The 115,343-nt window shown below is 71.0% G+C and carries 82 protein-coding genes, 1 tRNA gene, 1 pseudogene and 1 riboswitch (1 of these 85 running past the window's edge); of the genes and pseudogenes, 24 read left to right on the top strand and 60 right to left on the bottom strand.

Features of this window, described 5'->3' with window-relative positions; translation table 11 throughout:
* The 8 genes from AB0H21_RS34135 to AB0H21_RS34100 all read right to left on the bottom strand — a co-directional run.
* Positions 1-17 carry the start of an ABC transporter permease gene (locus AB0H21_RS34135; RefSeq protein ID WP_358525165.1) on the bottom strand. It extends 892 nt beyond the left edge of the window, so 17 of the gene's 909 nt are visible here — the first part of the coding sequence; the start codon lies at positions 15-17; the stop codon falls past the left edge of the window.
* Complete coding sequence (locus tag AB0H21_RS34130; protein WP_358525162.1) at positions 14-1,126, bottom strand: ABC transporter ATP-binding protein; 1,113 nt, start codon at positions 1,124-1,126, stop codon at positions 14-16. Before AB0H21_RS34130 ends, AB0H21_RS34135 begins: the two co-directional genes overlap by 4 nt.
* A gap of 89 nt (positions 1,127-1,215) precedes the next feature.
* Positions 1,216-1,527: a Dabb family protein gene (locus tag AB0H21_RS34125; RefSeq protein ID WP_358525159.1), complete on the bottom strand. Its 312-nt coding sequence runs from the start codon at positions 1,525-1,527 to the stop codon at positions 1,216-1,218.
* Between the two features lie 10 nt (positions 1,528-1,537).
* The gene (locus tag AB0H21_RS34120; protein ID WP_358525158.1) at positions 1,538-2,368 is read right to left on the bottom strand and encodes a mycofactocin-coupled SDR family oxidoreductase; all 831 of its coding nucleotides are present in this window, start codon (positions 2,366-2,368) and stop codon (positions 1,538-1,540) included.
* Positions 2,369-2,473: 105 nt separating this feature from the next.
* Positions 2,474-3,331, bottom strand: a complete 858-nt coding sequence (locus tag AB0H21_RS34115) for a creatininase family protein (protein WP_358525156.1) — start codon at positions 3,329-3,331, stop codon at positions 2,474-2,476.
* Between the two features lie 88 nt (positions 3,332-3,419).
* Entirely contained in the window at positions 3,420-4,583 is a 1,164-nt protein-coding gene (iolM, locus tag AB0H21_RS34110; protein ID WP_358525154.1) for a scyllo-inosose 3-dehydrogenase, read from the bottom strand.
* A 33-nt stretch (positions 4,584-4,616) separates the two neighbouring features.
* Complete coding sequence (locus tag AB0H21_RS34105) at positions 4,617-5,471, bottom strand: hypothetical protein (RefSeq protein ID WP_358525153.1); 855 nt, start codon at positions 5,469-5,471, stop codon at positions 4,617-4,619.
* Positions 5,472-5,503: 32 nt separating this feature from the next.
* On the bottom strand, positions 5,504-6,826 hold the full coding sequence (locus AB0H21_RS34100; protein ID WP_358525151.1) for a Tm-1-like ATP-binding domain-containing protein: 1,323 nt from the start codon (positions 6,824-6,826) through the stop codon (positions 5,504-5,506).
* Between the two features lie 514 nt (positions 6,827-7,340).
* A riboswitch (glycine riboswitch) is annotated at positions 7,341-7,449 on the top strand.
* A 38-nt stretch (positions 7,450-7,487) separates the two neighbouring features.
* Here AB0H21_RS34100 and gcvP point away from each other — a divergent pair.
* From gcvP to glyA, 3 genes are all read left to right on the top strand, one after another.
* Positions 7,488-10,340 carry an aminomethyl-transferring glycine dehydrogenase gene (gene gcvP, locus AB0H21_RS34095; RefSeq protein ID WP_358525149.1) on the top strand — a complete coding sequence of 951 codons (2,853 nt, stop codon included), beginning with the start codon at positions 7,488-7,490 and terminating at the stop codon, positions 10,338-10,340.
* Positions 10,341-10,444: 104 nt separating this feature from the next.
* Complete coding sequence (gene gcvH, locus AB0H21_RS34090) at positions 10,445-10,825, top strand: glycine cleavage system protein GcvH (RefSeq protein WP_358525146.1); 381 nt, start codon at positions 10,445-10,447, stop codon at positions 10,823-10,825.
* A 1-nt stretch (position 10,826) separates the two neighbouring features.
* Complete coding sequence (gene glyA / locus AB0H21_RS34085; protein WP_358525144.1) at positions 10,827-12,110, top strand: serine hydroxymethyltransferase; 1,284 nt, start codon at positions 10,827-10,829, stop codon at positions 12,108-12,110.
* 6 nt (positions 12,111-12,116) lie between these two features.
* Here the strand turns inward: glyA and AB0H21_RS34080 are convergent, their stop codons facing one another.
* Positions 12,117-13,043: a phosphoribulokinase gene (locus tag AB0H21_RS34080; RefSeq protein WP_358525142.1), complete on the bottom strand. Its 927-nt coding sequence runs from the start codon at positions 13,041-13,043 to the stop codon at positions 12,117-12,119.
* Positions 13,044-13,048: 5 nt separating this feature from the next.
* Positions 13,049-15,127: a transketolase gene (gene tkt / locus AB0H21_RS34075; protein ID WP_358525140.1), complete on the bottom strand. Its 2,079-nt coding sequence runs from the start codon at positions 15,125-15,127 to the stop codon at positions 13,049-13,051.
* A gap of 213 nt (positions 15,128-15,340) precedes the next feature.
* On the opposite strand from tkt, the gene AB0H21_RS34070 reads away from it, so the two are divergent.
* Positions 15,341-16,003 carry a response regulator transcription factor gene (locus AB0H21_RS34070; RefSeq protein WP_358525137.1) on the top strand — a complete coding sequence of 221 codons (663 nt, stop codon included), beginning with the start codon at positions 15,341-15,343 and terminating at the stop codon, positions 16,001-16,003.
* The gene (locus AB0H21_RS34065) at positions 16,000-17,205 is read left to right on the top strand and encodes a GAF domain-containing sensor histidine kinase (RefSeq protein WP_358525135.1); all 1,206 of its coding nucleotides are present in this window, start codon (positions 16,000-16,002) and stop codon (positions 17,203-17,205) included. The genes AB0H21_RS34070 and AB0H21_RS34065 overlap by 4 nt, the downstream gene beginning before the upstream one ends.
* A gap of 53 nt (positions 17,206-17,258) precedes the next feature.
* Here the strand turns inward: AB0H21_RS34065 and AB0H21_RS34060 are convergent, their stop codons facing one another.
* Positions 17,259-18,134 (bottom strand): transposase, encoded by an 876-nt coding sequence (locus AB0H21_RS34060; protein WP_358525133.1) that lies wholly within the window; start codon positions 18,132-18,134, stop codon positions 17,259-17,261.
* Between the two features lie 443 nt (positions 18,135-18,577).
* Between AB0H21_RS34060 and tnpA the strand changes: the two genes are divergently transcribed.
* Complete coding sequence (gene tnpA, locus AB0H21_RS34055) at positions 18,578-18,973, top strand: IS200/IS605 family transposase (RefSeq protein ID WP_358525130.1); 396 nt, start codon at positions 18,578-18,580, stop codon at positions 18,971-18,973.
* Positions 18,974-19,105: 132 nt separating this feature from the next.
* Here tnpA and AB0H21_RS34050 read toward each other — a convergent pair.
* From AB0H21_RS34050 to glpX, 4 genes and pseudogenes are all read right to left on the bottom strand, one after another.
* Positions 19,106-19,336: pseudogene (locus AB0H21_RS34050) on the bottom strand (transposase); the annotation flags it as partial.
* Between the two features lie 112 nt (positions 19,337-19,448).
* Positions 19,449-20,165, bottom strand: coding sequence for an HAD-IA family hydrolase (locus AB0H21_RS34045; RefSeq protein ID WP_358525127.1), 717 nt, complete (start codon positions 20,163-20,165; stop codon positions 19,449-19,451).
* The gene (locus AB0H21_RS34040; protein WP_358525124.1) at positions 20,137-21,162 is read right to left on the bottom strand and encodes a class I fructose-bisphosphate aldolase; all 1,026 of its coding nucleotides are present in this window, start codon (positions 21,160-21,162) and stop codon (positions 20,137-20,139) included. The genes AB0H21_RS34045 and AB0H21_RS34040 overlap by 29 nt, the downstream gene beginning before the upstream one ends.
* Positions 21,163-21,200: 38 nt before the next feature.
* The gene (glpX, locus tag AB0H21_RS34035; RefSeq protein WP_358525122.1) at positions 21,201-22,253 is read right to left on the bottom strand and encodes a class II fructose-bisphosphatase; all 1,053 of its coding nucleotides are present in this window, start codon (positions 22,251-22,253) and stop codon (positions 21,201-21,203) included.
* 391 nt (positions 22,254-22,644) lie between these two features.
* Between glpX and AB0H21_RS34030 the strand changes: the two genes are divergently transcribed.
* Positions 22,645-24,672: a phosphocholine-specific phospholipase C gene (locus AB0H21_RS34030; RefSeq protein WP_358525119.1), complete on the top strand. Its 2,028-nt coding sequence runs from the start codon at positions 22,645-22,647 to the stop codon at positions 24,670-24,672.
* Between the two features lie 176 nt (positions 24,673-24,848).
* Here the strand turns inward: AB0H21_RS34030 and AB0H21_RS34025 are convergent, their stop codons facing one another.
* The 16 genes from AB0H21_RS34025 to AB0H21_RS33950 all read right to left on the bottom strand — a co-directional run bounded on the left by AB0H21_RS34025 (position 24,849) and on the right by AB0H21_RS33950 (position 40,236).
* The gene (locus AB0H21_RS34025) at positions 24,849-25,625 is read right to left on the bottom strand and encodes a DUF6390 family protein (RefSeq protein WP_358525116.1); all 777 of its coding nucleotides are present in this window, start codon (positions 25,623-25,625) and stop codon (positions 24,849-24,851) included.
* Positions 25,622-26,755, bottom strand: a complete 1,134-nt coding sequence (hypD, locus tag AB0H21_RS34020) for a hydrogenase formation protein HypD (RefSeq protein ID WP_358525113.1) — start codon at positions 26,753-26,755, stop codon at positions 25,622-25,624. Before hypD ends, AB0H21_RS34025 begins: the two co-directional genes overlap by 4 nt.
* 34 nt (positions 26,756-26,789) lie before the next feature.
* Positions 26,790-27,062 carry a HypC/HybG/HupF family hydrogenase formation chaperone gene (locus AB0H21_RS34015; protein WP_358525110.1) on the bottom strand — a complete coding sequence of 91 codons (273 nt, stop codon included), beginning with the start codon at positions 27,060-27,062 and terminating at the stop codon, positions 26,790-26,792.
* A 53-nt stretch (positions 27,063-27,115) separates the two neighbouring features.
* On the bottom strand, positions 27,116-28,279 hold the full coding sequence (gene hypE, locus AB0H21_RS34010; RefSeq protein WP_358525109.1) for a hydrogenase expression/formation protein HypE: 1,164 nt from the start codon (positions 28,277-28,279) through the stop codon (positions 27,116-27,118).
* The gene (locus AB0H21_RS34005; protein ID WP_358525106.1) at positions 28,276-28,938 is read right to left on the bottom strand and encodes an SIS domain-containing protein; all 663 of its coding nucleotides are present in this window, start codon (positions 28,936-28,938) and stop codon (positions 28,276-28,278) included. Before AB0H21_RS34005 ends, hypE begins: the two co-directional genes overlap by 4 nt.
* Positions 28,938-29,681 carry a HypC/HybG/HupF family hydrogenase formation chaperone gene (locus AB0H21_RS34000; protein ID WP_358525104.1) on the bottom strand — a complete coding sequence of 248 codons (744 nt, stop codon included), beginning with the start codon at positions 29,679-29,681 and terminating at the stop codon, positions 28,938-28,940. The genes AB0H21_RS34005 and AB0H21_RS34000 overlap by 1 nt, the downstream gene beginning before the upstream one ends.
* The gene (locus AB0H21_RS33995; protein ID WP_358525308.1) at positions 29,678-29,944 is read right to left on the bottom strand and encodes a HypC/HybG/HupF family hydrogenase formation chaperone; all 267 of its coding nucleotides are present in this window, start codon (positions 29,942-29,944) and stop codon (positions 29,678-29,680) included. The genes AB0H21_RS34000 and AB0H21_RS33995 overlap by 4 nt, the downstream gene beginning before the upstream one ends.
* A 2-nt stretch (positions 29,945-29,946) precedes the next feature.
* Complete coding sequence (gene hypF / locus AB0H21_RS33990; protein ID WP_358525102.1) at positions 29,947-32,334, bottom strand: carbamoyltransferase HypF; 2,388 nt, start codon at positions 32,332-32,334, stop codon at positions 29,947-29,949.
* Positions 32,331-33,470, bottom strand: a complete 1,140-nt coding sequence (locus AB0H21_RS33985) for an NHL repeat-containing protein (protein ID WP_358525100.1) — start codon at positions 33,468-33,470, stop codon at positions 32,331-32,333. The genes hypF and AB0H21_RS33985 overlap by 4 nt, the downstream gene beginning before the upstream one ends.
* Complete coding sequence (locus AB0H21_RS33980) at positions 33,467-34,375, bottom strand: NifU family protein (RefSeq protein ID WP_358525098.1); 909 nt, start codon at positions 34,373-34,375, stop codon at positions 33,467-33,469. The genes AB0H21_RS33985 and AB0H21_RS33980 overlap by 4 nt, the downstream gene beginning before the upstream one ends.
* 10 nt (positions 34,376-34,385) lie before the next feature.
* A complete protein-coding gene (locus AB0H21_RS33975; RefSeq protein ID WP_358525096.1) occupies positions 34,386-34,745 on the bottom strand; it encodes a hypothetical protein in 360 nt (119 codons plus the stop codon).
* 5 nt (positions 34,746-34,750) lie between these two features.
* Complete coding sequence (locus AB0H21_RS33970; RefSeq protein WP_358525094.1) at positions 34,751-36,004, bottom strand: tetratricopeptide repeat protein; 1,254 nt, start codon at positions 36,002-36,004, stop codon at positions 34,751-34,753.
* 26 nt (positions 36,005-36,030) lie between these two features.
* Positions 36,031-36,861: a hydrogenase maturation protease gene (locus AB0H21_RS33965; protein ID WP_358525092.1), complete on the bottom strand. Its 831-nt coding sequence runs from the start codon at positions 36,859-36,861 to the stop codon at positions 36,031-36,033.
* A gap of 125 nt (positions 36,862-36,986) precedes the next feature.
* Positions 36,987-38,594 carry a nickel-dependent hydrogenase large subunit gene (locus AB0H21_RS33960; RefSeq protein WP_358525091.1) on the bottom strand — a complete coding sequence of 536 codons (1,608 nt, stop codon included), beginning with the start codon at positions 38,592-38,594 and terminating at the stop codon, positions 36,987-36,989.
* Between the two features lie 54 nt (positions 38,595-38,648).
* Positions 38,649-39,620: a hydrogenase gene (locus AB0H21_RS33955; RefSeq protein WP_358525089.1), complete on the bottom strand. Its 972-nt coding sequence runs from the start codon at positions 39,618-39,620 to the stop codon at positions 38,649-38,651.
* Positions 39,621-39,699: 79 nt separating this feature from the next.
* Complete coding sequence (locus AB0H21_RS33950) at positions 39,700-40,236, bottom strand: DUF1641 domain-containing protein (RefSeq protein ID WP_358525087.1); 537 nt, start codon at positions 40,234-40,236, stop codon at positions 39,700-39,702.
* A 125-nt stretch (positions 40,237-40,361) separates the two neighbouring features.
* On the opposite strand from AB0H21_RS33950, the gene AB0H21_RS33945 reads away from it, so the two are divergent.
* The 3 genes from AB0H21_RS33945 (at position 40,362) to hypB (ending at position 42,715) form a co-directional block, all read left to right on the top strand.
* Positions 40,362-41,501 carry an AraC family transcriptional regulator gene (locus tag AB0H21_RS33945; protein ID WP_358525085.1) on the top strand — a complete coding sequence of 380 codons (1,140 nt, stop codon included), beginning with the start codon at positions 40,362-40,364 and terminating at the stop codon, positions 41,499-41,501.
* A gap of 92 nt (positions 41,502-41,593) precedes the next feature.
* Positions 41,594-41,932, top strand: a complete 339-nt coding sequence (locus tag AB0H21_RS33940) for a hydrogenase maturation nickel metallochaperone HypA (RefSeq protein WP_358525083.1) — start codon at positions 41,594-41,596, stop codon at positions 41,930-41,932.
* 6 nt (positions 41,933-41,938) lie between these two features.
* A complete protein-coding gene (gene hypB / locus AB0H21_RS33935) occupies positions 41,939-42,715 on the top strand; it encodes a hydrogenase nickel incorporation protein HypB (protein ID WP_358525081.1) in 777 nt (258 codons plus the stop codon).
* A gap of 48 nt (positions 42,716-42,763) precedes the next feature.
* Here the strand turns inward: hypB and AB0H21_RS33930 are convergent, their stop codons facing one another.
* Complete coding sequence (locus AB0H21_RS33930; protein ID WP_358525079.1) at positions 42,764-44,026, bottom strand: transposase; 1,263 nt, start codon at positions 44,024-44,026, stop codon at positions 42,764-42,766.
* A 347-nt stretch (positions 44,027-44,373) separates the two neighbouring features.
* Between AB0H21_RS33930 and AB0H21_RS33925 the strand changes: the two genes are divergently transcribed.
* The gene (locus AB0H21_RS33925) at positions 44,374-45,078 is read left to right on the top strand and encodes a transposase (RefSeq protein WP_358525077.1); all 705 of its coding nucleotides are present in this window, start codon (positions 44,374-44,376) and stop codon (positions 45,076-45,078) included.
* 124 nt (positions 45,079-45,202) lie between these two features.
* Here the strand turns inward: AB0H21_RS33925 and AB0H21_RS33920 are convergent, their stop codons facing one another.
* Both AB0H21_RS33920 and AB0H21_RS33915 read right to left on the bottom strand, forming a co-directional pair.
* Positions 45,203-45,514: a ribulose bisphosphate carboxylase small subunit gene (locus AB0H21_RS33920; protein ID WP_358525075.1), complete on the bottom strand. Its 312-nt coding sequence runs from the start codon at positions 45,512-45,514 to the stop codon at positions 45,203-45,205.
* 10 nt (positions 45,515-45,524) lie between these two features.
* Positions 45,525-46,943 carry a ribulose-bisphosphate carboxylase large subunit gene (locus tag AB0H21_RS33915; RefSeq protein ID WP_358525073.1) on the bottom strand — a complete coding sequence of 473 codons (1,419 nt, stop codon included), beginning with the start codon at positions 46,941-46,943 and terminating at the stop codon, positions 45,525-45,527.
* A gap of 84 nt (positions 46,944-47,027) precedes the next feature.
* On the opposite strand from AB0H21_RS33915, the gene AB0H21_RS33910 reads away from it, so the two are divergent.
* Complete coding sequence (locus AB0H21_RS33910; protein ID WP_358525071.1) at positions 47,028-47,987, top strand: LysR substrate-binding domain-containing protein; 960 nt, start codon at positions 47,028-47,030, stop codon at positions 47,985-47,987.
* A gap of 222 nt (positions 47,988-48,209) precedes the next feature.
* Here the strand turns inward: AB0H21_RS33910 and AB0H21_RS33905 are convergent, their stop codons facing one another.
* Positions 48,210-48,710, bottom strand: a complete 501-nt coding sequence (locus AB0H21_RS33905) for a DUF417 family protein (protein ID WP_358525069.1) — start codon at positions 48,708-48,710, stop codon at positions 48,210-48,212.
* 37 nt (positions 48,711-48,747) lie between these two features.
* Positions 48,748-49,047, bottom strand: a complete 300-nt coding sequence (locus AB0H21_RS33900) for a DUF5999 family protein (RefSeq protein WP_358525067.1) — start codon at positions 49,045-49,047, stop codon at positions 48,748-48,750.
* On the opposite strand from AB0H21_RS33900, the gene AB0H21_RS33895 reads away from it, so the two are divergent.
* From AB0H21_RS33895 to AB0H21_RS33885, 3 genes are all read left to right on the top strand, one after another.
* Positions 48,946-49,170: a hypothetical protein gene (locus AB0H21_RS33895; protein ID WP_358525320.1), complete on the top strand. Its 225-nt coding sequence runs from the start codon at positions 48,946-48,948 to the stop codon at positions 49,168-49,170. The two genes, AB0H21_RS33900 and AB0H21_RS33895, sit on opposite strands and share 102 nt — an antisense overlap.
* A 123-nt stretch (positions 49,171-49,293) precedes the next feature.
* On the top strand, positions 49,294-49,944 hold the full coding sequence (locus AB0H21_RS33890) for a sigma-70 family RNA polymerase sigma factor (RefSeq protein ID WP_358525065.1): 651 nt from the start codon (positions 49,294-49,296) through the stop codon (positions 49,942-49,944).
* Positions 49,941-50,162: a hypothetical protein gene (locus tag AB0H21_RS33885; protein ID WP_358525063.1), complete on the top strand. Its 222-nt coding sequence runs from the start codon at positions 49,941-49,943 to the stop codon at positions 50,160-50,162. The genes AB0H21_RS33890 and AB0H21_RS33885 overlap by 4 nt, the downstream gene beginning before the upstream one ends.
* 92 nt (positions 50,163-50,254) lie before the next feature.
* Here AB0H21_RS33885 and AB0H21_RS33880 read toward each other — a convergent pair whose 3' ends face one another.
* Complete coding sequence (locus AB0H21_RS33880; RefSeq protein ID WP_358525061.1) at positions 50,255-51,226, bottom strand: patatin-like phospholipase family protein; 972 nt, start codon at positions 51,224-51,226, stop codon at positions 50,255-50,257.
* 250 nt (positions 51,227-51,476) lie between these two features.
* Between AB0H21_RS33880 and AB0H21_RS33875 the strand changes: the two genes are divergently transcribed.
* The gene (locus tag AB0H21_RS33875) at positions 51,477-51,845 is read left to right on the top strand and encodes a hypothetical protein (protein WP_358525317.1); all 369 of its coding nucleotides are present in this window, start codon (positions 51,477-51,479) and stop codon (positions 51,843-51,845) included.
* Positions 51,846-52,347: 502 nt separating this feature from the next.
* Here AB0H21_RS33875 and AB0H21_RS33870 read toward each other — a convergent pair.
* From AB0H21_RS33870 to AB0H21_RS33810, 13 genes are all read right to left on the bottom strand, one after another.
* Entirely contained in the window at positions 52,348-53,586 is a 1,239-nt protein-coding gene (locus AB0H21_RS33870) for a helix-turn-helix domain-containing protein (protein ID WP_358525058.1), read from the bottom strand.
* A 101-nt stretch (positions 53,587-53,687) separates the two neighbouring features.
* Positions 53,688-54,887 (bottom strand): FAD-binding oxidoreductase, encoded by a 1,200-nt coding sequence (locus AB0H21_RS33865; protein WP_358525055.1) that lies wholly within the window; start codon positions 54,885-54,887, stop codon positions 53,688-53,690.
* Entirely contained in the window at positions 54,887-56,008 is a 1,122-nt protein-coding gene (locus AB0H21_RS33860) for an aromatic ring-hydroxylating dioxygenase subunit alpha (protein ID WP_358525052.1), read from the bottom strand. Before AB0H21_RS33860 ends, AB0H21_RS33865 begins: the two co-directional genes overlap by 1 nt.
* On the bottom strand, positions 56,005-56,871 hold the full coding sequence (locus AB0H21_RS33855) for an alpha/beta fold hydrolase (protein ID WP_358525049.1): 867 nt from the start codon (positions 56,869-56,871) through the stop codon (positions 56,005-56,007). The genes AB0H21_RS33860 and AB0H21_RS33855 overlap by 4 nt, the downstream gene beginning before the upstream one ends.
* On the bottom strand, positions 56,868-58,085 hold the full coding sequence (locus AB0H21_RS33850) for a Xaa-Pro peptidase family protein (RefSeq protein WP_358525047.1): 1,218 nt from the start codon (positions 58,083-58,085) through the stop codon (positions 56,868-56,870). Before AB0H21_RS33850 ends, AB0H21_RS33855 begins: the two co-directional genes overlap by 4 nt.
* A 2-nt stretch (positions 58,086-58,087) precedes the next feature.
* Positions 58,088-59,815, bottom strand: a complete 1,728-nt coding sequence (locus tag AB0H21_RS33845) for an ABC transporter ATP-binding protein (RefSeq protein ID WP_358525044.1) — start codon at positions 59,813-59,815, stop codon at positions 58,088-58,090.
* A complete protein-coding gene (locus AB0H21_RS33840) occupies positions 59,812-60,600 on the bottom strand; it encodes an ABC transporter permease (RefSeq protein WP_358525041.1) in 789 nt (262 codons plus the stop codon). Before AB0H21_RS33840 ends, AB0H21_RS33845 begins: the two co-directional genes overlap by 4 nt.
* Complete coding sequence (locus tag AB0H21_RS33835; protein WP_358525039.1) at positions 60,597-61,571, bottom strand: ABC transporter permease; 975 nt, start codon at positions 61,569-61,571, stop codon at positions 60,597-60,599. The genes AB0H21_RS33840 and AB0H21_RS33835 overlap by 4 nt, the downstream gene beginning before the upstream one ends.
* Positions 61,568-63,121, bottom strand: coding sequence for an ABC transporter substrate-binding protein (locus AB0H21_RS33830; RefSeq protein WP_358525036.1), 1,554 nt, complete (start codon positions 63,119-63,121; stop codon positions 61,568-61,570). Before AB0H21_RS33830 ends, AB0H21_RS33835 begins: the two co-directional genes overlap by 4 nt.
* Positions 63,118-64,302 carry an N-methyl-L-tryptophan oxidase gene (solA, locus tag AB0H21_RS33825; RefSeq protein ID WP_358525033.1) on the bottom strand — a complete coding sequence of 395 codons (1,185 nt, stop codon included), beginning with the start codon at positions 64,300-64,302 and terminating at the stop codon, positions 63,118-63,120. The genes AB0H21_RS33830 and solA overlap by 4 nt, the downstream gene beginning before the upstream one ends.
* Positions 64,303-64,444: 142 nt before the next feature.
* Entirely contained in the window at positions 64,445-64,846 is a 402-nt protein-coding gene (locus AB0H21_RS33820; protein ID WP_358525031.1) for a DNA-binding protein, read from the bottom strand.
* Positions 64,843-65,091, bottom strand: a complete 249-nt coding sequence (locus tag AB0H21_RS33815; protein WP_358525028.1) for a type II toxin-antitoxin system CcdA family antitoxin — start codon at positions 65,089-65,091, stop codon at positions 64,843-64,845. The genes AB0H21_RS33820 and AB0H21_RS33815 overlap by 4 nt, the downstream gene beginning before the upstream one ends.
* Before the next feature lie 410 nt (positions 65,092-65,501).
* A tRNA-Ile gene (locus tag AB0H21_RS33810) sits at positions 65,502-65,578 on the bottom strand.
* Between the two features lie 233 nt (positions 65,579-65,811).
* On the opposite strand from AB0H21_RS33810, the gene AB0H21_RS33805 reads away from it, so the two are divergent.
* The 3 genes from AB0H21_RS33805 to AB0H21_RS33795 all read left to right on the top strand — a co-directional run bounded on the left by AB0H21_RS33805 (position 65,812) and on the right by AB0H21_RS33795 (position 69,126).
* Positions 65,812-66,687, top strand: coding sequence for an SMI1/KNR4 family protein (locus AB0H21_RS33805; RefSeq protein WP_358525026.1), 876 nt, complete (start codon positions 65,812-65,814; stop codon positions 66,685-66,687).
* Between the two features lie 211 nt (positions 66,688-66,898).
* The gene (locus AB0H21_RS33800; RefSeq protein ID WP_358525023.1) at positions 66,899-67,438 is read left to right on the top strand and encodes a flavoprotein; all 540 of its coding nucleotides are present in this window, start codon (positions 66,899-66,901) and stop codon (positions 67,436-67,438) included.
* A 320-nt stretch (positions 67,439-67,758) separates the two neighbouring features.
* On the top strand, positions 67,759-69,126 hold the full coding sequence (locus tag AB0H21_RS33795; RefSeq protein WP_358525020.1) for a cation:proton antiporter: 1,368 nt from the start codon (positions 67,759-67,761) through the stop codon (positions 69,124-69,126).
* Between the two features lie 38 nt (positions 69,127-69,164).
* Here AB0H21_RS33795 and AB0H21_RS33790 read toward each other — a convergent pair whose 3' ends face one another.
* Together AB0H21_RS33790 and AB0H21_RS33785 are read right to left on the bottom strand one after the other, a co-directional pair.
* Positions 69,165-72,701 (bottom strand): WD40 repeat domain-containing serine/threonine protein kinase, encoded by a 3,537-nt coding sequence (locus tag AB0H21_RS33790; RefSeq protein WP_358525018.1) that lies wholly within the window; start codon positions 72,699-72,701, stop codon positions 69,165-69,167.
* 115 nt (positions 72,702-72,816) lie between these two features.
* Positions 72,817-74,247: a carboxyl transferase domain-containing protein gene (locus AB0H21_RS33785; RefSeq protein ID WP_358525016.1), complete on the bottom strand. Its 1,431-nt coding sequence runs from the start codon at positions 74,245-74,247 to the stop codon at positions 72,817-72,819.
* An 868-nt stretch (positions 74,248-75,115) separates the two neighbouring features.
* On the opposite strand from AB0H21_RS33785, the gene AB0H21_RS33780 reads away from it, so the two are divergent.
* The 3 genes from AB0H21_RS33780 (at position 75,116) to AB0H21_RS33770 (ending at position 99,344) form a co-directional block, all read left to right on the top strand.
* Entirely contained in the window at positions 75,116-83,485 is an 8,370-nt protein-coding gene (locus AB0H21_RS33780; RefSeq protein ID WP_358525014.1) for a type I polyketide synthase, read from the top strand.
* A 159-nt stretch (positions 83,486-83,644) separates the two neighbouring features.
* Complete coding sequence (locus AB0H21_RS33775; RefSeq protein ID WP_358525011.1) at positions 83,645-92,815, top strand: type I polyketide synthase; 9,171 nt, start codon at positions 83,645-83,647, stop codon at positions 92,813-92,815.
* A gap of 1 nt (position 92,816) precedes the next feature.
* A complete protein-coding gene (locus tag AB0H21_RS33770; protein ID WP_358525009.1) occupies positions 92,817-99,344 on the top strand; it encodes a type I polyketide synthase in 6,528 nt (2,175 codons plus the stop codon).
* Between the two features lie 135 nt (positions 99,345-99,479).
* Here the strand turns inward: AB0H21_RS33770 and AB0H21_RS33765 are convergent, their stop codons facing one another.
* The 7 genes from AB0H21_RS33765 to AB0H21_RS33735 all read right to left on the bottom strand — a co-directional run bounded on the left by AB0H21_RS33765 (position 99,480) and on the right by AB0H21_RS33735 (position 107,409).
* Complete coding sequence (locus tag AB0H21_RS33765) at positions 99,480-99,914, bottom strand: ester cyclase (RefSeq protein ID WP_358525007.1); 435 nt, start codon at positions 99,912-99,914, stop codon at positions 99,480-99,482.
* Between the two features lie 49 nt (positions 99,915-99,963).
* Positions 99,964-100,758 carry an SDR family oxidoreductase gene (locus AB0H21_RS33760; RefSeq protein WP_358525005.1) on the bottom strand — a complete coding sequence of 265 codons (795 nt, stop codon included), beginning with the start codon at positions 100,756-100,758 and terminating at the stop codon, positions 99,964-99,966.
* Positions 100,755-102,524, bottom strand: coding sequence for an ABC transporter ATP-binding protein (locus AB0H21_RS33755; RefSeq protein ID WP_358525003.1), 1,770 nt, complete (start codon positions 102,522-102,524; stop codon positions 100,755-100,757). Before AB0H21_RS33755 ends, AB0H21_RS33760 begins: the two co-directional genes overlap by 4 nt.
* Complete coding sequence (locus AB0H21_RS33750; RefSeq protein WP_358525001.1) at positions 102,521-103,378, bottom strand: ABC transporter permease; 858 nt, start codon at positions 103,376-103,378, stop codon at positions 102,521-102,523. Before AB0H21_RS33750 ends, AB0H21_RS33755 begins: the two co-directional genes overlap by 4 nt.
* Before the next feature lie 49 nt (positions 103,379-103,427).
* Positions 103,428-104,366, bottom strand: a complete 939-nt coding sequence (locus tag AB0H21_RS33745) for an ABC transporter permease (RefSeq protein WP_358524998.1) — start codon at positions 104,364-104,366, stop codon at positions 103,428-103,430.
* Between the two features lie 6 nt (positions 104,367-104,372).
* On the bottom strand, positions 104,373-106,091 hold the full coding sequence (locus AB0H21_RS33740; protein ID WP_358524997.1) for an ABC transporter substrate-binding protein: 1,719 nt from the start codon (positions 106,089-106,091) through the stop codon (positions 104,373-104,375).
* A 445-nt stretch (positions 106,092-106,536) separates the two neighbouring features.
* Entirely contained in the window at positions 106,537-107,409 is an 873-nt protein-coding gene (locus AB0H21_RS33735) for a LysR substrate-binding domain-containing protein (RefSeq protein ID WP_358524994.1), read from the bottom strand.
* 505 nt (positions 107,410-107,914) lie between these two features.
* Here AB0H21_RS33735 and AB0H21_RS33730 point away from each other — a divergent pair.
* Complete coding sequence (locus AB0H21_RS33730) at positions 107,915-111,502, top strand: CARDB domain-containing protein (protein WP_358524991.1); 3,588 nt, start codon at positions 107,915-107,917, stop codon at positions 111,500-111,502.
* A 122-nt stretch (positions 111,503-111,624) separates the two neighbouring features.
* Here the strand turns inward: AB0H21_RS33730 and AB0H21_RS33725 are convergent, their stop codons facing one another.
* Positions 111,625-114,363, bottom strand: coding sequence for an exo 1,3/1,4-beta-D-glucan glucohydrolase (locus AB0H21_RS33725; RefSeq protein ID WP_358524988.1), 2,739 nt, complete (start codon positions 114,361-114,363; stop codon positions 111,625-111,627).
* Between the two features lie 531 nt (positions 114,364-114,894).
* Between AB0H21_RS33725 and AB0H21_RS33720 the strand changes: the two genes are divergently transcribed.
* Positions 114,895-115,086, top strand: coding sequence for a hypothetical protein (locus AB0H21_RS33720; protein ID WP_358524986.1), 192 nt, complete (start codon positions 114,895-114,897; stop codon positions 115,084-115,086).
* Positions 115,087-115,343: the final 257 nt, after the last annotated feature.

Here is a 115,343-nt window from a genome sequence, read left to right as displayed (position 1 = left end):
CCAACGGCCGCGGTCACGGCCCGGCCTCCTCGACCACCACAGTCGCCTCTGCGGACCAGCCGATGTCGATGACGTCTCCGCGCGCTCCGTTGAACTCGTCCACGCGCAGGGTCAGGCGCTGGTCTCCCACCACCGCCTGCAGCTCGTAGACGTGACCGAGGAAGGCGACGTCGTCCACGACCCCCGAGAAGTGGTTGGCGCAGCTACGGGCGTCGTCGCCGACGACGATGGCTTCGGGACGCACGCTCACCGAGAAGGTGCCCTGCGAGCAGGCCGAGGACGTCGCGAACCGCATCGACCCGGAACGCGCCGAGGTCGGTCCCGCTGCCTGGCACCGCAGCAGGTTGGTCTTCCCGATGAAGCCTGCGACGAAGGAGGTGGCCGGAACCCGGTAGATCTCCTGTGGAGTTCCGATCTGCTCCACCCGGCCTTTGCTCATGACGGCGACCTTGTCGCTCATCGCCAGGGCCTCGCCCTGGTCGTGGGTCACGTAGACGAACGTGATGCCGACCTCGCGCTGCAGTCGCTTGAGCAGTCCCAGCATGCTCTCGCGGAGTTTGAAGTCGAGCGCACCGAGAGGCTCGTCGAGCAGCAGCAGTCGTGGGCGCCCGACCAGTGCCCGGGCCAATGCGATTCGCTGCCGCTGCCCGCCGGAGAGCTGGTGTGGGAGCCGGTCGGCATAGGAGGCCATGTCGACGCGCTCGAGCGCCTCCTGGACGCGGGGCCCGATCTCGGCGCGCGACACGCGCTTCATCTTCAGCGGGTACGCGACATTCGCCCGGACTTTCATGTGGGGGAACAGCGCGTAGTTCTGGAAGACGGTGTTGACATCACGATGGTTCGCCGGTACCCCGCTCACGTCGACACCGCTGAGCAGGACCTGGCCGCCCGTGGGCTGTTCGAAGCCGGCGATCATCCGCAGAGTGGTGGTCTTACCGCTCCCGCTCGACCCGAGGATCGAGAAGAACTCGCCCTCGTTGATGATGATCGACACGTCATCCACCGCGGGATGAGCGGTCCCCGGGTAGACCTTGCGCACCTGGCGCAACTCCACCACCGGTGGGGACGCTCCGGCCGCCTCGGGTGTACTCTGAGCCTCGGCAGGCGAGATTGTCTCGGCAGGCATAGCAACTCTCTCATCGACGATGACGCAGGTGCCACTGTCGGCGCCGGGGCGTCACGACCCCCCTGCCGCGACGTCCCCGACGGAATGCCTCAGGTGGCGTCCGTACCCGTCGCCCACCACTGGGCGACGGACTTGCTCTTGAGATGGGGAGCGATCTCCTCGCGGAGAATCCGCTGGTGTTCGGGATGGTCGCGGTAGGCCTCGAACGCTTCCCGCGACGCGAAGTCCGCCACGATCGCGAAGTCGGCGTTCGTGTCCGTGACCCCGGCGTCGCCGCCGCAGCGATAGGACACGACGCCCTCCAGGCCGGGGGTGAATTCCCGCAACGCCTTGGCCACGGTCTGGTTGTGCCGTTCAGCCTCGGAGGACCAGGTGAACAGCACGATGTGGGTGAAGCTCACGTCACCGGCGTCACTTCGCGAGCATGCCGGCGTCGACCGGGATCGCGCCGCCGGTCATGTAGCGAGCCTCATCCGAGCACAGGAACAGGATCGCGTTGCTGACGTCCTGCGGCTCCACCCACGGCGTGTCAAGCAGGTGGATGCTGCCGTAGCCGGCCTTGGCGTCCTCGAGAGTCGGGTTCTCGAGGTCGGGCCGGAACATCTTGCGGACGCCGATATTGGTCATCATCGGGGTCCGGCAGTTGCTGGGGTGAATCGAGTTGACCCGGATGTCGTGCGGGGCCAGCTCGTTGGCCAGGGCCTTGGCCAGGCCGGTGACACCATGCTTGGCGGCCACGTAGTGGCCGATCTGGTTGAGGTTACGCAGACCCGCCGTCGAGCTGGTGAGCACGATCGACCCGCCGTTGCCGGCCTCGATCATCGCCTGGACGCCGGCTCGCACGGTCTTCCAGACGCCGGTCAGGTCGATGTCGATCATTTCTTCGAACTTTTCGACGCTCATCGTCGCCAGCTCGCCGTAGGTACACACGCCGGCGTTGCCGAGGATGATGTCCAGCCGGCCGAACTCGGCCACCCCGGCCTCAACGGCGGCGGTGAGCGCGTCGAGGTCCCGCACGTCGGCGACGCGGGTGATGATCTTTCCGCCGGCCTCCTCGACGAGTCGCCCGGTCTCGGCGAGCTCGTCGCGACTGCCCATCTCGTAAGGAGCGGACTCCACGGGTGCGCAGATGTCGACTGCGATGATGTTGGCACCCTCCTTGGCCAACGTCACGGCGTGCGAACGCCCCTGGCCCCGAGCCGCGCCGGTGATGAACGCGACCCTGCCGTCCAGCTTGCCCATGATGGTCTCCTCACCCCGGCGGCAGGCTCGATCAGAAGCCCGCCGCCGAATCAGTCTTGGTGTCGTTGGTGCCGTTCCGGCAGGTCCGGCGCTATCCGGAGTGGGTCAGGCCTTGAGCACGAATTCGCGCTGCTTGATGCTAACCTTCACCTGCTTCAGCTCCTCCAGCGCCTCGGCGAGGTACTGGGCGAACCGGTCGAAGATGGCGTGGCCCTTCTCCTCGGTGGCGCGGAAGGGGTTGCCGATGATCCCGTGTTCGGCCATCTCCTGGTGGTCCATCGGGAAGTAGAAGTACTCGTAGCCCTTGAAGGCGGCGTCCGGGCTGGCGTCGTCCTTCTTGAACGACTCGGGCAGCCAGTGCGGGGCGTGCCCGCGGGCGTCGACGGCGCGGTCGAGCTTCACGTTCTCCCGCTTGTAGGCCATCATGATCGAGGTCTCCTGCTCACTGGCGTGCCAGCCCGGAGTCTCCTCGGGGGTGTTCTCCATAAGGTCCTCGATGATGCCGAGGTAGCGCTCGCCGTAGGGCTTGAACATGCCGACCAAGGCGCCGGTCTCGTAGCGCAGGTGCCGGAAGACCGAGTCGGTCACCTTGGTGTTCGAGGTGTGGCCGTTGACGAAGATCAGCCGGTTGAAGCCATGGTGGATCAGCGATCGGGCCGTGTCGTAGATGACTCGGCGCACCGTCTCACCGCGGAAGGTGATGGTGCCCATCCCGTTCTCGGGCTCGCGCAGGTGCTGGGGGCTGTAGCCGGTCCAGATCGGCGGGGCGTAGAGCACGCCGGCGATGTCGGCAGCGCGCCGACACACCTCCTGGGCGTTGTAGATGTCGGTGCCGATCGGCAGGTGCGGGCCGTGCATCTCGACCGAGCCCAGCGGGATGATGATCGTGTCGTTGGTCTTGAGGTACTCCTGGATGTCCGGCGGCGCCAGGTCGCTGAGCAGTCGCGAATGTAGTTGGATCATGGCAATACACTCCTGATCGGATGGAGCGGGCGGCCGGATGCGGCTCCCGCGCGGCGGCCGAGCCGCGAAGTCGGCCCAGCCGGTGGTCTCAGAGCTGGGGCTTGACGAGGATCTTGCCGTTGGTGCGACGCTTGGTCTCGTCGACGGCGGCGACGAGCTTCTCCAGCGGGAACCGGTGGGTGACCGCGTTCTCCATGCTGATGGCGCCCGAGGCCATCAGCGCGATCACGTTCGGGAAGTCCCAGGACCCGGAGTGGCCGACGGTGCCGTGGATCTGTCCGCCCGTGAGCATCAGGCGGATCGAGTTGAAGGTCGTGGGGCGGGCGTCCATGCCGACGATCACGATCTTGCCGCCGACCGCCAGGGAGTCCTCGACGGCGTTGATCACCGCGTTGAAGTTGCCGGTGGCTTCGACGACCATGGCTGCGCCGACACCCTTGGTCGCCTCGGCGATCACGTCGGCGGCGTTCTCGGCCGCCGGGTCGATGACGCGGGTGGCGCCCAGCGCGGCAGCGAGGTCGCGGCGCTCGGCGATCATGTCGACCGCGAAGACCTGGGAGGCTCCTGCGGCCTTGGCCAGGGCGACCGAGGCGAGGCCGATCGGTCCGCCACCGAAGACGGCGACGACGCCACCGGGCTTGAAACCGCCGGCCCGGGTGAACATGCCCTCGTAGGCGACGCTGGTGGGCTCGGTGAGCGCGCCGACCTCGAGTGCCTTCTCCTCGCTGCCGTACCGCTGCAGCACGCCGTCGAGCGACCAGCAGTACCGGGAGTCGACCTTGACGTACTGGGCGAAGCCTCCGTCGAGGGTGAAACCGAGGTCTTCGATGTAGCCGCACTGGTTCCAGTAGCCGCCGCGACATTCGCGACAGCGCCCACACCACTGGATCTCCTCGACGGCGACGAGTTCGCCCTCACGCAGGCCGGTCACCTCGCGTCCGACGGCCACCACCTTGCCGGCGAACTCGTGACCGGTGATCACCGGCGCCTTGAGGTGGTACGGGAGCAGCAGGTAGCCCTCGTCGTCGGTCTCGAACATGTGGACGTCCGAGCCGCACAGGCCGCAGGCACCCACCTGGACCACTACCTCGGTCGGCCCGGGCGCGCCCGGGTCGGAGACCTCCCGGAAGTCCACGGCCGGGTTGCGGTACGCCTCGTTGGCGTTCGCCGCCCACTGCCGCTTCGCATCGGCCTCAGAGATCCGCGCACCTGGGCGCGGCGCCCACTCGGCCTCGAGTACCACTGCCTTCATCTCGACTCCTGACTGGTCGTCACGGTCTCTGGCTCAGACGGCGACAAGGATCTCGTCGGCGCTCAGCTCGGGGTTGCCCTCGACGGCCTCCTCCGGGGTCTGGGCCCCGGTGACCACTGCGCGCAGGGCCGCGGTGATCGCGGTCGGGTTCTTGTGCTGGAAGATGTTGCGTCCGACCGACGTGCCGACCGCGCCCACCGAACGGGCGGCCGCGACCTTGCGCAGCAGTTCGAGGTCGGACTCCCGGGAGCCGCCGGCCACGATCACCGGGGTGCCCGGGACGCAGTCGACGATCGGCGCGAACTGCTCGGGCGAGCCCAGCCAGTTGGTCTTGACCACGTCGGCGCCCAGCTCCACACACAGCCGGGCCGTATGCTTGAGGTAAGCGAGGCCCCACTCGCTCTGGTAGTCCTTGCCGTCCGTATAGTAGGCGTTCGGGAACTCCGCCTCGGCGACGAACGGAAGGTCGTACTCGCGACAGGCCTCGCCGATCCGCCCGGCGAGCTCGATCATGTCCGGCTTGTTCTCGGGAGCGAACGGCAGCAGCGCGACGACACCGTCGACGCCGAGCTTGGCACAGTGCTCGACGGAGGCGATCAGTCGCTCCTGGTGTGGCTTCTCGCCGCGGGTCGCCGTGGAGGTGATCTTCGCGACGATGCCGACCTCGGGCGACTCGGCGATCACCGGCGACATCGTCTGCAGCAGCCCCGCCGACAGGAAGGCGCACGTCGCGCCGCCGTCGCGAACCTTGCGGTACATGCCGATCGGGTCCTCGATGCCCGGCATGACCTCGGGGGTGCTCGTGCCGTGCGAGAAGGCGAACATGACGGTGGAGTTGGTGACGGGGTCGATGATCCGCCGGAGCCGCAGGTCCTTGCCGATGCCCATGAATTCCTCTTCCTGGTTCAGTACAGCCGTGGTCAGGTGGTGACGGCGTCGCACGGACGGGCCGCGCCGTCGGCCGCCCCGGAGCCGACGAGCAGGTCGTCGACGATCCGGTCGATGAAGCGGGGGTCGTTGATGTGCCATGGCAAGGTGATCAGCTCGACCTGGGGCTGGAGCCCCTCACGCAGATCGTCGAGGAACGCCGTGTCGGCCTCGGGATCCCAAAAGGGGCCGCCCGGTGCATCCGGGATCGACAGGCCCCCGGTCGGGACGTAGACCGTGACGGGACCCGTGGCGAGGTTGGCCTTGCGGGCGAACTCCTTGCCGAGGGTCGCTGCCTCGTCGCGGGTCAGCCGGACGAGCGTCAGCTCGGGGTTGTGGCCGAAGTACACCCGGCCGGGGAACTCCTGCTCGGCGTCCTCCAACCGCCCGCAGGTGATGAAGTCGAGGCAGCCGGGCACGAGGACCTGTCGAACCCCCCGGCGTCCGGCGGTCTCCATGCGCTCCGGCCCCGGATCCATCAGACCGCCGACGAGGTGGCCGGCCAGCTCCGTCGTGGTGAAGTCCAGGACGATGTCGACCTTGCCGGAGGCGACCGCGTCCTCTAGCGCCCGTCCGCCCACTCCGTTCGCGTGGAAGGCGACGAACGAGTAGCCGGCCGCCTCGAGACGCTCCCGGCCACGCATGAGCGCGGGAGTGGTGTTGCCGTTCATCGACGCCGCGATGGTCGGCGAGGTCCGTTCGGCCGATGGCGGTTCCGCGCCGACGTGACGGGCGGCGCCCACGATGTATCCCGCCGCCGACCGGTAGACCCCGCTGGTCACCGAGTTGACCCCGATGATGTCGGCGACCGAGTGGAGAACCGCGACGTCCTTGATGCCAACGTAGGCCTCGAAGGTCCTGCCGCCGGAGGCCAGCGGCGAGATGATCAGTTTCGGGAAGCCGAGCGGGAGCCGTTGGAAGGCAGGACCGGCGATGTGCGTGCCCGCCCCGCCCATGCAGACGGCCCCGTCGACCGAACGCTCGGCGACCATCCGCTCCAGCAAGGCCGTGACGCCGGCGCGGAGCGCGGACACCGCCTCACCACGGGGAAGAGCGCTGATCGCGGCGCTCGTGCTGCCTGCTGCGGCGGCGACCTGTTCCTGGTCGATGAAGGTGCGCCGGGCGATCACGTCCACCGAGGGGCGTTCGGTCAACCGAGCAGACGTGTCCATCAGAACAGCGGTCGCGCCCTGGGCCTCGATCTCGTCGGCGAGCACTCCGAGCTCTTCGGCCTTCGTGTCGAAGGTTCCGATGACGACCACCACTGTGGGGGAACCGGCGCGGCGAACGTCGGGGCGCCGGGAGGGGCTGTTCATGGTCGTGGACAGTAAGCCATCAACACCGAACAACGCAACGGTCTGAGGCGATATTTGTTTGGTTCTCCGAACGGTAGAGGCCATATGAGCGGTTCGCTGAATGCTTTCGGCGATGGCCGACCTCCTCGCCGAACCGGTCCCGGCGAAGCCACCACCGAGTGGGGCGTCGAGGCGGCGCGACGGACCCGCCCGCCAGCGCAGGTCACGAGCTTCCGCCCCGCCACACTGTGGATCACCCGTGGCCAATCCTGATAATCGATCGGCAAACCGAACGGGCTACTCGATACCTCGACGACTGGCATTCCGGGCCGAACACCCGTTCACACACGAGTTACGTTCGGAGAGCCGAACGTTCGGGTCTAGACGGGACGGCGCGGCGCCCGTAGAGTCGCCGTCACAAGTTCACATCGGGCCGCACGAGCCCGAGCGGAAGAGACTCGCCCACGACGACGTCGGGCGGGCGCCGGAGGAGCAAGAACCCCGCCAATCTCTCAGGCACCTACACCGCTCAAGGCCAGGCCACTCTGGAAAGCAGGCGCCCGACGCGCCTCGCCCACGGTGAAAGCCGGACCGTGCCCTCGGCACGTCGGTGAATCTCTCAGGCCAACGACAGAGGGGGCTCCCGCACCGGCACCCGCCGGGCGCGATTTTGGGAGCCCTCATGACGTCCTTCGCACGCCGTCACATCGGCCCGTCCGAGTCGGACCAGCGCAAGATGCTCGCCGAGTGCGGCTTCGGCGACGTCGACGAGCTCGTCGACGCCGCAGTCCCTCCGGCGATCCGCACCTCTCAGCCGTTGGCCCTGCCCGCCGCGGTGTCCGAGACCGAGGCCACCCGTGAGCTCCGCGAGATCGCCGCAGCCAACGCCGTGCTCCCCTCGATGATCGGGCTCGGCTACCACGACACCGTGACCCCCGCGGTGATCCGGCGCAACGTGCTGGAGAACCCCGCCTGGTACACCGCGTACACCCCGTATCAGCCAGAGATCTCCCAGGGCCGGCTCGAGGCGCTGCTGAACTTCCAGACCGCCGTGGCGGACCTGACCGACCTGGACACCGCGAACGCGTCGATGCTCGACGAGTCGACCGCGGTCGCCGAGGCCGTGCTGCTGATGCGGCGGACGTCGAAGTCCCGGTCGAACCGGCTGCTGCTCGACGCGGAGTGCCTGCCCCAGACGATCGCGCTCGTGCGGATGCGAGCCGAGGCCGTCGGCATCGACATGGACGTGCGCGACCTGGCCGGCGACCTGCCCGACGACGTGTTCGGGGTCGTCGTGCAGTACCCCGGCGCGTCCGGAGTGCTGCGCGAGGACTCGTTCTACCGCCGGCTCGGCGAGTACGCGCACGCCCAGGACGCCAAGTACACGATCGCCGCGGATCTCCTCGCCCTCGCACTCGTCCGCTCCCCCGGCGACCTGGGTGCCGACATCGCCTGCGGCACCACCCAGCGCTTCGGCGTCCCCCTCGGCTACGGCGGCCCGCACGCGGGCTACCTCGCCGTCCGCAACGGCCTCGAGCGTTCCCTCCCAGGCCGGCTGGTCGGCGTCTCCGTCGACGCCGCCGGGCATCCGGCCTACCGCCTCGCCCTGCAGACCCGCGAACAGCACATCCGCCGCGACCGGGCCACCTCCAATATCTGCACCGCTCAGGTGCTGCCGGCCGTGCTCGCCGCGTCGTACGCGGTCTACCACGGGCCCGAGGGACTGCGAGCGATCGCCGAGCAGGTGCACGGCCACGCCACCGCGTTGGCCACGGCGCTGCGCCGGGCGGGCACCGAGGTCGTGCACGACGGCTTCTTCGACACCGTCCTGGTCCGTGTCCCCGGCCGGGCCGACCAGGTCCTCGCAGCCGCTCGCCGGGCCGGGGTCAACCTCGGTCGCGTGGATGCCGACCACGTCCGCGTCGCCTGCGACGAGACGACCACGACGCCACTGGTCGCCACCGTGATCACCGTCGTCGGCGAGGGTGCACCCGAGCAGGCCGGCGGCACCACGACCGCGGCGACCGACACGATCGGACTCCCGCCTTCACTCCTGCGCGAGACGGACTACCTGACCCACGAGGTCTTCCACGCGCACCGGTCCGAAACGGCGATGCTGCGCTACCTGCGCCGGCTCTCCGACCAGGACTTCGCCCTCGACCGCGGCATGATCCCGCTGGGCTCGTGCACGATGAAGCTCAACGCCGCCGCCGAGATGGAGCCGATCAGCTGGACGGAGTTCGCCCGGCTGCACCCCTTCGCCCCCGCCTCGGACGCGGCCGGATACCGGCGACTGACCGGCGAGCTCCGCGCCTGGCTGGCCGAGATCACCGGCTACGACTCGGTGTCGCTGCAGCCCAACGCCGGCAGCCAGGGCGAGCTGGCCGGGCTGCTGGCCATCCGCGCCTACCACCGCTCGCGCGGGGAGACCGGGCGTGACGTGTGCCTGATCCCCTCGTCGGCGCACGGCACGAACGCGGCATCGGCGGTCCTGGCCGGGATGCGGGTCATCGTCGTCGACTGCCAGGACAACGGCGACGTCGACCTCGACGACCTCGCCGCCAAGGTCACCGAGCATGCCGACCGGCTCGCCGCGATCATGGTCACCTACCCCTCCACCCACGGCGTCTACGAAGAGGGCATCGGTCGAATCGCCGAACTCGTCCACGACGCCGGCGGCCAGGTCTACGTCGACGGGGCCAACCTCAACGCGCTGGTCGGGCTGGCCCATCCGGGACGCTTCGGCGGCGACGTCTCCCACTTGAACCTGCACAAGACCTTCTGTATCCCGCACGGCGGCGGTGGCCCGGGAGTCGGCCCGGTCGCCGCACGTGCCCACCTCGCTCCCTTCCTCCCGAACCACCCCCTGGCCGGCGACGCCGGCCCCGACTCCGGCATCGGACCGGTCTCGGCGGCGCCGTTCGGCTCGGCCTCGATCCTGCCGATCTCCTGGGCCTACGTCCGAATGATGGGCGCCGAGGGCCTGACCGCGGCCACCAAGGTCGCGGTGCTCTCGGCCAACTACCTCGCCCGGCGGTTGGGCGGCCACTTCCCGGTGCTCTACACCGGCCGCTCCGGTCTGGTGGCCCACGAGTGCATTCTCGACCTGCGTGAGCTGACCAGGGCGACCGGCGTGACCGTCGAGGACGTGGCCAAGCGCCTGATCGACTACGGATTCCACGCCCCGACGATTTCGTTCCCCGTCGCCGGCACCCTCATGATCGAGCCGACCGAGAGCGAGCACCTCGGCGAGCTCGACCGGTTCTGCGCGGCGCTGATCGCCATCCGGCGCGAGATCGACCTGGTCGCCTCCGGAGAGTGGGCGCTCGAGGACAGCCCCCTGCGGAACGCACCGCACACCGCCGAACTGCTCGCCGGCGAGTGGACGCTGCCCTACGACCGCGAGACCGCGGTCTTCCCCGACGGGGTCTCGCCCCGGCACAAGTACTGGCCTCCCGTGCGGCGCATCGACGGTGCCCGCGGGGACCGCGACCTGGTCTGCTCCTGCCCCCCGGTCGAAGCCTTCCAGGGCTGAGCACGGCCTTCACCGACCCTGACCGTCGACGTGCGCGGCCGACCGGAACCGGTCGACGTCGTCGCCCTGCCCTTCTCCACGCGTTCCTCCTGAAAGGACACGACATGCCAAATCCCGACGACCTGCGCTACACCGAGCAGCACGAGTGGGTCCGCGCCGACGTCGACACGCTCACCATCGGCATCACCGACTTCGCCGCCGAGGCGCTCGGTGACATCGTCTACATCCAGCTCCCCATGGTCGGCGACACCGTCAAGACCGGCGATGCCTGCGGCGAGATCGAGTCGACCAAGTCGGTCAGCGACCTGTTCGCACCGGTCACCGGCACCGTGACCGAGGTCAACACCGCCCTCGGCGACTCCCCAGAGACCGTGGGCACCGATCCCTACGGCGACGGCTGGCTCTTCCGGGTCACCCCGGACGACAGCGGACTCGACGGCCTTCTCGATGCAGCCGCCTACCGCCGGCTCACCCAGGGAGGCTGACGTGATCCCACAGCTGCTCGCCCCGCTCAAGCAGATCGATCCCGAGGTCGCGAAGGCCGTCGAGGCCGAGCTCGACCGACAGCGCGACACACTCGAGATGATCGCGTCGGAGAACTTCGCGCCCACGGCGGTACTCGAGGCCCAAGGCTCTGTCCTGACCAACAAGTACGCCGAGGGCTACCCCGGCCGGCGCTACTACGGCGGCTGCGAGCATGTCGACGTCATCGAGCGGCTCGCCATCGACCGGGCCAAGAAGCTGTTCGGCGCGGAGTACGTCAACGTCCAGCCGCACTCCGGTGCCCAGGCCAACGCGGCCGCGATGGCTGCCCTGCTCACGCCGGGCGACCGGATTCTCGGGCTCGACCTCGCGCACGGCGGGCACCTCACTCACGGCATGAAGATCAATTTCTCGGGCCGGCTGTACGCGGTGTCGTCGTACCACGTCGACCGTGAGAGCGGACTGATCGACATGGCCGAGGTCGAGAAGGTGGCGCTGGCCGACCGGCCAAACCTGATCATCGCGGGTTGGTCGGCCTACCCGCGGCACCTCGACTTCGCCGAGTTCCGCAGGATCGCCGATGCGGTCGGGGCTCTGTTGCTCGTCGACATGGCCCATTTCGCCGGCCTGGTCGCCGCTGGTCTGCACCCGAACCCGGTCCCCTTCGCCGACGTCGTCACGACCACGACGCACAAGACCCTCGGCGGGCCCCGTGGCGGGTTGATCCTCGCCAAGCAGGGTTTCGCGAAGAAGCTCGACTCCGCGGTGTTCCCCGGGCAGCAAGGGGGACCGCTCGAGCACGTCGTGGCAGCCAAGGCCGTGGCCCTGCGCATCGCCGGCTCTCCCGAGTTCACCGAGCGTCAGCGGCGCACCTTGGACGGCGCTCGAATCCTCGCCGACCGGCTGAACCACCAGGACTGCGCCGACGCCGGTGTCCGGGTGCTCACCGGTGGGACCGACGTGCACCTCGTGCTCGTCGACCTCGTCGAATCCGAGCTCACCGGCAAGGAAGCCGAGGACAGGCTTCACGAGGTGGGGATCACCGTCAACCGCAACGCCGTGCCGTTCGATCCGCGCCCGCCCATGGTCACGTCCGGGCTACGCATCGGCACTCCGGCCTTGGCGACACGCGGCTTCGACGCCGACGACTTCCGCGAGGTCGCCGCCATCATCGCCGAGGCCCTGCTTCCCGGTTACGACGCCGCCCACGGCGCGGCCCTGCGTGCCCGGGTCGACGGCCTCACCGCCCGCAGGCCGCTGTACCCCGAGCCCCGGCCGACCAGGTAGAGGGCGTCACCAGGTGGCGGCCATCAGGTGGTAGAGCAGCAGGAGCTGGACGATGGCGAGCGGCCGGCTCCGCTCACCCCCGCCGAGATCGCCCAGACTCTGGGGTGGATCGCCGGCGTCCACGCCGAGCCACGACCAGATGGCCTTCTGCACCACCTGGCTCTCCTCGGCGGCCGCGTACCCGTGGACGTGCAGGGCGTCGACGGGCCGCCCGTCCTCGTCCCTGCTGAGCTTGAGATGGATCGCTCGCCGCTCGTTGTCGGCGAGGACCCCGCTCAGATCCGGGTGCCGGATCGTCGGCCGCAGGACCAGCTCCGCCGACAAGGGCGTACCCGGCGGGTCGTGACGGCCGGCGATCGGCGCGAACCGGACGATGATGTCGGCGAACCTGCGCTGGGGGCGGATGAACTCCGCCGACTCCGGCTCCCGGCGCTCCAGCTCGGCGAGCACCTGCTCAGTGGTGTAGCCTCGCTTGCTCGTGTCACGCTGGACCTTCCATTCCCGGCGGATCTCCTCCGGCGGATCGAGGTAGAGGGTGACGTCGAAGCACGCCCGGCTCAGCTTGGTGTGCAGGGGCAGCAGCCCCTCGACGAGGATGAACTCGCGGGGTTCGACCAGTTCGGGCCGGGTGAGCAGGCCGGTGCTGTGGTCGTATACCGGTTTGAGTATCGGCTGGCCGGTCGCGAGTAGTTGCAGATGCTGCTCCATGATCTCGATGTGGTTGCACTCCGGGTGCAACGCGGTGAACGGCAGCCCCTTGCGTTCCTGGCGGTCGTAGCGGTGGTAGTCGTCGACGCCGATCGTGGTCACCCGATCCGCTCCGAGCACCTTGGCCAGCCCCGCCGTGATCGTGGTCTTACCGGCCGCGCTGTCACCGGCGACGGCGACCATGACGGGGCGCCGGAGCGGCGACGGCCCGCCGGTCCGCCGCATGCGTATCACCTTGTCCGGCACGTGTTTCCCCATTCCGGCCTCGAACGGACCTGGTCGAGCGCGGTCCGCACCAACGCGGGGACCGAGAATCCAAGTTCGGCGTACACGACCTCGCCGGGCGCGCTGGCGCCGAAGCGCCGCAGCCCGAAGACCGCGTCGCCGGCACGGGCCAGTGCGCGCCACCCGTGCGGCACACCGGCTTCGATCCAGATCACCGGGCAGTCGGGGAGCAGTTCCGAGTCGGCGTCGAGCGCCTCCTCGAACCGCTCTCGCCAGGCCACGGACAGCACGCGTACGGACACCTCGCTGCCGGCCAGTTCGGCCGCCGCGGCAAGCGCGAGGGTCACCTCGGACCCACTGGCGACGATGGCCACGTCAGGTCGCTCGGAGCCTTCCAGGACGATCCGGGCGCCTTGGCCGGCGATCGCGCCGGCGGGCGCCGGGGGGAGCACGGGCAGGCTCTGCCGGCTGAGCACCAGCACGGTCGGACCGTCGTCCCTCCGCAGGGCGAGCTGCCAGCAGGCGGCGGTCTCGTTGGCGTCGGCGGGGCGCAGCACCGCGAGGCCCGGTATGAGCCGCAGAGATTCCAGCTGCTCGACGGGCTGGTGGGTGGGACCGTCCTCGCCGACCACGATCGAGTCATGGGTGAAGATGAAGATCACGGGTAGTCTCATCAAGGCGGCCAGGCGCACCGCCGGGCGCATGTAGTCGGAGAAAACCAGGAACGTGCTCCCGTACGGGCGCAGTCCTCCGTGCAGCGCGATCCCGTTGAGCGCGGCCCCCATGGCATGCTCGCGGATTCCGAAGTGCAACGTACGGCCGCCGTAGACTCCGCGCCGCACGTCCGCCGACCCGGGAATGGTCGTGTTGGTGGACGCCGCCAGGTCCGCCGATCCGCCGACGAGCGCCGGGTAGTCCGCTGCGATCGCGGCGAGCACCGCGCCGGAGGCCGCACGCGTCGCCATCGTGCCGCCCGGCTGGAAGACCGGCAGCAGCGTGTCGAGGCCGGCGGGCGTGCCCGGTTTCGCCGAGGGGTCCCACTCGGCGGCGAGCCCGGGGTGGGCCTCCGCCCAGGTCGCGCGTTCCTTCTCCCACGCCAGCCTGACCGCCCGGCCGTGAGCGGCCAGGGACCGGCACCGTTCCGCGACCTCGCCCGGCACGTGGAATCTCTCCTCGGGCCATCCCGCCGCCGCGCGTGCCGCCGCCAGCTCCTCTTCGCCCAGGGGGGCACCGTGGACACCGCTGGTGCCCGCCATCGTCGGCGCGCCGTAGCCGATCGTCGTGCGTACCGCTATCAGGCTGGGCCTGCTCTCGTCGGCGACGGCCTCGGCGAGCGCGGCCGCGACCGCGTCGGCGTCGTTGCCGTCGCGCACACGCGACGCCTGCCATCCGTAGGCGGCGAACCGGCCGAGTACGTCGTCCGTGCAGGACAGGCCGGCGGGGCCGTCGATGGTCGTGTCGTTGTCGTCGTAGATCACGATCAGCCGGCCCAGCCCGAGGTGCCCGGCGAGCGAGGCCGCCTCGTGGCTGATGCCCTCCATGAGATCGCCGTCGCCGGCCAGCACCCACGTGCGATGCCCGACCACGGTGTGGTCGTCGATGTTGGCGCGCTCGGCGAGCATGCGCTCGGCGAGGGCCATGCCGACCGCGTTGGCCAGCCCCTGGCCGAGAGGCCCGGTGGTGGTCTCGACACCCGGAGTGTGACCGTGCTCGGGGTGCCCGGGTGTCTTCGACTCCCACTGGCGGAACCGGCGCAGCTCGTCCAACGGCAGGTCGTAGCCGAACAGGTGCAGCAGCGCGTACAGCAACATCGACCCGTGTCCGGCGGAGAGGACGAACCGGTCCCGGTCCGGCCACGCGGGATCGGAGGGATCATGCCGGAGGAACCTCGACCACAGCACCCAAGCCGGGACCGCGGCGCCCATCGGCAACCCGGGGTGACCACTGCGGGCGGCCTGCACGGCGTCCGCGGCGAGCATGCGGACAGTCGTTACCGCCAGGGTGTCGACATCGTCGAAGCCAGGTGTCCGGCCCGTCCCGGCGCCGGCGTGGCCGGCGAGGAGCCCCATCGCGGACGCGTTCATGCCGACCGAAGCCGGGGGAAGCCGTCGGCCACGACCGAGGGGAGGATGTGGTGCCGCAATTCGGCGATGGACATTCTCAGACCTCCATGTCGTCGAGTAAGCCGACGGTAGGTCTGGGCACCGCCACAAGAATCCCCCGCACGGGGGTACCTTGGGGGGAAATGGGTGATTTGCGATCGCTTTTTCCCTGGTAGGTATGGATACTCTCCATTTATGGAACCCAAGCCGCTTCGCCTAGTGGTGGTCGATGACCATGAGATGGTGATCGAAGGGCTCAAAGCGGTCCTGTCCCGCTTCCAGGAACGGGTACGCATCATCGGACAGGCCGTCAGCGCCGACAGCGCAGAGCCGCTGATCGCCGAGCTCGACCCCGACGTGGTGGTCACCGACGTACGGCTGCGCGGCCTGACCAGCGGCCTCGACCTGTGCAGGCGCCTCATCGAGGCCGATCCGGCTCGCAGGGTCGTGCTGCTCAGCGCGTACGACGACGAGCAGTACCTCTTCCAGGCGCTGCGCGCCGGTGCGGCGGGTTACCTGCTCAAGTCGATCGACGGAGAGGGACTGGTACGCCACCTGGAACTGGTGGCGTCGGGAGAGACGGCGGTCGACCCGACCATGGCGGGAAGGGCGGTGGCCTCCGCCGCGCGCCTGCAGGCGGGAGAGTTCTGGCCCGGTGCCCGCCTCAGCCTTACCCAGCGGGAGAGCGAGGTTCTCGGGTTCCTGGTGGCAGGGCTGTCCAACCGCGCCATCGCCGGTCGGCTGGTCCTCGGCGAGGAGACGGTCAAGAGCCACGTTCGGGCGATCTTCCGCAAGCTAGAGGTGAACGACCGGGTCGGCGCGGTCGCGGTCGCACTGAGGGAAGGCATCTTCCAATGATCCAGAGCCTTGGGCTGGCCGACCCGGAACGGGAGAACGCCCTGCTGATCGGCATCGTCGAAGCGATCTCGGCCGGGCCGGAACTGGCGCTGCTCGCGGCGAAGGTGGTGCCTCTGATCACCGCCGCGACGGCCACCGATGTCTGCTTCCTCCATGTGCTCGACGACTCCGACCGTTCGCTCACCCTGGTCGGCGCGACGCCTCCGTTCGACCGGGAGGTGGGCCAGATCCGGCTACCGCTCGGTGAGGGGGTCACCGGGTGGGCGGCGAGCCACGGAAGGCCGGTGGTGATCGTCGACCACAAGGAGAACGATCCCCGCTACCGGTACTTTCCCCAGCTGCGCGGTCAGGACTACACGTCCATGGTCTCCGCGCCCATGGCCAGCAGCCCCGGCGGGCTCGTCGGCGTGCTGAACGTGCACACCCGGGCCCGCCGCGATTTCACCGAGCGTGACGTCCGGCTGCTCACCTCGATCGGGAGCCTGATCGCCGGCGCGATCCACCAGGCCCGGCTGCACCGCCGGCTGGCCGCGCGCGAACGCGCGCACGAGCGGTTCACCGAGCAGGTCATCGCGGCGCAGGAGGCGGAGCGGCGCCGTCTGGCCGCCGACATCCATGACGGCATCACGCAGCGGCTGTGCAGCCTGCGCTTCCATCTCAACGCGGCGCACGACGCCCTCTCCGACGCGTCGGAGTTCGCCGCCGCCCAGCTCGTCCACGCCCGACGGCTGGCCGACCTCACCTTCGACGAGGCCCGCGCGGCGATCAACGGCCTGCGCCCTCCGGTCCTGGACGATCTCGGGCTCGCCGACAGCCTGGCCAGCCTGGCCCGTTCGATCGCCGAGGTCCATGTGATCGTCGACGCCGACGAATGCTCACTGCCCGAGCACGTGGAGATCGCCCTCTACCGCATCGCGCAGGAGGCTCTCCAGAACGTCGTCAAGCACGCCCAGGCCAGCATCGTCTGCCTGAGGCTTCACCGTGTCAGCGATGCGGTGATGCTCCAGGTGACCGACAACGGACGCGGGCTCGCCGCCGGATCGTTGCCGCTTTCATCGGACAGGGCCGGCGGCGAGCCCACCAGCGGTGGGTACGGGATGACCAGCATGACCGAGCGCGCCGAACTCATCGGCGGCCACCTGGAGGTACGGTCCCACCCCGGCAGGGGCACGACGGTCAGCGCCCGCGTTCCCATCCCTTGAACTCCTCCCCGGCCTGAAAGCTGAAGGCCGGAGGTTCTCCCGTCGCGTCGCGGTCAAGCGGCGCGCGGGGGTTGACGCTTCGCAGACCGGGCAGCCCCGAGGTCTCCACGTCCTGACACCACAGTCCCTGCGGCGTTGCGAATGTTGATCGCGGCGTTGGTGTCGGCGTGGCCGGTCCACCCGCATCTGGGGTCGGCGCAGGAGAACCGGGTGCCGTCACGGGAGGCCGGGTCGCGGTGCCCGCACCGGTGGCAGGTCTGCGAGGTGCCCGGGGCGGGCACCTTCACCACCAGCCCGCCGCGATCACGGGTCTTGTACTCCAGCAGGGTGACCGTGCGGCCCCACGCCTCGCCGCTTATGGCACGGTTCAGCCCTGCCTTCTGCCTCACGTTCCGGCCGGGTCGCTCGACGGTGCCCGTGGCGGAGCGGCCCATGTTCGTGATCTTCAGGTCCTCCACCACGACCACGCCGAAGGTGCCGGCGAGTTCGGTGGTGGTCTTGTGCTGCCAGTCGACGGCTCGGCGCTTGGCTGTCGCGCGGGCCTTGGCGATCTGGTCGTAGGTGCGGGTCAGCCGTTTGGACGTGGGCCGGCCGGGGGTACGGGCAGCGCGCTGGCGGGCGGATTTCTTCTCCAGGCGGCGCAGGTGTTCTTTCTCGCCGCAGGTGAGCCAGGGCCCGTGCTCACGCGGGGTGCCGTCCGACAGGGCCAGGGCGAGGTTGATTCCCCGGTCGATCCCGACCTGCGGGCCGGAGTGGCGGACCGGGGCAGGCACCTGGCGTTCGGTCCGGAACACGATGTGCCAGGCGCCGGCTTGTTTGACCAGGCGGGCTCCGGTGATCCGCCCGGCCGGGCCGCCCTTGGTGACGCCGGGCAGGTCCTTGGTCCACCGGAACCCGCACCCGCCCGGCCTTGGGCAGATTGACCGCACCCCACCGCCGGTTGACCCGCTTGATCTGCAGATCGCGGGCCTGGGGCACATCGACGGCCATCCGGGATCGCGACCGGGTCTTGAACGCCGGGCGCCCCGCGGGGTGATCGGGGTTGAAGAAGTTCACCCACGCCTGCCGGTAGGTCTTCAGCACGGCTTGGGCGGCCTGGGCGGGCAGCCGGCCCATCCAGTCGATCTCACGACGAGCCACCCGGATCGCCTCGTCGCACTCCTTCAACGTCGCCAACCGGCCCTGCCGGAAGGTGGCGTACTCGTGCAACAGGTTCCACAGCGCGCGGGCGGTGTGCGCCTGACCGTCCAGCACCGCCGCCTGGGCCGTGCTCAGGTCGAGACGCGCCACGTGCGCCCGGGTCTGCTTCACCAACTCCACACCGTGATCGTATCGTTTCGTTGCGTCACGGGGGTGGAAACCGAACCCTGATGTGCGCACCGGACGGCATGTCGTGCACAGTCTCCATGCCCATGTGGTGTTCGTCACGAAGTACCGGCGTGGGGCCTTCACCGGCCCGATGCTGATCCGAGGCGAGCAGATCATGAAGTCTGTGCCCACTTCGAGGTCGAACGTGGTGAGTTCAACGGCGAGGACGGCCACGTTCACCTGCTGGTCCAGCATCCGCCCAAGCGTCGCCTTGTCCAGGTTGGTCAACTCGTTGAAGGGGGTTTCGGCTCGGATGCTGCGCAAGGAGTTCTGCGCCCACATCCGCGAATACCTGCAGGGTGATCATTTCTGGTCCGGCTCCTACTTCGCCGGGTCGGTTGGCGGGGCCCCGCTGACCGTGCTCAAGCGGTACATCGAGCAGCAGAAACGACCGGCCTGATCGGGGTGGACGCCGGTTCTCCTGGTGCCTGGCGGAGAATCAGCTGTTCTTGCCCCGCTACGCGGGACGGTCCGCTTCACCCCCGGCCTGAAGGACTCTGTTGGCTAATACGCGTTGTTATGCGGTGATCGCCTACCGTAACCCGATGAAGTGTGAGGTGCGAGTCCGTCCCAGGGGCGTCCTGGTCAGCCACGCGTCGAGACGGACCAGGTTGATCGCGGAAGCCGTCAGCACGCTCTGCAGATGAGTTTTGGCCGGTCCGATGTAGCGGGACCGGCGCTGCCCGTGTCCGCGGACCGCTTGCGAGATCGTGCCTTCGGCACCGGCGCGGATCTGATGGCGGCGTTGCCGGTCCTCGCTTTGCCACCCCGAACCGGATCTTGCGCAGACGCTAATCAGAATTGCCGGGAACGATCAACCAGGTTCGCCAACAGAGTCCTGAAGGCCGGAGCACTACGGACGAAACCGGTAGAGATCAACCGATCAGACCGGCCAGACCGTCGTGGGCGCTGAACTCCGGGTGTATGGCAAGGGCGCCGGTGAAGTCCTGGTTCCTGGTGTAGTCGTTGGTCACCACGACGCAGCGGAGCCCGGCGGCGAGCGCGGCGCGCAGGCCGTTCTCCGAGTCCTCGACGGCCAGCGCCCGGTCCGGCGGCAGGTCGAGCCGGGCGAGCACCTCACGGTAGACGGCCGGGTCCGGTTTGAGTTCCGGCACCTCGGTACCGGTCACCACGACCGCGAACGTCCCCGGGTCGAAGGTCCGGGCCAGCAGCGGCCGGACCCACTCACCCGTACCGGTGGTCGCGACGGCGAGCGTCACACCCGCCGTCGCGAGCTCGCCGATCAGCTCGCGGACTCCCGGGCGCGGGGGAACGCCGCCGCTCTCCACGAGGTCACGGAATCGCGCGGTCTTGTCCGCGTGCAGGGAGGCGGCCAGTTCCGCCGCCTCCCCCACGCCGTGTCCGCGACCCTCCAGGAACATCGTCAGCCGGCGGCGGCCTCCGGTGACGCGCAGCAGCCGGCCGTACTCCTCGGCGTCCCATCGGTACGGCAGGCCGGCGGCGGCGAAGGCGTCGTTGAAGGCGATCCGGTGACCGTCCCGCTCGCTGTCGACCAGGGTGCCGTCGACGTCGAAGACGACCGCCGAACACCACGCCGGCAGGTCAGACGACCCGCTCGTATTCCAGCTCATCGGTGTACTTCCCCTCCAGAGCGGCGGAGTTGCAACCGACCCGGTGGGCCAGCGCCCGCTGGCCGTCGGCCACCTGGTCGGCGCGCCCTCGCCAGGCGGCGAGCGCGGGATCGACGAGCGCCCGCCCGAAGGAGAACGTCAGCGGCCAGGGCGCCTCTTGACCGTGCATCGCGTTGAGGTTGGCCGTGGCCTGAGCGGCGCCCTGCCCGCCGGACAGGAACGCGATCCCGGCGACAAGGTCGGGGATCACCGTGCGCAGCGTCCCCACCGTCGACCGGGCGACGTGCTCCGGTGTGACCGTCTGGCCCGAGTCCTTGCCGGGCACCACCATGTTGGGCTTGAGCACGATGCCGTCGAGCCGCACCTCGAAGTCGAGCAGCTCGGCGACGACCTCTCCCAGCGTCATCGAGGTGGCGGAGGCGCAGTGGCTCACCTGATGGGTACCGTCCATGAGCACTTCGGGCTCGACGATCGGCACGATGCCCGCCTCATGGCACAGGGCGGCGTACCGGGCCAGCGCGTGGGCGTTGGCCCGCCGTGCACGATAGCTCGGCCGGCCGTCGCCGATGGCGATGACCGCCCGCCATTTGGCGAAACGGGCGCCGAGGGCGGCGTAGCGGGCCAGCCGCTCGCGCAGCCCGTCCAGGCCCTCGGTCACCGTCTCCCCCGGGGTGCCGGCGAGAGGCTTGGCACCGGTGTCCACCTTGATGCCGGGCAGGATGCCGGCTTCGGCGATGCCCACCGGGAACGGGCGCCCGTCGGAGAACGACTGCCCGAAGGTCTCGTCGCAAAGGATCACACCACTGACTCCCACCGCGAGCCCGGGAGTCGTCACGAGCATCTCCCGGTAGGCGCGGCGATTCTCTTCGGTCGGGGCCACGCCGGCCTTCTCCAGCCGGGAGGACATCGTGCCGATGCTCTCGTCCGCGGCGAGGATCCCCTTCCCGGGGGCCACCATCGCCGCGGCGGTACGGACCAGCTCATTCACCTCAGACACTTGCCGATCTCCCTTGACACGAGTACGCGTAATGGTGGTCATCCGACGGCGGCGGCGGGCTCCCGCCGGTGGTAGTCGACGACGCTGTAGGCGGTGAGCCGGTCGAGCTTGTGCTCGCTGGACACGAATCGCACGGTCCCGCTGCGGGCACGCATGACCAGCGACTCGGTGCGCACCCGGTCGGGGCCGTAGCGCACGCCGCGCAGCAGTTCCCCGTCGGTGACCCCTGTCGCGGCGAAGAACGCGTCCTCGCCCGCGACGAGGTCGCCGGTGGTGAGCACCCGCTCCAGGTCGTGCCCGGCGTCGAGCGCCCGGGTCTTCTCCCCGTCGTCGAGCGGCCTCAGCCTGGCCTGTATCACCCCGCCGAGACACTTGATCGCGCAGGCGGTGATGATCGCCTCCGGCGCGCCGCCGACGCCGAGGAGGAGGTCGACTCCGGAGAACTCCTGGGCCGCCGTGATCGCGCCGGCGACGTCCCCGTCGGAGATGAACTTGATCCGCGCCCCGGCCGCGCGTATCTCACGGGCCAGCCGTTCGTGCCGTGGCCGGTCGAGGACGCATACGGTGACGTCCTCGGGCGCGCCGCCCTTGGCCTTGGCCACCGCGCGCACGTTGTCGGCGACCGGAGCGCGGATGTCGACGACGTCCGCGGCGGCCCGCCCGGTGACGAGTTTGTCCATGTAGAAAACGGCGGACGGGTCGAACATCGACCCGCGCGGACTGACGGCGATCACGGAGATCGCGTTGCCCATCCCCTTCGCGGTCAGCGTGGTCCCGTCGATCGGGTCGACGGCGACGTCACAGGCCGGACCACGGCCGTCGCCGATGACCTCGCCGTTGAAGAGCATGGGAGCGTCGTCCTTCTCCCCCTCTCCGATGACCACCACACCGCGTACGGGGAGGGTGCCGGTCATCGCGCGCATGGCGTCGACCGCGACCCGATCCGCGTCGTGCTTGCTGCCCCTGCCGACCCAGCGACCGGCCGCCATCGCCGCGGATTCGGTGATCCGGACGAGGTCGAGCGCGAGATTACGATCCGGCGCGGCGCGATCGGCGTTCTGGTCCCGGTCGTCCGCACGCCTGTCTTCCACATCCCACCTCCCGGATCCGACACCGTCTCGGTGACGGCGTCTGTTAACCAGGACGATAGGGATGAAACGGCCCAGCCGGCTTCCCCCCGTAGGTGGAGCGAGAGGGGGAGCCGTGATCGACCATACGGGGGATCCGGCTACCGGATTCGTCCGTAGTGCTCCTGCCTTCAGGTGTTGGCTAATACGTGTTGTCATGCGGTGATCGCCTGCCGTAACCCGATGAAGTGTGAGGTGCGAGTCCTCCCCAGGGGCGTCCTGGTCAGCCGCGCGTCGAGACGGACCAGGTTGATCGCGGAAGCCGTCAGCACGCTTGGCCGAGACGTCAGTCCGGGTTAGCTTCGTAGCCGATGCACTGCCCTGCGATCAGGACTCACCACGAAGGAGACGTCGTATGGGACGGTTAAGCCGCAGAAGCTTCGTCACGCTGTCCGTAAGCGCCGCCGCAGGCGCGGTGATGGCACCGGCAATCCAAACCGGCACGCCGGCCGAGGCCGCCGCAGTGACCACGGGCACGATCACCGATGTGAAGCACGTGGTCATCCTGATGCAGGAGAACCGCAGCTTCGACCACTACTTCGGGACCCTGAAGGGAGTACGCGGCTTCGGCGACCGCAGCGCCGTCACGACCGGCACCGGCAGCTCGATCTTCCGCCAGCCCAACGGCACCGGGTGGCAGTACCCGTGGAAGATGAGCAGCACCCCTCCCGCGGGCGGCGCGAACCCCGGCGCCATGGCTCAGTGCAACGGGCAGTTAGCGCACAGCTGGTCATCGCAGCACGCGGCGTGGAACACGGGCCAACTTGACAACTGGATCTCAGGAGTCGGCAACGTCCGCACGATGGGCTACCTCGACCGAAGCGACATCCCATTTCACTTCGCGCTCGCCGACAACTACACCATCTGCGACGCCTACTTCTGTTCGGCGCTGAGCGCGACCGGACCCAACCGTACCTTCCTGTGGAGCGGCAAGATCGACGCGAACAGCAAGGACGGCGGCGAAGAGTCGGGGCTGACCTGGCAGACCTACGCCGAGGCGCTGCAGAACGCCGGGGTGACATGGAAGGTCTACCAGCGGTCCAGCGACAACTTCGGAGACAACGGCTTGGCCTACTTCCGGCAGTTCACGAGCGCCTCGCCGGGCAACCCCCTCTACGATCGCGGCATGGCCTCGGTGCCTGGCACGAAGCCCACGCACGAGGCGATCGCCGACGCCATCAGGGCCGACGTCGTCAACGGCACGCTCCCGCAGGTCTCCTGGGTGGTCGCCAACGAGGCGTTCTCCGAGCACCCCTCCGCCCCGCCCGGCGACGGCGCGCATTTCGTCAACCTCGTGATCCAGGCCCTCAACGCTGACGCAAGCGTCTTCAACTCGACCGTGCTGTTTCTCAACTACGACGAGAACGACGGCTGCTTCGACCACGTGCCGCCTCCGGTTCCCCCGAGCGGCACCACGGACGAGTTCCTCAGCGGCGTACCGATCGGGCTGGGCTTCCGCGTACCCATGCTGGTGATCTCGCCGTGGACCCGTGGCGGCTGGGTGAGCTCGGAGGTCTTCGACCACACCTCCGTCATCCGGTTCCTGGAACGGTGGACCGCGGCGCTCGGCAGGTCGGCAACCTGCCCCAACATCAGCGCGTGGCGCCGAAAGGTGGTCGGCGACCTCACCGGCGTCTTCGACTTCGCCTCGCCCGTGTACGGGCTGCCGCAGCTGCCCGGCACAAGCGTGATCACCCACGCCTACTGCAAGACGCTGCCCAACCCGACCCCGAGCACCAACGCCCTACCCGCACAGGAGCCCGGCACCCGGCCGGCCAGAGCCCTCCCCTACCAGCCCAACGGATACCTCGACCGGCTCGAGTTCGGCGCCAACAACCAGATCCTTGCCTGGTTCCAGATGGTGAACCAGGGCGCCGAGGCGACGCGCGCGGTCCATTTCTCGATCCACCCCAACGCGTACCGCAACCGCGACCCCTGGCAGTACACGGTCAACGCCGGCGGCACCGCAACCGACTACTTCAACATCGGGGCAGGCTACGGCTCAGGCCAATATGACCTGAGCATGGTCGGCCCGAACCGCTTCCTGCGCCGCTTCGTCGGCAACGCCACCACCGCCGGCAAGAACGCCTTCGTCAGCAGCTACTACGCGGTGGCATCCAACACCGGGAAGCAGGCGATCTGGTTCCGGATGAAGAACACATCAGCGTCAGCGATGACCTTCACCATCAGGTCGAACCAGTACCGCACGGACGGCCCTTGGACCTACCCGGTGGGTGCCGGGCAGACCGTGGACGACTGGTTCAACGCCGTTGCGTACAACAACGGCTGGTACGACTTCACGATCACCGTCGACGTCGACCCCGCCTGGTCGCAGCGCTTCACCGGCCACATCGAGACCGGCATGCCCAGCGTATCCGGATGACCACCAATCGGGGCTGCCTCGCACGACATGCTCACGCGAGGCAGCCCCGATTGCGCGGCGCCCTCCTCCCGCAGCGGAAAGAAGGGCACGGTCGAGGAAGCAGGAAGCCACCGAAGTGCCGCCGCATGAGCATGCGCGGCACAGGCGGAACCCCCGGCTTCAGCCCGGGGAGCGCGTCAACGCCCACCGTTCATCCCCGGCCCCGGGTGACACGCGAGCCTCCGGTTGGTGGCCTCGATCTGCGCCAGCGTGGTCCGGCGCAACCGCTCCACCTGCTCGGCGGTCAGCCGGTCGCAGGTACGGTCCCAGTGCAGCGCCACCCGCTCTCCCGGCTCCACGCCGGGCAGGAAAGTGCGCCCCTCGGCGGCGACGGCCGCCCGGTCCACCCGGGGTTCCGACAGGCCCAGCCTTCCGCCGTCCCAGGTGAGCCTCCGGTTGCGGACCACGACGTGGTCGCCGTCACGCTCCAGCACCGTCCCCCATCGGATGCGACAGTTGTCCAGCACGTGCAGCGGCTGCTCGAAGTGCAGCGCCCCGAGCAGCCGCGACCAGGGGTAGACGCCGAACACGTGGAAGCAGTGGTTGGGTGCGGCCTCACCGACGAGCTCGGGGGTGAGGTGCTTCCAGTAGTGGCCGGCCTGCGGCTTGATGTGCGCCAGCAACGCATCGCCGAACTCCCCGGCGCCGACCGTGTCCCCCACGCCACCGCCCAGCCAGTACGCCTCGACGACACGGCGGTCGAGGGGATCGGCGACGCCCGCGAGCCTGGCCAGGATCTCGAGGTACGGCCAGGCGCCGTGGAAGCCGCGCGCGATCGCTCGGATCGCGCCCGCGTCGGCGCCGGTCGTCACGCAGTCCAGCAACGTCTCCGGACGCGCCGGGCCGCAGTAGCCGAGCTGGTTGGGCGCGTAGGCGTAGCGGGCGAAGAACAGCGCACCGGATCCAGCGGTCACCGCGCGCCCGCTCGGCCCACCAGCCGGGCCGCGTCGCGGTGCATGCGGCCGAAGTTGTAGTACGCCGCGCACGCCCCCTCCGGAGACACCATGCACGTCCCGATCGGGGTCTCCGGAGTGCAGGCGGTGCCGAACACCTTGCATTCCCACGGCTTGATGACGCCCTTGAGCACCTCCCCGCACTGGCAGGCCTTGGGGTCGGCGACGCGGATCCCCGGCATGTCGAACCGCAGCTCGGCGTCGTACTCCGCGTAGTCGCCGTTGAGCTTGAGCGCGCTCTGCGAGATGAAACCCAGCCCACGCCACTCGAAGTGCGGCCGCAGCTCGAACACCCGGCCCATCAGGGCCAGCGCCTGCGGGTTGCCCTCCTCCTTGACCACGCGTCCGTACTGGTTCTCCACCTCGCAGCGGCCCTCGCGGATCTGCTTGAGCAGCATGGCGACCGCGGCGAGGATGTCCAGCGGCTCGAACCCGGCCACCACGATCGGCTTGCCGTAGACCTCGGGGACGAACCTGTAGGGCCTGTTGCCGACCACCGTCGAGACGTGGCCAGGACCGAGGAAGCCGGACAGCCGCAGGTCGGGTGACTCCAGGATCGCCTTGAGCGGCGGGACGATCGTCACATGGTTGCAGAAGACGCTGAAGTTCTTCAGCCCCAGCTCGCGGGCGCGCACCAGGGTGACGGCGGTGGACGGCGCGGTGGTCTCGAAGCCGACGGCGAAGAACACGACCTGCTTGCCGGGGTTGTCGACCGCGATCCGCAGGGCGTCCAGAGGCGAGTACACGAACCGGACGTCCGCGCCTCGCGCCTTGGCCTCCAGCAGGCTGCCGCGGCTGCCCGGCACCCGCATCATGTCACCGAAGGAGGTGAATATGACGTCGGGCCGCTCGGCCAGCCACATGGCGTCGTCCACCCGGCCCATCGGGATCACGCACACCGGGCAACCCGGCCCGTGCACCAGTTCCACCGACTCCGGTAGCAGGTGCTCGATGCCATGGCGGTAGATGGTGTGCGTGTGGCCGCCGCACACCTCCATGAACTTGTAGTGCTCCGATCCCGCCATGTCCGTGATGGCGGCCACCAGTGCGCGCGCGGCCGCGGGGTCACGGAACTCGTCGACGAAGCGCATCGGAACTTCCTCTCCGTAGTGCTCTTTGGTGCGGTCAGGCGATCGCCGAGGAATCGAACGCCTCGATCTCGTCGAGGTACGCCTGCCCAAGCTTTTCCATGGCGGCGAGGGTGAGCCGGGCCTCGGTCTCGTCGATCTTCGCCATGGCGAATCCCACGTGCACCAGCACCCAGTCACCCGCCCCGAGGCTCTGGTCGGCGACCAGTCGCACGCTGATGACGCGCCGCAGGCCGCTGACGTCGACCTTCGCGAGGTGCTGCCCGGCGTCGACGATCTCGACGACCTGGCCGGGGATCCCCAGACACATGTGACTGCCTCCTTCACACCGCGAGCGGAGCCCGCGGCGTCGTCCTCGTCTGATCAGCAGATGCGGGGCAGCGGATCGCCGACCAGCATGTCCACGATCCGGGTGCCGCCGAGACCGGTGCGCAGCGCGACGGTCGCGGCCAGCTGGTCGGTGATCTCCCCGACGGCCACGGCCCCGCGGCCGAGCGGGTGCTCCCGCATGGCCGCCAGCGCGGCGTCGGCCTCCTCGGGCGCCACGACCGCCACGAGCTTGCCCTCGTTGGCGACGTAGATCGGATCGATGCCGAGCATCTCGCAGGCGCCCAGCACCACCGGGGCCACCGGCAGGGCGAGCTCGTCGAGCACCACGCCGAGCCCGGTGTCCTGGGCAAGCTCGTTGCAGACCGTCCCGATACCGCCCCGCGTGGGGTCTCGCAGCCAGCGGGTGGAGGGCGCCGCCTCCAGCAGAGCCTCGGCCAGGCCGTTGAGCGGCGCGGTGTCCGACCGGATGTCGCCCTCGATTCCCAGATCACCGCGGGCGAGCATGACGGCCATCCCGTGGTCGCCGATCGACCCCGACAGGAGAACCCGGTCGCCCGCCCGTACCGCGCCGGCGGAGAGTGCCCGTCCAGGGGGGATGAGGCCCACGCCGGACGTGGTGATGAACAGGCCGTCGGCGGCGCCGGAGGCGACGACCTTGGTGTCACCGGTCACCACCTCGACCCCCGCCGCCTGCGCCGCCTCGGCCATGTCCGCCGCGATCCGGCGCAGCTCGGCGATCGGGAAGCCCTCCTCGATCACGAACGCCGCCGAGATCCAGGACGGCCGGGCGCCCATCATCGACAGATCGTTGACGGTGCCGTGTACGGCCAGGTGGCCGATCGAGCCGCCGGGAAAGCGCAGCGGGTGCACCACGAAGGAGTCGGTGCTGAAGGCCAGCTTCTCCCCGGACGGCAATGACAGCACCGCGCCGTCGCCGCGCTCCTCCAGCTCCCGGTTGCGGAAGGCCTCCACGAAGACGGCGTCGACGAGCGCGGCTGAGGCCTTGCCTCCCGCTCCGTGCGCCAGCGTCACGACCTCGTCGAGCAGCCGTGGCCGGCGGCGGCGGAACTCGTCGATCCGTTCCAGGACCTGATCCTCGCGGAACACCGGCCCGGTCCGCTGCCCGCCGGTCCTGTCGACCGTTCTGTCGACCGTTCTGTCGACCGTGGTGTCGACCGTGGTGTCACCGATGCTCATCCGGGTCCCTCCCCTCCGGCCAGGCGGTGCTGCACCGCGGCCCATATCCGGTAGCCGAGCAGCGCCTGGGACTCCTGGATCCGGTGAACGCTCTGGGAGCGCACCACGAAGCAGAAGTCGACGCGGTCGTCGGTGGCGAACCGGCCGCCGTCGTAGCCGGCGAAGCCGATCGTGAGCAGCCCCCGGCGTTTCGCCTCGGCCAGCGCGAGCGTGAGATCGGCCGAGTTCCCGCTGGTGGACAGGGCCACCGCCATATCGTGCCCGCCCGAGTGCGCGATGATCTGCCGGGAGAACACCAGGTCGAAGCCGACGTCGTTGCCCAGCGCGGTGACCACCGCCTGGTCGGCGGCCAGCGACCACGCGGGCAGCGGCCTGCCGTGCGGGGGGCGTGAGAACAGGTCGGCCAGCGTGGCCGCGTCGGTCGAGCTGCCGCCGTTGCCGAACGTGTACATCCGCCCGCCGGCGCCGAACCGTTCGGCGATCATGTCGGCGGCGTCCGCGATCTGCCCGGCGCACTCCTGCAAGGTCGAGTGTTGCAGGGCGGCGCTCTCGGCGGCCTTCGCCCGCGCCGAGGCGGCGAGGTCGGCGAGCAATGACGTCGCGTCGTGCTCTTCGGCTTCGAGGAACGGGTAGAGGAAGCCGGTGCTCTCAGGGCTCATCACGCACCGTCCCTGTCGAGCCGGGTGATCGCCGAGCCGGCGTGCACGAGGATCAGGTCTCCCGCCTCCACCGGCTCCACGAGCAGGGTGTCCACGAGCTCCCGCCCCGTCGCGGTGCGCACCAGCGCCCTGCCGTCATCCGGCATCCGCGGTGAGATCACCTCACCGATCCTTCCTTCGTCGCCACAGGTGACACACGTCTCCGCCTCGCACTCGGGGTCGGCCGGGGTGAGCAGCCCGGGATGCTCGAAGCAGACGTGGGTCAGCTCCCAGAGCAGGTGGTACAGCAGGACGAAGCGGCCGGTCACCGGCAGCGCGGGGTCCGGGTCCTCCAGCCACAGCACGTGGTCGGCCGCGCCGGCCGGCGGCCGGGGGCCGTTGCCGATCCACACCGTGGCCGCCCCCCAGGCCTGCGCGCGGCGCATCATCGAGCACACCTCGGGGTCGGAGGCGGCGGCCACGGCCAGGATCACGTCTCCGGGCCGTACCGACACCCGGGCCATGGCGACCGGGTCGGGGCCGGTCACGGCGACCGCGGGCAGCGCTCGCTTGCCGACGACGACGGGGTGGACGAACTCCACCGCGACGTGGTGGGCGTGCGGCGCCCAGGACGGCGACACGCACCACAGCGTGGCGCCGGCGGCGAAGCGGCGGGCCAGGGCGAGCGCGGCGGCGGCGAGGTCGGCGGCCGACTCCTCGTCCAGTCCACCGGCGGGGACGACCGGGGCGGTGGGGGCGCTCATCGCGGTGCCGCCGAGGTCTCGGCGGGGCCCGGAGCCTCGATCAGTTCGTACTGCCGCATCAGGTCGAGCGTGGCCAGTGCGGACTCCTCGTCCAGCCGGGTCAGCGCGAATCCCGCGTGCACCAGGGTGTAATCGCCGACGCGGAGATCGGGAAGGTAGGCGAGGCACGCCTTCTTCGTCTCACCGGCGAAGTCGACTCGCGCCATCGTCGTCCCGTTCTCCTCCCAGACCTCGACGATCCTGCCTGGAATGCCCAGACACATGGTCACCCCTCCTTCTCACTCGCCCGCAGCGCCGCGACGACCGCCTGCCCAAGCGCGAGGCCACCGTCGTTGGGCGGTACGACGCGATGGGTCAGCACCTCGAACCCCGCCGACCGCAGGCGGTCCCGGCAGGCGCGGAGCAGCAGCACATTCTGGAACACGCCTCCCGTGAGGCCTGCCAGCCGGACATCCCGCTCCCGGCCGACCTGTGTCACGAGCTCGGCGACGGCCACCGCCACCGCCTCGTGGAAGGCCGCCGCCAGGTCCGCGACCGGCGTGCCACCGCGCATCCCGTCCACCAGGCCGTGCAGCAGCGGGGCCGGGTCGAGCGTACCGTCGGCGCCGACGGCGAGCCGCAGCGGTGGCAGGGAACCGTATCGGGTCGACGGGGCCGCCGTGGCCGCGAGCGCCTCCAGTTCGATCGCCGCCTGCCCTTCGTAGCCGACGCGGTGACGGACCCCGAGCAGCGAGGAGACCGCGTCGAACAACCGTCCCATGCTGGTGCAGTCGACGCAGCCGGCGCCACTGGCAAGCTGGGCGCGCACGACGCGGAGCTCCGCGGCCTCACACGCGGCCACCGGAGGCAGGTCGGGCGACCAGGGGATGCCGGCGGAGGTGAGGTGGGAGAGCGCCATCCGGCAGGGGTTGCGGACCCCGGCGTCACCTCCGGGGAGCGGTACGGCACGCAGGTGGCCTGCCCGGGTGAAGCGGTGGCCGTCCGCGCCGAGCAGCAGCACCTCGCCGCCCCAGATCGTGCCGTCGGTGCCGTAGCCGGTGCCGTCGAAGGCGACCCCGACGATCGGCTCGCCCAGGCGGCCGTGCTCGGCGAGCAGCGAGGCGACGTGCGCGTGGTGATGCTGCACGAGCTCCACCGGCCGGTCGCCGGCATGGCGCTCGGCCCAGCTCCGGGTGAGGTAGCCGGGGTGGGCGTCGGCGGCCAGCCGGACCGGCCGCACGTCGTACAAGGTCGTGAGCTGGGTGGCCGAGCGTTCGAAGGCCCGCAGCGTGGCGAGGCTTCCCATGTCGCCGATGTGCGCCGAGGAGAACGCGTGCCGCCCCCCTGTGACGCACAAGGTGTTCTTCAGCTCCCCGCCGACCGCCAGGATCGCCTCGGCCGGGCGGCCCAGCCGGACCGGCAGTGGCGCGTACCCGCGCGAGCGGCGGATGGGGAGTTCGTGATCGTCGACGATGCGGACGACCGAGTCGTCGCACGGCACGTGTATCGGCCTGTCGTGGGTGAGCAGCACGTCGGCCAGCGGCCGCAGCCGGGTGCGTGCGTCCTCGTCGTCGAAGCAGATCGGCTCGTCGGACAGGTTTGCGCTGGTCAGCACGAGCATTTCGGGAATCGGGCCGGAGAAGCCGGGAACCGGGGCGAACAGCAGGTGGTGCAGCGGCGAGTAGGGCAGCATCACCCCGATCAGCGGGTTGTCCGGCGCCACGCCTTCGGCGATGGGCGCGTCCGGCCGGCGGCGCAGTAGCACGATCGGGCGTGCCGGGCCGGTGAGCGCCGCGGCCTCGGCCGGGTCGATCTCGGCCAGCCGCCGTGCCACATCGAGGTCCCTGGCCATCACCGCGAACGGTTTCCCGGCTCGTGACTTCCGCTCCCGCAGGAGCCGTACGGCGTTCGCACTGCCGGCCAGGCACGCCAGGTGGTATCCGCCGACCCCCTTCACCGCCACCACGAGCTCGGACGCCAGCGCTTGCTGGGCCGCGGCCAGCGCCATGTCGGAGCCGATGACGGTCCACTCCGGGGTCTCGAAGGACAGCCGGGGCCCGCAATCGGGGCAGCACAGCGGCTGCGCGTGGAAACGCCGGTCGGCGGGATCGTGATACTCGGCCGAACACGCGTCGCACATGGGGAAGTCCGCCATGGACGTCGCGGGCCGGTCATAGGGCAGCGAGCGGATGATCGAGAACCGGGGGCCGCAGTTGGTGCAGGTGATGAAGGGATGGCGATGACGGCGATCGCCCGGGTCGAAAAGCTCGCGCACGCAGTCGTCGCACAGCGCCACGTCCGGCGGGACGAGCGTGCGGGCACCGCCCGCGCCGCGGCTGGCCACGATACGGAAGCCCGGCTCCGGGGCGGAGGGCGCCATCGGGTCGGCGCGCACGGCCGTGATGTCGGCCAGCGGTGGCGAGTCGGTCCTCAACCGCCTGAGGAACTCCTCCACCGTCATGCCTGGGCCCTGGACCTCGATGAACACCGAGCGGGAATCGTTGCCGACGAAGCCGACGACGCCGAGTTCGGTGGCCAGCCGGTAGACGAAGGGCCGGAATCCGACCCCTTGCACGACCCCTTCGACCGCGACCCGGCAGCGCCGGACGGCATCCGGGGCGGGGTGGACGTCCGGGGGCGCGGACGGTTTCGACGGGGCCTGCGCCGGGGTCATGTCCGCCGCCAGATCACGACGCGGTTGTTGCCCGAGTCGGCGACCGCCAGCCGGTCGCCGTGCAGCCACAACCCGTACGGCCAGCACAGGGTGTCGCGTTCGACGCCGGACCAGCGGTTCTCGCCGCCGGCCTCGAAGGAGGTCTGCCCGAGCACCGCGTCGGCCGGGCGCCCGCCCCCGGGCAGGCCGTCCCACAGCAGGATCCGGTTGTTCGCCGTGTCGGCCACCGCCAGGCGGCCGTCGTCCAGCGACACGGCGTACGGGAAGCGGAAGCCGTCGGCGCGCTGCGGCGCGTACGGGAACTCGGTGGCGCTGTGGAAGTCGGGCTGACCGAGCACGAGGTCGGCGCCGCGGTCCGCCTCCGGCCGGGGACGCCAGCCGAGGACGCGGTGGTTGCCCGCGTCGGCGACGAGCAGCAGGCCGGCGGCTCCGGTGACGGCGTGCGGCCATCGGAAGCTGGCCGGTCCGACCCCTTCGCCGCGGTTCTCCTCCCGGTGCATCGGATCGGCCTGGCCGAGCACCAGGTCGGCCGGCCGGTCGGCGGACCCCGGGATGCCGTCCGCCCAGGCCAGGACCCGGCGATTGCCCGTGTCGGCCACGTAGAACCAGCCGTCCACGACGCCGATCCCGAAGGGCCAGTACATCGAGTTCGCCGAGCACTCCCCGCCGCGATTCGGCTCGGCCGAGGAGAGATCGCGCTGGCCCAGCACGAGGTCGGGCCGCCGGCCGGTACGTCGCGGCACCTCGTCCCACACCAGCACGCGGTGGTGCCAGGCGTCGGCGACGACCAGCCGTCCTTCGTGGACAAGGACCCCGGTGGGCAGGTGCAGCCCGTGCTCGGGTCCGCGCCCACCCGCCCCCGGGCCTTCGGTCACGCCGTCGGGCTGGCCGATGACCACGTCGGCGGGTTGTTCGTCCTGGTCCGGCACGCCATGCCAGATGAGCACCCGATGGTTGCCGGAGTCCGCCACCACCAGGTGACGGTCGTCGAGGAACACCCCGCGCGGGGAGTACAGCCAGGCCATCGTCGGGTTCGCCGGAGGCAGCGCCAGGCCGCCGGGCGCCGGGGCTCCGATCCAGGTCTGCGGTATCCAGCCCGCGGCCAGGCTCACGTCCTGTACTCGCACCCCGCTCACGCGTCACCCCTGATCCAGACATATCCGTCATCGACCCGCAGGGGAAGCTGCTCAAGCTGCGCGCCCGGCATGCTCATGCACTCGCCCGACATGGCGTCGTAGCAGAATCCGTGCCACGGGCAGGTGAGGGTGCCGGCGTCGCCGTCCAGCAGCGCCGCGTCCAGCGGCATGCCCTGGTGCGCGCAGGCGTTGACGTAGGCGTTGAGCCGGCCGCCGAGCCGCACCACGATCACCTCGACCTCCTTGCCGGTGGTCGTGACCAGGCGCATCGGGGTGACCTTGCCGTCCGGGACGTCCTCGACCGGCGTGGTGCGCACCCATCCCTCCTCCCGGGGATCCCGGCCGACCCGCACGGCACTCAGCGGGATGAGCGTCGGCGACGGCTCGTCGGGCACCACCTCGACCTTGGTGACGCCGGCGACACCGTTGACGAGCGCCTCCTCGACGCCGTCGCGCAACGTCACCGACGACATCGAGCAACCATTGCAGGCGCCCTTCAGCCGCACGTATGCCACGCCGTCCTCGACACGGACCAGCTCGGCGTCGCCGCCGTGAGACTGCAGCGACGGGCGGACGGTTTCCAGCACGCGCTTCGCCTCGGTGAGCGGGTCCGGCCGGATGATCCCGTGCAGCGTGAGCAGCAGGCGCACCTCGGGCTCGTCGACCAGCTCGAACAGCAGCTCACGTGCCCGCTCGTCCGCACGCATCCGGCGTACGATCGTGACCAGCCCTGCGCGGTGGACGGCCTCCACGGCCGCCTTGAGCTCCTCCGCGGTGCGCCGCGCCTCGCCGTCCAGCTCCGCCACCCGGCGCACGGCGTCGTCCACCCGCCCGGCGAGCTCGGTGAAGGCCGGTTCCGTCTGGGCCCGTTCCGTTCGGGGCTGTTCTGCCGCGGTCGTGCTCATCTCTCGCCCCTCATCCGTACCGTTCGGCCCGGTCCATGGCCTCGATCACCTTGGCCGCCAGGAGCTCGGCGAAGGCCTTCCTGGCGAGCCGGGCGAGCACGTCCGACACGGTCCCGGTGTCGTCCACGGTCACCTGCCGCTTGTGCAGGGCCTGCAACACGAACGCGGAACCGGCGGCGTCGTCGAGACAGAAGTCGGCGAACACCGCGTCGACGTACTCGTCCAGCCACACCCCCTCGCCCTGCGGGTCGGTACGCAGGCGGCGCAGCGCGTTGTCCTGGCCTTCGCAGCGCTGGACGATCCGCTCGGCGAACCGTTCCGCGGCGGTGAGCAGCATGACGTCGAACTGCTGCCGTTGGTAGGCGTCCATGGCACCTATCCCTGGGTCCTGGTCAATGTCGTCTGACGGGCGATCTCGTCCAGCACGGTGCGCACCGTGCGGACCGACTCCCCGTCCTGGAACTCCTCGAAGATGAACCGCGCCTCGTAGAGCTTGGCCTTGGCGTGGTCGAACATGCCCAGGTGCGCCAGGGCGTTGCCCTGGTTGGCCAGCACCCGGGCGCGCCCGAGGGGGTCGTGCTCACGGTCGCGCACCTCGAGCACCGCCTCGTACAGCTCGACCGCCTCGACGAGGTTGTCGCCCTGGTGCCGGGAAGGCACGTAGACCAACGCGTTGGCGAGGTTGAGCTGGGCGCTCGCCCACCGTTCCGGATGGGTCTCGGGCGTGTACACCTTCAGCGCGGAGCGCAGCGACCGTACCGCGACCCCCCGGCGTAGCTGGTCGGACGCCTCCGTCATCGGCATGGTGAGGTAGGCGGTGGCCAGGTTGGCGTGGGCCGCCGCCCACAGCTCGGGCGCCTCGCCGGAGGTCACGAGCCGCAGCGCCGCCTGGTAGTGCTTCACGGCCCTGACCAGCAGGTCGCGGCGCTCGCCCGCCTCCTCGTGCAGCGTCAGCGCCAGCGTCAGGTGCATCTCGGCCTGCGCGACCCGCAGGTCGGTGCCGTCCAGCAGTTCCAGTGCCCGCCCCAGGGTGTCCACCACCTCCTGGGCCGGCCCGGACGTTCCGGGCACGCGCGCGTCCTTACGGATCGCGGCCGCGGCACCGAGCAGCACGCCCGCCAGAGGGCGGGACACCCCGAGAGCCGGCGTCACGGCCTCCTCGAGCAGCCGCAGTGCCCGCTCGGGCTCGCCACGGTCCACGGCCTGGGTGGCCTGTGCCGACAGGACCAGTGCGGCCAGTTCGCCATCGGCCGTGCCGAGCTCTGGAGGACTGTCGGCGCGTCCGAGGACGAAGGACACCAGGTCCACCAGTACGGCGAACGGCTCGCCGAGGTCCTCGCGCAGCCGGGCGGGATCCTCGCCGTCCGGATCGACGACGAACCGGTTGTACCTGGTGACGGGGTCGTCGCCGCGCAATTCGGCGCGTGCCCCGTCGATGTCCCCCGCCAGCGCGAGTTCGTGTGCGCGCAGCGCGGGCGGCCAGCTCTGAGGCACCCGGCCCGCCACGAGGTCGGCCCGGCACGCCTCGGTGTCCTCTCCACCAGGGACGAGGAAGAACCCCGCAGGCAGCGGGAACACCCCGAGCGGCTGCGGGCGGGCGGCGGGCTCCGCACGGACCTCGTCGATCATGTACTCACCGCTCCCACACGAGCCGTTCACGACGACCACCGCTCCGCCTGGAGCGGCACACGGAGCGCGCCGTTCGTGTCGTCCCAGATCGCGGGGTGCGTCCCTACCGGGAACCGGTCGTCCAGCACCTCGCGGACCAGGACGCAGCGGTCGCCCTCGGGAGTGCGCTGCTTCAGCAGCAGGCCACCGCCCTGCGGTCCGCGCAACGGGATCAGCCAGAGCTCGCCGTCGCGGCGGACGGCCACCGCGGCGTCGCCGGGAAAGCGGCGCGCGGCCAGGTCGGCGCCGAGCCGCAGATATCCGTCCTCGGTGAACTCCACCCTCGGCCGCTCGGATCCGGGGGGTCTGAGCCCGGCCAGAAAGTCGGCTTCGATCAGGACGATCACCTTCTCCATGGCCTGCCGCACCGCCGGGGAGAGCTCCGCGCCCGGGTCGACGCGCTCGGCCTCGATCAGGAACACCGTGACGTCGTCGGGATAGGCGTCCTTGAGCAGCCAGTGGGCGAAGGCCAGCGCGTGGTCCCAGCGGAAGGAGTGCGTGTGCAGGCCGCCCAGCGGGGGCAGGTCGGCCACGGCGGGGCCCGGCACGCGGTAGATCGTCCCGGGCGTCGCGCCGGTCCGCGCGGCGTCGACCAGGACGACCCTGCGGGCTCCGCGCATGCGGAAGGCCACCTCCATGCCCGCGGTCCCTCCGTCCACGATCCGCGCGCCGTCGGGCACACCGTGCTCCCACAGGTGCCGGACCAGGACGGGACCCACCCCGTCGTCCCCGCGGAGCAGGTTGCCGCAGCCCACGACGAGAACCTGGCACGCGTGGACCTCCGTGCCCTCGATCGGTTCCTCATCGAGCCGCGTCATCGGATCACTTCCTCACATCGCCGTGAAAAACGAGCCGCTTCGGCGGGGTGGTCCCCCGCACGCCGGAGGCCCTCCGGCCGGTCGCCGCCGGCCGGAGGGCGCCGGAGAATCCCGGCCGACGGGTGTCAGACCGTTCCATTGATCACGAACTTGCTCAGCTCGCGTCCGGTCCTGCCGTCGTAGGCGTGCACTGTACACACCAGGCACGAATCGAAGCTACGGGCGACGTGCCCCAGCTCGACGGGGTCCTCCTGGTCGACGATGCGCGAACCGACCATGGCGCTCTCGATCGGACCGAGCACCTGGTCCCCGTCGCGAGGCCCGATGTTCCAGGCGGTCGGCGTGACCACCTGGTAGTTCGCGATCTTGCCGTCCTCGATGACGATCCAGTCCGAGAGCGAGCCGCGGGCCGCCTCGGTGGACCCGAAGCCTTTACCTTCCGCATACTCTGTCGGCTTGGTGTAGAAGCTGTCATGCAGGTCGATCTGGTCGAGCCAGGCCCGCGTCCACTTGTAGTACTTCGCCGCCTCGTGCATCCGTGCGAGCTGGCGTACCAGCACCGACGGGCCCAAGGTGTTCACGATGTCCACGAAGAGGGGGTCGTTGTCCTGGTGCGGGGCGGCGTTCGGGCCGCCCGCCGCCATCCGCCGGGCCAGCGGACCCGCTTCCAGCGGCACGTAGCCCAGGCCGGGAACCTCGTAGCGCGGCGACTTCGCCCAGCTGTACTTGCCCTGGGCCCGGCCGACCTCGGGGTCGATGGGCCTGGTCTCCCCCTCGAACGGGTGCAGCGCCTTGGTGCCCTCGTAGAAGGAGTGGGTGACGTCCTCCCTGACCCGGGCCTGGTCGAAGTCGTGCCACTGCCCGTTGGCGTAGATCCCGGAGCGTCCGATCAGCGCGCCATTGCGCCCTTCGATGGTGGGGTTCTCGTACATCGAGGGCTCGAAGTAGGTGCCGCTGGCGATGAAGTTGCCGACGCCGCCGCCGTACTTGTGCAGGCCGATGTCCAGGCCGTAGCGGATGAAGAACCCGCAGTCGCTCTCGTAGTGCGAGGGCTTCTCGTCCACCCAGGCGAGCACGTCCTCCCAGGTGCGGTTCTCCAGCCAGCGGTCGACGGAGCAGCCCAGCCACTGCTTCTCGAGCCACTGGTCCTTCCAGTTCTCGAGAATGGCGATGGATCGGGTGACGTCCGACAGCGTGGGTGCGCACATGACACCGCCGGGGACCATGAAGCTGGAGTGCGGCCACTGCCCGCCGAAGATGGCGTACACCTCGACCGGCTTGCCGGAGTACACCACCCCGGGGCCGTAGCTAGTGCCGACGTACGGCGCGAAGCGACGCACGGCCTCGTCGTACCACTTGGACTTCGCGTAGTTCTTGTTGGTCAGGTCGATGGCGAACAGAGCGTAGAAGTAGCGCGGGATGCTTTGCAGGGTCTCGCAGGCCTGGCAGATGTTGCGGATGAGCGTGGCGTTGGGCGGCATGTGGGTCCGCCAGGCGACGTCGAGCGCATAGGCGGACTTGTAGAGGTGGCTGCCGCCGCAGATGCCGCAGATGCGCGGGCAGACGATCAGCCCGGCCTGCGGGTCCTTGCCCTGCAGGATGATCTCGAAGCCCCGGAACATCGCGGCCTCGGTCCAGGCCGAGGTGACCACGCCGTCTTCAATCGTCACCCGCACGTCGAGGTCGCCCTCGACGCGGCCCAGGGGGCTGACGAACAGGTCGATCGCTGTCATTGACGGGTCAGTCCTTTCTCACGTCCGGCGCGGGCGATGGGGAACGCGGCCGGGTCACACGACGAACATGTCTTCTTTGGACCACTGCGGCGCGGCGATCTGGGCCGCGGCGGCGTGCGCCATGTACGTGAGGTGGTCGCTGCCCTCCGGGATCTCCTTGGGGATCAGCCCGCTCACCTTCTGGGTCTTGAACACCGTGCCGGGCGCGAGGTCGAAGAACGGGAACTCCGGCTCGGTGCACCCGGTGCAGGGCATGCCGGCCCGGGTTTTGGACGACTGGCGGTTCCACAGGATCCGGTTGCACGGAGAGTGGGTCATCGGGCCGCGGCACCCGAACTCGTAGAAGAGGCATCCGCTGCGTGTCCCCTCGCCGAAGGATGTGGTCGACTGCTTGTACTCGAAGAACTGGACGCGGGTGCATCCGGTCTGGGTGAACGTCTTGAAGAAGGTCTGCGGCCGGTGCAGCTCGTCGAGCGCGATGTCACCGGCCCGCCCCGTGGCGAGCGCCACGATGATCTGCGTGATCCAGTCGGGATGCGCGGGACAGCCGGGGATGTTGATCACGGGCAGGCCCATCCCTGAGCGGAAGTCAGGGCCGAGGAAGCCGCCCCGCTCGCGCTTGTGGAACTGCAGGCCGGTCGAGCCCGAAGGGTTCGGCTCCATGGCGGGGATCCCGCCCCAGCACGCGCAGTCCCCGATCGCCACGACGATCTGGGCGGCCGCCGCGAGATCGGTCACCCAGTCTTTCATCGGCCGGCCGGCGAAGATGTCGTAGCGGCCGGTGCCGTCAGGCCCCTCGATGACGGTGCCCTCGAAGACGAAGATGTCCAGCGGTTTCGTGCCCTGGGCGCAGTCCCAGAACAGCTTCTGCGCGTGCTCGCCCAGTTCGAGACCGAGCGAGGGGTGCCAGAGCAGGTCCAGCCCGAAGTCCGTGACCAGGTCGACGACGTTCGGTTCCTCGGCGTTCAGGAACGACATGGTGTTGCCGCTGCAGGCACCGCCCTGGAGCCACAGCACTGATGACATGGGATCCCCTTCCGGAACTTCTCCGTACCACGGCTCCGCGGGACGGACATGAAAGGCGGCGGCGCGTGCCGCGCCGTGGTCAGGTTTCGCTGATCTCGCGCCCGAGCGCTCTCGCCACCTGGATCAGGAAGCCGAGCCCGCGTGCGACGTCGTCGTCCTTGAGGGTTCGCATCAGCGAGAAGACACCGATCGGCCCCATGGGCTCGAGCCTGGCCTGCTCGGCGCCCTTCCTTAGGGATCGGGCGGCCAGCGAGACCAACTCGACGACCTCCGGATCGGTGAGCTCCGACTTCAGCAGAAGCTCCAAGCCGGGCGTCGCCTCGGAGACCGCGCCCGAAAGGGTGCGCAGGCTCGTTGCCAGTTTCGGAAGATCAAGCGGTTTCAGCGCCTCGGGCGCGGCGGCCATCGCGCCGCGCAGCTCTCCGACCGCCTTGGCGAGACCTCCGGCGATCGTGTCCCCGCGCCGCACGAACCCGTCGAGGCCCGTCACCAGGATGGCCAGCAGGTCGGCATGGTCAAGCAGGTCGCACAGCGCCTCGGCCACGCGGGGGTCGTCGAGCTTCGACAGCACGGAGTCGCCGTGAGGCGGCGCGGTGAGCTGACGGTCCGATGCCACATGTGCCTCCGTGAAGGACGCACTTCTTAACCGGACGGAAAAGAAGTTGACATGAACAGGAGAGGCCCAATGTTAGGAATGTCGTACGCTGGCTGACTATCACTCAGGCGCACGCGCTGCCACGATTGCGCACAATCACTGCCATCTGTGCGAAGATCAGCGGCGCGGCAGGGGGAATCGAGTCGATCATGTCGCGGCTGGCCAAGTTCTCTTTCATCGACGCCAGGCGCACGGCCAACCCCGTACGCCCACGAGCCCGCTCGCGCGGGATCCCCCGCGCGCTCGAAGCCCACGAGATCTTCTACACCGATGATCTCCACGACGCCTCCCTGCTGATCGGGCAGGCCCTCTCCGACAACCGGCTCACCCTGACGGGCTTCGACTCCAACCGCTTCGCCGCGAGCCTGCACGGCGTGCGACTGCGCGACGTGTCGATGCTGTACATCGACCTGCACGTCGCCGCCACGTTGGACTTTCCCGTCATCGGCCCGTACATCGCGGTGCACATGCCGATGAACGGCCGGGCGTTGTGCGACCAGGGCGGCCGCAGGCTGGAGGCGAACACCACCCGCGCCGTCATCACCTGTCCCGGGCAGAGCGTCGTCATGCGCTTCGACCACGACTCGCCACAGCTGATCATCCGCATCGAGCAGGAGGCGCTCACCCGTTACGTCACCCGGCTACTCGGCAGGACATTGACCCGTCCGATCGTCTTCGAGCCCGAGATGGAGCTGATCAGCGACACGGCGGTGCGCTGGAACGGCGCGCTCCAGCTCCTCAACACCGAGATATTCCACACCGGATCACTCGTGCAGCGCGGGCACGGCGTCGGCGCGCTGGAAGAGCTGATCATGAGCAGCCTGCTCTTCGTGCAGCCGTCCAACTACTATGAGCAGCTCGTACGACCGACGGGCAAGCCGGCCAGGCCCGCGGTGCGGCTGTCCCTCGACTTCATCGAGGCCAATCTGGCCGAGCCGATCACCATGAACGACATCGCCCGGCACGTGAACATGAGCGTCCGGGCGATCCAGCAGGGATTCCAGGCCGAGCTCGGCACCACGCCGATGAGCTACCTGCGCGACCGCAGGCTCGAACGGGCGCGCGAGGAACTCACCGACGCGATCCCGTCCGACGGCGTCACGGTCACCCACATCGCCGAGCACTGGGGCTTCACCCACCTCAGCAACTTCGCGACGCTCTATCGCAAACGCTGGGGCGAATCACCGTCCGACACCCTCCGCAATGGGTCCTCAACCTTCTCGTGAGGCCCAGGGGCGGATCCCCAGGGTTGGAAGCCCCGTGCCATAACGTGTAGCCTCTGCGAAATCCCCGGGCACCCACGAGGGAGCCGGTTGCCATGCACGAACTGTCGATCTGCCGCTCCATCGCCGGCATCGTCACCGAACACGCGGATGAACGACCGGTGCGCACCGTGCACGTCCAGGTCGGCCATCTGCGCCAGATCGTCCCCGACACCCTGGTCTACTGCTGGTCCATCGTCATCCAAGGCACCGCGCTCGACGGCTCGGAGCTGCGGGTCGAGAGCATCCCGGCGCGCATTCGCTGCACCGAATGCGAGCACGCCGAGACGCTCACCGCGCCGGTCATGCGCTGCGGGTCGTGCGGGAGCCCGCGGGTGTCGATCGTCGCGGGCGAGGAATTCCTGATCACTTCGCTGGAACTCGCGGAGGCGTGAGCATCGATGGGACGATTCCATCAACACGACGGACACGAACACGAACACGGGCACGGCCACACCACGGCGGCCGGCGGTGGTCACGATCTCGGCGACCACTCGGGCTACCAGACCGGCGCCGAGCGCGTCGACGTGCTCGAGCGGATCTTCGGCGAGAACGAGCGTACGGCCGCCGGCAACCGCGCCGATTTCGACGCGGCCGGGGTGACGGTGGTCAACCTGATGTCCTCGCCGGGAGCCGGCAAGACCTCCCTGCTCCGCGAGACGCTGCGGCGCCTTCAGGGCCGTGTCCGCGTCGGCGTCATCGAGGGCGACATCGAGACCAGCCTGGACGCCGATCGCCTGCGAGGCTTCGGCGCGGCCGTCGCGCTGGTGAACACCGGCGACGGCTTCGGCGGCGAATGCCATCTCGACGCGCCGATGGTGCGCTCCGCGCTCCCCCGGCTTCCACTGGACGAGCTCGACCTCGTCGTCATCGAGAACGTCGGCAACCTCGTGTGCCCCGCGGAGTTCGAGGTCGGCGAGCACGCTCGCGCGATGGTCTACTCCGTCACCGAAGGCGAGGAGAAGCCGCTGAAGTACCCGGTCATGTTCCGCACGGCCGACCTGGTCATCGTCAACAAGATCGATCTGCTGCCGTATCTGGATTTCGACCTGGACGAGTTCTACGCCAACCTGCGCGCGGTGAACCCGGCCGCGACGGTCATCGAGACCAGCGTGAAGAACGGCGAGGGAGTCGCCGAGTGGTGCGCCTGGCTGACCGATGTCAAGTCCGGTACTTGACGCGCTCCCCGGGCTGAAGCCCGGGGATTCCGCCTGTGCCGCACATGCTCACGCGGCGGCACTTCGGTGGCTTCCTGCTTCCTCGACCGTGCCCTTCTTACCGCGCCGGGGCGCGGGGGCCGGGGTCTTACGGGTCTCCACAGGCGTTTTGGGTCTCCGCTTCCCGCCCATCTCAGGCACGGGTTTCCGTCCAGCGGCGACCTGCCGCCTCCCGGCGGCCAGGATGTTACGTGCGGCGTTGACGTCCCGGTCGTGGACCGCGCCGCACGGGCAACTCCACGACCGGACGTTCAGCGGCATCGACTCGGCGACGGCCCCGCAGTCCGAGCACAGCTTGGAGGAGGGGAACCACCGGTCGATCCGATGAAAGACCCGCCCGTACAGGGCGGCCTTGTACTCCAGCATGCCCACGAACGCCGACCAGCCCGCGTCATGCACGCTCTTGGCCAGCCGGGTGCGTGCCAGTCCCGCCACGGCCAGGTCTTCCACGTAGATCGCTTGGTTCTCGCGAACTATCCGAGTGGATTGCCGGTGGTGGAACTCGCGGCGCGCGTCGGCGACCTTCGCGTGCTGCCGGGCGACCTTCCGCCGGGCCTTGACCCGGTTGCTCGACCCCTTGACCTTACGCGACAGCGCCCGCTGAAGCTTCTTGAGTTTCTTCTCCGCCCGGCGCAGGAAACGCGGCGAGTCGATCTTCCGCCCGTCGGACAGGACAGCGAAGTGCCCCAACCCCAGATCGATTCCTGTCTCGGACTCGACCGGCGGGAGAGGCCGTTCGCCGATCTCGACGACGAACGAGGCGAAGTACCTGCCGGCCGCGTCCTGGACCACCGTCACGCTGGACGGTCCGGCGGGCAGGGAACGGGACCAGCGGACGTCCACGTCCCCGATCTTCGGCAGGCGCAACCTCCCGCCCGTGGTGATGGAGAACCGGGCGTTCCTGGTGAAGCGGATCGCCTGCCGGTTGTCCTTGCGGGACCGGAACCGGGGCGGGCCCACCTTCGGCCCCTTCCGCTTCCCGCTGATCGAGTCGAAGAAGTTCCGGTACGCCTGGTTCAGGTCCGCCAGCGCCTGCTGCAACACCACAGCCGACACCTCACCCAGCCAGGAGCGCTCCGGCGTCTTCTTCGCCTCGGCGATGACCCGCTTGGACAGCTCACCGTCCGAAACGTACGGCAGCCCGGCCGCATGGGCGTCGGTCCGTGCGCGCAGACCGTCGTTGAACACCACCCGCGCGCACCCGAACGCCTGCGCCAGCGCGACGCGCTGACCAGCGGTCGGGTAGAGGCGGAAGTTGTACCTGAGCTGCACGGTGCCAAAGGTATCTCGGTACCGGGCCGGGCGAATGGGTGTTCGAGAACTCGCGACCACCTGGGGCGCCTACTTCTTCACCGGTGAGCCGGCCACCGCCGAACACCACCGCGAACCCCACGCCGTCCCGTCTGCCACGCCTGGCGGATCGAACGGCACAACCATCTCGACTCCGCCGGGTAACGCCGATCCGCCTTGGCGGCGGATCGGCTTTCCTGCCCCGCTACGCGGGACAGTCCGCTTCACCCCCGGCTTGAAGGACTCTGTTGGCGAACCTGGTTGATCGTTCCTGGCGGCTCTGATCAGGGTCTGCGCAAGATCCGATTTGGGGTGGAGGGGCGAGAAGCGTGTCGATGCGTCCGGGGTCGTTCACGGAGATTCCCGAGGCGACCCGGAAGGTGGCAACAGCCGCGTTTCCCAAAGGCGGTATGTGCATGCGGCTCCGCGACGCGCTAGGGACGATCTTCAGTGACGATGACTTCGCCGATCTGTTTCCTGGTGACGGGCGACCCGCCGAGTCACCCGCCCGGGTGGCTCTCGCGCTGGTGTTGCAGTACGCCGAAGGGTTGTCAGACCGTCAGGCCGCCGATGCGGTTCGCGGCCGGCTGGACTGGAAATACGCGCTCGGCCTGGAGTTGGAAGACGCGGGGTTCGACTTCTCGGTCATCAAGGTGAACTTCTCCCATGCCCACTGCACTCCATGCCCGGTCCGCGCCCGGTGCACCAAATCGGCGACAGCCTCCCGCAAGCTCACGCTCCGGCCACGGGAACAGCACGAGGCGCTCGCCTGCGCACGTGCCGTCCAGCAAGGCGAGGACCGGCAACGCCGCTATCAGATCCGCGCCGGTGTCGAAGGCACGATCTCGCAGGCGGTCCGCGGTCACGGCCGGCGCCGGTCCCGCTATATCGGCCTGGCCAAAACCCACCTGCAGAGTGTGCTGACGGCTACCGCGATCAACCTGGTCCGTCTCGACGCCTGGCTGACCGGGACGCCCCTGGGGCCGACCCGTACGTCACACTTCATTGGGTTACGGCAGGTGATCATCGCATAACAACACGTATTAGCCAACAGAGTCCTGAAGTCCGGAGCACTGCGGACGAATCCGGTGGCTCCGGGCATGCCGGCGGGACCGGGCGCGGCCAAGCCCGGTCCCAGCCCCGGCCGGATCCGGCGCTTCAGGGACGGTGGACGATGAAGCCGAGCGCCGTTGTCTGGCGCCCGAGCGAGGCGTCGTACGCGGTCACCCGCACATGGCTACCCGGATGGGCGGCGCGACACGCCCGCACCTGCGCGAGCGCGACCGCGGGGTCGTCCAGGTCGAACAGCGGCAGCGCCCACATGTCCCAGTAGATGTTCCTCGGGCTGGGGTCCTCGGTGTGCTCGACCCCCACCGCCCAGCCACGCCCGACGGCGTAGCGAATCTGGGCGAGGATCTCGTCGTCGGACAGGTCGGGAAGGTAGGAGAAGGCTCCCTGGGTGATTCTCATGGTGTTCCTCTCACGCGCCCGCGGGCGACATGACGTCGGGCTGGTCGGTCGACTCGAAGGCGAACTCCACGTCGCCCCAGGTCGCGAGGGCCGCCGCCAGCTCCGGTGAGTGCTTGGCGGCTTCCTTCAAGATGGCCGGTCCTTCGATCGCCAGGTCACGGCCCTCGTTGCGGGCCTTGACCACGGCTTCGAGCGCGACCCGGTTGCCGGTGGCGCCCGCGGCCACTCCCATCGGGTGGCCGATGGTGCCGCCCCCGAACTGGAGCACCACGTCCTCACCGAGGTGGTCGACGAGCTGGTGCATCTGCGCGGCGTGGATGCCGCCCGAGGCGACGGGCATCACGCCGGGCATCGAACCCCAGTCCTGCTCGAAGTACAGGCCCTGTTCCGGGGAGACCGAGGTGAAAGAGTCGCGGCATGTCGCGTAGTAGCCCTTGGTCACCTGGGCGTCGCCTTCCAGTTTGCCGACCACGGTCCCGGCGTGGATGTGGTCGACGCCGAGGAGCCGGCACCACTTGGCGATCACCCGGAAGCTGACGCCGTGGTTCTTCTGCCGCGTGTAGGTCGAGTGCCCGGCACGGTGCAGGTGCAGCAGCACGCCGTTGTCCCTGGCCCACTTCGACATCGACCCCATCGCGGTGAAGCCGATCGTGAGGTCGATCATGATGATCGGGCTGCCGACCTCCTTGGCGAACTCGGCCCGCTCGTACATCTGCTCCATCGTCGCGGCGGTGCAGTTCAGGTAGTGCCCCTTGATCTCCCCGGTCCGCTCCTCCGCTCTCCTGACGGCTTCGCTGACGAACTGGAACCGGTCCCGCCAGCGCATGAACGGCTGCGAGTTGATGTTCTCGTCGTCCTTGGTGAAGTCGAGCCCGCCCCTGAGCGCGTCGAACACGACCCTGCCGTAGTTCCGCGCCGAGAGCCCCAGCTTCGGCTTGATCGTCGCACCGAGCAGCGGCCTGCCGTACTTCCCGAGGATCTCGCGCTCCATCACGATGCCGTGCGGCGGCCCCTGGAAGGTCTTGACGTACGCCAGGGGGATGCGCATGTCCTCCAGCCGCAGCGCCTTCACGGCCTTGAACCCGAAGACGTTGCCGATGATCGACGACGTCAGGTTGGGGATCGACCCCTCCTCGAACAGGTCGATGTCGTAGGCGATGTACGCGATGTACTCGCCGGGACGCACCTCGTCGACCCGGTACGCCTTGGCCTGGTAGTGGTCGTACGCCGTCAGCCGGTCGGTCCACACGACCGTCCAGGTCGCGGTGGACGACTCGCCCGCCACCGCGGCCGCGGCCTCCTCCGGCGGCACCCCTGGCTGCGGGGTGATCCGGAACGCGCACAGCACGTCGGTGTCCTTGGGCACGTAGTCCGGGTCGTAGTAGCCGAGCTTCGCGTAGGGGATGACCCCTGAACTCAATCTGTCCATGGCCCTACCCTCCATCGCCGATTGTCCAGTTGTCTATTGAGAGTTCTGTCGTGATAATCAAGTAAAAGCTTGATGGAGTGTGTGATGACGCTGACCCAGTTGCGAACCTTCCTGGCGGTGGCGGAGACCGGCTCGGTGCGGGCGGCGGCCAAGCGCCTCGTGGTCACCGAGTCGGCGGTGTCGGCGTCGGTGGCGGCGTTGCAGCGGCCGCTCGGCCTCCAGCTCCTGCGCCCTTCGGGCCGCGGGCTGGAACTGACCGAAGCAGGAGAGGTCTACGCCGGATACGTGCGCCGATCGCTGGGCCTGCTCGAATCGGGACGCACGGCCGCCCTCGGCGAGACCGACCCCGAGGGCGGCGAGCTGAGGATCGCCGCCGTGACGCCCGCCGGGGAGCAACTCGTCCCTCGCCTGCTGCACGCCTTCCGCCAGGCCCATCAGCGGGTCCAGATAAATCTGGAGATCGGCAACCGGGAGCGGGTCCACGAGCTACTCGACCGTCACGAGGTGGACCTCGTCGTCGGTGGCCGTCCCCCCACCGGATGGACCGTGCTCGCCATGCGCCGGCACGAGTTGCTCATCGTCGCCGCTCCCGTGGAACCGCCAGGAGGCGACGGGCACACCGCTCGCGTGGAACCGCCGGAAGGCGACGGGCCCGCCGGAACGCCGGAACCATGGGAACGGCGCCGCGCATGGCTGGAGGACCAGACCTGGCTGCTCCGCGAGCACGGGTCCGGCACCCAGGCGAGCACCCAGGTCCTGCTGGAGGAGCTGGACATCGCGCCGCCGACGATGACCATCGGCTCCAACGCCGCCATCAGGGAGGCCGTGATCGCGGGCCTCGGGGTCAGCCTGATGTCCCGGGACGCGGTGGCACGCGACCTGGCATCAGGCGCGATCGCCGTGCTCGACACCCCGAGAACGCCCCTGCGCCGAGACTGGCACCTCATCGCCCACCCAGGCGCCCTGCCCGCCACCGCGGCCCTGTTCGTCCGCCACGTCGTAGCCTCGGGAGAGTTCACCACCACCCCCGCGCCCCTGACCTGACCGGTCTCACCGGCCCGCTGACCATCGCCGGGCCCTCGCGACCGTCAGGGCTCCGTGAGGTGGCAGGAGGCGTGAGTTGATCTTGCTGGGGGCCCTGGGCGCCTGGCCTGCGGCTCAGCATGGGCTCGATCATGTTTCGTCAGCGGTGTTCCGCGTATGTTCCGAATCTTCAATTGCGCGCCCGCGCCCGCCGCGCCTTCCTGTAAGCAGGCTCGCTAATGATCAACGACTATTCACGCGTTTCCTCTGGGCGGCCTCAAGTGAGTCGCCCAGGGTCCACAGCGCCACGCCGATCAACACGAGGTCCTTGAGGAGGAACTGCCCAGGCTGAGCCGACAGTACTGGGAACCCGTCGGCCAAGGTGTCCACGACCCCTGGGGTGGTGAATAGGAAGCTCAGCGTTCCCAGGAACAGTACGACCGCGAGAGCGCTGCCTATGGCAGAGACCCTGGGCCAGCGCAGGTGAACAGCAATGAACGCTGCGGCGATAATCTCCATACTGCCCAGCGAAGTCGCGACCGTCCTATAACTAAGGAAATCGTACAGCCAGCTCAGCAGGGGGCTGTGTTCGATCAGTACTCGGCTCTCCATTTTGACGTACTTGCCCGCACCGATCCACGCCAGAACCACGACTAGTCCATATCGGCTCACCAGCCGACCGGCGACCGAAATCCGGCTACCAGCTCTTTCCAGAGATATCGGAATACTTGACACGTTTGCCATGATGATTCCTCTCGCCATGGAGCTTGATCGCTCAGTGTTAATCGATCGGAGACCCACGCCCCGGATCAGTACGGAAGCGTGCGACCTGACGGCGTGCGCAGGTCGAGGTCGGCGGTGCGCTCCCGGCGCGGCCGCCGGACCTTGACACGGATCTGGCGCATCTCAGGTTCTCCCTCCCGATAGGGCCCTGGTTGAGCCGGAGCGGCTTCATGGGCTGTTGCATTAGGTCGACTCGGTGGTCGACGACGCGGCCGTCGGGCAGCAGTTCGCCGGTGCCGTCGAAGACGACGTCACCGTTGCACAGCAGGCTCCAGCCCTGTTCGGGGTGGAAGGCCACGACATGGGCCGCCGCCCGGTCGCGGGCGGTCGTCGGACATCAATGACGGTGCGGGCACGTGCCCTTGGCTGTTCGATGGGGTGCAGATGTCCGCGGCTTTGGCGCGGTACTGCCGTCCAGTGAGTTGGTCGTCCAGTGAGTTGGTCATGTCCTGTTGGCGTCGCCGCCGCGCGGCGTCTTACCTGCGAATTCTTCGCTCGTGGGTGGTGGCTAGCATGAAAGACATGGGCGACACCGGAGCGTGCCATGGATGAGATGCCGGCCACCCGCGCCTCTGTCGATGTCGAGTCGAGTGAGTGGCTGCGGGTGCTCACCAGTGGCGGGGCGGAGCAGGAGGCAGCCGTGGGGCGGTTGCATGGACTGCTCCTGCGGATCGCCAGGAGCGAGGTGCGAAGGCGCGGTGTGCGACTGCGCGTCACCGGCCCTGAATTGGACGATTTGGCGCATCAGGCCGCGGCCGACGCGCTGTTGGCCATCACCGCCAAGATCGGTGAGTTCCGTGGTGAGAGTCGGTTCACGACCTGGGCCTACAAGTTTGTGATCCTGGAGGTGTCGGCGAAGGTCGGGCGGCATTTCTGGCGCAACCCCGCCGTGCCGTTCGAAGGCGCTGACTGGGAGTGTCTGCCAGATCGGTTCGGCTTCGACCCGGCCAGGGAGGCGGAGTGGCGCGATCTGCTCGCGGCACTACGCCGGGCCGTGGAGGAGAAGTTGACCGAACGGCAGCGCCGGATCTTCGTCGCGGTCGTACTCAACGGCGTTCCGCTGGACGCATTGGTCCTCCAGCTCGGTTCTAACCGGAACGCGATCTACAAGACGATGTTTGAGGCCAGGCGTAAGCTGCGGGCCGCGCTCGCCGCGTACGGTTATGTGGACAACGACCTGTCGAGGCGCTCATGAACGGCTGGGCTGAACTGGAGCGCTTCCTGCACACCGACCCACGCGACGTGGGGTGCGACCAGGCAATGGCCCTCCTCCACGTCTACGTCGAGCTGGTGGTGCAGGACGCTGGGGCCGAACAGCGATACCCGGGCATCGCCGCGCACCTGCGCGCGTGCGGCCCGTGCTCGGAGGATTTCGAGGGGCTGCTGGCCGCGGTATGCGGCCAGCCGGACTGAGGAGCCACAGACACCTCTGACCACGGGCCAGGTCACCAGCATCCGCCGGCCCAGGCTTCACATCGTTCTTGCCCGCGCGATGCCAGCCCGGGTCACGACTGCGTTCCGGTGATGGCCGCAACGCCTGGCCGTCCGCCAACGTCCCAGTGGACATCCAGCCAGGCGTGGGCCAGCCGCTCTCCCTCTTCGATCAGGACGGGTGTGTCATGGAAGTCGAAGGGGTTCACCGTCTCGAGGCAGGGTGCGGGTAGCATCCAGACCTCATGGTGGGCAAGGGCGACCGCATTCATCGAGGCGTGGCCCAGCAGTTGGCTCAGCGCGCGCAGTGCAACCGGCACCGCGCCATGCGGGACGGACCCAGGCACGCATCGGCCAAGGGAGGGCAGCACATAGCTGATGTCCACGCCCAGAGCATCAGCCTGCAGTACGGGGGTGGCCGCGGCGATCCCGCCGTCATAGAGCAGCCGCCCGCCGACGTCGACGGCAGGGAACACGCCGGGCAGCGCACTGCTGGCAAGCAGCGCCTGCACCGTAGCACCCTGGGAGAGGATGACTGGGTCCCCGCTGGCCAGATCGGTCGCCACCACGTGCGCGGGCAGCGCCAAGTCATCGAGGTTCGTTTCGCCCAGCTCACGCTCCAACAGCCGCTGCAGCGCCGTCTGGGAGGAGACCCCGCTGCCGCGGCCCACCAGCGCACGCGCCAGGCCCCACGCTGATACCGGGAACATGTTCTTGCCCATCACCGAGTACCACAGCATCTCCAGACGCTCGATCCGGGCCAATGTTGGCTCCAGCGCGAAGCAGACCGCGTTGATCGCTCCAGCCGAGGTGCCCACCACCAGATCGGGTCGGATTCCCGCCTTGGTCAGGGCACGCAACATCCCCACCTGCGTGGCGGCAACGCTACCGCCACCCTCGAACACGAAGGCGGTCCCCATACCAATCTCCTCCCTCGCTTCGGCACCCGGTCCGGCGGTCAGGTGCCTCCGTTCGGTCACGCAGAGCCTGCGTCGCGCGCGGCGATGCTGGTTCGGCGCGGTCAGGACCCGGTCGATGATGGCCAAGGCCGGGCAGACCGCGGCCCGCCCTGGCCGACATGCCCGCGCCGGTCACCAGCGCGGTCCTGCATGTTGTTGGCGTCGCAACCGCGCGGAGTCTTACACCGGAACTCTTCGCTCACGGGATGTCGGCATATGGCTGTTCCCGTTCAAGGAGAACGGCCAGGCCCGATCACGGGTGGTGGGCCCACGCTGGGGGTGTTCGGATTCGAGCGCGTGTGGTTCCAGGGATGCTCTCTGGCCGCCCGGTGACCCGTTGTGTCGGCATAACGCCCATCTCCTGCGTGAGCTGCAGCAGGTCATCGACACCGCCCCCGACGGCCGGTGGTGCTGGGCCGAGCAGGCCGCCGGCGCGCTGTGTGAGATGAAGGCGCTGGTGGAGGCGGCCCTGGAGGCGGGCGGGCTGGAGCACCTGGACCAGACGGCGTTGGCCGGGCAGGTCCGCCTGTGGCGCTCGGCCGCCCTGATCGGCAAGAACGACACGGCCGCGCGGTCGGGCACGCTGATGAAGAAGCACAACGCCCTGGCCACCCGGATAGCGGCCCGTCACGAGGGCTACCCGCGGTTCACCCGAGACCAACGGGTGCCCTTCGGCAACAACGCGGCCAGCGCGAGATCAGGATGATCAAGCTGAGGCAGAAGGTCTCCGGCTGCTTGCGCACTCTGGCCGGCGCCGAGCAGTTCTGCGCGATCCGCAGTTACTAAAGGGAAATTTGGTTACTGGACTTCGGAAATGACGTCGCCGCAGGTCGGGGCGCCGAAATTGTCCAGTGGCATAGTTTCTCATTAGTATCTGGCCACCGCCCGCAAACACGGCGTCGACTTCTTCCACGCCCTCGTCGAACTCGCCGAGGGCCGCCCCTGGCTGCCCGCCATCCCAGGGCTCACACTCCTCGACGACCTTCGCGCCCCCGCCGGGAATTCGGCGCTACCTGCCGTGGCGTAATCTCACACATCGCATCAACCGCACATCTTGTATTGATCCGATTACGGATTGAAGTTGCCTGTCGATTTGGGGTAGACATTCGCACATGCACCAAATGTCAAATAAATCCCAAACTCCCATCTTCGACGCATTTAGGCCCAGGGATACCGCGTGTACGGAGGGGGAATAAGAAGCCGCCCAGTCAACTGGAGGTTCTGGCCTGCCGGCCTGCCGCGGGATGTGGTTTCGTGTACCGGCCGGAGAGGTGGCCGAGTTTGAGCCCCAGGTGCAAGGCGAGACGCTCGGTGCCTTTCCGGAGGCTGACCCCGCCTATTTCCTCGATCTTCGCCAAGCGGTGGTAGAGCGTCGTGCGATGGATGACGAGCTGCTCGGAGGTCGCCTTGATATCGCCTGCGAGGTCCAGGAACACCTCCAGGGTGTGCAGCAGCTGACCGGGTTCATCCCGCTCGGCCAGTTTGCCGAGCGCGGGATGCAGCAGGTCGAGGCTGATCTGCTGGAAGGGCAGCTCGGCCAGTATGCGGTAGATCCCGAGCTCGGACCATTCGACGATGCTGTCCAGGCCCAGGACCCGGCCGATGCGCGTCGCCTGCTGGGCCTGCCGGTAGGACAGACGCGCATCGGCAAGGTGGGCGACCTGCATCCCGATGCCGACGCGTCCACTGTCGGCACCCGCACCCTGCAGACCTCGTTCGTAGTCCGCCTTGATGCGGCCCGCCAGCTCTACCGGCCTGGTGTCGCGGTCGACGGCCACGACCAGGATGGCGTGGTCGGGTCGCACCAGGTGCAGGCCGCGCCTGATCGGGAGTTGCCGCCTGGCGTGTGCGAGGGACAGGTCGGCCGCGTTGGCACGGTCGTCGTGGTCGGCGGGCTCCTCGGTGTCCAGGACGATGACGCGGACCGGCCGGGCGATGTCCATGAGCGCGTCCTCGGCGAGGCCGCTGACCGCTTGCGCGCGGACCGCGGGGTCGTCGTCCAGCAGGTCCCGCAGGAGCTCACGCTCGCGGGCTCGCTGGAGGTTGTTGAGCAGCCCGTCACGGTAGAGGATGTTCGCGGCCTCGTCCGCCGCCCGCTCCGCCACCGCGATCTCCTCGGCCGTCAGCGACTCTTCGGCGTCGATGAGCCACAGATAACCCAGGTGCAGGTCGCGGAACCGGATCGGTATGCCCACCCGGCTCAGCATGCCGAACTCGGGGTTGCCCGGCAGGCGGAACCAACCGGTGGCATGCTGTGCGCCGTGCCGGCGCGCCCACTCGATGGCCTCGGGATTGGCCTTCCTGTGCAGGATCGAGGCCAGCCGTTGCTCATCCACTGCGCCGTAGTGCGGGCTGTAGGACTGCAGCCGCATCTGCGGGTCGTCTATGGCGACCGACCGGGACAGCTGTTCGCCGACTCGGTCGGTGAGGCGTTGCAAATCACTCACCCGCCAAGTCTCCACCAGCGGGCATGCTCCTCATCCGGTAGTCCGACGTGACGGCGAGCGGATCCGCCGGAAGTGCTCCTTTACGTACTCCGACTGCGTGATCACCGCCGGGCGGGCATCGCGGCCAGCACCGACTGCTCCGTGGGATAGGCGGCGGGATCGAACCGGTCCAGCCGGTAGGCGCGCTGGTCCACCCACTCGCTCGACCCATCCAGGATGACGTCGGCCAGCATCCGCCCGAGCCCGGGCCCGTGAGTCACCCCAGCCTCGTTGTCCCCGGCCAGGACGTAGAGCCCGGCGGCATCGGGCACCGGCCCGGCCAGGAAGCGCCGGTCAGGGGTCATGCACGGGATGCCCTGCAGCCACCAGGAAATCGTGGTGTCCTTCACCGGCACCAGCTTGCGCAGCTTCGGCACCAACGTCGAGGTCAGGCGGTCGGCGAGCTCCTCGTGGCGCGGCTGCCCGCCGTCGCCCGCCGTGGCGTCCAGCTCGAACAGGGGCGCGTAGCCGTCGCCGTTTCCGTAGGTGAGCCCGCCACGGTGTTCGCGTAGCCAGAGCCCGAACAAGTCAGGGATCATGACCGTCGGCATCGACGACGAGACGCCCGAATGCGGTGAGACGACCCGCGTGGCGACCATGCGCAGCAGCGGCACTCGGTAGCCGACCTCGCCGAGCAGCTCGTTGGTCCAGGCGCCGCAGGCGAGCACCACCCGGTCGGCGGCGATGTCGCCCGCGCTGGTGCGTACTCCGACGACGGCACCGTCGGACGTGAGAAGGCCGGTGACCCGGGTGTTCGTCCGGACTTCCGGCAGCCGCGAGGCGAGCGCGCGCGTGGTGCGACCGGCGCTGATCTGGATGCCTCCCGGGTGTAGGGCGCCGCCGACGACGCTTTTCGCCGCGATCACGCCGCCCGTGAGGTCGGCGACGTCCCTGGCCGAAAGAGCTCGGGTCTCTTCGGGCGCGAATGGGTGGTCGAGGACCGGCTCCACCCAGCTCCGCAAGCCCTCTTCTGTCGTCGCCGCGTACATGTTGCCGTTGGAGCGGTAGTCGATCGCCGCTCCACTCCCGGCGAGCCGGCGGTAGTAGGCGACGCCGTACTTCTCCAGCTCCAGATCGGTGTCGGTGAAGAAGTTGGCGTACCCGGCGGCCCACAGGCCGACGAATCCGGCGCCCGCGCCTGAGGTCGCGGCGGCGGGTACGCCGGAGTCCACCACGATCACCTGGCCCGCGTCACGTTCCAGCAGATGGTGGGCTACCGAGGCGCCCATGACTCCAGCACCGACCACGACGGTTACCGACATCACATCTCCCCAGAGAGCATCGTTGCGTAGGCCTGGTGAAACGCCGCGACGGACGGCTCCTCACCCGACAGCGGGCCAGGCTCGAAAAAGCGGGACCGGACACCGAGCTGGGTGCGCTCGCACAGCGCCCAGTCCTGCAGGTTCGTCTGGTCCCATACCTTGATCAGGTTGTCCAGGTCGTAGTCACGCCCCGCCTCCGCATCGGCCCGGACGAGCCACGTCATGGTGACCTCGGTGCGGTCGATCGCGACGGGCCGGTCGCGCAGGACGACGGCGTAGTCGGGGCAGCAGACGACGGCGAAGGTGGGCTTCAGGTGCAGGGCCACGGTGTACGGCTCGCCGGACAGCATGGGCCGGGAGGAGGCGGGCTGTCCGTCGACGGTGAGCGAGACCGCTCCGGGCTTGAGCCCCAGCCGGGTGCACTGCACCCGCATGTCATCGCTGCGCCGCAGATCGTCACCGAGAGCGGCCACATCGAACGCTCTGAGGAGCTCCGGATGGTTGACGTTGCAGTGGTAGCACTCCTGGGCGTTCTCCCAGACCAGCTTCCAGTTCGCCCGCACGTCGTAGGTGATCTCGTGGGCGACGGTCGCGCCGGGAAGGTCGAAGGGGGCGATGGCGTCCTCACCGAGAGCCAGCAGGTCGGCCAGCGGGGTGGCTTCCTCGTCGAGGTTCACGAAGACCAGCCCCTGCCAGATGGCGACCTTCGCCTTCCGCAAGGGGTAGCGGTCCTTGTCGAAGTCCGGTGGCATCTTGGAGGCGCCCAGCATGGTCCCGTCCAGCTTGTAGGCCCACTGGTGGTACGGGCAGACCAGCCGCCGTGCGGAGCCGCATCCCGCGTCGAGCAGGCGGGCACCGCGATGGCGGCAGACGTTGTGGACCGCGGCGATCTCTCCCTCCAGGGTCCTGCTGACGATCACGCTCTCCAGGCCGCTTTCCACCGTGACGTACTGGCCTGGCCTGGCCAGTTGCGACTCGTGCGCGGCGAACAGCCAGCTGCGGTTGAAGATGGCTTCGAGCTCCTGCTCGAACAGCTCGGCTGTCATGTAGAGCTCGCGCGGCATGCCGAGGCCGCGCTCGATGTGGTCACGCATGATCTGGCCGGCTGTGGGGTTGGTCATCGGGTCCACCTTTTGAGGAAGGAGTCGACGATCGTGAGGTAGACGTCGACGTTGGGCTCGTCGAACATGCCGTGGCCGTTGCGGTTCAAGGTCAGCCACTCGCAGTCGGGGATGCCATCGGCGAGGACCTGGTTGATCTCCCTGGACGACATGTCGTGGCCGCCGTGGACGGCGAGGGTCGGTGCGACGATTTCGGGCAGGCGAGCTTCCACGTCCCAGCCGCGCAGGGCTGTCGTGGCGAACCACAGGCGATCGCCCCAGAGTCCCTCGCCCGCAGGGCCAGGAGCCAGCGCCTCCGCGCTCATCTGCTCGGTGTCCTGGAAGTTGGTCGAGTAGGCCGCGAGCCACCGGGTCACGGCCGAGACGAAGGCCGGGTCGTCATGGTCGCCCAGCGCGTCAGCCGTCAGCGCCGCCGCCGCCTCGCGCGGCGGCAGCAGGCCGAGGACCTGCCGCAGGAACTCTGTGGTGATCCTCGCGGTGCTCGGTGTGGTGTTGGACAACACCAGGCGCCCGACCCGTTCCGGATGGTCGAGCGTGTACTGCAGAGCGAGCATGCCGCCCCAGGAGTGGCCGAGCAGGTCGACCCGCTCGGCTCCGAAGTGGGTGCGTACGGCATCCACGTCGGCGACCGCCCGTTCGATGCTCCAGGGGTACGGCTCCGCCGGTACCTCGGACCTGGCGGTGCCGAGCTGGTCGAAGGTGACGACCCGGCGGCCGGCACCGGCCAGCCGGTGCAACGGATCCATGTAGGCGCAGCCATCGCCGCCCGGCCCGCCGTGCAGGCCCAGAAGTAGCGTCCCGCCCTGCCCGCTCACCTCGCAGCACAGGCTGAACCCCTCGGCCGAAACGACCTTCTCGATCACGCGACCTCCACGATCATGACCTCGCGGGGAAGGGTGGACAGCAGACGCGCGCCGTCCCGGTCGAACACGACGGTGTCGACCATCGCGAGGAACGCGATGCTCTCGAAGTTCGTCACCAGCCCGGCCTCGATGACGTCCTCGGTGTCCTCATCCGAACTGGACCAGACGAACTCGCCGACCCAGTCGGGCGGGAGGGAGACCCCGAGCTCGTAGCCGCCGGCCCACCCGTCGACTCCGGCCTCGGCGAAGTACTCGCGCAGCGCGCGGTGCAGGTCGCGGAACGGCAGCCCTGGGCGGGCCGTCGCGGTGAGCACGTCGTGCGCGCCTGCGATGACCTTCGCCAGGTCGGTGAACCAGGGAGGTGGTTCGCCGACGAAGAAGGGGCGGGTTCCTCGTGCGTGGTAGCGGTGTACGGCGCCTGCGACGTCGGCGTGGAAGTAGTCGCCGCGCTGGATCTTCCTGCGGGTGCTGACGCCGTGCAGCATCGGCATCGGCGGGCCGACGGCGATGGTCTCGTGCATCGCTGTGGGCTCCCCGCCTGCGGCGATCATGCCGGTCATGTACGTGTTCCAGGCTTCCAGCTCGGTCATGCCCGGATACGCCTGCCGGTGGAGCTCGGTGATCCCGGCGTCGCAGGCGGCCTGCGCGTGCTCGATCATGGCGATCTCGGCGGCGGACTTGATCCGGCGGGCTCGGCGGATCACCGTGGTCGCGTCGGCCAGGCCGTACCCGCGTGTGGTCAGCATCGCCTCGATGGCGGCCAGCCCGGCCGGGTTGGGGAGGGCGCTCCACCGCTCGACGCCGACGGTCCCGCGGGTCCAGCCGCGAGCGGCCAACTCGGCGGCAAGGAGGTCCGTGAAGCCGTCCAGATCCGTCTCGGGAATCCCGCGGAAGTCGTCCACGCACGAGGTCAGCCGTACCAGTTGCTCGTGCTCGGCCACCTCGATGAGGAGTATCCGGTCGTGGTCGACGTGGACGACCGTGCAATGAGTGGGCGGGAAGCACGTCGAGGAGTGTGAGCGGTACCAGCGGGCATCATAGCCGTGCAGCCAGCACATGCCGTCCGGCGAGGTGATCAGCAGGATGTCGAGCCCGCTCTCGGCCATCCGCGCCCGCAGCAGTGCCAGCCTGGCCGCGTACTCCTCACGGCTGAACGGCAGCTCGGCCGGACGCTGAGCGAGCCGTTCCTCCTCCAGGCGGATGAAGTCCGTCATCGTCAAACTCCGATCAAGCTGGGTGCCGCCGCGACCAGCCGTTGGGTGTAGGGATGGGCGGGCGCGCTCAGGATGTCGGAGACGGTTCCCGACTCGCAGACCGCCCCGCGGTCGAGGACCAGGACCCGGTCGGCCGCGACCGACACGACGCCCAGGTCGTGGGTGATGAACAGGGCGGACAGCCCCAGCTCGGCCCGCAACTCGCCGAGCAGCTCCAGGATCGCGGCCTGCACCGAGACGTCCAGCGCTGAGGTGATCTCGTCGCACACCAGCACGTCGGGTGTGGCGGCCAGCGCCCTGGCGATCGCCACCCGTTGGCGCTCACCACCGGAGAGCTGGTGGGGATAGCGCTCGGCCGTCCGCGCGGGCAGCCGTACCTGCTCCAGCAGCGCGCCGACCTCGGCCCGCGCCTGCGCAGCCGACAGCCCGCGCAGAACCTGGGCGGGTCTGGCCAGCTCGTCGCCGATCTGGCGGCGCGGATTGAGCGACTGGTAGGGGCTCTGGAAGATGTACTGGACGCGGCGACGCTGGTCCACCGTACGGCGGCGCACCCGGTCGGCCAGCGGCTCGCCGTCCAGCAGGATCGTGCCCCGGTCCGGGCGGTGCAGGCCGACCAGGCAGCGCGCGATCGTCGTCTTGCCGCTCCCCGACTGGCCGACCAGGGCCAGGCACTCGCCCTTGGCGAGCTCGAAGGACACTCCGTCGGCGGCAACGACCGTCCCATGCCCGGCGTGGAGGTCGCGGACATCCAACAGGGCGCCGTCCCCCGATTCCTGGGCCGGGGTCCGTTGATCACCGAGCGTGATGGGCGGGGTCGCCGCCGAGTGCAGGCAGCGCACCAGATGCCCGTCGGCGATCCACGCAGGCTCAGGCGGTGCCTGGAGGCACTCGGCCGTCTGTTGCGGACAGCGCGGCGCGAAGGCACAGCCCGGGGGCCGGTCCTCGACGCCGACGGCGGTGCCCGGCATGGCGATCGGCCGGGCCGGGCGGCGGTGGTCCGGAATCGACTGGAGCAGGCCGCGGGTGTAGGGGTGTCGTGGCCGCTCCAGCAACGTCGCGGCCGGCCCCTCCTCCACGATCCTCCCCGCGTACATGACGGCGATGCGGTCGGCCAGCTGGGACACCACCGCCAGGTCGTGCGACACGTACACGATCGCCGCGTCCTGCTCCTCGCGCAGCCGGCGCACCTCGTCGAGGACGCTCGCCTGCGTGATGACGTCGAGGCCGGTGGTCGGCTCGTCCATCACGATGAGGGGAGGACCGCAGCACAGCGCCATCGCGATCGTGACCCGCTGCTGCTGGCCGCCGGAGAGCTGGTGGGGGAACCGCTTCGCCGTACCCTCCGACAGGTCCACTGCAGCGAGCAGCTCGAACACGTCACGCGGTCGGCGCATGACGTCGGAGATGGCTGCCCCGATGCGCAGGGAAGGGTTCAGCGCCTGTCCGGCGTCCTGCGGGACGTAGGAGACAAGCTCGCCCCGCACCCGACGGCGAGCGTTCTCCTCCAGTTGGAGGACGTGCTGTCCGGCCACGACCACGTCGCCGGACACGATGGACGTGCCGGTCCGCGCGAAACCCAGCAGGGCCAGCGCGGTCGTGCTCTTGCCGCTGCCCGACTCGCCCACCAGACCGAGGATCTCCCCCGGCCCGAGGCTCAGGTCCACGTCCTCGACGACCGGTTGTCCCGAGGCGAGCTCGATGCGCAGCCCGGTCACGCTCAGCACGCTCATCGTTTGCCTCCGGCCAGCGCGTCGCTGATCAGGTTGATGGCCACGGTGAGCACGCCGAGCATGATCGCGGGGATCAGCACCGACAAGGGGTTCAGATCGAGGTCCATTCCTGCCCTGTTCTCCGAGACCATCAGGCCCCAGTCGGCGGCCGGCGGCTGCATGCCGAGACCGAGGAAGTTGACTCCGGCGATCAGCAGCACCGACCAGGTGCTGCGCAGGCCGATGTCGGCTGCGATGGGCCGCGCGATGTTCGGCAGCACCTCTCGCCGCAGGACCGACACCGAGCTCTCACCACGGACGACCGCCGCCTCGACGTAGCCACGGACCGATTGCTCGGCGGTGGCGGCCCGGATGATCCGCGCGATCGCGGGGACCTGGATGATCGCGGTCGCCAGGACGACGGGCACGATGCCTCGCCCGAGCCCTGTGGCCACCAGCAGGACGAACACCAGCGCGGGGAAGGCGATCAGCACGTCGACGCCACGCATCAGCACCGAGTCCAGCCACGAACGTGTGTAGCCCGCGGCCAGCCCGATCGGGAGCCCGACCGCGTAGGCGAGCAGGGTGGCCAGCCCCGCGTAGGCCAGCACGCTCCAGCCACCGGCCAGTGCTCTCGACAACACGTCGCGGCCCAGGAAGTCGGTCCCCAGCAGGGCGTGGCCGCCCGGCGCGTCGAACGGCAGGCCGATGGTCCTGGCCGGGTCGTGGGGGGCGAGGAGCGGGCCGGCCAGCGCGATGAGGGCGATGAGGCCGAACATCACCAGCCCGATGCGCCGCCCGTTCATGCCGTATCCGTCCTGAGCTTCGGTACGGCGAGCATGACCAGCGCGTCGGCCACGATGGTCACCGCCACGTAGATGACGGCCAGGATCATCGTGACCGACCTGACCTCGGTGTTGTCATGGATGGTGACGGCATCGACGAGTTCCTTTCCGATGCCCGGATAGCCGAACATCACCTCCACGATGAGCAGGCCCCCCACGAGGTACTGCGCGATCAGCGCGAACACTTGGATGCTGGGGGCCAGCGCGTTGCGCAGCGCGTAGCGGCGGATGACGCGCGGCTCGGCGATGCCGTTCAGCCGGGCGACGGCGACGGAATCGGCCGACAACGCCTCCAGCATTCCGGCCCGGATCATCCGTACCGAAGCCCCGACGGTCACCCCGATCAGCGTCAGCACCGGAAGCACGAGCAGCTGGGGAGTTTCGAGCGGGCTATGGCCCGGAGCGATCAGTGACACCGGTGGCAGGACGTCGAGCCAGGTGACGAAAACCGCCAGGATCAGGGCTCCGAGCACGAACTCGGGAAGGGCGGCGGGCACCAGCGTCGCCGTCGAGATCAGGTGATCCTGCCAGCGGCCCGCGCGCAGTGCCACGTACACGCCGAGCAGCAGGGACACCGCGACGATCAGCACGAACGACACCGCGGCGAGCACCACGGAGTTCGCGAGCCTGCCGCTGATCTGGCTCCACACGCTGATGTCGGCACCGGCTACGTAACTCGTGACCGAATGCCCCAGATCCCCGTGCAGCAGCCCGGTGAGCCAGTCCCAGTACTGCCGCGCCAGCGGTCGGTCGAGCCCCATCTCGTGCCGCAAGGCGTCCAGGGCGGGCCCCTTGGCCTGGCGGCCGAGCAGCGCGCTGGCGGCGTCGCCCGGCAGCACGGAGGTGGCGACGAACACCAGGACGGACAGGACCAGCAGCGTGAGCAGGCCCGCGGCGATTCGACGCAGGACGTACACGACCACCGGGTTCATGCGGTGAAGTAGGCGTTGGCCAGGCCGGATGGAAGGCCGAGCGCCAGATATCGGCTCGGCGTGATCCCCGCTACCCGGCTCGACGTGGCGTCGAGATTGTTGACGTTGGCCCACCATATGTAGCCTCCGGCGTCCCACTGCTCCTGCTGTACGGCCAGCCAAGCGCTCTGCGCTGCCGACTCCCGCGTGGCGGCCATCGCGGCGGCGACCTGGACGCCGGTCTGCTCTTTCGTCCAGTGCGTCTCGTTGCCGTAGCCGTCGGGCAGGACGGCGTACTGGTAGAAGTTCGCCAGGTTGGCGAATCCGGCCCAGAGCGTCTGCGCGAACGGTCGCTGCAGGTACTGCAGGGTCGGGTCGAAGTAGGACGTGGCGTCCACCTGGGAGACGTTGATCGTCACGCCGCCGTCCTTGGCCTGTTGGGCGAAGAGCGTCGCCGCCTCGACCATGCCGGGCGCGACGGCCGCCGTCTCCAACGTCACCGTCAGCCCGTCGGCGTACCCGGCTTGCGCCAGCAGCGCCCTGGCCTGCTGGACGTCACGCTTGCGCTGGGGGATCGCGTCGGCGTAGAACTCCAGGCCCTTGCCGAACAGGTCGTTGGCGACGGTGCCGAAGCCGAACAGAGCGACGTCTACGAGTTGCCGGCGGTCCACGAGCAGGCGCATCGCCTGCCTGACGCGTACGTCGTCGAACGGCTTCCGGTCGACGGCCATGTAGAACGCCTGGGAGGCGGTGCTGGGGGTGTCGAGGAGCCTGATACCACTGCTCGCATGCGCTCTGGCCTGGGTGAACGGCATCTGCGCCAGCACGTCGATCTGGCCGCCGAGCAGCGCGTTGACGCGGGCCATGTTGTCGTCGATGGACTGGATGACCAACTCGTCGACGTACGGCTTGCCCTTGTCCCAGTAGACCGGGTTGCGCCGGCAGACGCTCTGCCGGCCCTGGTCGAGCGAGGCGAAGATGAACGGGCCCGTGCCGACCGGCTTGCTGAAGTCGGTGGTGCCGTCCTGCACGACCCAGCAGGCGGAGATCGTCTGGGGGAAGAGCAGGTCGGGGCTCTTGAGGGGGATGACGATGCCGTGCGGTCCAGTGGCCTTGACGTGGTCGAGGTCGACGTTGGCCACGCTGACGGAGAGCTGGTTGTCGGGGTCGGCCATCCAGCGCAGCGTGTAGATCACGTCCTGCACGGTGAAGGGCTTGCCGTCGTGCCAGGTGACGCCCTCGCGGAGGGTTAACGTCCAGGTCCGCGCGTCCTTGCCGGACGTCCAGCGGGTGGCGAGGGCGGGGCGGATCTCCATGTTCGGGCCGATGTCGACGAGCGAGTCGTAGACCGCGCAGGTCATCGCCATGTTGATCAACGCGCTCGTGGCGCCGGAGGGGTTGAACGATTCGGACTTGCCTGCGCCCATCATGCCAACGCGCAGCCGCCCACCTCTTCGCGGCGGGCCTGCGGGCACGCTCGGTGCGGCCGTCGTGCGGGGCCTCCCGCATCCGGCCACGACGCTTGCGCCAACCGCGAGCCCTGCGGCGCCCAGGAAGGTCCTGCGTTTCATGACACCTCCTGCCCAAGCCGGTATCGAGCCGGGGCGGCCTCGGAAAGCGAGGACCGATCCGGGCTGAACGCCTCGATCGGATACTTCGGCGGATTTTCGAAGGCCAGGTCAGCGAGGATACGGCCCAGCAAGCCGGCGAACTTGCCCGCGTGCCCGGCGCCGACCGCCAGGAACACCCGCGGATGCCCAGGGACGGCGCCGACGATGAACTCCCGGTCTCTGGGCAGGTCGTAGACGCAGGTCTTGGCCAGCACGGTCTTCCCCGCCCATGCGGGAAGCCGTTCTCGGAGGAAGCCCCTGACGAACTCCGTCTCCGCCGGATCGGGCTCGAAGCTACGGGTTTCCTGCGTCACGAACCTGCCCGTCATGTCCCTGGCGGCCTTGACGCCCTGCTCGCCGTACATGGGGATGCCGTAGAAGTCGTGGTCGCCGTGCCAGATCCAGATCGGGAACCGGTCGGGACGGAACGCCTCGAGGTCGGCGGCGAAGTACTGGACCTGCTCCTGAGACAGCGCGAGCGGGATCGAGGTGCCAAGCCGTTCGAGCAGCGGCGGCGCCCACGATCCTGCGCAGACGACCAGCGAACCGGCGCTGAAGTCGCCTTGGCCGGTGCGAACCAGCACACCGGTGGACGTCGACTCGATGTCCTGGACCGTGCAGTCGTCCAGCACCGTCGCGCCTTGCTCCCTGGCCAGCCGGAGATGCTGCGCCGTGGCCCGGCGGATGTCGACCAGACCGCCGTCGCGCTGGAAGAGCGCGGTGGTGTCATCGTCGATCACCCACTGCGGCCAGGCATCGCGAACGTCAGCCGCCGTCAGCACGTCGTACGGAATGTCTGCAGCGTCCAGGGACTGCCGGTAGGATTGCAGCACCTCGAAACCGGGCGTATCCACCCTGGCCAGGTCCAGCCCTCCCGTACGGACCACGACCTTTTCGCCGCCGTGCTCCTCGACCTCGGTCCAGGTGTCGTAGGCAGAGGGGGTCAACGCGGTGTAGACCGGTGAGTGGTAGGCATGCCGAATGATACGCGAGTGGTCGTCCGACGAGCCTCTGGAGTGCCCCGGGGTGAACTGCTCGCACACCAGCACGCTTCCGCGCCTGGCCATGCTCAGCCAGTAGGCCGCGGCGGCGCCGAGTGCCCCGGCGCCGATCACGATGTGGTCGTACCTCGCATCTGCCATTGCCGCAGCGTGCCAGCTGACACTGCGGCACGCACGCTACGATTGATGGATCAAATGGTGGATACCGCTACATTTTGTCGCACAGCAAGGTTCGATGACGCCAGATCCGCACAAACCCTGGCCGGTGGCGACTGTTACGCGTTCAGATGCCGATGAGTCGGACGCGGTTGCCGCACAAACGGACCATGTCGTCCACATCGGAGGTCAGCATGGCCACTGGGCCCGGTTGGCGCAATGCCATCTCGGCGATCGTCGCGTCGATCGCGTACTTGTGGCCGTGCAGGCCTGTGGCCTTGAGCAGTTCAGCGGACCTCTTCGCTGCGCTCTCGGTCAATGGTTCGACCTTCACGCGGGAGAGGACCCACTGCAGCCGCGGCATGTCCACTCGTGTGTGGCTGACTTCCACAATGGTGTTGGCGCCGATGACGAAATCGGCACCCATGGAATGAAACACTTGGAACATGGCGAGGATCTTGCGGTCCTGCGCGATCCAGGCGGAGAGCCCTTGGGAGTCGAGGACGACGGTTTCGACATGCTCGATCACGCCGCACTCGCCGAACCGCCGGAACCCGCCGTCCCGAAGATACCGGCGCGGGCCTCGGCCAGTTCCTCGTCGGTGAACTCCCCATGCTCCTCCTGATGACGCAGCAAGTCGGCGGCCAGGAGTTGGTGCCGCAGTTGGCGTGCCACCGCCTCGGCGACATAACCCGAGATGTTGTCCGTGAGCTTCCTGAGCTCGGTGACCTGGTCGTTCTGCAGTGTCACCGTAATGCGTGTCGTGTCGGCCATAGATCAATCATACCGCGGTATGCGCATGCCGTGAGGTGGAACGCACCCTGTCGTTGAGCGCGCTGGAGGACGCGAAGTACGCCAGGGCGGCCCTGGATGCTCTCGCTTCGGCTTGGCCCTGCCACAGAGCGGCAGGCGGTTCACCGACTCGGGGGAAGGCTGCGACGAACGGCGCCTTAAGCACCTTGCAGAGGGCACCAAGCGGATCGTCCCATCCCGCCGGAGCTGGGTCACGATCCTGTGAACGCATCCGGAGACGTATGGCACGGCCATGCACGGCCAAGGACAGAGGTCTCTGGAAACGCTGGCTCCAACATCACGAAATCAGGCTGTAGTACTTATGGCTGCATGCCCAGTAACCATGATCCATTGAGGAACCGCTGCTCAGGCAGGGTTTCCCTGATCAAACGTGGTAGGGCGGGTGGGACTTGAACCCACGACCGACGGATTATGAGTCCGCTGCTCTGACCGGCTGAGCTACCGCCCCGCAAGCCTGGAGTCTCTCATAAGTTGGCGTCCATGTGAGCGACAGGAAGATGTTCACTTTAGCCGGTGCCGGGTCAAGTTTGGGACGGCGGGCGAGATCGGGGGCGGGTGCCGGTCTTCCGGTTGGCCGTGTGGGTGTGGGCGGTGATCGCTAGAGTGCAGTAAGTGATCATGATTCGGTCCCTTCGCCCTGTACGGGTGGCTCTGGCCGTGCTGTTGGTCCTAGGTGGGGCCGTGGCGAGTTCGGGCGAAGTCGAGGTGATCGACTGCGTCGTCGACTCCGTCAGCGGCTCGGCGTCCGTGAAGTGCGACGATCCCGCGACCGAGGCCGAGATACGCGCGCAGGCGTTCACGCCCGAGGAGGCGATGGCCGTGGGATGCGAGCCGATGACGTGGGACGATCCCAGCCAAGGGTCGGTGTTGCTCGAAGAGGCCCCTCCGGAAATGATCTCTACGTTCGAACCGGCTCCCGCCCCCGGTGCCCGGACGCCGGATCCGATGGTCGCGGCTCGGGTCGGGCGGGCCTGGGACACGATCGAGCGGTGGCTGGGGGCGCATGCCTCGGCGACGCTGGGCAGGTTGAGTTTTCCCGCGAAGCCGGAGCATCTGGCGATGTGGGAGCAGAGCCACGCGCGCAGGCTGCCGGACGATCTTTACGCCTCCTACCTCCGCCATGACGGAGCCGAGGGGAACCTGGGTGACGGGTTCCAGCTCCCCCTCTCCTACGGCCTGCTCGGGCTGTCCGACATCGACTACGTCAACGAGAGCAACTGCGAGACGCTCATCCTGGAAGGGGATCCCGAGGCGGCCGACGCCGAGCACGGGAAATGGCACGGCAGCCTGCTGGCGATCGGCGACACGAGCGACGGCCGGGAGCTGTTCGTCGAGCCCCGGACCGGGCGGGTCGGCGAGGCCGCCTGGGACGAGAGGCTTCGCTACGACGGTCCGATGGGCTGGCCGTCGTACCTGGCCCTGCTGGAGGCGCTCGCCCACTCGCTGGAGACCGGTACGGCACTGCGCGACCGGTACCCGGTCGTGACGGCGAAGTGCGAGCTGCGCTGGGCCGAGGACCCTGCGGACTCGCTGCCCGCCGGGTGCCAGGGCTCGTGATACTCGGAGGACGGGGCCGAGCCGGGGGAGGTCATGGCGCTGGCGTTCGGCCCGGAGGGGCGGACGCTGGCCATCGGCTTCAAGGATGGGGTCGTGCAGCTGTGGCAGGGCCGATGAGCGAATCGCCGCCGTGCCAGAATCGCCACGGAAAGGCACGGAACGCGATCATCGTGGATGTGTGTACGGGGTCGTCGAATCGGTGGGAGAGCTCGTGAGCCGGGTCTTGTACGTCGTCGTCTGCGCGGCCGGCGCGGCGCGGGGCGTGGGCAGGTTGGTGGACCTGGCGCAGGACGCCGGGTGGGAGGTGCAGATCGTCGCCACTCCGTCCGCGCTGGACTTCGTCGACGTGCCCGCGCTGGAGGAGCAGACCGGGCGGCCCGTGCGCAGCCGCTACCGCAAGCCGGACGAGCCCAAGCCGCCCCGGCCCGACGCCATCATCGTCGCCCCGGCCACGTACAACACGGTGAACAAGTTCGCCCGGGGCATCGCCGACACCTATGCCCTCGGCCTGCTGGCGGAGGCCCCGGGCCTGGGCATTCCCGTCGTGGTGCTGCCGTTCGTGAACGCCGCGCTGGCCGGGCGGGCGCCGTACCGGCGCAGTGTCGAGGAACTGACGGCCGAGGGGGTCCGCGTCGTCACGGGAGACGCCGGGCCGCACGCGCCCGGCTCGGGCGAGGACGAGCTGGACGCCTTCCCCTGGCACCTCGCGGTTTCCGCGCTCGGCGGCCCGGGCGACACCAAGGCGCCATAACGCCAAGTAGTCGATTTACTACTCATTCCTCCGCGTGGTGGGCGGAAGCTGAGATTGTCTCGTCGGCGCGCGAACTCCAACCGCCGGGCGACCCATGCGTAATTGCGTAGCGTCTGATATCCGAACCCTGTTCTCTCGAGTATCTCTCGGTACCGGCCCAAAAGGCGGGATCGTGCTTACACGTGGTTCACTGAAAGACGCCCGCGCGAGGTTTTCGCCAGCGCACTTCATGTAATACGGCGGCAGATCGCTGAATCCTTGATGCCGTGCGGACGGCCTACTTACCGTGGATCCGCATTGGCGCCTAGGAGAGGTCGCACATGAATGTGAACATCCTCGCCGCACCGGCGACGCCACTCGGCGGTCACCAGCTCCTGATCTTCCTGGTCCAGGTCGCATCCCTCTTACTGCTCGCGTTATGCCTGGGCCGTCTCGCCGAACGCCTGAAGATGCCCGCCATTGTCGGCGAGCTTCTCACCGGCGTGATCCTCGGGCCTTCGCTGCTCGGCCATTTCGCCCCCGGATTCTCGTCCTGGCTGTTCCCCGCCGCCCCGGAGCAGGCGCACCTGCTCGACGCCGTCGGGCAGATCGGCGTCCTGCTCCTGGTCGGCGTGACCGGGACCCATCTGGACGTGGCCATGCTGCGCCGGCGCAGCGCCAGCGCCCTTCGGGTCAGCCTCACCGGCCTGCTGATCCCCCTCGCCCTGGGCATCGCGCTCGGCAGCACGCTGCCCGCCTCGCTCATCCCCGGCGGCACCGACCGCACGGTCTTCGCGATGTTCCTCGGCGTGGCGATGTGCGTGTCGGCCATCCCGGTCATCGCCAAGACCCTGTCGGACATGCGGCTGCTCCACCGCGACGTCGGCCAGCTCACGCTCGCCGCCGGCACCGTGGACGACGCGGTCGGCTGGTTCCTGCTCTCGGTGGTCTCCGCCGCCGCCACCGTCGGCGTGACCCTGCTGGGCGTCTCGCTCTCGGTCGCGTACCTGGTGGGCTTCCTCGCCTTCGCCGTCGTCGCGGGACGCCCGCTGGTGCGGCGTGTGATGAGCCTGACGGCCGGGTCGCGCGAATCCGGCCCCGCGATCGCCACGGCGGTCGTGCTGGTCCTGCTCGGCGCGGTCACGACGCACGCGCTCGGCATGGAGCCGATCTTCGGCGCGCTGGTGGTCGGCACGCTGATCGGCATGACCGGCACGGCGACCCAGAAGCACCTCGCGCCGCTGCGCACGGTGGTGCTGTCGGTGCTCGCCCCTATCTTCATCGCGACGGCGGGCCTGCGGATGGACCTCACCGCGCTGCTCCAGCCGGCCGTCGCCCTGACCGGTCTGGCCGTCCTTGCCATCGCGATCCTCGGCAAGTTCGCCGGGGCCTACCTCGGCGCCCGTCTGAGCCGGCTCGGCAAGTGGGAGGCGGTGGCCCTCGGCGCGGGGATGAACGCGCGCGGGGTGGTCGAGGTCATCGTCGCCATGACCGGCCTGCGGCTCGGCGTGCTCACCACCGCGACCTACACCGTCGTCATCCTGGTCGCGCTGATCACGTCGCTGATGGCGCCGCCGCTGCTGCGGGTGGCCATGCGGCATATCACCCAGAACGACGAGGAACTCCTCCGCAAGGCCGCCCACGAGTCCTGGGCGGGCATGTACGACACGACCGCCCAGCCCTCCCCCACCGGCCCGGCACGCCCCTGAGCCCTTGGTGCCGGCCTCGGGGAACGTGGTCCCCGGCGTCAACCGTCGCAGATGTCGCGGTAGGGGACGTCGGGGAAGGATCTGCGCCACTCCGGCTCGGTGAGGGGGCGGGTGGCGCGGGTGCAGATGGTGGCGGCCTGGGTCTCGGGGTCGATCGCGAGGTCCCGGACGACGCCGGTCGCGTCGAGGAGCCGCAGCCACTGCCCGCCGGAGGCGAAGGCCGCGGTGAGGAGGCGGGCGCTTCCGCCGGGGATCGCCGACCCGAGCGGGGCGGGCGTCGCGACGTCCCAGAGCTGGACGGTCCCGTCGCTCAGGACGGACGCGGCGACGTCGCCCCGGGGAGAGAAAAGCAGGGCCGAGATGGCGGTGCCGGAGGTCGCGACCCGGAAGACGGGACCGCGCCTGCGGCCGGTGGCGACGTCCCAGAAGGCCAGGCGGCCGGATTCGTCCGCGGTCGCGAGGATCCGGCCGTCGGGGCTGAAGGCCCGCGCGACCGCGTACCTGTCGACCCCGCCGGACCCGAACGCCGGCCCGGACGCCTGGCCGGTGGGCACGTCGATGAGCCGACCGGAGGGCGAGCCGACCGGGACGACCGAGTCGCTCGCCGGCCGGAAGACGACCTTCATCTCCGCGCCCGGGTCGAAGGTCTTGATCCAAAGACGCCGCCGTACGTCCCAGGCGAACAGCCGCTGGGGATGCCCGCGCGCCGGTCCTGCGTCGGGCGTCGTCGCGGACACGACCAGGACGCTGCCGTCGCCGTTCATCGCCAGGCCGTACGCGTACCAGTCCCCGGGAAGGGTGACGCTGCCGGTCTCCACGTGCCGCGCGGTGTCCCAGACGCGTACGACGTTGGCGCGGCGGCCGTCGGCGAAGGCGAGAACCCGCCCGTCGCCGCTGAACGCGAGGTAGTCCCGCTCCACGCCGTCCGGCTCGGCCAGGGGGATGCCGGCGCCGAGCGGACGGCGCTGCGCCGCGTCCATCAGCACCAGGTTCCGGGCGCCGGACCGGTGAGTCACCAGGAGCCGGCCGTCGGGGCTCAGCAGCGCGACGTCGGGCCGAGCGCCGGAGAGCCGCGCGGGGGCGCGGATGTCGGAGATGTCGAGGGTCACGACCGTGTCGTCGGCCAGGTAGCGCAGCGCCGTGCCGTCGAAGGCGACCCCGTCGGGGCTCGCCTGGAAGGTGAGCACGGTGACGCCGTCCTCGGCACGGAGGAGCCGCATCCTGTCGCCGCCGACGGCGAGGTACCGTCCGTCGGGGCTGAACCAGATCCCACCGTCGCCGTCGCCGTCGGCGTTCCACAGGGTGCGGCGCGTGCGGACGTCGACGAGCGAGGTGACGTCCCTGCTCACGCAGGCGATGGTCCGTCCGTCAGGGCTGAACGCGATGCCCTGCGGGGCGCCCTCGCAGGTGTCGGCGTCATGCCAGCGGGCCACGGGCGTGCCGCCCGGCAGGCGGAGGAGCTCGAAGCCGTGCTCCATGGTCATCACCGCGGCCAGCGTGTTCTCCGGGTTGAAGGACGCGTGGGTCAGGGCGCCTCGGGGAGCGAATGTGGCGTTCGTCCGGGTATCCCAGATCGTGCCGCCCTGCCCCTCGTACACCTCGACGTACCGGTCGCCCTCCGCGAAGGTGACGAAGTTGAAGATCTCCGGCTCATCCAGGCGATGGCGGGCACCGGTCGGCTTGCCGTTGGTCATGTCCCACACGCTGACGGTGTCGCCGGCCGCGACCGCGAGATACCGTCCGCTCGGGCTGACGTCCGCCCCCCGGAACCGGTCGTCGCCGATGCCGAGCCCGTCCCATCCGCCGGTCCGCTTCCCGCTCCGGAGGTCGTAGACACGGACGCCCTGCGGGGACACGCTGACGAGCCGGCGCCCGTCTGCGGTGATCCGCCGGACGGACTCGCCGCCCGTCCAGGGGTCGGTGAAGACGGCGCGCTCGCGCTGGGCCCAGGAGTTCTGCAGCGCGGCCCGCGTCTGCGCCGTCCCGGACAGCCGCCAGGACGCGACGCCGAGCAGCATGGCGCGGACCGGGTCGGAGGTCCGCGTGCGGTCGGACTCGGAGGCCTCCTGCCCGGCGAGCGCCTGGTCGCGCTGCTCGGCGACGACGCCGCTCTGCCGCACCACCGTCGCGACGGCCACGAGAGACACGACGAGAAGAGCGGCGAGGGTGATCGTGAGCAGGAGGCGGCGGCGTCCGCGCCGGCGCGTGGCCGCCTCGCAGGCGTCGAGGAAGTCGCCTTCCAGCGGGCTGAGCCGCAGGTGGCGGCGTCCGGTGGCGGCCCAGCGCCGCGCGGTCTCCAGGCGGCCGCCCTGCAGGACGTCGCCGTCCCGCCGCCCGTGGCCCTCCCACTGCCGCGCCGCCTGCCGGATCATCGAGTGGACGGCGAGGCCGTCGCGCTCGTCGTCCACCCAGGCCCGCAGCCGGGGCCAGGCGCGCAGCAGGGCGGGCCGGGCCAGCGCGAACTCCTCGCCCCGCTCGGCGACCACGTAGGAGAAGACGGTGAGGACGCGCCGCAGCGCGGCCGTCTCGCCGGGTGTCCTGCCCCCGAACAGCTCCTCGCGGGGAAGCGTCCGGAGCGCGAGGTCGCCGCTCTCGCCCACGCCGACCATGCGCAGGAAGACGTCGGGCACGAGGTTGCGCTCGGACGGGTCGAGGAAGCCGTACACCTCCTCCGCGAGGGTGCCGAGGCCTGGGTCCGCCGGGCCGTCCACGCCGAGCAGGCCCGCCTCGGCGCTGCCGGCCCGCAGCAGGTCGGCCGGGGCGTCGCCGGGCTGGGAGATGAGTCCGAGGAGAAGTTGCCGGGCGGTGGGCCGCTCCTCCGGCTCCTTGCTGAGCGCGGCCTCCACCAGCGGGCGCAGGGAGGCGGGCAGGACGTCCAGGTCGGGATCGGTGGCCAGCACCCGGTGCATGACCGCGCCAAGGCTCTCGGCGTGGAACGGATCGTCCCCGCTCGCGGCGTACAGGACGACGGCGCCCCAGGAGAAGACGTCGGCAGGGGCCGCCGCCCGCTGACCCATGAAGACCTCGGGCGCCATGTACGTGGGAGTGCCGGTGACCAGGCCGCTCGCGGTCAGGGACATCTCCAGCGTCCGGGCCACGCCGAAGTCGATCACCCGGGGGCCGTCGGGGCCGAGGAGCACGTTGTCGGGCTTGAGGTCGCGGTGGATGACGCCGGCGTCGTGGATCGCCGCCAGCGCCGTCGCCACGGCCGTGGCCAGGCGGTGCAGCTCGTCGCCGCGGAACCGGCGGCCGTCGGCGACCGCCTGGCGCAGGCTCGGCCCCGCGACGTACTCGCTGACGATGTACGGCTTGGGGGCCTCCAGGTCGACGGCGAGCACCTGGGCCGTGCAGAACGAGGCGACCCTGCGGACGGCGGTGGCCTCCCTGCCGAACCGGGCGCGCAGGTCCGGGTCGGCCGCCGCGTCCCCGTGCAGCACCTTGACCGCGACCCGCGTCCCCTCGCCGTCGTAGGCCTCGTACACGACGCCCTGACCGCCCGCGCCCAGGCGGCCGCTCAGCCAGAACTCGCCTAGACGCGACGGATCTTCGGGCAGCAGTGCGGACGTCGGCGACATCGACTCACTTCCTCACCACGGAAATCGGTCAGCCCGTTAGATGCCGCCGGAGGCGCGGAGGTTCGTGAGTACGACCGGGAGTCGCGGAAGTCGTCGAGTACGGCTGGAGGCGGGCTTAGAGGGGGATGTTGCCGTGGCGGCCCGTGCGGGCCGGGGCCGCGGCCAGGGCCTCGGCGACGCGGCGACGCGTGGCGCGCGGCTCGATGACCTCGTCCACCACGTCCAGGGCCAGGGCCCGGCGGACGCCGCCCGCCACCCGCTCGTGCTCCGCGACCAGCTCGGCCCGCAGCTCCGCGCGCTCCGCCTCCGGGGTCGCGGCGAGCCGCTTGCGGTGCAGGACGCCGACCGCGGCCTCCGCCCCCATCACCGCGATCTCGGCCGCGGGCCAGGCGTAGACGGCGGTGGCGCCGAGGGAGCGGGAGTTCATCGCGATGTAGGCGCCGCCGTACGACTTGCGCATCACGACGGTCACCCGCGGCACGGTCGCCTCCGCGAACGCGTGCAGCAGCTTGGCGCCGCGCCGGACGACCCCGCCCCACTCCTGGGCCACGCCCGGCAGGTAGCCGGGGACGTCCACCAGCACGACCAGCGGAACGCCCAGGGCATCGCACATGCGGACGAACCGCGCGGCCTTCTCGGCGGACAGGGAGTCCAGGCAGCCTCCCTTGCGCAGCGGGTTGCTGGCCACGACCCCGACCGCGCGCCCCGCGAGCCGCCCCAACCCGACGACGATGTTCGGCGCCCAGCGCGCCTGGAACTCCTCGAACCCCGGCGACCCGTCCTCGCCCGGGTCGAGCACCGCGCGCACGATCGGGTGGACGTCGTACGCGCGGCGCGGCGACTCGGGGAGCAGCGCGCCCGGGTCGCGGCCGTCGTCCACGCCCGCGAGGTCGAGCCGCCCCGGATCGGCGAAGAAACCCGTGATCAGCCGGGCGCGCCGGTAGGCGTCGTCCTCGGTCGTGGCGATCACGTGGGCGACCCCGGAGCGGCGGCCGTGCGCGTCCGTGCCGCCCAGCCCCTCCATGTCGATGTCCTCGCCGGTCACGCTGCGCACCACGTCAGGGCCGGTCACGAAGACGCGCGCCGACTCGGCCATGATGATCACATCGGTCAGCGCGGGGCCGTACGCGGCGGCGCCCGCCGCAGGACCGAGGATGACCGAGATCTGCGGCACCCAGCCCGACGCGCGGGTGAACGCGGCGAACACCAGCCCGCAGCCGTGCATGGACTCCACGCCGTCGGCGAGCCGCGCGCCGCCCGAGTGCCACAGGCCGATGATCGGGCAGCGGCGGCGCATCGCCTCGTCCACCGCCTCGACGATGCGCAGCGCGCCGTCCAGGCCGAGGGCGCCTCCCATCACGGTGGCGTCGGTGCAGAACGCGACCACCTGCCGGCCGCCGATGGTCCCGGCCGCCGCGAGCACTCCCGCGCCGTCCACGGGGTGGAGGAAGACGACCGAGTCGGGGTCCAGCAGGCGGGCGAGTCTCGTCTCCGGAGCGGCGGGGTGGCTGCCGAGCCGCTCAGCCGGTGCGGCGGTGACGGTCATAGGGGCTCCTCACGCGTTTCACCGCCGCGCACGCGGGCGGGACATGTTCAGGACGCCGTCACGCCGCGTCGCGTCCCGGCTCGTTCACCGCGCCGGCCAGGCCCGCCACGGTGAATCTGTCAGCACGCTAGACGCCGCCCACGAAAACGTCCAATAGGGTTTTCTGATGAATGGGGTGAAGGAATTCATATGACCGATCGAATGCGCGAACAGGGGTGGAACGCACTTGACGTCATCCGGAAATGCGTGCGACCGTCAGTCGGGTGAACAGGTCAGCACTGACGACCAGGCGACGTCACGTCGACTATCATCGGGTCACCTCCACATCGTGTCGAATCGCGGCCCGATGCCGTCCGGACGTGGGAAGTGAGAACGTCCGGTAAAGAGCGTCGCCATGCTTCCGCAGGCGCCGTCTCACGTCCGCCCGGCCCGGATCGCCGCCGCTCCGAGCCTCCGAGGAAAGCCCGCACCCGCCGTGACGCGCCTGATCCGCCATGGTGGGACGGCCGCGGGCAGGTGCTCGCGAAAAGGGGCGGGAACACCAGAGAATTCCAGCGGTAATCGCACGCCGAAAAAGCGGCCCCGGACGGCCGCCATGGTCGCGGCGAGCCGCGCATGCCGCGGTGATAATACGCGCACGACGCGTGACCGGCCGCCGCGCGCGTAATAGGCGAACCCTTCCACCTTCCCGCCGTAATCGGCGAACGCCGGTGACCGCCCCCGCCGGATTCCGCGCGGACCCGGCGCGGAGCCGCGCGAACCGGCCTGGCGCCGGCGTCCGCGTGCCGCGGATATCCGACGATGCCCGGACGGCCGGCGAAGAGTTTCGAGAACTGTGATGGCTGACGACGCGAGGCGGATACAGGAAATGTCGAGCGAGGCGACGGCGAACGGTTTCAGACCGGGCGGCGCGAACGACTCCAGCACGAACGACTCCAGCACGGGCGGCTCCAGCACGGGCGGCTCCAGCACGGGCGGCTCCAGCACGGGCGGCACGGACGACCTGAAGCCGGGCGGCGCGAACGGCGCGAAGCCGGGCGGCACGGACGGCTTCGGACAGGGCGGCGCGGACGGCGAAGCGGTGGCGGTGATCGGGCTGGCCTGCCGGCTGCCCGGGGCCGGCGACCCGGAGGCGCTGTGGAGGCTCCTGCGGTCCGGCGAGCACGCGATCGGCGAGCCCTCACCGGCCAGGCTGCGCCCCGAGCCCGGGATCGCCGGGCGCCGCGCCGGCCACCTCGACCAGGTGGACGGCTTCGACGCCGGCTTCTTCGGCGTCTCGCCGCGCGAGGCCGCCGCGATGGACCCGCAGCAGCGGCTCGTCCTGGAGCTGAGCTGGGAGGTGCTGGAGGACGCGGGCATCCTGCCCGGCTCCCTGGACGGGGTCGCGGCCGGGGTCTTCGTCGGCGCCATCGCCTCCGACTACGCGGCGCTGGTCCACCGGGGCGGCGAGGACGCGATCGGCCGGCACACCCTCACCGGGCTGAACCACGGAATCCTCGCCAACCGGGTCTCCTACGCCCTCGGGCTGCGCGGGCCGAGCCTCACCGTGGACACCGCCCAGTCGTCCGCGCTGGTCGCCGTGCACCTGGCCTGCGAGAGCGTGCGCCGGGGCGAGTCCGAGATCGCCATCGCGGGCGGCGTCCAGCTCAACCTGGTGCACGAGAGCACCGTCACCGCGGAACGCTTCGGCGGGCTCTCCCCCGACGCCCGCTCGTACGCCTTCGACGCCCGCGCCAACGGCTACGTGCGCGGGGAGGGCGCGGGGCTCGTCCTGCTCAAGCCGCTGGCGCGGGCGCTGGGGGACGGCGACACCGTGCACGCGGTGATCCGCGGCGGCGCGGTCAACAACGACGGCGCCACCGACGGGCTGACCGTGCCGAACCCGCGCGCCCAGGAGGAGGTGGTCCGCCTCGCGCTGCGCCGGGCCGGGATCGAGCCGGGCGCCGTCCAGTACGTCGAGGCTCACGGCACCGGCACGAAGGTCGGCGACCCGATCGAGGCGCGGGCGCTCGGTGCGGCCCTGGGCGCCGCCCGTCCGGCCGACCGGCCGCTGATCGTCGGGTCGGTGAAGACGAACGTCGGGCACCTGGAGGGCGCGGCGGGCATCGCCGGGCTGCTCAAGGCCGTGCTCAGCCTCCGTCACCGGGAGATCCCCGCCAGCCTCGGCTTCGAGACGCCGAACCCGGCCATCGACTTCGACGCGCTCAACCTGCGTGTGGCCGCCACCGCGCTCCCCTGGCCCAGGCCGGACGCGCCGCTGGTGGCGGGCGTGAGCTCGTTCGGCATGGGCGGCACCAACTGCCACGTCGTCCTCACCGAGGCCCCCGAGGCGGCCTTCGCGCGCCCCCTCGCCGAGGCGGTGAACGGCGCGTCCGGGAACGCGGTGGGCGATGCGGCCGGGGAGGCGGGCCGAGGTGCGTCTGAGGAGGCGGACGGCGGGCCGCTGCCGTTCGTGGTGTCCGGACGGGACGTCGGCGCGCTGCGCGAGCAGGCCGCGCGGCTGGCGGAGACCGTCGCCGCCGGAGCCCCCCTGCCCGACCTGGCCTTCTCCCTGAGCACGACGCGCACCGCGTTCGAGCAGCGCGCCGTGCTCGTGGAGGCGGACCGCGAGGCGCTGGCCGCCGCGCTGCGCGCGCTCGCCGACGGGAACCCCACCCCGGCCACCGTCCAGGGCAGGATCCCCGAGACGGCGAGCACGACCGGCCGAGCGACCGGACGGACGGGAACGTCCGGGCGAACGGGCGCGGGCGGGCGGGCCGATGCGGTGGCGCGTGAGGGCGGGCGGGCGGTGTTCGTCTTCCCGGGCCAGGGCGGGCAGTGGGTCGGCATGGGCCGCGAGCTGGCCCATCGGTCCCCTGTCTACGCCGAGCACCTGCGCGCGGTCGCCGAGAGCCTGGAGCCGCACGTGGACTGGGCGCCCGCCGATGTGCTGTGGAACCGCCCGGGCGCGGCGTCGCTGGACGACGTCGAGGTGGTGCAGCCGGCCCTGTTCGCCGTCATGGTCGCGCTCGCCCGCCTGTGGGAGTCGTCAGGCGTCCGGCCCGGCGCCGTCATCGGGCACTCGCAGGGCGAGATCGCCGCCGCGCACGTCGCCGGCGCGCTGTCCCTGGAGGACGCCGCCGCGCTGGTCGTCCTGCGCAGCCAGGCCATCGCCGCGATCTCCGGCCGGGGCGGCGGCATGGTGTCGCTGCCGCTGCCCGTCGACCGGGTGCGCGACCGGCTGTCCCGCTGGGAGGGCAGGCTGGGCATCGGCGCGGTCAACGGCCCCTCGGCGACGGTCGTGTCCGGGGACGGCGACGCGCTGGAGGAGCTGACCGCGCTGTACGAGGCCGAGGACGTCCCCGTGCGCCGCGTGAACATCGACTACGCCTCGCATTCGCCGCACGTCGAGGCGGTCCGGGACCGGCTGCTGGAGGTCCTGCCCGGCTATGTGACGCATCAGACCGATGTCGCGTTCTACTCGACCGTGACCGGCGGTCTCCTGGACGCCGCCGACCTCGACGTCGGCTACTGGTACCGCAACCTGCGCAGGCCCGTCGAGTTCGACCGGGCCGTCCGCGCCGCGCTCGCCGACGGGCACGACGTGTTCGTCGAGAGCGGCCCGCATCCCATCCTGGTGGTGGGCCTGCGGCAGATCCTCGACGACGCCGGTGCCGGGCGTGCCGCCGTGGTCACCGAGACCCTGCGCCGCGACCAGGGCGGCCTCGGGCGCTTCCTGCGCTCGGCGGCCCGGCTGCACGTCCACGGCGTGCCGGTGGATTGGACGCGGGCCCTCCCCCGGGACGCGCGGCGCGTCCCGCTGCCGACGTACGCCTTCCAGCGGCGGCCGTACTGGCTGGGAACGGCAGCCGCCGGGGCGGTCGCGAGCCCTCGTGACGAGAGCGTACGCGCCACGGACCCACAAGCCGGCCTCCACGACGCGGAGCCCCCCGTCACGGCTCCCGCCGGGGTCGTGGCCGTGAACGTCCCGTCCCCGGCGGACGGCGGCGAGGCGGAGGCCGCGGGCGAGGCGGCCCTGCTGGAGCTGGCGCTCGCCGCGACGGCGGCCGTGCTGGGCCACGCCGACCCGGTGGCCGTGGACGCGGAGCGGTCGTTCCGCGACCTCGGCCTCGACTCGCTCGGCGCGGTCGAGCTGCGCGACAGGCTGGCGGACGTGACCGGCCTCGCCGTCCCCGCCACCGTGACCTTCGACCACCCCACCCCGCTCGCGATCGCCCGCTACCTGCACGCCGAGGCGACCGGCCGTACCGAGGACGCCGGCGAGTCCCGTACGGCCGCGACCGCGTGGGCGGACGAGCCGATCGCGCTGGTGGCGATGAGCGGACGCTGGCCGGGCGGCGCCGACACCCCGGAGGAGCTGTGGGACCTGGTCCACGCCGGCGCCGACGCCGTCACCGGCTTCCCGGCGAACCGGGGCTGGGACCTGGAGGCCCTGTACGACCCCGGCTCGGCCCGTCCCGGCACGTCGTACACCCGCAGCGGCGGCTTCCTGCACGACGCCGACCGGTTCGACGCGGAGTTCTTCGGCATCAGCCCCCGCGAGGCGGCCGTCATGGACCCGCAGCAGCGCCTGCTGCTCGAATCGTCCTGGGAACTGCTCGAACGGGCGGGCATCGCGCCGCGCTCGCTGCACGGCACCCGCACGGGGGTGTTCGTCGGGGCGATGCCGCAGGAGTACGGGCCGCGCCTGCACGAGATGGGCGAGGACGCCGAGGGGTACGCGCTGACGGGTACCGCGACCAGCGTCGTCTCCGGGCGCGTGGCCTACACCTTCGGGTTCCAGGGCCCCGCCGTCAGCGTGGACACCGCCTGCTCGTCCTCGCTGGTCGCGCTGCACCTGGCGGTCCAGTCGCTGCGCGGCGGCGAGTCCGACCTGGCCATCGCGGGCGGGGTCACGGTGATGTCCACGCCGGGCATGTTCACCGAGTTCTCGCGGCAGCGCGGGCTGGCCCCCGATGGGCGGTGCAAGCCGTTCGCGGCTACGGCCGACGGCACGGCGTGGGCGGAGGGGGTCGGCCTGCTGCTGGTCGAGCGGCTCTCGGACGCGCGCCGGAACGGCCACCCGGTGCTCGCGGTCATCAGGGGCACCGCGATCAACCAGGATGGCGCGTCCAACGGGCTCACCGCCCCGAACGGGCCGTCGCAGCGGCGGCTCGTCCGCGACGCGCTCGCCGCTGCCGGGCTGGAGCCCGCCGATGTCGACGTCGTCGAGGCGCACGGCACGGGAACCACCCTGGGCGACCCCATCGAGGCGCAGGCGATCATCGCGACGTACGGGCGGGACCGTCCCGCCGACCGTCCGCTGCTGCTGGGGTCGGTCAAGTCGAACATCGGGCACGCGCAGGCCGCGGCCGGGGTGGCCGGCATGATCAAGCTGGTGCACGCGCTGCGGCACGGGGTGGTGCCGAAGACGCTGCACATCGACGAGCCAAGCCCGCACGTGGACTGGTCGGCCGGCACCGTACGGCTCGTCACCGACACCGTCCCGTGGCCGGAGACAGGACGACCGCGCCGGGCGGCGCTGTCGTCCTTCGGCATCAGCGGCACGAACGCCCACGTCATCATCGAGGAACCGCCCGCCCCGCTCGCGACGGCCGAGGCGTCCGGGGAGACGTCGGCGCGGCCTCTGCCGTTCGTGGTCTCGGCGCGGTCGGAGCAGGGGTTGCGCGGGCAGGCGGGGAAGCTCGCCGCCCATCTGGCCGCCCGTCCGGATCTGGACGCGGGTGACCTGGCGTTCTCACTGGCCACGACCCGCGCGACGCTGGAGCACCGGGCGGTGATCGTCGGCGGGCCGGACGCGCTACGGGAAGGGCTGCGCGCGCTCGCGCAGGGTGGGACGGCCCCCGGCACGGTCACCGGTACGGCCGCCGAGAAGCCGCGGGTCGCGTTCGTGTTCAGCGGCCAGGGCAGCCAGTACGCGGGGATGACCCGGGAGCTGTACGAGACCTATCCCGCCTACGCCGAAGCCCTGGACGAGATCACCGCCCAGCTCGACACCCACCTCACCGGCCACACCACCGAACCCCTGATCGACGCGATCCTCCACTCGGCGACACCGAGCGGCCCAGGTGACACGGCACCGGTCAACCGAACCCTCTACACCCAGCCCGCACTGTTCGCCATCCAGACCGCACTGACACGCCTGCTGGGATCGTTCGGGATCAACCCGGACATCGTCACCGGGCACTCGATCGGCGCGATCTCGGCGGCCCACGCGGCCGGCATCCTCACCCTGCCCGACGCGGCGCGCCTCATCGCCACCCGGGCCGTCGCGCTCAACACGCTCACCCGGCCGGGCGCCATGGCGGCCGTCCAGGCCGACCGGACCGAGGTGGAGCAGGCGATCAGCGCGCACGAGCTGAGCGGGCAGGTCTCCATCGCCGCGCTCAACGCCCCGGCCTCGATCGTCGTCTCCGGCGACCCCGACGCCATCGGCACCCTCACCGCCCACTTCGCCGGGCAGGGACGCAAGACCAGGCGGCTGACCGTCAGCCACGCCTTCCACTCCCACCACCTCGACCCGGCCCTGGACGGCTTCCAGGCGGCCATCGCGGACATCGGCGCCGCCCCACCGGCCATCACCTACGTCTCCGACCTGACCGGGACCGTCCTCGACACGGCGCCGACGGCCGAATACTGGGCCCGCCACCTGCGCAATCCCGTCCTCTTCCACCAGGCCGTCCAAACCGTCCACGAGCACACCCGGGCGACCGGCGGCCACACCACCTACCTGGAGATCGGGCCGGACGCGACCCTCACCCCGCTGGTCCACCAGTCCCTGACCGGCGAGGACACCACGGCCGTCCCCGTCCTGCGCCGCGACAGGCCGGACGCCGCCACCCTGCTCACCGCCGTGGCCACCGTCCACACCCACGCCGCCCCGGCCGACTGGACTCCCGCACTGTCACCCGGCGCGCGCGCCGTCGACCTCCCCACCTACGCCTTCCAGCGGCGACGGCACTGGCTGGACGCCCGGACGCCCGAGAGCGGGCCGAAGGCGGAGGCCGACGCGGGCGCCGGGTTCTGGGACGCGGTCACGCGGGGCGACGCGGATGCGCTGGCCAGGACGCTGGGGACGGACGATCCCGGCGTCCGGGACTCCCTCGGCGTGGTGTTGCCGGCCCTCGCCACCTGGCGGGCCGGGCGGGACACCCGGGCGGCGATCGACGGGTGGCGGTACCGGGTCACGTGGCGTCCACTCGCCGCGGCCACGACTCCCCCGGCTCCGGGGCGCTGGCTCGTGGTGATGCCGGACAGCTCCGAGGTGGCCGCGGAGTGGGGTCGCGCCCTCGCGACCGCGCTGGCCGAGCACGGCGGCGAGGCGGTGCCCCTCGTCCTGGACGCCGCGTCGGCCGACCGGCGGGCGGTCGCGTCCGTCCTGACCGGGCTGACCAGCCACGACAGTCTCGCGGGGCACGGAGCGGGGATGTCCGAGATCCCTCCCGACGGTGACGGGCTCGCCGGGGTTCTGTCGCTGTCATCCCTCGATGACGGTCCCCATCCGCGCCATCCGGCCGTCCCGCGCGGCGCCGCCGCCGACGTGACGCTGATCCAGGCCCTGGACGACGCCGGGATCCGCGCGCCGCTCTGGCTCGCGACCCGGGGAGCCGTCTCCACCGGCCCGTCCGACCCGGCGAAGCCGGAACAACAGGGCGGGCCGTGGCAGGCCGTGGCCTGGGGACTCGCGGGGGTCGTCGCGGCCGAGAAGCCCGAGCGCTGGGGCGGCGTCCTCGACCTTCCCGCCACCCCTGAGGGCCGCGTCGCCCGGCTGGCCGTCGAGGCCTTCACCGGCGCGCACGGGGAGACGGAGCTGGCGGTCCGCGCGTCCGGCACGCACGCCCGCCGCCTGGTGCCCGCGCCCCTCGGCGACGCGCCCGCGCGCCCGCCGTGGAAGCCGCGCGACACGGTGCTCGTCACCGGAGGCACGGGCGCGCTCGGCGCGCGGCTGGCCCGCAGGCTGGCCCGGCGCGGCGCCGACCACCTGCTGCTGGTCAGCCGTCGCGGCCCGGACGCGCCCGGCGCCGCCGCCCTGCGCGACGAGCTCGCCGCGCTGGGCTCCCAGGTCACCATCGCCGCCTGCGACGTGGCCGACCGCGAGGCGCTCGCGGCCGTGCTCGCCGCGATCCCGGAGGAGTTCCCGCTGGCGTCGGTCTTCCACACCTCGGCGGTGCTGGACGACGCGCTGCTCGACGCGCTCACGCCGGAGCGGATGGACGGCGTGCACCGGGTCAAGGCCGGCGGCGCGTTCGCCCTGCACGAGCTCACGCGCGAGATGGACCTGTCGGCGTTCGTGCTGTTCTCGTCGGTCACCGGCACGATGGGCACGGCCGGGCAGGGCAACTACGCGCCGGGCAACGCGGTGCTGGACGCGCTGGCCGACCACCGCCGCTCCCTCGGCCTCTCCGCCACCTCGATCGCCTGGGGGCACTGGGACGGCGACGGCATCGCCGGGCCCGGGGCCGTACGGGAGCTGCGGCGCGGCGGGCTGCTGCCCATGGACCCGGAGCTCGCCGTGACCGCGCTGGAAGAGGCGCTCGACCACGGCGAGACGCGGCTGGTCGTGGCCCGCGTGGACTGGCCGGCCGCCGGCGCGGGCCGCCCGCTGTTCTCCGAGATCCCCGCGGCCCGCACGGCTCCGGTGATACAGCGGGAGCAGGGCTCCGGCGACGCCCCGGCGCTGCCCGGCCGGCTCGCCGGGGCGTCGGAGGGCGAGCGGCGGCAGATGGTGCGCAAGCTCGTCCGCGCCGAGGTGGCCGCCGTCCTCGGGTACGCCTCGGCGGCGACCGTGGACGACCAGCGCGGCTTCCGTGACCAGGGGTTCAGCTCGCTCAGCGGGGTCGAGCTGCGCAACCGCCTGACCAGGGCGACCGGCGTCGCGCTGCCGAGCACGCTGGTCTTCGACCACCCGACGCCCGCGGCGCTGACGGACCACCTGAACGCCGTCCTCGCGCCCGAGCCGGAGTCGCCGCTGGACGCGGTGCTCGCGAAGATCGACGAGCTGGAGGCGCTGCTGTCCGGCCCCGCCGTGCGGGCGGCGGACCAGGAGGCGGCGTCGGCGCGGCTGCGCCTGCTCCTGCACGCGCCCGGCGCCGAGGCGGGGAGCGGTACGGACGCGCCGCCGGGGTCGCCCGGCCATGATGGCGGGGCGCCCCCTCGGACGGCCGCCGGCGCGGACCTGTCGATGGCCTCCGACGACGAACTCATCAGCTTCATCAGCGACGAACTCGGCATCTCATGACCGGACCGTCCACGAGATCACCGGCGGCCCCGCCCGCGGACCCGCACGACCGTCGCGACCGCCGGGACACCGGACCTCCTCGGCTCCTCATGACCCCCCGCGAACCCTCGATCACCCCTCTTCACCGAACCAGACCCCGCGCCCTCGGAAGGCAGATTCGTGAGTGACGACCAGATCCGGCACCTTCTGCGACGTGTGACTCAGGAGCTGCACAAGACACGTGAAGAGCTGCGGGAGGTACAGGACGGGCAACGCGAGCCGATCGCGATCGTGGGGATGGCCTGCCGCCTGCCCGGCGGCGTCACCACCCCCGAAGACCTCTGGAACCTCGTCCTGAACGGCCGCGACGCCGTCGGCGACTTCCCCACCGACCGAGGCTGGGACATCGACACCCTCTACCACCCCGACCCCGACCACCCCCACACCAGCTACACCCGCAACGGCGGATTCCTCAACGACATCACCGGCTTCGACGCCACCTTCTTCGGCATCAGCCACCGCGAAGCACTCGCCAGCGACCCACAACAACGCATCCTCCTCGAACTCGCCTGGGAAACCCTCGAACGCGCCGCCATCGACCCCACCACGCTCCATGGCACCCGCACCGGCGTCTTCACCGGCACCAACGGCCAGGACTACGCGACCGGAGCCGGACGCCCGCCCGAGGCCGTCGAGGGGTACCTGATCACCGGGACGGCGGGCAGCGTGCTCTCGGGGCGCATCGCCTACACGTTCGGCTTCGAGGGACCGGCGGTCACCGTCGACACCGCCTGCTCCTCCTCGCTGGTCGCCCTGCACCTGGCCGTCCAGTCACTGCGCAACGGCGAGTCGGACCTCGCGCTGGCCGGGGGCGTGACCGTCATGTCGTCACCCGCGACGTTCGTGGAGTTCTCCCGGCAGCGCGGCCTGGCCCCCGACGGACGCTGCAAAGCCTTCGCCGCCACCGCCGACGGCACCGGCTGGGCCGAAGGCGCCGCACTCCTCCTCATCGAACGCCTCACCGACGCCCAACGCAACAACCACCCCATCCTCGCCATCATCCGCAGCACCGCCATCAACCAGGACGGCGCCTCCAACGGGCTCACCGCGCCCAACGGGCCGTCGCAGCAGCGGGTGATCCGCGAGGCGCTGGCCAACGCGGGCGTCACGGCCGGGGACGTCGACGTCGTGGAGGCGCACGGCACCGGCACCACGCTGGGCGACCCGATCGAGGCCCAGGCCATCATCGCCACCTACGGACGCGACCGCCCGACCGATCGGCCGCTGTGGCTGGGCTCGCTGAAGTCCAACATCGGCCACACCCAGGCCGCCGCCGGAGCCGCCGGCATCGTCAAACTCGTCCAGGCGCTCGGCCACGCCACCCTGCCCAAGACCCTGCACATCGACCAGCCCACCCCACACGTCGACTGGTCTGCCGGAACCGTCCGCCTCCTCACCCAAACGACCCCCTGGCCCGACACCACCCACCCACGCCGAGCCGCCATCTCCGCCTTCGGCGTCTCCGGAACGAACGCCCACATAATCCTCGAACAGGCCCCCACCCCGGCCGGGCCGGACGACACCCGCGAGCGACCGCCCACGACCGCGACGACGGCGGGCGCTGAGGACGCGGGCGCGGGATCTCACCCGGCGGACTCCGGAGCCGACGCGGTGACCGCCGGCGGTACGGGCGCGCTGCCCTTCATCCTGTCCGCGCGGTCGGAGCAGGGGTTGCGCGGGCAGGCGGGCAAGCTCGCGGCGCACCTCGACGCCCACCCCGGCCTGGACGCGGGCGACCTCGCGTTCTCGCTGGCCACCACCCGGGCCTCTCTGAGCCACCGCGCCGTCGTCATCGGCGGCCCCGGCGAGTTGAACCAGGGGTTGCGAGCCCTCGCGGACGGCCACGCGACGCACGGCCTGGTCACCGGCACCGCCTCACCGAACGCGCGGATCGCCTTCGTCTTCAGCGGGCAGGGCAGCCAGTACGCGGGGATGACCCGGGAGCTGTACGAGACCTACCCGGCGTACGCGACCGCCCTGGACGAGATCACCGCACAGCTCGACACCCACCTCACCGGCCACACCACCGAACCCCTGATCGACGCGATCCTCCACTCAACGACACCGAGCGGCCCAGGTGACACGGCACCGGTGAACCGAACCCTCTACACCCAGCCCGCGCTGTTCGCCGTCCAGACCGCGCTGACGCGACTGCTCGCCTCGTTCGGCGTCGACCCCAAGATCGTCGCCGGGCACTCCATCGGGGCCATCACCGCCGCGCACATCGCGGGCATCCTCACCCTTCCCGACGCGGCCCGCCTGGTCGCCACCCGCGCCGTCGCGCTCAACTCCCTCGCCCGGCCGGGCGCCATGACCGCCCTCCAGGCCACGCACGTGGAAACCCAGGCGGCCATCACCGAACACGGCCTGACGGACCAGGTCTCCATCGCCGCCCTCAACGCCCCCACCTCCACCGTCATCTCCGGTGACCCCCATGCCGTGGAAACCCTCACCGCCCACTTCGCCGGGCAGGGGCGCAAGACCAAGCGGCTGACCGTCAGCCACGCCTTCCACTCCCACCACCTCGACCCGATCCTCGACCGCTTCCAGGCCGACATCTCCGGCATCGCCGTGCACACCCCGACCATCCCGTACATCTCCGACCTGATCGGCGCCGAACTCGCCGTCGCCCCCACCCCGGACTACTGGGCCCGCCACCTGCGCAACCCCGTCCGCTTCCACGACGCCGTCCGGGCCGTCGAGGACCACACCCGCGAGAACGGCGAGCACGCCGTATACCTGGAGATCGGGCCCGACGCGACCCTCACCCCGCTGGTCCACCAGTCCCTGGCGGCCACCGGAGAGGACCCCGCGCCCGTCACCGCCGTCTCCGTCCTTCGCCGCGACCGGCCGGACGCCACCACCCTGCTCGCCGCCGTCGCGACCGTCCACACCCACGCGACCGCCGCCACCTGGACCCCCGTCCTACCCGCGACCGCCCGGCGCGTCGACCTGCCCACCTACGCCTTCCAGCGCGAACGCTTCTGGATACGGCCCGACGCCATCGCCTCCGACCCGTCCGGGCTGGGACTGGGGACGGCGGGTCACCCGCTGCTGGCGGCCACGGTGACGCTCGCGGACGGGGACGGCGTGCTGCTCACCGGCCGACTCTCCCCCACCGCCCTCCCCTGGCCGGCCGACCACACCGTCCAGGGCGCGGTGGTCTTCCCCGGCACCGGCTTCGCCGAGCTGGCCATCCGCGCGGGCGACGAAGTGGGGCTCGACGTCGTCGAGGAGCTGGTCGTCGAGACGCCGCTCGTCCTCACCGGCGACGTGCACCTCCAGGTGATCGTGGGCGCCGCGGAGTCCGGGCGGCGGTCCGTCGAGATCTACTCACGCCCCGCCGACGCGACCTCCGGCGACGACTGGACCCGCCACGCCACCGGCACGCTCACCTCGGCCCAGGGTGCGAGCGGGATCCCCTTCGCCGCGGACCTCGCGGTATGGCCGCCCGAGGGTGGCGTCCCGCTCGACGTGTCCACGGCCTACCACCGGCTGCGCGAGGCCGGGCTGGACTACGGTCCGGCGTTCCGGGGCCTCGTGGCCGCGTGGCGGCGGGGTGAGGAGCTGTTCGCGGACGTCGCGCTGCCGTCCGGTCACGAACCGGCCGGCTACGGGATCCACCCGGCGCTGCTGGACGCCGCCCTGCACGTCGCCGCGCTCGCCGGCCTGGACGACCTCCCGCCCGGGCACAGCCGCCTGCCGTTCGCCTGGAACGGCGTCCGCCTGCATGCCACAGGCGCCGCCGCGCTGCGCGTCCGCGCGGTGCCGTCGGGCTCGGAGTCGCTGGCCCTCCACGCGACGGACCCGGCGGGCGCCCTGGTGGCCGAGATCGGCTCGCTGCTGCTCAGGCCGGTGACGGCGGACCAGCTCCAATCGTCCGCGTCGGCGCGCCGCGACGCACTGCTCCGTCCCGGCTGGGTGGAGCACGTGCCCGGCACGCACGCGTCCCCCGTCACGTGGACGACCCTCGACACGAACGCGGTCCCGGACCCGGGGACACCCCTCGGCACGAACGCGATCCTGGACCTAGGGACGACTCTCGGCACTGGTCCGGCACCCCTTGGAGACGGGGAGGGCCTGACCGAGGGCGTGGTCGTGCTCGACCTGACCGGGGAAGCCGCCGCGACCGAGGACGAGCCCGCCGCCGCGCACGCCAGGGCCGAGCGGGTGCTCGACGTGCTGCGGCGGTGGCTCGCGGCCGATCGGCCGGAGTCCACGCTCGCCGTGGTGACGAGGAACGCGGTCGCGGCCGCACCGGGTGAGGTTCCCGACCTGGCCTCCGCGCCGATCTGGGGCCTGGTCCGCTCGGCCCAGACCGAGCACCCTGGGCGTGTCCTCCTGCTGGACCTCGCCACGGAACTCAACGCAGGACTCAACCCAGAACTCGGGGAGTACGCCGACACCGCCCGCGCCCCCGGCCACGGCGGGACCGGCCGTACCGCCGTGAATTCAGGCTCCCACGACCCGGCGACGGCGCTCTCGGTGGTGATCGGGGACGCGCTGTCCGCCGGGGAGCCGCAGGTCGCGGTGCGGGCCGGGATGGCGTACGTGTACCGCCTGCTTCGCGCGGGCGCACCCGATCCTGAAATTTCCGCATCAGCCCCGGCGACTTCCCCATCCGCCCCCACCTCCGCATCCGACCCCGCACAGCCCGAGCCCGATACCGCGAAGGCCCAGACCGTTGCCGGGGACGCCACCGAGCACTGGAACCCCGAAGGGGCGGAGCGCTGGGACCCCGACGGGACCGTGCTGATCACGGGTGGGCTCGGGACGCTGGCCGTTCAGCTGGCCCGGCATCTGGTCGTGCGGCACGGTGTGCGGCACCTCGTCCTGGCCAGCCGTCAGGGGCCCCAGGCTCCTGGGGCCGCCGAGGTCGTCGACGAGCTCACCGCCCTGGGCGCCACGGTCACCGTGCGCGCCGCCGACGTCGCCGACGCCCGGGCCGCCGCGGACCTGCTCGAGGCCGTCCCGGCGGAGCACCCGCTCACCGCGATCGTCCACACGGCGGGCACGACCGACGACGCCCCGATCCACACGCTCACCCCCGCCCGGCTGCACGCCGTGCTGGCGCCCAAGGTCGACGGCGCGGACAATCTGCACCGTCTGACGCGGGGCCATCCGACCCTCAAGTCCCTGGTCTTCTACTCGTCGGTCGCCGCCGCGCTCGGCACCGCGGGCCAGGCCAACTACGCCGCCGGGAACGCCTACCAGGACGCCCTGGCCCACCACCCGCACACCGCGCGCGTCCAGAGCCTGCAGTGGGGCCTGTGGGAGCAGACCAGCGCCCTCACCGCCACGCTCACCCGGACCGACCATCAGCGGATCGCCAACATCGGCCTGCGCCCGCTCGCGACCGCCGACGCCCTCGCGCTGTTCGACGCCGCCGTGTTCGGGTCCGGGCGCGTCCCTGTGGTGACGCCGGCGCCCTTCGACCTCGCCGCGCTGCGGGCGGGCCGCCGTCCGGTCGCCCCGGTGCTGCGGGTGCTGGTCCCGGCGGCCCGCGTGACGGCGTCGGCGGCCCCCCGGGAGGGCGCGCCGTCGTCCCTGGCGGCACGGCTGGCCGGTCTCGGCGAGGCGGAACGGGAGACGGCGCTGCTGGACGCCGTCCGCGCGGAGGTCGGCGCGGTGCTGGGGCATCCCAGCCCGGCGACGATCCCCGCAGACCGGCCGCTGGCCGAGCTCGGGCTGGACTCGCTCAGCTCGGTGGAGCTGCGCAACCGCCTGAACGCGGCCACCGGGCTGCGGCTGGCGGCCACGCTGACGTTCGACCATCCGACGCCGAAGGCGATCGCCGCGTACCTGTCCCGGCGCCTGGACGGAGGCGCGGGACGGGCTGCGCGCCCGGCGGCCCGCCCCGTGCCCGCACCGGCCACGGACGACCCGATCGTGATCATCGGGATGGCGTGCCGCCTGCCTGGCGGCCTGGACTCGCCCGAGGCGCTGTGGCGGCTGGTCGCCGAGGGCGGCGACGCGGTGTCGGAGTTCCCCGAGGACCGCGGCTGGGACGTCGCCGAGCTGTACGACCCGGACCCGGACCGGCCCGGCAGGTCGTACACCCGCCACGGCGGCTTCCTGCGCGACGTCGCCGACTTCGACGCGGCCCTGTTCGGCATCTCGCCGCGCGAGGCGCTGGCCACCGACCCGCAGCAGCGGCTGCTGCTGGAGGCGACCTGGGAGGTGTTCGAGCGGGCCGGCATCGACCCGTCGTCGCTACGCGGCAGCCGTACCGGGGTGTTCGCGGGGATGATGTACCACGACTACGCGCCCCGATTGCAGGAGGCGCCGGAGGGCCTGGAAGGGTACCTCGGCAACGGCAGCGCGGGCAGCGTGGCCAGCGGGCGCGTGGCGTACACCTTCGGGCTGGAGGGCCCGGCCGTCACGGTCGACACCGCGTGCTCGTCCTCGCTGGTCGCGCTGCACCTGGCGGCCCAGTCGCTGCGCACCGGCGAGTCCGACCTGGCCCTGGCGGGGGGCGTCGCGGTGATGGCGTCGCCGACGACGTTCGTGGAGTTCTCGCGCCAGCGCGGGCTGTCGGTGGACGGGCGGTGCAAGGCGTTCGCGGCGGCGGCCGACGGGACCGGCTGGGGCGAGGGGCTGAGCCTTCTGCTGCTGGAACGGCTGTCGGACGCGCGCCGCAACGGCCACCGGGTGCTGGCCGTCGTGCGCGGCTCGGCCGTCAACCAGGACGGCGCGTCCAACGGGCTGACCGCGCCGAACGGGCCGTCCCAGCAGCGGGTGATCCGCCAGGCGCTGGCCAACGCGGGTGTCGCCGCCGGGGACGTCGACGTCGTGGAGGGCCACGGCACCGGCACGACCCTGGGCGACCCGATCGAGGCGCAGGCCCTGCTGGACTCCTACGGGCAGGACCGTCCCGCCGACCGGCCGCTGTGGTTGGGCTCGCTGAAGTCGAACATCGCGCACACCCAGGCGGCGGCGGGCGGCGCGGGCGTGATCAAGATGGTCATGGCGATGCGCGACGGGGTGCTTCCGAAGACGCTGCACGTGGACGAGCCGACGCCGCACGTGGACTGGTCGAGCGGCGCGGTGCGGCTGCTCACCGAGGCCAGGCCGTGGCCGGAGGCGGGCCGTCCGAAGCGGGCGGGCGTCTCGTCGTTCGGGGTGAGCGGCACGAACGCGCACGTCATCATCGAAGAGCCGCCGCCCGGCCTCACGGACCCGCCCTCATCCGCGACCGCCCCGAACCCCGCCGACCCGAACCCCGTGGCCGACCCGAACCCGTTGGCCGCGCGGACCGGGAGCTCATCAGAGGGGGGTGCTCAGGGGTCGCCGGTCGTGCCGTGGGTGGTGTCCGGGCACGTGCCCCAGGGGTTGCGCGGGCAGGTGGTGGGCCTGGCGACGTTCGCCGAGCCCCGCCCGGACCTCGACCCGGTGGACGTGGCCCACTCCCTGGTGACCACGCGCGCCACGCTCGCCGAGCGGGCCGTGGTGGTCGGCCGGGACCGCGACGACCTGCTGGACGGGCTGCGCGCGCTGGCCGGCGGCGGTCCCCTTCCCGGCACGGTCGTGCGCGGCACGGCGGACGCGACCGGCAAGGTGGTCTTCGTCTTCCCCGGCCAGGGCGGGCAGTGGGCGGGCATGGCGGCCGGCCTGCTGGACGCCTACCCTGTGTTCGCCGCCCGCTTCGCCGAGTGCGCCGCCGCGCTGGCGGAGTTCGTGGACTGGTCGCCGCTGGACGTCGCCCGGGGCGTTCCCGGGGCCCCCGGCCTGGACCGGGTGGACGTCGTGCAGCCGGTGCTGTGGGCGGTGATGGTCTCGCTGGCGGAGCTGTGGCGGGCGCACGGTGTTCGTCCCGACGCGGTGGCCGGGCACTCCCAGGGGGAGATCGCCGCCGCCGTGGTCGCCGGCGGGCTGTCCCTGCGGGACGGCGCGCGGGTGGTGGCGCTGCGCAGCCGGGCGATCCTGGCCCTGGCCGGGCACGGGAGCATGGCGTCGGTGTCGCTGCCCGCCGCCGAGGCCGAGGACCGGCTCGCGCGGTGGGAGGGACGACTGTCGGTGGGCGTGGTGAACGGCCCGCGCAGCGTGGTCGTGTCCGGCGAGGTCGCCGCGCTGGAGGAGCTGCTCGCCGAACTGGACGCCGAGGGCGTGCGCAACCGCCGCGTCCCCGTCGACTACGCGTCGCACTCGGCGCAGGTGGAGCTGGTCCACGACGACCTGGCCAAAGCGCTCGCGCCGGTCCGGCCGCGCACCGGGACGGTGCCGATGCTCTCCACGACCACCGGCGACTGGATCGACACGGCCGCGCTCGACGGCGGCTATTGGTATGCGAACCTGCGGCGGACGGTGCGGTTCGAGCAGGCCACGCGGGCGCTGGCCGAGCAGGGTCACACCGCGTTCATCGAGGTCAGCCCGCACCCGGTGCTCACCGCCGGGGTCGACGAGACGCTGGACGCGCTCGGCGGCCCGCCCGCCGTGGTCACCGGCACCCTGCGCAGGGACGAGGGCGGCCCGGACCGGTTCCTGGTGTCGCTGGCCTCGGCGTTCGTGCGGGGCGTGGCCGTCGACTGGACGGCGGCCCTCGCCGGGACGGCCCCGCGCCGGGTGGAGCTGCCCACGTACGCGTTCCAGCGGTCGCGCTACTGGCTGGACGCGGCGCGTTCGCCGGTGGCGTCGGCTCGGCCGGCGCTCGCGGGCCCGCCCTCCGCCGCCGATTCCCTCGCCGGCTCGCCCGCGGAGGCGGTGCCGACGGTCGTCCGCCGGCTGGCCGGTCTGGACGACGCCGAGCGCCGCGAGGTCGTGCTGGACCTGGTCCGGGGCGAGGTGGCGGCGGTGCTGCGGCACGCCGACCCCGGCGCGGTGGGCACGGCGAAGGCGTTCCGCGAGCTGGGCCTGGACTCGCTGACCGCGGTGGACCTGCGCAACCGCCTCCGCGCCGCGACCGGCCTCCCGCTGCCCGCCACGTTGATCTTCGACTACCCGACCCCGGCCGCGGTGGCCGGGCACATCCTGTCGTCCCTCCCGGCCGAGCCGGTGACGGCGGACGCCGGACCCGCCGACGTGCCGGCGACGCTGGCCCGGCTGGAGGCGGCGCTGTCCGCCCTCCCCGGCCCCGGCGACCCGCCGGACCCCGACGCGCCGGTGAACGGGACCGGGGCGCACCCCGGAGTCGACCGGCAGGACCTGCTGTCACGGCTGCGGCGCCTGGTCTCCACGCTGGAGGCCGCACCCGCCCGACCGTACGGCCCGGACGACCCGGACGACCCGGGTGACGAGCTCGACCTCGACTCCGCCACCGACGACGAACTGTTCGACCTGCTGGACAGGAGCTGACATGTCCAACGACGAGAAGCTGCGCGAGTACCTCAAGCGATCGATCGCCGAGACCAAACGGGTCGAGAAGCGCCTGCGCGAGGTGGAGTCCCGGTCGCGGGAGCCGATCGCGATCGTGGGGATGGCCTGCCGCCTGCCCGGCGGCGTCACCACCCCCGAAGACCTCTGGAACCTCGTCCTGAACGGCCGCGACGCCGTCGGCGACTTCCCCTCAGACAGGGGCTGGGACATCGACACCCTCTACCACCCCGACCCCGACCACCCCCACACCAGCTACACCCGCCACGGCGGATTCCTCAACGACATCACCGGCTTCGACGCCACCTTCTTCGGCATCAGCCACCGCGAAGCACTCGCCAGCGACCCACAACAACGCATCCTCCTCGAACTCGCCTGGGAAACCCTCGAACGCGCCGCCATCGACCCCGCCTCCCTGCACGGCAGCAGGACGGGCGTGTACGCGGGGATCGCCGACCGGGACTACAGCGCCCGGCTGGACGAGGTGCCCAAGGACCTGGAGGGGTACCTCGCGATCGGCAACCTCGGCAGCGTCGTGTCGGGCCGCATCGCGTACACGTTCGGCTTCGAGGGGCCGGCGGTCACCGTCGACACCGCCTGTTCGTCCTCGCTGGTGGCGCTGCATCTGGGCGTCCAGTCGCTGCGGAGCGGGGAGACGGATCTGGCGCTCGCGGGCGGGGTCGCGGTGATGGCGAGCCCGACGGCGTTCGTGGAGTTCTCCCGGCAGCGCGGCCTGGCCCCCGACGGACGCTGCAAAGCCTTCGCCGCCACCGCCGACGGCACCGGCTGGGCCGAAGGCGCCGCACTCCTCCTCATCGAACGCCTCACCGACGCCCAACGCAACAACCACCCCATCCTCGCCGTCATTCGCGGCACCGCCATCAACCAGGACGGCGCCTCCAACGGGCTCACCGCCCCCAACGGGCCCGCCCAGCAGCGCGTCATCCAGGCCGCCCTCGCCAACGCCGGACTGCGCCCCGGCGACGTGGACGCCGTCGAAGCCCACGGCACCGGCACCACCCTCGGCGACCCGATCGAGGCCCAGGCCATCATCGCCACCTACGGGCAGGACCGCCCGGCGGACCGGCCGCTGCTGATCGGCTCGCTGAAGTCGAACATCGGGCACAGCCAGTCCGCGGCGGGAGCGGCGGGCATCGTCAAGCTGGTCCAGGCGCTCGGCCACGCCACCCTGCCCAAGACCCTGCACATCGACCAGCCCACCCCACACGTCGACTGGTCGGCCGGAACCGTCCGCCTCCTCACCCAAACGACCCCCTGGCCCGACACCACCCACCCACGCCGAGCCGCCATCTCCGCCTTCGGCGTCTCGGGAACGAACGCCCACGTGATCATCGAGCAGGCCCCGGACGCCACCGGGCCTGAGACCTCGCCGCGGCCCGTCACCCCCGCGTCCGTGGCCGCGCGGCCGGTCGCGCTGTCAGATGAGGGGACCCCCGGGGCAGCACGGGAGGGAAGGGCCGGGGCGCTGCCGTTCGTGCTGTCGGCGCGGTCGCAGGCCGCCCTGCACGGGCAGGCGGGCAAGCTCGCGGCCCACCTGGACGCCCACCCCGAAGCGCGCCCGGCCGACGTGGCGCTGTCGCTCGCCACCACCCGGACGGCGATGGACCACCGCGCCGTTCTGGTCAGCGGCGCCGGCGACCTGCCGGAAGCCCTGCGAGGCCTGGCCGAGGGCCGCCCCGCCGCCGGGACCGTCACCGGTACGGCCGCCGAGAAGCCGCGGGTGGCGTTCGTCTTCAGCGGGCAGGGCAGCCAGTACGCGGGGATGACCCGGGAGCTGTACGAGACCTATCCCGCCTACGCCGAAGCCCTGGACGAGATCACCGCCCAGCTCGACACCCACCTCACCGGCCACACCACAGAACCCCTGATCGACGTGATCCTGGGCCGCCACTCCGCGACCCCAGAAGCGAATGGCCCGGGCGATACCGCGCCGGTGAACCGAACCCTCTACACCCAGCCCGCGCTGTTCGCCATCCAGACCGCACTGACACACCTGCTGAGATCGTTCGGGATCAACCCGGACATCGTCACCGGGCATTCGATCGGCGCGATCTCGGCGGCCCACGCGGCCGGCATCCTCACCCTCCCCGACGCCGCCCGGCTGGTCGCCACTCGGGCCATCGCACTGAACTCCGTCACCCGGCCCGGCGCGATGACCGCCCTCCAGGCCACCGAGGACGAGACCCGGGCCGCCGTCACCGAGCGCGGCCTGGACGCGCGGATCTCCATCGCCGCCCTCAACGCGCCCACCTCGACCGTCATCTCGGGCGACCCCGACGCGGTCGAAACCCTCACCACCCACTTCGCGGACCTCGGACGCAAGACCAGGCGGCTGACGGTCAGCCACGCCTTCCACTCCCACCATCTGGACGAGATCCTCGACCGCTTCCAGACGGAAATATCCGGCATCACCGCGAACACCCCGGACATTCCGTACATTTCCGACCTGACCGGCACCCCGCTCACCGAGGCTCCGGACGCCGCCTACTGGGCCCGCCACCTGCGCAGCCCCGTCCGCTTCCAGCAGGCCGTGCGGGCCGTCCACGAGCACACGCGGGCCGCGGGCGACCACACCGTCTACCTGGAGATCGGCTCCGACGCGACCCTCACCCCGCTGGTCCACCAGAACCTCCCCACCGGCCACGACACCGGCCATGACGACCCGGCCGAGGCCACCGCCGTCCCCGTCCTGCGACGCGGCCGGCCGGACGCCGCCACCCTGCTCAGCGCCGTCGCCACCGCCCACACCCACGGCGTGCCCGTCGACTGGTCCCCGGCCCTTCCCTCGGGTGCGAACCGGGTCGAACTGCCCACCTACGCCTTCCAGCACGAACGCTTCTGGGTGGAGGCGTCGTCGCGTGGGCGGCGGGACGCGTCCGGACTGGGGCTCGGCACCGTCGACCACCCGCTGCTCGGCGCGGTGACGACCCTGGCGGACGGGGACGGGGTGCTGCTCACCGGACGCCTGTCCCTCACGACCCACCCCTGGCTGGCCGACCACGCCGTCCTGGACACCGTGATCTTCCCGGGGACGGGCTTCGCCGAGCTGGCCGTCCGCGCGGGCGACGAGGTCGGGCTCGACGTCATCGAGGAGCTGATCGTCGAGTCGCCGCTGGTCCTGCGGCGCGGCGAGGCCGTGCACGTGCAGGTGGCCGTCGGCCCGGACGAGGACGGGCGGCGCCGGGTGGGGGTCCACTCCCGTCCGCGCGACCCGTCCCAGGACGAGAACGACGGCGAGTGGACCAGGCACGCGACCGCCGTGCTCACCTCGGACCCGTCCGCCCCCGGCTACGACTTCGCGGTGTGGCCGCCCGAGGGCGCCACCCCCGTGGACCTGGACGACGCCTATCCGGCGCTCGACCGCGCCGGGCTGCGGTACGGGCCGGCGTTCCAGGGGTTGCGGGCGGCGTGGCAGCGGGGCGACGAGCTGTTCACCGAGGTCGAGCTGCCCGAGAGCCACCACGTGGAGGCGGCGCGGTTCGGCGTGCACCCGGCGCTGCTGGACGCGGCCGTGCACCTGCCCGCGCTCCGGGGGCTCGCCGACGTCCCGGAGGGCCGCAATCGGCTGCCGTTCGCGTGGAACGGCGTCCGCGTCCACGCGACCGGGGCCACCGCGCTGCGCGTCCGCGTCGTCATGGCAGGGCTCGACTCCCTCACCTTGCAGGCCGCCGACCCGACGGGCGCCCCGGTGGTCGAGATCGACGCGTTGCTCGCGCGCCTGGTGACGGCCGAGCAGCTCCGCGGGCCGTCCTCCCGGCAGGACGACGCGCTGTTCCGGCTCGGATGGACCGGCCTGCCGCTGGACGCCCCCGGCCGCGACGCCTGGGCCGTCCTCGGCGAGGACCGTACGCCGCACGACTCGCTCCGCGCCGCGGGGGCCACCTCGTCGCCGTTCCCCGGCCTCGCCGCCCTGGCCGACGCCCTGGAAGCCGGCGAACCCGCCCCCGACCTGGTCGTCCTGCCCCTGCTCGTCCCGGCCCAGGGGACGTCTCTTTCCGGCGCGGAGCGTGCCGATGAGGCGGAACCGGACCCCGCGCGGGCCGCGCACGCGCGGACGCAGCACGTCCTCGGGGTGCTCCAGGAGTGGTTCGCCGGGACGCGGTGGCCCGCCGCGCGCCTGGTAGTGGTGACGAGGAACGCGGTCGCGGTCGAACCGGACGAGGTCCCGGACCCGGCGTCCGCGGCGGTGTGGGGCCTGGTGCGCTCGGCGCAGACCGAGGAGCCCGGCCGCGTACTGCTGGTCGACCTGGACGACCGTCCCGCCTCGGCCGCCGCCCTGCCCGCCGTGGTCAGCGCCGCCCTGGCCGCCGGCGAACCGCAGGCGGCGGTCCGCGACGGCGCCGCCCACCTCCCCCGCCTCCTCCGCGCCGAACCCCCCGGCCAGACGGAAACCCCGGCCCCAGAGGCGTCCCTCCCCGCGGAGAGCCCCACGCGCTGGGAGGCCGCCGTACGGGAGGCAGCGGGCACGTGGGATCCCGACGGCACGGTCCTGATCACCGGAGGGCTCGGGACCCTGGCCACGCACCTGGCCAGGCATCTGGTCACCGGGAACCACGCACGTCACCTCGTCCTGGTCAGCCGCCAGGGCCCCGAGGCTCCCGGCGCCCGGGACATCGCCGACGAGCTCGCCGCCCTCGGCGCGACCGTCACCATCCGGGCCGCCGACATCACCGACCCCGGCGCCACGGCCGCCCTGCTGGACGGCGTCCCGCCCGAGCACCCGCTCACGGCGATCGTCCACACGGCCGCGACCACGCACGACGCGACCGTCCACACCCTCACCCCCGAGAGCCTGCACGCCGTTCTCGCCCCGAAGGTCGACGGCGCCCACACCCTGCACCGCCTGACGCGGGGACATCCGACGCTCAGGGCCCTCGTCTTCTACTCCTCCGTCTCCGCGACGCTAGGCGGCGCCGGCCAGGCCAACTACGCCGCCGCCAACGCCTTCCAGGACGCCCTGGCCCGCCTCCCCCACACCGCGCGCGTCCAGAGCCTCCAATGGGGTCTCTGGGCGCAGACGAGCGCGATCACTGCGGCCCTCACCGAGACGGACCAGCAGCGCATCCGCGCCACGGGCCTGCGCCCGCTCACCACCTCCCGCGCCCTGGCCCTCTTCGACGCCACCGTCCTCGGCCCGGGGACGGATCCCGTGCCCGTCCCCGCCGCGATCGACCTGTCGCCGCGCAGGGACGGGACGGGGACCGTGCCGGCGGTGCTGCGCGGCCTGGTCCGGGCCGGGCGGCGGGCGGCGGGTGCGGGCGGCACGGCGGGCGGCGTGTCCGCCCTGGCCGCGCGGCTGGCCGGGGCCGAGGGCGCCGACCGCGAGGCCGTGCTGCTCGACGTGCTGCTCGACGCGGTACGCGCGGAGGCCGGGGCCGTGCTCGGGCATCCCAGTCCGGCGACGATCCCCGCCGACCGTGCGCTGATCGAGCTGGGCCTGGACTCGCTGACGTCCGTCGAGCTGCGCAACCGGCTGAACGCGGTCACCGGCCTGCGACTCCCGGCCACGCTGACCTTCGACCACCCGACCCCGCAGGCCATCGCGGACCTGCTCGCCCAGGAGATCAGGGACATCGGGGGCATCGGGGGCACGGCGAACACGGCCGCCCCGCCGGCCCGGGCGGGCGAGCGGCCGGCGGGCGGCGGCCTGGCTGCGCTCCACCGGCGTATGCACGACACCGGCAAGCACGACGAGGCCGCGCGGCTGCTGATCGCCGCCTCGCACGTGCGGCCCACGTTCGCGGAGGCCGACCGCGCGCGGTACGTCCGCCCGTCCATCCGGCTCGCCACCGGTCCCGGGCGCGTCCTGCTGGTCTGCTTCCCCGCGTTGAGCGCGATCTCGGGGCCGCACGAGTACTCCCGGTTCGGGCGGTCGTTCCGCGGGGACCGGGATCTGCACGTCGTCCCGTCCCCGGGGTTCACCGAGGGCGAGGACGAGGCGCTGCCGGACTCGCTGGAGACGCTGGTCCGCATGAACGTGGAGGGCCTGCGCGCGTGCGCCGGGGACCGGCCGTTCGTGATCGTCGGGCGTTCGATGGGCGGTTGCGTGGCGCACGCGGTGGCCTCGGCGCTGGAGGAGGAGGGCCTCGTCCCGGCGGGGCTCGCGCTGATCGACAGCTATCCGATCGACGCGGCCGTGCGGGAGGGGTTCGACTGGTGGCAGCGGGCCATGATCGGCGGAATGCTGGACCGCATCGACCGCTTCGCGCTGAACGTCCATGACGACCGGCTGACCGCGATGGGCCTCTACAACCGGCACTTCGTGGGCTGGCGGCCCGGGCCGATCGAGGCGCCCATCCTGCTGCTGCGGGCCCGCGAGCCCCTGCTCGGCACGACCGTCGACCCGACCGGCGTCCACGACTGGCGCGCGTACTGGCCGGTCGCGCACGAGGCCGTCGACATCCCGGGCGACCACTTCACCACCCTGGAGGAACACGCCGACAGCACCGCCAAGGCCGTCAGGGCCTGGGTCGAAACCCTGGAAGCATGACTGGCCGCACCCCACCGCCTGAAAACTCCCAATAGCGGCCCCTCACCCACGACGGCCCGCCTCCGCGGAAGGAGGCGGGCCGTGCGCGAATGTCCGGATAAGCCGGGCGGTGGACGGGCCGCGGGGGCCGGCCGGTCAGGGGGTGAGCTGGGACAGGATGCCGAGGCGGTCGGGCAGGACCGCGTACTCGACGATGCGGCCGTCGCGGAAGCGGATCGTGCTGATGCTCACGCCCGTGAAACGACGGCCGCTCGGTGGGGCGCCGAAGACCACGCCGCGCTGCACGCCCTCGATCGTCCAGTACACGACCACCCGGTCGTCCTCGGCGACGGTGTCGGTGACCGTCGCCGTGACGCCCTCCACGGCTCCGCGCAGCCACGTTATGTGCTCGACGAACCCGGCAGGGCCGAAGGTGCCTCCGGCGGGGACGGCGGTGTCGCGGCCGTCCTCGGCGATGATCTCGTCGAGCACCTCGAGCTTCCCTTGGGTGATGACCTCCTCGTAGAAGCGCCGCGCCACCGCCTTGTTGATCTCCGTGGTGGGGGCGCCGGTGATGTCCGCCGTCGTCATGGCATGGTCCTTTCGGTCGGAGTGGGGCAACAGGTGGGGAATGCCGTGGTCAGCGGGCTTCGGGCAGGGGCAGGAGGCCGAGGCTCGCGTCGAGGCCGCCGTCGACCACCAGCGCGGTGCCGGTGATGTAGGACGCGGCCGGGGAGATCAGGAACCAGACCGCCTCGGCCTGCTCACGCGGCTCGGCGAACCGCTGCAGCGGGATGTTCCTCGCGATCAGGGACAGCAGGGCGGGGTTCTCGTGCACCCCGGCCGTGATGCGCGTGCGGGTCAGGCCGGGCGCGAGCGCGTTGACGCGGATGCCCTGCACGGCGTAGTCCAGCGACGCCGCCCTCACCAGGTTGAGCAGCGCTCCCTTGGAGGCGTTGTACGCCCAGTTGCCCGGGTCCGCCCGGATGCCGGCGACCGACGCCGTCACGACGATGGACCCGCCCCCGGACGCGCGCAACGCGGGCACGACCGTCCGGATGCCGAGGATCGGCCCGCGCAGGTTGACCGACAGGATGCGCTCGGCGGCGTCCAGCGCGCCCGGGTGCTCCAGCGGGAGCGTGCCGCCGACGCCGGCGTTGAGCACCGCGCCGTCCAGCCGCCCGAACCGTTCGAGGGCGAGCGCGACCGCCGCCTGGTTGGTCTCCTCGGTCGACACGTCGCCGCCAAGGGTGACGATCCGGTCGTTCCCGGCGAACGCCTTCAGTCCGGCCTCGTCATGGTCGACCGCGACGACGCCGGTGCCGCGCTCGGCGAACAACTCGGCGGTCGCCCTGCCGATCCCGGAGGCCGCGCCGGTCACGACGACCGCGCGGGACGGCTCGGGGGATCCGGGCTCGATGGTGTTCGAGGTCATCTGATGCCTTTCGTGTCGCGGTCTGTGTCGGTGGCTGTGTCGGTGTCGGTGAGCGTGGGTGCGGCGTCGTGCCAGGCCGTGTCCAGGCGGGGGACGGCGGCGAGCAGGGCGGCGGTGTACGGGTGGCGCGGCGCGCGGAACACGGTGTCCACCTCGCCGACCTCGACGATCGCGCCGTCCTTCATGACGGCCACCCGGTCGCACACCTGGCGGACGACGCCGAGGTCGTGCGAGATGAACAGCAGGGACAGCCCGGTCTCGCGCCGCAGCCGGGCCAGCAGGGCGAGGATCTGCGCCTGCACGGTCACGTCCAGCGCGGACACGGGCTCGTCGCACACCAGCACCTCGGGCCCGGGGGCGAGCGCGCGGGCGATGGCCACGCGCTGCCGCTGCCCGCCGGAGAGCCGGGCGGGCCCGCGTCCGAGGAACCCCGCGTCCAGGCCCACCGCGGCGAGCAGTTCGGCGACCCGCTCTCGTCTCGCTCCCCCGCCCGAACCGAACCGGCCGCGCACGCCGGGGCCAGGCCGCCCGCCCTCCGGCCCGTTCGCGGACGCACCGGGGCCGAGGGCTTCGGCGATGACCTGTTCGACGGTGAAACGCGGGTCGAAGGAGCCGAGCGGATCCTGGTCGACGAGCTGGATCCGGGACCGGCGGGCGCGGCGGTCCCTCTCGCGCAGACCGCTCCACGGCTCGCCGTCGAGCAGCACGGACCCGGCGTCCGGGTCGAGTTCGGCGAGGACGAGGCGGGCCGTGGTGCTCTTCCCCGATCCCGACTCGCCGACGATCCCGAGGGCCTCCCCGGCCGCGAGCGTGAACGACACGTCGTCCACGGCCGTCCGCCACCGGCCGTCGAGCGAGCGGAACCGCTTGCGCACACCCCGGACCTCCACGACGGCCCCCGCGCCGCCGGCCGCCGGACGCGGAGGCGGGCCGGCGTCCAGGCTGGGGACGGCCGCGAGCAGGGCGGCGGTGTGCGGGTGTTCTGGCCGGGTCAGCACGTGGGCGGCCGGGCCCGCCTCGACCACCTCGCCGGCGCGCATGACGGCGATGTGGTCCGCCATGCGCGCCACCACCGCGAGGTCGTGGCTGATGAGCAGCAGCGCGGTGCCGGCGTCCTTCATCTGCTGGAGCAGGTCGAGCACCTGGGCCTGGACGGTGACGTCGAGGGCGGTGGTCGGCTCGTCGGCGATGAGCAGGGACGGGCGCGCGGCGATGGCCGAGGCGATGAGCGCGCGCTGCCGCAGGCCGCCGGACAGCTCGTGGGGGTACTGGAGGAGCCGCTCCTCGGGGTCGGGGACGCCGGCGTCGGCCAGCAGCCCGATCACCTGCTCCTCCAGGTCGTCGCGGGTGGCGAGGCCGTGCACCTCCAGCGGCTCGGCGACCTCGTCCCCGACCCTGCGCAGGGGGTCCAGCGAGCCGAGCGCGTCCTGCAGGACGTACCCGATGCGGCGTCCGCGCAGGCGCCGCCATTCGCGGCCGCTCAGCCGCGTCAGGTCGCGTCCCTCGAAGGCGAGGGTGCCGGCGCGGACCGTGGCCCCCTCCCCGGCGAGGCCGAGCAGGGTGCGGGCCGTGACACTCTTGCCGGAGCCGGACTCGCCCACCAGCGCCAGGCACTCCCCCGCCCGCAGCGTGAGGCCGACGTCGCGGACGGCGCGCACGAGGCCGTGGCGGGTGGCGAAGTCCACCGACAGCCCGGCGATCTCGACCAGCGGCGGGACGGCCCCGGCCTCCTCGGCGTCGAGGATCTTCCCCGCGGTCTCGGTCATCGGGCGTCACGGCCTTCGTAGCGGTCGCGCAGCGCGCGGCCGAGGACGGTCACGGACATGACGGTGAGGGTGATGGCGGCGCCGGGGAACAGCGCGTAGGTCCACGCGGCGTCGAGATAGGCGCGGGACTGGGCGAGCATCGAGCCCCATTCCGGGTCAGGCGGCTTGGGACCGAGGCCGAGAAAGCTGAGCGACGCCCCCGCGATGATCGCGGTCCCGGCGTTCACGGTGGCGAGGACGAGCAGCGGCGCCAGCACGTTGGGGACGACGTGCCGGAGCACGACGCGCGTCCTGCGCACGCCCAGGTTGACGGCCGCGCGCACGTAGGCCGAGTCGCGGACGACGACGGCGCGCACGCGGACGACCCGGGCGAACCCGGGCGCGAGGGAGATGGTGATCGCCACGGTGACGTTGACCGTCCCCGGGCCGAGCACGGCGACGACGAGCAGCGCCATCAGCACGCTGGGGAACGACAGCAGGACGTCGGCGACCCGCATCGCCGTCTCGTCCACGACCCGGCCGCCGAGCGCGGACAGCAGCCCCCACGCCGAGCCGGCGAGGCCCGCGAGCACCGTGGACCCGAGGCCGACGAGCAGCGAGGAGCGGGCCCCGTGCACGACGCGGGCGAGGATGTCGCGGCCGAGCTGGTCGGTGCCGAACGGGTGGCCGTGGCCGGGCGGGCGCAGCGCGACGGCGGGGTCCACCGCGTTGGGGTCGCCCGCGAGCAACCAGGGGACGAGGGCGGCGGCGCAGACCAGCACGAAGAACGCCCCCGCCAGGAGCACGACGGGCCGGAGCGTACGCGCGCGGAGGGCGCGGCCCGCAGCTGTTCCGTCCGCCACGGGGGCGGTCACGAGGTCACCCGCCGCGGATCTGCCGCGCGGAGGCATGCCGAGGGGGAGGTCACAGGGCCACCTGCCGCATCCGCGGGTCCACGACCCGGTACAGCAGGTCGATCCCGGTATTGATGAGGGCGAACGTCGCGGCGGCGAGGACGACCACGCCCGTGACCACGGGAAGGTCACGTCCCTGCACGGCGGACACGACGACCTGGCCGATGCCCTGGCGGGCGAAGACCGTCTCCACGACGACGACCCCGCCGAGCAGCTCGCCGAGCGCCCATCCGGACAGGGTCAGCACCGGCAGCGCCGCGTGCCGCAGGGCGTGGCGCAGGCGGACGCGGTTCTCGGTGGCGCCCCGGGAGCGGGCGGTGAGGGTGAACGGCTGCTCCAGCGCGCGCTCGACGCCCTCGCGGGTGACCTGGGACAGCACCCCCGCGATGGACAGGCCCAGGGTGAGCCAGGGCAGGACGAGCCCGGCGACGCCGTCCTCGCCGAGGACGGGGAACCAGTGCAGGTGGAAGGAGAAGGCGGCGAGGAGCAGGGTGCCGATCCAGAAACCGGGCGTGGAGATCGAGCAGAACTCGAAGGCGCGGGCGAGCGCGCGGGTGCTGGGCCGCCCGGCGGTGAGCAGGGCGAGGGCGGTCGCGAGCGTGAGGCCGAGGGCCATGGCCCCGAGCGCGAGCGCGACGGTGGCCCCCAGCTGCTCGGTGATCACGCCGCCGACGCCCTGGTTGAGCTGGTACGACCGGCCGAGGTCGCCGCGCAGCAGCCGCCCGAGGAAGATCGCGTACTGGACGGGCAGCGGTCGGTCCAGGCCGTACTGGGCGCGGATCGCGTCCAGCACGGCCGGCGTCGCGCTGGCCTGGACCCCGCCCGCGATGGCGCGGGCGGGGTCGCCGGGCACGAGCCGCATCCCGAGGAAGGCCAGCGTCGCCGCGCCCCACAGGACGAGGACGATCTGGGCCGGCCTGCGCAGCAGCCAGCGGGCCAGAGGCGGCATCGGCGGTCAGGCCTTCAGCCAGGCGCCGTGGAACTCGGGGTAGGTCTGCGCGTCGAAGGCGACGCCCTGGACCTTCCCGGACAGGCCGGTGAGCGCGACGGGGGTGTAGAGCGGCAGCACGTACGCCTTGTCGAGCACCTCGCGCTGGACCGCGGCGTAGTCGCGGGCGGCGGTCGCGGGGTCGGAGGTCTCGGCGGCCTCCTCCACCCACGTGTCGATCTCCGGCGAGTTCACCAGCGCGACGTTGCCGCCGGCCTTCTCGTAGGTGTTGCCGGAGGCGAAGGCGAAACGCAGGACGTCGGGCGTCGGCCGGGCGAAGCTCACGTCGACCAGGTCGTAGTCGCCGCCGATGAGGTATTTGCTGACGAACGCGCCGGTGTCGACCGTCGGGCGCTCGATCTTGATGCCCGCCAGCTTGGCCTGCGCCTGGATGCCCTCGGCGAGGACGTCGCGCTGCTCCTTGTTGCCCTCGGCCCAGTATGGCCAGGTCAGCGCGAGCACCTTGCCGTCCTTGACGCGGTAGCCGTCGGGGCCGGGCTTCCACCCGGCCTCCTCCAGCAGCCGTCCGGCCTCGGCGGGGTCGTAGGACGCGAGGGCCTGCTCGGCGGAGGCGTCGTACCCGGCGGTGGCCGCGCTGAGCGGGTTGCGCACGGCCTTGTAGTAGCCGAAGTAGATGTTCTTGACGAGCTCCTCGACGTTGACGGACGCCGACAGCGCGCGGCGGACCCGCACGTCCTTCAGCGGGCCGCGGGTCTGGTTGAGGTAGAGGTTGTAGTTGAGGCCGGGCGTCTCGGTCACCGTGAGCCCGAAGCCGGGCAGCGACTTCAGCGTGCGCGCGTCCACGGGCGGCACGCCGGCGATGCCCTGCACCTGGCCGCTGGTCAGCGCGCCGTAGCGGGTGGCGTCCTCGGAGACGAACTCGAACGCCAGCCCGTCGAGGTAGGCGGCGCCCGCGTGGGAGGCCCCTTCCCGCGCGGAGGAGTACCCGGCGTACTTCTTGAGGGTGACGCGCTTGTCCTTCTCCCAGGAGACGAACGAGAACGGCCCGGTGCCGACCGGCTGGTACTGCTCGACCGGCTTGGCGAGCGCGGCCGGGCTCTGGATGCCCAGGTACGGGACCGACAGCGCCTGCAGGAACGGGGTGAACGGCCGCGACAGCGTGACCTCGACGACCAGGTCGCTCACCGCCCGCGCCTCCTTGTAGGGGGCGATCAGCGACGCGGCGTACGCCGACTTGGTCTTGGGGTCCACGACGTGGTCCAGCGACGCCTTGACGGCCGCCGCGTCGAGCGGGGTGCCGTCGTGGAACCTGACGCCCTCGCGCAGGGTGAAGGTGTACGTCGTGCCGTCGGCCGAGACCGTCCACCGCTCGGCGAGCCAGGGGGCGAACGCGCCGGGGCCGGTCTGGAAGACCAGCGAGTCGAAGATGTTGCGGTCGATCAGCCCGGTGACGGCGGTGGCCGCCACGGCGGGGTCGAGCGAGACCTGGGTGCCCGCGATGGCGTAGCGCAGCGTGCCGCCGGAGACCGGACCGGCGGCGGGCGCCCCCGCCGTCCCCTTCGTCTCCGGGTCCGCGCCGCCGCGCAGGGCGATGACGGCGACGGCGGCCACGACGACTACCGCGAGGACGACGACGAGGACCGCGGGGCGGCGCGAGCGCAGCCGTCCGCGGCTTCTGGGGGGATTTTCTTCGGTGCGGGATTCCGGGGTTTCCGTCGATGACATGGAACGGCCGTTTCTGTCGCGGTGGGGCAGGCGGGCGAAAAGACGTGATCGCCGCGCGGCGGCACGGCGCCGTGGGAACGCCGGGTCGCGATGGGACATGACGCGGGCACGGCATGACGAGACACCGGAACCGCTGTTGCCTTGAATTCCCCCGAATTACCGCCCGGTCCCCCCTGGGACGGGCGGGCCGCCCGTGGTCACGTGGGCTCGCGCCGGTTCACGTCGACACGGCAGGGGGCCCTGTGCGGCGATATTCAAAGGCCATGAACGGATCACACCATAATGAAGGACGCCAGTCAACGGCGCTTTCCGTGCATTACCCGGATTCGCCGTTATTTCTTCCGGAGATCGGCCGGTAATTCGATTTCCTGATGTATTGCGATTTAAATTTGTGATGCCATCGGGCACGCCGGGGCCGGGGTCACGGGGAATGGGCCCGGGGCGGTCAGGCGAGCGCGGCGTGCTCGGGGACGAGCGAGCCGAAGAACTTGCGCAGGACGGCGGCGGCCGTCTCCTCGATCCTCGGGTCGAGCCCCCGGCGGCGGGCGAGGCGCACGGCCACCGGCCCCTGCGGCGGCAGGCACGTCACCTCTTCGAGGCCGGGCGGGGCCGTGCCGGACGAGGGCAGCAGCGCGACGCCGAGCCCGGCGCGCACGCCCGCGAGGACGCCGTCCAGGTTGGTGGCCTCGGCGGGGACGGTGACGACCAGCCCCTCGCCCTCCAGTGCCCTCAGGGCCTGCTGCCGCAACCCGCACGGCTCCTGGAAGGCCACCAGGGGGAACCGCCGCCCCGCGATCGGCGGGGACCACCCGGGGGCGGCGAACCAGCGCAGCGGGAGCGCGCCGACCTCCACCCCGGGCACGGTGGTGGCGCCGAGGATCAGCGCCATGTCCAGGGTGCCGCGCGTGGTCGCCTCGGCGAGCTCGGTCGTGCGGTCCAGGCGGAAGACCATGTCGTGGCGGGGGAATGCGCCGCGCAGTTCGGTGAGGAGGTCGGGGAGCACGTGGTCGGCGGCGTCACCGGTGGCGCCGACGGTGAGCGTGGCGGGCCGCTCGACGCCGAGGCGGCCCATCGCCTCGTCGTGCGCGGCGAGCAGCCGGCGCGCCTCGGCGAGCAGGGTCTCCCCGGCGGCGGTGAACCGGGTGAGCCGGCCGGTGCGCTCGACGAGCGGACGGCCGACGACGCGCTCGAGGGCGCGGACGTGCTGGCTGACGGTGGGCTGGCTCGTCCGCAGGACGGCGGCGGCCCGTCCGAAGCCCCCACTGTCGGCGATGGTCACGAATGTGCGCAACTGTACAAGGTCCAAGAGGGCGGCCATGTCTGCATGGTATCCGAAAAACCCACTATTTCTACCTAGAATGTGGGTTAGCCCTCTAGTGAGGCACTTTCGGACGCCCATCACCCCGCGCCTGGTCCAACCGATTTTCCTGACAGCCCTCCACGGGGACATCTCCCGGTGACGGCGCTCGACTCCCCGCAGGACACGCGAATGCTGGGCGAAACGTGACTTTTCCACCCGTTGACGCGGCCGTAGCACGTATGTAACCTTTGGCCAACGCCCTGCAAGAATCGTGCAAAGCACTGTTATTTCTCTCTCTATTCTCCGCAACTTCTGGCTGGAGCGCACCGCGTCCGTGCACCCGCCCCGCCCCCATCCCCCCATGGAGGCCCCCGGTGATGTCGGCTACGGCATTGCGCGGACGATCGCCGCCTTCGCGCGGCCTCTCTCCCAGCGCTTTCCGTCCTCTGCGTTGAGATCAGCACCCCCCGCGGCCGGACCACCCGCCGCCCCTTTTCGTCCCTGACGAGAGATAGAGACCGTAATGAGTAAAAAGCATCCGGTGTTACGGCTGGTCGCGGCCATGCTCGCGTCCGGCCTACTCGTGTTGTTCGGGCCGGGCCTGCCCGCCACGGCGGCCGGCCCCAACCTCGCCGCCGGCAAGCCTGCCACCGAAAGCGGCCACGCCGACGTCTACGGAGCCGGCAACGTCACCGACGGCAACGCCGCGACCTACTGGGAGAGCGTCAACAACGCCTTCCCCCAGTGGGTCCAGGTCGACCTCGGCTCCGCCGTCAGCGTCAACCAGGTCATCCTCAAACTCCCCAACATCGCCGCCTGGCAGACCCGCACCCAGACCCTGTCGGTACTGACCGGCACCGCCAACCCCCCCACCACCACCACGGTCGGCTCCGCGGGCTACACCTTCAACCCGGCCACCGGCAACACCGTGACGATCAACTTCACGGCCACCACCGCCCGGTACATCCGCCTGAACATCACCGCCAACACCGGCTGGCCCGCCGGACAGATCTCCGAGTTCGAGGTCTACGGCCCCGCAAGCGGCGGCGACACCCAAAAACCCACCGCCCCGGGCAACCTGGCCTACACGCAGCCGAGTTCCGGCCAGATCCGGCTGACCTGGAACGCCTCCACCGACAACGTCGGCGTCACCGGGTACAACATCTACGCCAACAGTGCACTGCGCGGCAGCGTCGCGGGCAACGTGCTCACCTACACCGACGACCAGTCCGACACCGCCACCGTGTCGTACCACGTCACGGCCAAGGACGCGGCCGGCAACGAGTCCGACCCCAGCAACACCGTCACCCGCACCGGCTCAGGCAGCGGCGGCACCAACCTCGCCATCGGCAAGCCCATCACCGCCAACGGCTCGGTGTTCACCTTCGTGCCCGCCAACGCCAACGACAACAACCTCGCCACCTACTGGGAAGGCGCCGCCGGCTACCCCAACACCCTCACCGTCCAGCTCGGCGCCAACGCCGACATCAACCAGGTCGTCGTCAAGCTCAACCCCGACAGCATCTGGGGCCCGCGCACCCAGACCATCCAGGTCCTGGGCCGTGAGCAGAGCGCCACCGCGTTCACCGGCCTCACCAACGCCACCCAGTACAGCTTCAGCCCCGCCACCGGCAACACCGTGACCATCCCGGTCACCGGCCGCGTCGCCGACGTCCAGCTCAAGTACACCGGCAACTCCGGCGCCCCCGCCGGACAGGCCGCCGAATTCCAGGTCATCGGCACCCCCGCACCGAACCCCGACCTCACCGTGACGGCCCTGAGCGCCAGCCCGGCGTCCCCGGTCGAGACCGACGCCATCACGCTGACCTCGACGGTCAGGAACGGCGGCAACGCGGCCTCCGGCGCGACGAACGTCAACTTCTACCTCGGCACCACCAAGGTCGGGACGGCGAACGTCGCCGGGCTCGCCGCCGGGGCGACCGCGACGGTCAGCGCCAACATCGGCCCCCGTGACGCGGGCACCTACCAGCTCACGGCCAAGGTCGACGAGGCCAACTCCGTCATCGAGCAGAACGAGTCGAACAACAGCTTCACCAGCCCGACGGCGCTCACCGTCCGGCCGGTGGACAGCTCCGACCTGGTCGCCGCGACCACCTGGTCACCGGGCAACCCGGCCGCGGGCAACACCGTGACGTTCTCGACGACCATCAAGAACCAGGGCACCGTGGCCTCCGCGGGCGGCGGCCACGGCATCACGGTCACCGTCCTGAACGACGCGGGCACCGTGGTCAGGACCCTCACCGGCACCTACACCGGGGTCGTCGCCGTCGACGCGACCGTCGGCCCGGTCAACCTCGGGACGTGGACCGCGGCCAACGGCAAGTACACCGTCCGCACGGTGCTGGCCGACGACGCCAACGAGCTGCCGGTCAAGCGCACCAACAACACCTCCGACCAGCCGTTCTTCGTCGGGCGCGGCGCCAACATGCCGTACGACTACTACGAGGCCGAGGACGGCACCGTGGGCGGCGGCGCGGCCGTGGTCGGCCCGAGCCGCGACATCGGCACCATCGCCGGTGAGGCGTCCGGCCGCAAGGCCGTCACGCTGAACACCAACGGCGCCTACGTCGAGTGGACCACCAAGGCCAGCACCAACACGCTGGTCGCCCGGTTCTCGATCCCGGACGCTCCGGGCGGCGGCGGCATCAACTCGACGCTGAACATCTACGTCAACGGCCAGTTCCTCAAGCCGATCAACCTGACCTCGAAGTACTCGTGGCTGTACGGCAACGAGACCGCCCCCGGCAACTCGCCCGGAGCGGGCCCGCGCCACATCTACGACGAGGCCAACGTGCTGCTCGGGACCACCGTTCCGGCAGGCAGCAAGATCCGCCTGCAGAAGGACCCGGCCAACTCGACGACGTACGCGATCGACTTCATCAACCTGGAGCAGGTCTCGCCGATCGTCAACCCCGACCCGGCCAAGTACGCCGTCCCGGCGGGCTTCAGCCACCAGGACGTGCAGAACGCGCTGGACCGGGTGCGCATGGACAACACCGGCAGCCTGATCGGCGTCTACCTGCCCGCCGGTGACTACCAGACCTCCCAGAAGTTCCAGGTCTACGGCAAGGCGGTCAGGGTCGTCGGCGCCGGTCCCTGGTACACGCGCTTTTACGCTCCGACCTCCTCGGAGAACTCCGACATCGGCTTCCGCGCCGAGTCCTCGGCCAACGGCTCGGTGTTCACGGGCTTCGCCTACTTCGGCAACTACGTGACCCGCATCGACGGCCCGGGCAAGGTGTTCGACTTCTCGAACGTCGCCAACATGGTCATCGACAACGTCTGGGTCGAGCACCAGGTCTGCATGTACTGGGGCGCGAACACCGACAACATGACGATCAAGAACTCCCGCATCCGCAACACGTTCGCCGACGGCATCAACATGACGAACGGCAGCACGGACAACCTCGTGAGCAACATCGAGGCGCGGACGACCGGCGACGACAGCTTCGCGCTGTTCTCGGCGATCGACGCGGGCGGGGCCGACGAGAAGAACAACGTCTACGAGAACCTGACGGCCATCCTCCCGTGGCGCGCGGCCGGTGTCGCGGTCTACGGCGGGTACGCCAACACGTTCCGGAACATCTACATCGCGGACACGCTGACCTACTCCGGCATCACGATCAGCTCGCTGGACTTCGGCTATCCGATGAACGGCTTCGGCGCCGACCCGCCGACCAGGTTCGAGAACATCTCGATCGTCCGGGCCGGCGGCCACTTCTGGGGCCAGCAGACCTTCCCCGCGATCTGGATCTTCTCCGCCTCGAAGGTGTTCCAGGGCATCCGCGTCAACGACGTCGACATCGTCGACCCGACCTACAGCGGCATCATGTTCCAGACGAACTACGTCGGCGGGCAGCCGCAGTTCCCGGTCAAGGACACCATCTTCACGAACGTCTCGATCTCGGGCGCTCAGAAGAGCGGTGACGCCTTCGACGCCAAGTCCGGCTTCGGCATCTGGGTGAACGAACTGCCCGAGCCCGGCCAGGGCCCGGCGGTCGGCACGGCGACGTTCAACAACCTGCGGCTCGGCAACAACGCGCAGGACATCAAGAACACCACGTCCACCTTCACGATCGTCCGCAACTAGCCCCGCCCGCGGGACGCGCTCCCGCGGGCCGGACGGCAGGCGTTACGAGACGGGAAAGGGTGCCACCGGAGACTCTCCGGCGGCACCCTTCTCGTGTTCACGCGGTCAGGTCATGGGTCAGGTCAGTCGTGCAGGTCGGCGCAGTTGCGCGCGTCGGGGTCCTTGCCCGCCTTGGGCTCCCAGTGGACGTTGGCGAACGACGCCGAGAACGCGCCGTCGGTGTAGACGAGGAACGGCGTGTTGGTGTTCTCGAAGTCGAGGCCCGCGGCCGCGAAGCACGCCAGCGGGATCTTGACGGTCGCCTTGGTGCCGGTGGGAAGGTCCCGGAACAGCGAGGTGGCCACGACCTCCGAGGCGCACGGGTACACGCAGTGGACGCTCACCACCGTCCTCGCCGCCGGAGCCTGGTGCACGATCGTGTCGAAGACCAGGGCGCCGTCGGCGTTGAGGTAGCCGCGCAGGTCGCTGCCGCCGGCCGGGTCCTGCATGTAGATCTGGCCGGGCCCGGTGCCGGTCCAGGTCGCCTTGAGCCCGTCCTGCTGCACGTTGACGTCCGTGGGGACGACGTTGATCTCCGCGTGCGCGGCCGTCCCGTCCACGCCGATCTCGGTGCCGCCCCAGTTCTCGGGCGAGCCGATGAAGCTCTTGTACGGCGCGATGTCGGTCCGGTTGAAGATCTCCAGCGGGTCGGTCGCGGTGCCGCCGCCTCCGTTGGAGCCGCAGCCGGTCTCGGGGAGGGTCTCGTCCAGGTGCCCGATCGCGGAGTTCTGGCCGGAGCGCAGGCCGTAGCCCAGCGGGAACAGCGGGTCGTAGCCCTCGTCGCCCGCGTTGAGCGGGGTCTGGCAGACACCCTTCGGCCAGCTGTAGGACAGCTTGCCGGTGTAGCCCTCGTAGTGGCGCGAGGCGCGCACGAGCTGGTCGGCGACGCCGCCGCCCTCGGTGCCCGGCAGCCAGGCCGCGACGAACGCGTCCGAGCGGTTGATCTCCTTGTTCACCCACAGCGGGCGGCCGCTGACGTACACCGTGACGACCGGCGCGCCCTTTCCGTACACCTTGTCCAGGACGGCGAGGTCGCCGGGGTACATCTTGGCCGCCTCCAGGCTGCGCCGCCCGAGGTCGCCCACACCCTCGGCGTACGGCGTCTCGCCGATGACCGCGATCACCGCGTCGTAGGCCGAGGGGTCGACGCCGTCGGCGGTCTCGCTGAAGGTGACGTTCTGCGCGCCGAGCACCTCGCGCAGGCCGCCGAGGATGGTCGTGCCGTTCGGGAAGTCGGCGTTGGTGTTGCCGGTGCCCTGCCAGGTGAGGGACCAGCCGCCCGTCTGGTTCTGCAGGCTGTCGGCGCTCTTGCCGACGACCAGCACCTTCGAGCGCGGGGCGAGCGGCAGCACCCGGCCGTTGTTCTTCAGCAGGACCTGCGACTCGCGGACGGCCTCGCGGGCGAGCTTCCTGGCCTGAAGCGCGTCACCCGAGCGGGCGAAGGGGCGCAAGGACGGCTTGGGCGCCTCGAACACCCCGGCGCGCAGCTTGACCCGCAGGATGCGCCGCACGGCGTCGTCGATGCGCGCGACCGGGATCTGCCCGGACTCGACCTGGGCGATCGTGTTGGCGATGAACGCCTTCCAGTCGTACGGCACCATCACGACGTCGACGCCCGCGTTGATCGCGCGGGGGCAACTCGCGTTGGTGCAGCCCTCGACCTGGCCGATACCGTTCCAGTCGGTGACGACGACGCCGTCGAAGCCCATCTTCTGCTTCAGGATGTCGGTGAGGGCCTTCTTGCTGCCGTGCAGCTTGCCCTCGGCGATGCCGAGGTCGGCGTTGGTCCAGCTGTTGAACGACGCCATCACGGTCTGCGCGCCGGCCGCGAGGGCCCCGTAGTAGCCCTGGCCGTGGATGTTGATCATCTCGGCCTCGGACGACGGGTTCACGCCCTGGTCGACGCCGCGCGCGGTGCCGCCGTCGCCGATGAAGTGCTTGGCGGTGGCGATGACGCCCCTGCTGGAAAGGCCGTGGGAGTTCCCGCCCTGAAGGCCCCGCACGGCCTCGTAGCCGTATGCGCGGGTGATGCGCGGGTCCTCGGAGTAGCCCTCGTAGGTGCGGCCCCAGCGGTCGTCGCGGACGACGGCCAGCGTGGGCCCGAAGGTCCAGTCCTGGCCGGTGGCGCGGATCTGCGCGGCGGTCGCCTCGCTGATGTCGCGGATCAGGCACGGGTCGTGCGCGGCGCCGAGGCCGATGTTGTGCGGGAAGATCGTCGCGCCGTAGACGCCGTTGTTGCCGTGGACGGCGTCGATGCCCCAGATCACGGGGATCTTCGTCCGGGTGGCGACGGAGGCCTTCCAGTACGCGTCGGCGAGGTCCAGCCACGCCTTCTGCGACGCGTGCTTGTCGCGGCCGGGCCAGGAGCCGCCGCCGTTCAGCACCGACCCGATGCCGTACTGCCCGACCTCCTCGGGGGTGATCGCGACGATCTCGGGCTGCGTCATCTGCCCGACCTTCTCGGCCAGCGTCATCCCGGCGAGGATCTTCGAAATGCGCCTCTCGTCCGAGTCGCTCCGCTCGACCCTGCTCCTGACCTTCGGCCAGTCGGCGAGCGTGGGAAGGCTCCTCTCGATACGAGCACAGCCGTGCTCGGTCGCCGGCGGCCCGACGACGGGCTGCCGTGCGCCCGTCCCACCACCGGCCGTACTCGCCGTCGCGCCGGCCGTGCCGGCCTCTGTGCCGGTGGGACGAGCCGCTGTGACGGTCGTACCCGCCGAGGCCGCCTGGGGCAGCCCTGTCGTGCCCACGGCGAGCAGGGCGAGGGACAGCAGAGCCACGGCTCCGCGCCGGGCACCCGATCGGGTGAGATGTCGTGTCATGGAGGATCCGTTCTTCAGGCACGCCAGAGAATCGTGAGCGGCCCCCCAAGCCCGCGCACTGCGCCGATCTTGACCCTGTGAGTCCCAGGCGTCAAGACCACGCAAGAGCGCTCTCTCACCCCGGCACCCTCACAGGCACCTCACGTACAGAGGAATACGGCCTGCGACAACACGCCCGACACGCCTCCCCCACCCTCCTCGGGCCCGGCAACGGACGCAGAGCCGACCCGGGGATGAGAGCGCTCTCGACCGCACAGACCGCCCTCGTCACAGCCCCTCGATCAGGGCGTCCCACCGACACCGATCAGCTCACGACCTCTGCCCCCCTCCTTCTGCGCCCGGGGCGGGTTCGCCGACGGCAGGAGACACGACGCGGACGGAGGCGAAGTACCTGCCGGCCACGTCGACGTTGACTGATACCGGTACAACAACCGCTTTCTGCGCGCCACTCGCGTCACGGATACGGGCCTCGCTCCGCTCGGGCTGTATTGATTAAAAACATGACGACGTCTGGTTACGGATGGAGAACCGATGCTTAACGGCCACAGCGGCGGCGTGCTGGACCCCTCGCTGCCGGACGCAGAGCGTCTCCGTCTAACGGCGTGGGCTCAGGCGCTGGGCATCGAGCTACGCTACGACGGCCAGCGTACGACGTGGAAGACGATTCGACTGAACCCTGCTATGCGTGCCGACATTATTCAATTAACCACAAACTACTACTGAGCCTGCCTATACCGTACGGCAGTGATCTCTACACGGAGGGACTTTATCGTGGCGAAACTCGTTGCCAAGCTGATGGACCGCATGAGATTCGAGTACCAGACGCTTTCGCTCATAGATCTCGACGGCGCTAACGGCCGACCTGAGGGGAGTCCCAGGTTTGAGGGCTCTTCAACTTTGAGGGGGATGCCTCGCCTTATGCCGCTGGGTTGATCATGTGATGTGTGCATGCCAACCGTACGCGGCGGCGCTGGTTGTTG

The organism is Sphaerisporangium sp. NPDC051011, assembly GCF_040653595.1.
Lineage (GTDB): Bacteria > Actinomycetota > Actinomycetes > Streptosporangiales > Streptosporangiaceae > Sphaerisporangium.
This window is presented reverse-complemented; position numbering and strand designations above follow the sequence as displayed.

What these genes read in the sequence shown, in the direction of transcription:
- AB0H21_RS33980 (WP_358525098.1), bottom strand. Translation starts at nt 34,375, where the DNA reads ATGAGCACGACCGCGGCAGAACAGCCCCGAACGGAACGGGCCCAGACG.
- AB0H21_RS33725 (WP_358524988.1), bottom strand. Translation starts at nt 114,363, where the DNA reads ATGACACGACATCTCACCCGATCGGGTGCCCGGCGCGGAGCCGTGGCT.
- AB0H21_RS34000 (WP_358525104.1), bottom strand. Translation starts at nt 29,681, where the DNA reads ATGAGCGCCCCCACCGCCCCGGTCGTCCCCGCCGGTGGACTGGACGAG.
- AB0H21_RS33770 (WP_358525009.1), top strand. Translation starts at nt 92,817, where the DNA reads ATGTCCAACGACGAGAAGCTGCGCGAGTACCTCAAGCGATCGATCGCC.
- AB0H21_RS34045 (WP_358525127.1), bottom strand. Translation starts at nt 20,165, where the DNA reads ATGAGCTGGAATACGAGCGGGTCGTCTGACCTGCCGGCGTGGTGTTCG.
- tkt (WP_358525140.1), bottom strand. Translation starts at nt 15,127, where the DNA reads ATGAACGCGTCCGCGATGGGGCTCCTCGCCGGCCACGCCGGCGCCGGG.
- AB0H21_RS33975 (WP_358525096.1), bottom strand. Translation starts at nt 34,745, where the DNA reads ATGGACGCCTACCAACGGCAGCAGTTCGACGTCATGCTGCTCACCGCC.
- AB0H21_RS33840 (WP_358525041.1), bottom strand. Translation starts at nt 60,600, where the DNA reads ATGAACGGGCGGCGCATCGGGCTGGTGATGTTCGGCCTCATCGCCCTC.
- AB0H21_RS34065 (WP_358525135.1), top strand. Translation starts at nt 16,000, where the DNA reads ATGATCCAGAGCCTTGGGCTGGCCGACCCGGAACGGGAGAACGCCCTG.
- gcvP (WP_358525149.1), top strand. Translation starts at nt 7,488, where the DNA reads ATGACGTCCTTCGCACGCCGTCACATCGGCCCGTCCGAGTCGGACCAG.
- AB0H21_RS33885 (WP_358525063.1), top strand. Translation starts at nt 49,941, where the DNA reads ATGAACGGCTGGGCTGAACTGGAGCGCTTCCTGCACACCGACCCACGC.
- AB0H21_RS34115 (WP_358525156.1), bottom strand. Translation starts at nt 3,331, where the DNA reads ATGATCCAACTACATTCGCGACTGCTCAGCGACCTGGCGCCGCCGGAC.
- AB0H21_RS33765 (WP_358525007.1), bottom strand. Translation starts at nt 99,914, where the DNA reads ATGACGACGGCGGACATCACCGGCGCCCCCACCACGGAGATCAACAAG.
- AB0H21_RS33790 (WP_358525018.1), bottom strand. Translation starts at nt 72,701, where the DNA reads ATGTCGCCGACGTCCGCACTGCTGCCCGAAGATCCGTCGCGTCTAGGC.
- hypE (WP_358525109.1), bottom strand. Translation starts at nt 28,279, where the DNA reads ATGAGCATCGGTGACACCACGGTCGACACCACGGTCGACAGAACGGTC.
- AB0H21_RS34080 (WP_358525142.1), bottom strand. Translation starts at nt 13,043, where the DNA reads ATGCGGCGGACCGGCGGGCCGTCGCCGCTCCGGCGCCCCGTCATGGTC.
- gcvH (WP_358525146.1), top strand. Translation starts at nt 10,445, where the DNA reads ATGCCAAATCCCGACGACCTGCGCTACACCGAGCAGCACGAGTGGGTC.
- AB0H21_RS33730 (WP_358524991.1), top strand. Translation starts at nt 107,915, where the DNA reads ATGAGTAAAAAGCATCCGGTGTTACGGCTGGTCGCGGCCATGCTCGCG.
- iolM (WP_358525154.1), bottom strand. Translation starts at nt 4,583, where the DNA reads ATGAAGGCAGTGGTACTCGAGGCCGAGTGGGCGCCGCGCCCAGGTGCG.
- AB0H21_RS33955 (WP_358525089.1), bottom strand. Translation starts at nt 39,620, where the DNA reads ATGTCATCAGTGCTGTGGCTCCAGGGCGGTGCCTGCAGCGGCAACACC.
- AB0H21_RS33960 (WP_358525091.1), bottom strand. Translation starts at nt 38,594, where the DNA reads ATGACAGCGATCGACCTGTTCGTCAGCCCCCTGGGCCGCGTCGAGGGC.
- AB0H21_RS33920 (WP_358525075.1), bottom strand. Translation starts at nt 45,514, where the DNA reads ATGAGAATCACCCAGGGAGCCTTCTCCTACCTTCCCGACCTGTCCGAC.
- hypD (WP_358525113.1), bottom strand. Translation starts at nt 26,755, where the DNA reads ATGCGCTTCGTCGACGAGTTCCGTGACCCCGCGGCCGCGCGCGCACTG.
- AB0H21_RS33745 (WP_358524998.1), bottom strand. Translation starts at nt 104,366, where the DNA reads ATGCCGCCTCTGGCCCGCTGGCTGCTGCGCAGGCCGGCCCAGATCGTC.
- AB0H21_RS34100 (WP_358525151.1), bottom strand. Translation starts at nt 6,826, where the DNA reads ATGAACAGCCCCTCCCGGCGCCCCGACGTTCGCCGCGCCGGTTCCCCC.
- AB0H21_RS33760 (WP_358525005.1), bottom strand. Translation starts at nt 100,758, where the DNA reads ATGACCTCGAACACCATCGAGCCCGGATCCCCCGAGCCGTCCCGCGCG.
- AB0H21_RS33835 (WP_358525039.1), bottom strand. Translation starts at nt 61,571, where the DNA reads ATGAACCCGGTGGTCGTGTACGTCCTGCGTCGAATCGCCGCGGGCCTG.
- AB0H21_RS34030 (WP_358525119.1), top strand. Translation starts at nt 22,645, where the DNA reads ATGGGACGGTTAAGCCGCAGAAGCTTCGTCACGCTGTCCGTAAGCGCC.
- AB0H21_RS33785 (WP_358525016.1), bottom strand. Translation starts at nt 74,247, where the DNA reads ATGACCGTCACCGCCGCACCGGCTGAGCGGCTCGGCAGCCACCCCGCC.
- AB0H21_RS33780 (WP_358525014.1), top strand. Translation starts at nt 75,116, where the DNA reads ATGTCGAGCGAGGCGACGGCGAACGGTTTCAGACCGGGCGGCGCGAAC.
- hypF (WP_358525102.1), bottom strand. Translation starts at nt 32,334, where the DNA reads ATGACCCCGGCGCAGGCCCCGTCGAAACCGTCCGCGCCCCCGGACGTC.
- AB0H21_RS33995 (WP_358525308.1), bottom strand. Translation starts at nt 29,944, where the DNA reads ATGTGTCTGGGCATTCCAGGCAGGATCGTCGAGGTCTGGGAGGAGAAC.
- AB0H21_RS33890 (WP_358525065.1), top strand. Translation starts at nt 49,294, where the DNA reads ATGGATGAGATGCCGGCCACCCGCGCCTCTGTCGATGTCGAGTCGAGT.
- AB0H21_RS33815 (WP_358525028.1), bottom strand. Translation starts at nt 65,091, where the DNA reads ATGGCCGACACGACACGCATTACGGTGACACTGCAGAACGACCAGGTC.
- AB0H21_RS33915 (WP_358525073.1), bottom strand. Translation starts at nt 46,943, where the DNA reads ATGGACAGATTGAGTTCAGGGGTCATCCCCTACGCGAAGCTCGGCTAC.
- AB0H21_RS33755 (WP_358525003.1), bottom strand. Translation starts at nt 102,524, where the DNA reads ATGACCGAGACCGCGGGGAAGATCCTCGACGCCGAGGAGGCCGGGGCC.
- AB0H21_RS34130 (WP_358525162.1), bottom strand. Translation starts at nt 1,126, where the DNA reads ATGCCTGCCGAGACAATCTCGCCTGCCGAGGCTCAGAGTACACCCGAG.
- AB0H21_RS34005 (WP_358525106.1), bottom strand. Translation starts at nt 28,938, where the DNA reads ATGAGCCCTGAGAGCACCGGCTTCCTCTACCCGTTCCTCGAAGCCGAA.
- AB0H21_RS33830 (WP_358525036.1), bottom strand. Translation starts at nt 63,121, where the DNA reads ATGAAACGCAGGACCTTCCTGGGCGCCGCAGGGCTCGCGGTTGGCGCA.
- AB0H21_RS34015 (WP_358525110.1), bottom strand. Translation starts at nt 27,062, where the DNA reads ATGTGTCTGGGGATCCCCGGCCAGGTCGTCGAGATCGTCGACGCCGGG.
- AB0H21_RS34070 (WP_358525137.1), top strand. Translation starts at nt 15,341, where the DNA reads ATGGAACCCAAGCCGCTTCGCCTAGTGGTGGTCGATGACCATGAGATG.
- AB0H21_RS34120 (WP_358525158.1), bottom strand. Translation starts at nt 2,368, where the DNA reads ATGGGCAAGCTGGACGGCAGGGTCGCGTTCATCACCGGCGCGGCTCGG.
- AB0H21_RS33795 (WP_358525020.1), top strand. Translation starts at nt 67,759, where the DNA reads ATGAATGTGAACATCCTCGCCGCACCGGCGACGCCACTCGGCGGTCAC.
- AB0H21_RS33865 (WP_358525055.1), bottom strand. Translation starts at nt 54,887, where the DNA reads ATGTCGGTAACCGTCGTGGTCGGTGCTGGAGTCATGGGCGCCTCGGTA.
- AB0H21_RS33910 (WP_358525071.1), top strand. Translation starts at nt 47,028, where the DNA reads ATGACGCTGACCCAGTTGCGAACCTTCCTGGCGGTGGCGGAGACCGGC.
- AB0H21_RS33860 (WP_358525052.1), bottom strand. Translation starts at nt 56,008, where the DNA reads ATGACCAACCCCACAGCCGGCCAGATCATGCGTGACCACATCGAGCGC.
- hypB (WP_358525081.1), top strand. Translation starts at nt 41,939, where the DNA reads ATGGGACGATTCCATCAACACGACGGACACGAACACGAACACGGGCAC.
- AB0H21_RS33905 (WP_358525069.1), bottom strand. Translation starts at nt 48,710, where the DNA reads ATGGCAAACGTGTCAAGTATTCCGATATCTCTGGAAAGAGCTGGTAGC.
- AB0H21_RS33850 (WP_358525047.1), bottom strand. Translation starts at nt 58,085, where the DNA reads ATGACGGACTTCATCCGCCTGGAGGAGGAACGGCTCGCTCAGCGTCCG.
- AB0H21_RS33965 (WP_358525092.1), bottom strand. Translation starts at nt 36,861, where the DNA reads ATGACGCGGCTCGATGAGGAACCGATCGAGGGCACGGAGGTCCACGCG.
- AB0H21_RS33735 (WP_358524994.1), bottom strand. Translation starts at nt 107,409, where the DNA reads ATGGCCGCCCTCTTGGACCTTGTACAGTTGCGCACATTCGTGACCATC.
- AB0H21_RS33940 (WP_358525083.1), top strand. Translation starts at nt 41,594, where the DNA reads ATGCACGAACTGTCGATCTGCCGCTCCATCGCCGGCATCGTCACCGAA.
- AB0H21_RS34105 (WP_358525153.1), bottom strand. Translation starts at nt 5,471, where the DNA reads ATGGGCATCGGCAAGGACCTGCGGCTCCGGCGGATCATCGACCCCGTC.
- AB0H21_RS33845 (WP_358525044.1), bottom strand. Translation starts at nt 59,815, where the DNA reads ATGAGCGTGCTGAGCGTGACCGGGCTGCGCATCGAGCTCGCCTCGGGA.
- AB0H21_RS33720 (WP_358524986.1), top strand. Translation starts at nt 114,895, where the DNA reads ATGCTTAACGGCCACAGCGGCGGCGTGCTGGACCCCTCGCTGCCGGAC.
- AB0H21_RS33970 (WP_358525094.1), bottom strand. Translation starts at nt 36,004, where the DNA reads ATGATCGACGAGGTCCGTGCGGAGCCCGCCGCCCGCCCGCAGCCGCTC.
- solA (WP_358525033.1), bottom strand. Translation starts at nt 64,302, where the DNA reads ATGGCAGATGCGAGGTACGACCACATCGTGATCGGCGCCGGGGCACTC.
- AB0H21_RS33740 (WP_358524997.1), bottom strand. Translation starts at nt 106,091, where the DNA reads ATGTCATCGACGGAAACCCCGGAATCCCGCACCGAAGAAAATCCCCCC.